The sequence below is a fragment of the Prosthecobacter sp. GW821-HT29F12 genome, from assembly GCF_058803405.1.
The window spans coordinates 1,208,111-1,322,295 of sequence record NZ_CM179517.1 but is presented as its reverse complement, the minus strand read 5'-3'; the positions used below and the strand labels follow the sequence as shown (position 1 = coordinate 1,322,295).

The 114,185-nt window shown below is 59.5% G+C and carries 104 protein-coding genes and 1 tRNA gene (2 of these 105 running past the window's edge); 53 read left to right on the top strand and 52 right to left on the bottom strand.

Translation table 11 applies throughout. The annotated features are described in order from the left end of the window. On the top strand, positions 1-603 hold the final stretch of the coding sequence (locus tag AC3RLQ_RS05560) for an NAD(P)H-dependent oxidoreductase (RefSeq protein WP_493035117.1). The gene continues 906 nt to the left of window position 1, outside the view; 603 of the gene's 1,509 nt are visible here — the last part of the coding sequence; the start codon falls outside the window, past its left edge; it ends in the stop codon at positions 601-603. Positions 604-631: 28 nt separating this feature from the next. Here the strand turns inward: AC3RLQ_RS05560 and AC3RLQ_RS05555 are convergent, their stop codons facing one another. Both AC3RLQ_RS05555 and AC3RLQ_RS05550 read right to left on the bottom strand, forming a co-directional pair. Next, positions 632-1,303 (bottom strand): OmpA family protein, encoded by a 672-nt coding sequence (locus AC3RLQ_RS05555; RefSeq protein WP_493035115.1) that lies wholly within the window; start codon positions 1,301-1,303, stop codon positions 632-634. Between the two features lie 61 nt (positions 1,304-1,364). After that, positions 1,365-2,624 carry a hypothetical protein gene (locus AC3RLQ_RS05550; RefSeq protein WP_493038852.1) on the bottom strand — a complete coding sequence of 420 codons (1,260 nt, stop codon included), beginning with the start codon at positions 2,622-2,624 and terminating at the stop codon, positions 1,365-1,367. Positions 2,625-2,871: 247 nt separating this feature from the next. Here AC3RLQ_RS05550 and AC3RLQ_RS05545 point away from each other — a divergent pair, with 247 nt between their 5' ends. Continuing rightward, the gene (locus AC3RLQ_RS05545; RefSeq protein ID WP_493035114.1) at positions 2,872-3,504 is read left to right on the top strand and encodes a hypothetical protein; all 633 of its coding nucleotides are present in this window, start codon (positions 2,872-2,874) and stop codon (positions 3,502-3,504) included. Positions 3,505-3,623: 119 nt separating this feature from the next. Here the strand turns inward: AC3RLQ_RS05545 and AC3RLQ_RS05540 are convergent, their stop codons facing one another. Further along, positions 3,624-4,502: an SDR family oxidoreductase gene (locus tag AC3RLQ_RS05540; protein ID WP_493035112.1), complete on the bottom strand. Its 879-nt coding sequence runs from the start codon at positions 4,500-4,502 to the stop codon at positions 3,624-3,626. Positions 4,503-4,669: 167 nt separating this feature from the next. Next, entirely contained in the window at positions 4,670-6,502 is a 1,833-nt protein-coding gene (locus tag AC3RLQ_RS05535) for a glycoside hydrolase family 15 protein (RefSeq protein WP_493035110.1), read from the bottom strand. A 119-nt stretch (positions 6,503-6,621) separates the two neighbouring features. Here AC3RLQ_RS05535 and AC3RLQ_RS05530 point away from each other — a divergent pair, with 119 nt between their 5' ends. Next, positions 6,622-7,221, top strand: coding sequence for a nitroreductase family protein (locus AC3RLQ_RS05530; RefSeq protein WP_493035108.1), 600 nt, complete (start codon positions 6,622-6,624; stop codon positions 7,219-7,221). Between the two features lie 314 nt (positions 7,222-7,535). Beyond that, a complete protein-coding gene (locus AC3RLQ_RS05525) occupies positions 7,536-8,789 on the top strand; it encodes a phospholipase D-like domain-containing protein (protein WP_493035106.1) in 1,254 nt (417 codons plus the stop codon). Between the two features lie 6 nt (positions 8,790-8,795). On the opposite strand, the gene AC3RLQ_RS05520 is transcribed toward AC3RLQ_RS05525, so the two are convergent. Next, positions 8,796-9,533, bottom strand: a complete 738-nt coding sequence (locus AC3RLQ_RS05520) for an endonuclease/exonuclease/phosphatase family protein (protein ID WP_493035102.1) — start codon at positions 9,531-9,533, stop codon at positions 8,796-8,798. A gap of 90 nt (positions 9,534-9,623) precedes the next feature. Further along, on the bottom strand, positions 9,624-10,262 hold the full coding sequence (locus AC3RLQ_RS05515) for a sigma-70 family RNA polymerase sigma factor (protein WP_493035099.1): 639 nt from the start codon (positions 10,260-10,262) through the stop codon (positions 9,624-9,626). Positions 10,263-10,444: 182 nt separating this feature from the next. On the opposite strand from AC3RLQ_RS05515, the gene AC3RLQ_RS05510 reads away from it, so the two are divergent. Together AC3RLQ_RS05510 and AC3RLQ_RS05505 are read left to right on the top strand one after the other, a co-directional pair. Next, the gene (locus AC3RLQ_RS05510; protein WP_493035096.1) at positions 10,445-10,603 is read left to right on the top strand and encodes a DUF3309 family protein; all 159 of its coding nucleotides are present in this window, start codon (positions 10,445-10,447) and stop codon (positions 10,601-10,603) included. A gap of 15 nt (positions 10,604-10,618) precedes the next feature. Continuing rightward, positions 10,619-11,701 carry a DNA topoisomerase IB gene (locus AC3RLQ_RS05505; RefSeq protein WP_493035094.1) on the top strand — a complete coding sequence of 361 codons (1,083 nt, stop codon included), beginning with the start codon at positions 10,619-10,621 and terminating at the stop codon, positions 11,699-11,701. A 13-nt stretch (positions 11,702-11,714) separates the two neighbouring features. Here AC3RLQ_RS05505 and AC3RLQ_RS05500 read toward each other — a convergent pair whose 3' ends face one another. From AC3RLQ_RS05500 to AC3RLQ_RS05490, 3 genes are all read right to left on the bottom strand, one after another. Further along, complete coding sequence (locus tag AC3RLQ_RS05500; protein WP_493035091.1) at positions 11,715-12,854, bottom strand: zinc-binding metallopeptidase family protein; 1,140 nt, start codon at positions 12,852-12,854, stop codon at positions 11,715-11,717. Positions 12,855-12,966: 112 nt separating this feature from the next. Then, the gene (locus tag AC3RLQ_RS05495) at positions 12,967-13,356 is read right to left on the bottom strand and encodes a hypothetical protein (RefSeq protein WP_493035090.1); all 390 of its coding nucleotides are present in this window, start codon (positions 13,354-13,356) and stop codon (positions 12,967-12,969) included. A 2-nt stretch (positions 13,357-13,358) separates the two neighbouring features. Then, a complete protein-coding gene (locus AC3RLQ_RS05490; RefSeq protein WP_493035089.1) occupies positions 13,359-13,805 on the bottom strand; it encodes a CBS domain-containing protein in 447 nt (148 codons plus the stop codon). Between the two features lie 460 nt (positions 13,806-14,265). On the opposite strand from AC3RLQ_RS05490, the gene AC3RLQ_RS05485 reads away from it, so the two are divergent. Then, complete coding sequence (locus AC3RLQ_RS05485) at positions 14,266-14,436, top strand: CsbD family protein (protein WP_493038824.1); 171 nt, start codon at positions 14,266-14,268, stop codon at positions 14,434-14,436. A gap of 58 nt (positions 14,437-14,494) precedes the next feature. Next, on the top strand, positions 14,495-14,623 hold the full coding sequence (locus tag AC3RLQ_RS05480; protein ID WP_493035087.1) for a hypothetical protein: 129 nt from the start codon (positions 14,495-14,497) through the stop codon (positions 14,621-14,623). Between the two features lie 162 nt (positions 14,624-14,785). On the opposite strand, the gene AC3RLQ_RS05475 is transcribed toward AC3RLQ_RS05480, so the two are convergent. The 5 genes from AC3RLQ_RS05475 to AC3RLQ_RS05455 form a co-directional block, all read right to left on the bottom strand. Further along, positions 14,786-15,286 carry a hypothetical protein gene (locus AC3RLQ_RS05475; protein WP_493035085.1) on the bottom strand — a complete coding sequence of 167 codons (501 nt, stop codon included), beginning with the start codon at positions 15,284-15,286 and terminating at the stop codon, positions 14,786-14,788. Positions 15,287-15,536: 250 nt separating this feature from the next. After that, positions 15,537-17,018: a PKD domain-containing protein gene (locus tag AC3RLQ_RS05470; RefSeq protein WP_493035083.1), complete on the bottom strand. Its 1,482-nt coding sequence runs from the start codon at positions 17,016-17,018 to the stop codon at positions 15,537-15,539. Between the two features lie 135 nt (positions 17,019-17,153). Then, entirely contained in the window at positions 17,154-18,521 is a 1,368-nt protein-coding gene (locus AC3RLQ_RS05465) for an ABC transporter permease (RefSeq protein ID WP_493035081.1), read from the bottom strand. Further along, a complete protein-coding gene (locus tag AC3RLQ_RS05460) occupies positions 18,518-19,222 on the bottom strand; it encodes an ABC transporter ATP-binding protein (protein ID WP_493035079.1) in 705 nt (234 codons plus the stop codon). Before AC3RLQ_RS05460 ends, AC3RLQ_RS05465 begins: the two co-directional genes overlap by 4 nt. Positions 19,223-19,245: 23 nt before the next feature. Further along, the gene (locus AC3RLQ_RS05455) at positions 19,246-20,544 is read right to left on the bottom strand and encodes an efflux RND transporter periplasmic adaptor subunit (RefSeq protein ID WP_493035077.1); all 1,299 of its coding nucleotides are present in this window, start codon (positions 20,542-20,544) and stop codon (positions 19,246-19,248) included. Positions 20,545-20,810: 266 nt separating this feature from the next. On the opposite strand from AC3RLQ_RS05455, the gene AC3RLQ_RS05450 reads away from it, so the two are divergent. The 3 genes from AC3RLQ_RS05450 to AC3RLQ_RS05440 all read left to right on the top strand — a co-directional run bounded on the left by AC3RLQ_RS05450 (position 20,811) and on the right by AC3RLQ_RS05440 (position 24,069). Beyond that, a complete protein-coding gene (locus tag AC3RLQ_RS05450; RefSeq protein ID WP_493035076.1) occupies positions 20,811-22,211 on the top strand; it encodes a hypothetical protein in 1,401 nt (466 codons plus the stop codon). Next, positions 22,208-23,050, top strand: coding sequence for a sugar phosphate isomerase/epimerase family protein (locus tag AC3RLQ_RS05445; protein ID WP_493035074.1), 843 nt, complete (start codon positions 22,208-22,210; stop codon positions 23,048-23,050). Before AC3RLQ_RS05450 ends, AC3RLQ_RS05445 begins: the two co-directional genes overlap by 4 nt. A gap of 146 nt (positions 23,051-23,196) precedes the next feature. Further along, on the top strand, positions 23,197-24,069 hold the full coding sequence (locus AC3RLQ_RS05440; protein ID WP_493035072.1) for a helix-hairpin-helix domain-containing protein: 873 nt from the start codon (positions 23,197-23,199) through the stop codon (positions 24,067-24,069). Here the strand turns inward: AC3RLQ_RS05440 and AC3RLQ_RS05435 are convergent. The 7 genes from AC3RLQ_RS05435 to AC3RLQ_RS05405 all read right to left on the bottom strand — a co-directional run bounded on the left by AC3RLQ_RS05435 (position 24,027) and on the right by AC3RLQ_RS05405 (position 30,212). Then, entirely contained in the window at positions 24,027-25,604 is a 1,578-nt protein-coding gene (locus AC3RLQ_RS05435) for a bifunctional aminoglycoside phosphotransferase/ATP-binding protein (RefSeq protein WP_493035070.1), read from the bottom strand. The two genes, AC3RLQ_RS05440 and AC3RLQ_RS05435, sit on opposite strands and share 43 nt — an antisense overlap. Before the next feature lie 14 nt (positions 25,605-25,618). Next, positions 25,619-26,602, bottom strand: a complete 984-nt coding sequence (locus AC3RLQ_RS05430) for a zinc-dependent alcohol dehydrogenase family protein (protein WP_493035068.1) — start codon at positions 26,600-26,602, stop codon at positions 25,619-25,621. Further along, a complete protein-coding gene (gene lon, locus AC3RLQ_RS05425; RefSeq protein WP_493035066.1) occupies positions 26,599-29,028 on the bottom strand; it encodes an endopeptidase La in 2,430 nt (809 codons plus the stop codon). The genes AC3RLQ_RS05430 and lon overlap by 4 nt, the downstream gene beginning before the upstream one ends. Further along, on the bottom strand, positions 29,025-29,444 hold the full coding sequence (locus AC3RLQ_RS05420; RefSeq protein WP_493035064.1) for an Hsp20/alpha crystallin family protein: 420 nt from the start codon (positions 29,442-29,444) through the stop codon (positions 29,025-29,027). The genes lon and AC3RLQ_RS05420 overlap by 4 nt, the downstream gene beginning before the upstream one ends. Positions 29,445-29,458: 14 nt before the next feature. Then, positions 29,459-29,746 carry a hypothetical protein gene (locus AC3RLQ_RS05415; protein WP_493035062.1) on the bottom strand — a complete coding sequence of 96 codons (288 nt, stop codon included), beginning with the start codon at positions 29,744-29,746 and terminating at the stop codon, positions 29,459-29,461. Between the two features lie 24 nt (positions 29,747-29,770). Beyond that, complete coding sequence (locus tag AC3RLQ_RS05410) at positions 29,771-29,980, bottom strand: hypothetical protein (protein ID WP_422315999.1); 210 nt, start codon at positions 29,978-29,980, stop codon at positions 29,771-29,773. A gap of 64 nt (positions 29,981-30,044) precedes the next feature. Continuing rightward, positions 30,045-30,212, bottom strand: coding sequence for a hypothetical protein (locus AC3RLQ_RS05405; protein ID WP_493035059.1), 168 nt, complete (start codon positions 30,210-30,212; stop codon positions 30,045-30,047). 256 nt (positions 30,213-30,468) lie between these two features. Here AC3RLQ_RS05405 and AC3RLQ_RS05400 point away from each other — a divergent pair, with 256 nt between their 5' ends. From AC3RLQ_RS05400 to AC3RLQ_RS05240, 33 genes are all read left to right on the top strand, one after another. Beyond that, on the top strand, positions 30,469-31,305 hold the full coding sequence (locus AC3RLQ_RS05400) for a trypsin-like peptidase domain-containing protein (protein ID WP_493035057.1): 837 nt from the start codon (positions 30,469-30,471) through the stop codon (positions 31,303-31,305). 14 nt (positions 31,306-31,319) lie between these two features. Further along, positions 31,320-32,237, top strand: a complete 918-nt coding sequence (locus tag AC3RLQ_RS05395) for a universal stress protein (RefSeq protein WP_493035055.1) — start codon at positions 31,320-31,322, stop codon at positions 32,235-32,237. Between the two features lie 5 nt (positions 32,238-32,242). Beyond that, on the top strand, positions 32,243-32,701 hold the full coding sequence (locus AC3RLQ_RS05390) for a universal stress protein (protein ID WP_493035053.1): 459 nt from the start codon (positions 32,243-32,245) through the stop codon (positions 32,699-32,701). Between the two features lie 15 nt (positions 32,702-32,716). Further along, the gene (locus AC3RLQ_RS05385; protein WP_493035051.1) at positions 32,717-33,583 is read left to right on the top strand and encodes a CHAD domain-containing protein; all 867 of its coding nucleotides are present in this window, start codon (positions 32,717-32,719) and stop codon (positions 33,581-33,583) included. A gap of 118 nt (positions 33,584-33,701) precedes the next feature. Beyond that, complete coding sequence (locus AC3RLQ_RS05380) at positions 33,702-33,986, top strand: hypothetical protein (protein WP_493035049.1); 285 nt, start codon at positions 33,702-33,704, stop codon at positions 33,984-33,986. Positions 33,987-34,020: 34 nt separating this feature from the next. After that, entirely contained in the window at positions 34,021-34,200 is a 180-nt protein-coding gene (locus AC3RLQ_RS05375) for a hypothetical protein (RefSeq protein WP_493035047.1), read from the top strand. 248 nt (positions 34,201-34,448) lie between these two features. Then, entirely contained in the window at positions 34,449-37,424 is a 2,976-nt protein-coding gene (locus AC3RLQ_RS05370) for a chemotaxis protein CheB (RefSeq protein ID WP_493035045.1), read from the top strand. After that, positions 37,421-38,593, top strand: a complete 1,173-nt coding sequence (locus AC3RLQ_RS05365; protein ID WP_493035043.1) for a PAS domain-containing protein — start codon at positions 37,421-37,423, stop codon at positions 38,591-38,593. Before AC3RLQ_RS05370 ends, AC3RLQ_RS05365 begins: the two co-directional genes overlap by 4 nt. A gap of 29 nt (positions 38,594-38,622) precedes the next feature. Continuing rightward, positions 38,623-39,075, top strand: a complete 453-nt coding sequence (locus AC3RLQ_RS05360) for a response regulator (protein ID WP_487688409.1) — start codon at positions 38,623-38,625, stop codon at positions 39,073-39,075. A gap of 8 nt (positions 39,076-39,083) precedes the next feature. Further along, complete coding sequence (locus AC3RLQ_RS05355) at positions 39,084-42,398, top strand: sensor histidine kinase (protein WP_493035040.1); 3,315 nt, start codon at positions 39,084-39,086, stop codon at positions 42,396-42,398. Then, entirely contained in the window at positions 42,391-43,062 is a 672-nt protein-coding gene (locus AC3RLQ_RS05350; RefSeq protein WP_487688403.1) for a response regulator, read from the top strand. The genes AC3RLQ_RS05355 and AC3RLQ_RS05350 overlap by 8 nt, the downstream gene beginning before the upstream one ends. Positions 43,063-43,222: 160 nt before the next feature. After that, positions 43,223-43,519 (top strand): hypothetical protein, encoded by a 297-nt coding sequence (locus AC3RLQ_RS05345; protein WP_493035038.1) that lies wholly within the window; start codon positions 43,223-43,225, stop codon positions 43,517-43,519. Positions 43,520-43,743: 224 nt separating this feature from the next. Beyond that, positions 43,744-44,331, top strand: coding sequence for a hypothetical protein (locus AC3RLQ_RS05340; RefSeq protein ID WP_493035036.1), 588 nt, complete (start codon positions 43,744-43,746; stop codon positions 44,329-44,331). Between the two features lie 44 nt (positions 44,332-44,375). Then, positions 44,376-44,666, top strand: coding sequence for a DUF2934 domain-containing protein (locus tag AC3RLQ_RS05335; protein WP_493035034.1), 291 nt, complete (start codon positions 44,376-44,378; stop codon positions 44,664-44,666). A gap of 82 nt (positions 44,667-44,748) precedes the next feature. After that, entirely contained in the window at positions 44,749-45,201 is a 453-nt protein-coding gene (locus tag AC3RLQ_RS05330; protein ID WP_493035032.1) for an Hsp20/alpha crystallin family protein, read from the top strand. Between the two features lie 156 nt (positions 45,202-45,357). Then, the gene (gene groL, locus AC3RLQ_RS05325) at positions 45,358-46,983 is read left to right on the top strand and encodes a chaperonin GroEL (RefSeq protein ID WP_493035030.1); all 1,626 of its coding nucleotides are present in this window, start codon (positions 45,358-45,360) and stop codon (positions 46,981-46,983) included. A 4-nt stretch (positions 46,984-46,987) separates the two neighbouring features. Further along, positions 46,988-47,386 carry a TraR/DksA family transcriptional regulator gene (locus AC3RLQ_RS05320; protein ID WP_493035028.1) on the top strand — a complete coding sequence of 133 codons (399 nt, stop codon included), beginning with the start codon at positions 46,988-46,990 and terminating at the stop codon, positions 47,384-47,386. Between the two features lie 24 nt (positions 47,387-47,410). Beyond that, positions 47,411-48,112, top strand: coding sequence for a dienelactone hydrolase family protein (locus tag AC3RLQ_RS05315; protein WP_461527794.1), 702 nt, complete (start codon positions 47,411-47,413; stop codon positions 48,110-48,112). Continuing rightward, a complete protein-coding gene (locus AC3RLQ_RS05310; RefSeq protein WP_493035026.1) occupies positions 48,109-48,783 on the top strand; it encodes a phosphoribosyltransferase in 675 nt (224 codons plus the stop codon). The genes AC3RLQ_RS05315 and AC3RLQ_RS05310 overlap by 4 nt, the downstream gene beginning before the upstream one ends. Further along, complete coding sequence (gene glgP / locus AC3RLQ_RS05305; RefSeq protein ID WP_493035024.1) at positions 48,780-50,474, top strand: alpha-glucan family phosphorylase; 1,695 nt, start codon at positions 48,780-48,782, stop codon at positions 50,472-50,474. Before AC3RLQ_RS05310 ends, glgP begins: the two co-directional genes overlap by 4 nt. A gap of 24 nt (positions 50,475-50,498) precedes the next feature. Then, the gene (locus AC3RLQ_RS05300) at positions 50,499-51,779 is read left to right on the top strand and encodes a GspE/PulE family protein (protein WP_493035022.1); all 1,281 of its coding nucleotides are present in this window, start codon (positions 50,499-50,501) and stop codon (positions 51,777-51,779) included. A gap of 223 nt (positions 51,780-52,002) precedes the next feature. Continuing rightward, positions 52,003-53,037 (top strand): CapA family protein, encoded by a 1,035-nt coding sequence (locus AC3RLQ_RS05295; protein ID WP_493035020.1) that lies wholly within the window; start codon positions 52,003-52,005, stop codon positions 53,035-53,037. Between the two features lie 23 nt (positions 53,038-53,060). Then, the gene (locus AC3RLQ_RS05290; RefSeq protein ID WP_493035018.1) at positions 53,061-54,641 is read left to right on the top strand and encodes a Do family serine endopeptidase; all 1,581 of its coding nucleotides are present in this window, start codon (positions 53,061-53,063) and stop codon (positions 54,639-54,641) included. A 53-nt stretch (positions 54,642-54,694) separates the two neighbouring features. Further along, positions 54,695-55,111: an HPF/RaiA family ribosome-associated protein gene (locus AC3RLQ_RS05285; protein WP_493035016.1), complete on the top strand. Its 417-nt coding sequence runs from the start codon at positions 54,695-54,697 to the stop codon at positions 55,109-55,111. Between the two features lie 2 nt (positions 55,112-55,113). Then, positions 55,114-56,463 carry an erythromycin esterase family protein gene (locus AC3RLQ_RS05280; protein ID WP_493035014.1) on the top strand — a complete coding sequence of 450 codons (1,350 nt, stop codon included), beginning with the start codon at positions 55,114-55,116 and terminating at the stop codon, positions 56,461-56,463. Positions 56,464-56,523: 60 nt separating this feature from the next. Then, entirely contained in the window at positions 56,524-57,843 is a 1,320-nt protein-coding gene (locus AC3RLQ_RS05275; RefSeq protein ID WP_493035012.1) for a universal stress protein, read from the top strand. A gap of 8 nt (positions 57,844-57,851) precedes the next feature. Beyond that, positions 57,852-58,091 carry a hypothetical protein gene (locus tag AC3RLQ_RS05270; protein WP_493035010.1) on the top strand — a complete coding sequence of 80 codons (240 nt, stop codon included), beginning with the start codon at positions 57,852-57,854 and terminating at the stop codon, positions 58,089-58,091. After that, positions 58,088-59,842 (top strand): acetate--CoA ligase, encoded by a 1,755-nt coding sequence (gene acsA / locus AC3RLQ_RS05265; RefSeq protein WP_493035008.1) that lies wholly within the window; start codon positions 58,088-58,090, stop codon positions 59,840-59,842. Before AC3RLQ_RS05270 ends, acsA begins: the two co-directional genes overlap by 4 nt. Before the next feature lies 1 nt (position 59,843). After that, positions 59,844-60,824: a pyruvate dehydrogenase (acetyl-transferring) E1 component subunit alpha gene (gene pdhA, locus AC3RLQ_RS05260; RefSeq protein WP_493035006.1), complete on the top strand. Its 981-nt coding sequence runs from the start codon at positions 59,844-59,846 to the stop codon at positions 60,822-60,824. Continuing rightward, positions 60,821-61,822, top strand: coding sequence for an alpha-ketoacid dehydrogenase subunit beta (locus AC3RLQ_RS05255; RefSeq protein WP_493035004.1), 1,002 nt, complete (start codon positions 60,821-60,823; stop codon positions 61,820-61,822). The genes pdhA and AC3RLQ_RS05255 overlap by 4 nt, the downstream gene beginning before the upstream one ends. Then, entirely contained in the window at positions 61,815-63,071 is a 1,257-nt protein-coding gene (locus AC3RLQ_RS05250; RefSeq protein ID WP_493035002.1) for a dihydrolipoamide acetyltransferase family protein, read from the top strand. The genes AC3RLQ_RS05255 and AC3RLQ_RS05250 overlap by 8 nt, the downstream gene beginning before the upstream one ends. Continuing rightward, positions 63,068-63,310: an acyl carrier protein gene (locus AC3RLQ_RS05245; RefSeq protein WP_422321866.1), complete on the top strand. Its 243-nt coding sequence runs from the start codon at positions 63,068-63,070 to the stop codon at positions 63,308-63,310. Before AC3RLQ_RS05250 ends, AC3RLQ_RS05245 begins: the two co-directional genes overlap by 4 nt. Positions 63,311-63,325: 15 nt before the next feature. Next, positions 63,326-64,120, top strand: coding sequence for a hypothetical protein (locus AC3RLQ_RS05240; protein WP_493035000.1), 795 nt, complete (start codon positions 63,326-63,328; stop codon positions 64,118-64,120). 180 nt (positions 64,121-64,300) lie between these two features. Here AC3RLQ_RS05240 and AC3RLQ_RS05235 read toward each other — a convergent pair whose 3' ends face one another. The 8 genes from AC3RLQ_RS05235 to AC3RLQ_RS05200 all read right to left on the bottom strand — a co-directional run bounded on the left by AC3RLQ_RS05235 (position 64,301) and on the right by AC3RLQ_RS05200 (position 75,738). Continuing rightward, positions 64,301-65,572 (bottom strand): DUF1501 domain-containing protein, encoded by a 1,272-nt coding sequence (locus AC3RLQ_RS05235; RefSeq protein WP_493034998.1) that lies wholly within the window; start codon positions 65,570-65,572, stop codon positions 64,301-64,303. A 13-nt stretch (positions 65,573-65,585) separates the two neighbouring features. Beyond that, complete coding sequence (locus AC3RLQ_RS05230) at positions 65,586-69,290, bottom strand: DUF1553 domain-containing protein (RefSeq protein ID WP_493034996.1); 3,705 nt, start codon at positions 69,288-69,290, stop codon at positions 65,586-65,588. Next, positions 69,287-70,018 carry an HpcH/HpaI aldolase family protein gene (locus AC3RLQ_RS05225; protein ID WP_493034994.1) on the bottom strand — a complete coding sequence of 244 codons (732 nt, stop codon included), beginning with the start codon at positions 70,016-70,018 and terminating at the stop codon, positions 69,287-69,289. Before AC3RLQ_RS05225 ends, AC3RLQ_RS05230 begins: the two co-directional genes overlap by 4 nt. A gap of 102 nt (positions 70,019-70,120) precedes the next feature. Continuing rightward, complete coding sequence (locus tag AC3RLQ_RS05220; protein ID WP_493034992.1) at positions 70,121-70,891, bottom strand: hypothetical protein; 771 nt, start codon at positions 70,889-70,891, stop codon at positions 70,121-70,123. Between the two features lie 78 nt (positions 70,892-70,969). Beyond that, positions 70,970-72,379 (bottom strand): hypothetical protein, encoded by a 1,410-nt coding sequence (locus AC3RLQ_RS05215; protein ID WP_493034990.1) that lies wholly within the window; start codon positions 72,377-72,379, stop codon positions 70,970-70,972. A gap of 16 nt (positions 72,380-72,395) precedes the next feature. Then, complete coding sequence (locus tag AC3RLQ_RS05210; RefSeq protein WP_493034988.1) at positions 72,396-73,193, bottom strand: hypothetical protein; 798 nt, start codon at positions 73,191-73,193, stop codon at positions 72,396-72,398. A 2-nt stretch (positions 73,194-73,195) separates the two neighbouring features. After that, positions 73,196-74,290 carry a dihydrodipicolinate synthase family protein gene (locus tag AC3RLQ_RS05205; protein WP_493034986.1) on the bottom strand — a complete coding sequence of 365 codons (1,095 nt, stop codon included), beginning with the start codon at positions 74,288-74,290 and terminating at the stop codon, positions 73,196-73,198. Beyond that, positions 74,287-75,738 (bottom strand): hypothetical protein, encoded by a 1,452-nt coding sequence (locus tag AC3RLQ_RS05200; RefSeq protein WP_493034984.1) that lies wholly within the window; start codon positions 75,736-75,738, stop codon positions 74,287-74,289. The genes AC3RLQ_RS05205 and AC3RLQ_RS05200 overlap by 4 nt, the downstream gene beginning before the upstream one ends. A gap of 182 nt (positions 75,739-75,920) precedes the next feature. On the opposite strand from AC3RLQ_RS05200, the gene AC3RLQ_RS05195 reads away from it, so the two are divergent. The 6 genes from AC3RLQ_RS05195 (at position 75,921) to AC3RLQ_RS05170 (ending at position 83,894) form a co-directional block, all read left to right on the top strand. Next, positions 75,921-77,135 carry an alpha/beta hydrolase family protein gene (locus tag AC3RLQ_RS05195; RefSeq protein ID WP_493034982.1) on the top strand — a complete coding sequence of 405 codons (1,215 nt, stop codon included), beginning with the start codon at positions 75,921-75,923 and terminating at the stop codon, positions 77,133-77,135. Beyond that, positions 77,135-79,147, top strand: a complete 2,013-nt coding sequence (locus AC3RLQ_RS05190; protein ID WP_493034980.1) for an alpha/beta hydrolase domain-containing protein — start codon at positions 77,135-77,137, stop codon at positions 79,145-79,147. Before AC3RLQ_RS05195 ends, AC3RLQ_RS05190 begins: the two co-directional genes overlap by 1 nt. Positions 79,148-79,238: 91 nt before the next feature. Continuing rightward, positions 79,239-80,642, top strand: a complete 1,404-nt coding sequence (locus AC3RLQ_RS05185) for a Gfo/Idh/MocA family protein (protein ID WP_493034978.1) — start codon at positions 79,239-79,241, stop codon at positions 80,640-80,642. Positions 80,643-80,645: 3 nt separating this feature from the next. Further along, positions 80,646-81,581: a GNAT family N-acetyltransferase gene (locus tag AC3RLQ_RS05180; RefSeq protein ID WP_493034976.1), complete on the top strand. Its 936-nt coding sequence runs from the start codon at positions 80,646-80,648 to the stop codon at positions 81,579-81,581. A gap of 604 nt (positions 81,582-82,185) precedes the next feature. After that, the gene (locus tag AC3RLQ_RS05175) at positions 82,186-83,667 is read left to right on the top strand and encodes a site-specific integrase (protein ID WP_493034974.1); all 1,482 of its coding nucleotides are present in this window, start codon (positions 82,186-82,188) and stop codon (positions 83,665-83,667) included. Further along, complete coding sequence (locus tag AC3RLQ_RS05170; RefSeq protein WP_493034972.1) at positions 83,664-83,894, top strand: hypothetical protein; 231 nt, start codon at positions 83,664-83,666, stop codon at positions 83,892-83,894. Before AC3RLQ_RS05175 ends, AC3RLQ_RS05170 begins: the two co-directional genes overlap by 4 nt. A 124-nt stretch (positions 83,895-84,018) precedes the next feature. On the opposite strand, the gene AC3RLQ_RS05165 is transcribed toward AC3RLQ_RS05170, so the two are convergent. From AC3RLQ_RS05165 to AC3RLQ_RS05130, 8 genes are all read right to left on the bottom strand, one after another. Continuing rightward, positions 84,019-84,477, bottom strand: a complete 459-nt coding sequence (locus AC3RLQ_RS05165) for a MauE/DoxX family redox-associated membrane protein (RefSeq protein WP_493034970.1) — start codon at positions 84,475-84,477, stop codon at positions 84,019-84,021. 16 nt (positions 84,478-84,493) lie between these two features. After that, positions 84,494-85,003 (bottom strand): rhodanese-like domain-containing protein, encoded by a 510-nt coding sequence (locus tag AC3RLQ_RS05160; RefSeq protein WP_493034968.1) that lies wholly within the window; start codon positions 85,001-85,003, stop codon positions 84,494-84,496. A 65-nt stretch (positions 85,004-85,068) separates the two neighbouring features. Then, a complete protein-coding gene (locus tag AC3RLQ_RS05155) occupies positions 85,069-86,415 on the bottom strand; it encodes an O-antigen ligase family protein (protein ID WP_493034966.1) in 1,347 nt (448 codons plus the stop codon). Between the two features lie 19 nt (positions 86,416-86,434). Continuing rightward, positions 86,435-88,102, bottom strand: coding sequence for an ABC transporter ATP-binding protein (locus AC3RLQ_RS05150; protein WP_493034964.1), 1,668 nt, complete (start codon positions 88,100-88,102; stop codon positions 86,435-86,437). 341 nt (positions 88,103-88,443) lie between these two features. Then, the gene (locus AC3RLQ_RS05145; RefSeq protein ID WP_493034962.1) at positions 88,444-89,475 is read right to left on the bottom strand and encodes a hypothetical protein; all 1,032 of its coding nucleotides are present in this window, start codon (positions 89,473-89,475) and stop codon (positions 88,444-88,446) included. After that, positions 89,475-90,521 (bottom strand): PDZ domain-containing protein, encoded by a 1,047-nt coding sequence (locus tag AC3RLQ_RS05140; RefSeq protein ID WP_493034960.1) that lies wholly within the window; start codon positions 90,519-90,521, stop codon positions 89,475-89,477. The genes AC3RLQ_RS05145 and AC3RLQ_RS05140 overlap by 1 nt, the downstream gene beginning before the upstream one ends. A gap of 556 nt (positions 90,522-91,077) precedes the next feature. Beyond that, positions 91,078-92,496: a hypothetical protein gene (locus AC3RLQ_RS05135; protein ID WP_493034958.1), complete on the bottom strand. Its 1,419-nt coding sequence runs from the start codon at positions 92,494-92,496 to the stop codon at positions 91,078-91,080. A gap of 32 nt (positions 92,497-92,528) precedes the next feature. Then, positions 92,529-92,678: a hypothetical protein gene (locus tag AC3RLQ_RS05130; RefSeq protein ID WP_493034956.1), complete on the bottom strand. Its 150-nt coding sequence runs from the start codon at positions 92,676-92,678 to the stop codon at positions 92,529-92,531. A 31-nt stretch (positions 92,679-92,709) separates the two neighbouring features. On the opposite strand from AC3RLQ_RS05130, the gene AC3RLQ_RS05125 reads away from it, so the two are divergent. After that, on the top strand, positions 92,710-94,227 hold the full coding sequence (locus tag AC3RLQ_RS05125; RefSeq protein ID WP_493034954.1) for an HTTM domain-containing protein: 1,518 nt from the start codon (positions 92,710-92,712) through the stop codon (positions 94,225-94,227). A 53-nt stretch (positions 94,228-94,280) separates the two neighbouring features. Here the strand turns inward: AC3RLQ_RS05125 and AC3RLQ_RS05120 are convergent, their stop codons facing one another. From AC3RLQ_RS05120 to AC3RLQ_RS05100, 5 genes are all read right to left on the bottom strand, one after another. Next, a complete protein-coding gene (locus AC3RLQ_RS05120) occupies positions 94,281-94,850 on the bottom strand; it encodes a hypothetical protein (protein WP_493034952.1) in 570 nt (189 codons plus the stop codon). Positions 94,851-94,870: 20 nt separating this feature from the next. Next, positions 94,871-97,576: a hypothetical protein gene (locus tag AC3RLQ_RS05115; RefSeq protein ID WP_493034950.1), complete on the bottom strand. Its 2,706-nt coding sequence runs from the start codon at positions 97,574-97,576 to the stop codon at positions 94,871-94,873. A gap of 74 nt (positions 97,577-97,650) precedes the next feature. Next, positions 97,651-99,555, bottom strand: coding sequence for a hypothetical protein (locus AC3RLQ_RS05110; protein WP_493034948.1), 1,905 nt, complete (start codon positions 99,553-99,555; stop codon positions 97,651-97,653). 212 nt (positions 99,556-99,767) lie between these two features. Beyond that, the gene (locus AC3RLQ_RS05105; RefSeq protein ID WP_493034946.1) at positions 99,768-101,831 is read right to left on the bottom strand and encodes a hypothetical protein; all 2,064 of its coding nucleotides are present in this window, start codon (positions 101,829-101,831) and stop codon (positions 99,768-99,770) included. 50 nt (positions 101,832-101,881) lie between these two features. Then, positions 101,882-102,721: a hypothetical protein gene (locus tag AC3RLQ_RS05100; protein WP_493034944.1), complete on the bottom strand. Its 840-nt coding sequence runs from the start codon at positions 102,719-102,721 to the stop codon at positions 101,882-101,884. Between the two features lie 100 nt (positions 102,722-102,821). On the opposite strand from AC3RLQ_RS05100, the gene AC3RLQ_RS05095 reads away from it, so the two are divergent. Next, positions 102,822-103,499, top strand: a complete 678-nt coding sequence (locus AC3RLQ_RS05095; protein ID WP_493034942.1) for a DUF72 domain-containing protein — start codon at positions 102,822-102,824, stop codon at positions 103,497-103,499. A 202-nt stretch (positions 103,500-103,701) separates the two neighbouring features. Here the strand turns inward: AC3RLQ_RS05095 and AC3RLQ_RS05090 are convergent, their stop codons facing one another. From AC3RLQ_RS05090 to AC3RLQ_RS05060, 7 genes are all read right to left on the bottom strand, one after another. After that, the gene (locus AC3RLQ_RS05090) at positions 103,702-104,058 is read right to left on the bottom strand and encodes a hypothetical protein (RefSeq protein WP_493034940.1); all 357 of its coding nucleotides are present in this window, start codon (positions 104,056-104,058) and stop codon (positions 103,702-103,704) included. A gap of 219 nt (positions 104,059-104,277) precedes the next feature. Then, positions 104,278-104,363 (bottom strand) — tRNA-Tyr (locus tag AC3RLQ_RS05085). A gap of 102 nt (positions 104,364-104,465) precedes the next feature. After that, positions 104,466-105,530: a class I SAM-dependent methyltransferase gene (locus AC3RLQ_RS05080; protein ID WP_493034938.1), complete on the bottom strand. Its 1,065-nt coding sequence runs from the start codon at positions 105,528-105,530 to the stop codon at positions 104,466-104,468. A 36-nt stretch (positions 105,531-105,566) separates the two neighbouring features. Next, positions 105,567-106,733, bottom strand: coding sequence for an FtsX-like permease family protein (locus AC3RLQ_RS05075; RefSeq protein WP_493034936.1), 1,167 nt, complete (start codon positions 106,731-106,733; stop codon positions 105,567-105,569). After that, positions 106,730-107,398, bottom strand: a complete 669-nt coding sequence (locus AC3RLQ_RS05070; RefSeq protein WP_493034934.1) for an ABC transporter ATP-binding protein — start codon at positions 107,396-107,398, stop codon at positions 106,730-106,732. The genes AC3RLQ_RS05075 and AC3RLQ_RS05070 overlap by 4 nt, the downstream gene beginning before the upstream one ends. A 13-nt stretch (positions 107,399-107,411) precedes the next feature. Then, positions 107,412-108,653, bottom strand: a complete 1,242-nt coding sequence (locus AC3RLQ_RS05065) for a NupC/NupG family nucleoside CNT transporter (RefSeq protein WP_493034932.1) — start codon at positions 108,651-108,653, stop codon at positions 107,412-107,414. Between the two features lie 66 nt (positions 108,654-108,719). After that, on the bottom strand, positions 108,720-109,145 hold the full coding sequence (locus AC3RLQ_RS05060; RefSeq protein WP_493034930.1) for a hypothetical protein: 426 nt from the start codon (positions 109,143-109,145) through the stop codon (positions 108,720-108,722). A 612-nt stretch (positions 109,146-109,757) separates the two neighbouring features. On the opposite strand from AC3RLQ_RS05060, the gene AC3RLQ_RS05055 reads away from it, so the two are divergent. Then, positions 109,758-110,624, top strand: coding sequence for an SDR family oxidoreductase (locus tag AC3RLQ_RS05055; protein WP_493034928.1), 867 nt, complete (start codon positions 109,758-109,760; stop codon positions 110,622-110,624). 33 nt (positions 110,625-110,657) lie between these two features. Here the strand turns inward: AC3RLQ_RS05055 and AC3RLQ_RS05050 are convergent, their stop codons facing one another. The 3 genes from AC3RLQ_RS05050 to AC3RLQ_RS05040 all read right to left on the bottom strand — a co-directional run. Next, entirely contained in the window at positions 110,658-111,866 is a 1,209-nt protein-coding gene (locus AC3RLQ_RS05050; protein ID WP_493034926.1) for an aminotransferase class I/II-fold pyridoxal phosphate-dependent enzyme, read from the bottom strand. Between the two features lie 129 nt (positions 111,867-111,995). Further along, complete coding sequence (locus tag AC3RLQ_RS05045) at positions 111,996-113,537, bottom strand: hypothetical protein (protein ID WP_493034924.1); 1,542 nt, start codon at positions 113,535-113,537, stop codon at positions 111,996-111,998. Between the two features lie 6 nt (positions 113,538-113,543). Then, a protein-coding gene (locus tag AC3RLQ_RS05040) for a hypothetical protein (RefSeq protein WP_493034923.1) crosses the window boundary here: on the bottom strand, positions 113,544-114,185 show its 3' portion. The gene runs 288 nt beyond the window's last position; only the last 642 of its 930 coding nucleotides appear in the window; its start codon lies beyond the right edge, outside the window; it ends in the stop codon at positions 113,544-113,546.

Genomic DNA, 114,185 nt, shown 5'->3' with positions numbered 1-114,185 from the left:
GGTAGAAAAGTGGCCGGGGCATGCCTGGCCTGCGTGGGCCTGCTGCTCGTATTTCTGCCGGGTGCCAACGGGCTCGGTGTGCTGGGGCTGCTGGTGGTAGGACTGATTCTGGGCCTCGGCTATACCGCACCTCCGCTGCAACTGTCCTACCGTACCTGGGGCGAGCTGGACGTGGCGCTGACTCACAGCGTGCTGACGGTATTGCTGGGGCATTTTTCCCAAGGAGGCGCGGCGGAACTGCGGCCATGGCTCATCGCAGCGCCCATGTTTTTCGCCATTCTGCCAGCCATCATCCTGGCTGGATTTCCCGATCTGGAGGCTGACGAAGCGGCGGGTAAGCAAACGCTGGTGGTGCGCTTTGGCCGGCGGGCCGCATCAGGCATGGCCATGGGCGCTGCTTTCACCGCGGCGATCCTGCACGCGGCTTTGTTCGCCAGTCCCTGGTGGTTCTTTCTGGCGCTGCTCATTCATGGCAGCGTGCTGATGCTGGCCCTGACCACCTTCCGGCGGCAGCAGCGCGCGGGACGCATCAATGGGCTTCTGGCTCTGGCACTGACTTACATGATGTGGTATGTCTGGGTGCCGTGGCTGCCACCGCAATGAGAGTGTGCAGACCAGCAGCAGGAAGCTGCTATTTGGTCCGCACGATCAGCACCCGCCGGTCCAGCTGCATCTCGGGCTCAGTGCCTTGCGGATGCTGGGCGTAGCTGGAGCCGTAGCCATGCACGCGGAGCACAGCGGCGGGCACACCATAGCGCATGGTCAGCTCATCATACACACGCTGTGCACGGGCAAGAGAGAGCGCTGCATTGAGTTCTGCCAGGCCATCGGTGCTGGTATGACCTTCGATGTCAAACAGCGCCCCGGGCTCGGCGGCGATCACTGTTTTGATGACGCCGGCCATTTGCTCCAAAGAAGAGCGCGAGTCCGCATCAAGCAATTCGGCGGTTTCACGCACGAACAGAACCGGGAGCGTGACGTAAGGCAGCTCCCAGGTTTGATTTTGATTCTCCACCACGACCACGCTGCGCTGGGATTCATAGACCCGCGTCGGGAGACCGGGAGTTTCCACGGTGGTGGTGGTCTTCGTGGTCTTGACCACCTCGCCGGGCGCAGGCGCGGGCACAGGAATCGCTTCGACCTTCGGGGCGATCAGAAGCTGGCGCTGCGCGGCGAGTGGATCCAGGAGACGAGCCGCCGTGGCTGGAGTGACCTCACCCGGCTGCGCTACCACGGTCACCTGGGCCATTAGTGGAAGTTTGAGCAGACAGAGAAATGGCAGCAAAGACAAAGAAGTTTTCATGACTGGATGGTTTGAGAGTTTCACAGGATCTTTGAAAAATAGCCGATGAAGATGGGCATGCTCAACGGCCACCGCCGCCACTCCCTGCTCCACCGCCGCCTGAGCTGCCACCTGAACCGCCGCCTGTGCCTGTGCCTGTGCCTGTGCCTGTGCCACTTGAATGGGCGGTGCGTCCTCCGTTGGTGTTACCCGCGGGTGCCGTTCTGCCTCCATTGGTGTTGCCCGTCGGTGCACTCCATCCGCGCGATTGCGAGCCCATTTGAGCACCTCCAGCAGCGTTCGTTGATTGGGCAGCACCCGCCGTATTCGCAGTCACTCCACCAGCAGTCGTAGCTGGGGCGCCGCCAGCGGTGCGGGCTGTCGTTGTGGAGGAAGTCGCTGCGGAGGCGCCAGTGGTTCCGTTGACATTGGCTCCGTTGACGCTGGTGCCGTTGATGTTGGTTCCTTGAGTGCCTGCGGGGAGATTGGCATTCGCACCTCCGGTTCTCATCTGGGCTCCGTTAACTGCATTCACGCCGTTTACACCGTTCACGCCATTAGGAATGTTCGTATTTACTCCTGCGCTGATGGTTCCTTGAACTCCTCCATTCGTGAGGCCACCTCCGTTTACGATCACGTTGTCAGCATTGGTGAACCCACCATTTCCATCCGAGATTATACCGCTCGAATTCACTCCTACTGCGCCCGATGTGCTGGTTGCGGTCCCGTTCACACCCATGTTGGGATTGGTACCGCCCGCAGGAAGATTGGGCGAAGCGGAAGGACGCAGATTGGTCCCCTGATTGATTTGAGGCACTCCTGCCTGGTTTGGCAGCGCCTGGGTTCCGAGATCCGTGGTCATCGGCCCCGTGGCGCCAGCAGCTGTTCGGTCATGCACGAAGCCGCTGAAGCCAGAGGGAAGTGACACAAGCTGCCCGCTGGGTGTCAGCACCTGCCCTTCTGGCACGACCTTGTTGTTGAGCAGTGCCGCCTTGCCGCCATGCAGCCAAAAAGTTTGATTGTGAAACACCATGAAGCCGTCCCGTTCGGCAGCGATGTTGTCATAGACACTGAATCCTGAGGGAAGAGGCGTGAGTCCGCCCTCCCAGGTGAGAAACTGACCTTCGGGCACCAGCGCCCTGGTGATGGCTGCAGCACGGCCATTGCGCAGCAGGTAGGCCTGGCCACGGTAAACTGAAATGCCGTCGCTGACGACGCCAGAGTTGTTGGAGGAAGGACTGACCTGAGTGCTGGGCGGGTTGGGGCTGGGTGTCTGCGCCGCAGATGGCCCAGCGACAGCCAACAAGGAAAGGACGGTGATGAGGTGTGATAGTGGTTTCATAATACCTGTACATCGTGGGAGAACGCCGTGCAGACATCGGGAACCATGCTGCTTGACTGCTAGGGGTGCTGTTCACCTATCAGCTGCAGGAGGTGCAGGTGGAAAGCTGACAGGGGCATCAGAGGGAGCAGAAGCGGGCATTTCATGAATCCGGGCAAATTGCCGACTGCGAATTCCCATAGAGCCATCAAACCCCTGGCCATATGTACTTATGAAACATTCATTCCACTCAACGCATCTTCTCATTGTGGCCGCCCCGCTCTGGGCGCTGACCATGATTTGTTCGGCACAGAGTCTCACGCCCTCCACTGCTCCGCCGCCCCAATCCACTGTGGCACTGCCGCAAGACCTGCATGCAGCAGGCACCGTCAGCGCCTATGACGCCAAAGGTCTGACCGTGCAGGAACCCAGCACGGGCAGCATGACCGTTTACATGACGAATGGGGACACCACGTTTGTGGATACGCACGGCCGCTTCGTGGCGCCTGACCGTGTGGCCCTGCAGACACCGGTGAACGTTCATTACACGCCCGTGGGAAACATGCTGCTCGCCACCAAGATCATCGTGAATGTCCCGCTCACCGCAGACGGCAATCTGGCCGAACTCAGCCCTGAGGCCCTGGCCATTCAGCTGGCCGGCCTTCCCTCCACACGGGTGAGCTACGCCAGTGGCAGCAAACTGAAATTCGTGGATCAAACAGGCGCCGTGCTGCCTCTGCAGGCGGTGCCCATGGGCGCGCCAGTCCGGGTCTTTTATACCAAGGAGGGCAATGCCCTGGTAGCCACCAAAGTCCAGATGCTGGACCCCAACACCGGCTTGTCCACCACGACAACACGAACCACGACGACGACCACCACCACACGCTCAAATCAACGCTGATGGCGGCGGTTTGTCACATTCACGCAGATCGGCAGCGGTTCGGCAGAAATGCGCGTGCCGCTGCCAGCTTGCTTGTTGTTCATTTGAAGCCGCCCTGCAAAAGCATCGCGGGCCAGAGGTTATAGCGGCAACTGGCCACCTGTGGCACCATACACTTCTCCGCTGACATAACTCGCCTGCGAGCTGGCCAGAAAGACAAAGAGCGGTGCCAGTTCTGCGGGCTGGGCGGCGCGGCCGAAGACATTGTCAGCACCAAACATTTTCACTTTTTCCTTGGGCAGCGTGGAGGGGATCAATGGCGTCCAAACCGGCCCGGGAGCCACGGCATTGACGCGCACCCCCTGCTCCATGGCCAGATGGGCCAGTGAGCGTGTGAAGCTGACAATGGCGGATTTGGTGGAGGCGTAGGCCAGAAGATTGGGGCTCGGATCAAAGGCCTGGATGGAAGCCGTGTTGATGATGGAGGATCCCGGCTTCATCTGCGGCAGCAGCGCACGGCAAAGCCTGCACATGGCAAACACATTCACTTCATAGGTCTTCACGAACTCTTCATCGCTGAGCTCGCCAAGTGACTGGTAGGAACGCTGGAAGGCGGCGTTGTTGACGAGGATGTCCACCCCCCCGAGCTGCTCGACTGCAGCCTGAGCCATCTCATCGCAGGCTTGTTTGGTATCCAGGTCTCCAGGCAGGAGCACGGCCTTTCTGCCGGCGGCGTTCACCAGCTGCTCGGTGACGTGGGCATCTTCGTGCTCACATAGATAGGATATGGCCACATCGGCACCTTCACGTGCAAAGGCGAGGGCCACCGCCCGGCCAATGCCGCTGTCCGCGCCGGTGATCAATGCGCGACAGCCTTCCAGGAGATGATTGCCGCAGTAGCTGTTCTCACCATGATCGGCGGCAGGATTCATTTCCTCCTCGCTGCCAGGCGGGGTTTGAAACTTGGCGGAATAAGGAGGACGTGGATAGAGATCGCGGGGATCGGCAAGGGTCTTCATGGCATCGGGGAGATCGACTGATTCCTCTGACGCGGCTGGGTCCTTGAGTCAGGACGGGTGCTGAACGCGGCCTCAGGCCCGCTTTCACTTTGGCAATGGCTGCGGCCTCTTTTTTGCCAAAGTTCCTTCTCTGCATGCACCGCAGACGACACAAACGAAAGAACCGCTCATGACGTGGGCTCAGCAGCTGGTGCGTGCTTCGCCGCTGCATCGTTGGCGCTGCTGGCACGCTGAGAGGCCGGGCCGTGATGCTTGCTCAAATTCGCCGCTGAATTCAGCAGGGCCACGTGTGAAAAGGCCTGCGGAAAGTTTCCCGCCAGGCGACGTGTGCGTGGATCATACTCTTCGGCGAGCAAGCCCAGATCATTGCGCAATGAGAGAAGACGCTCAAACATCTCGCGCGCTTCATCGTAGCGGCCGGTCAGATTCAGGCAGTCGACCAGCCAGAAGGAGCATGGGAGAAAGGCCCCTTCCCCCTCAGGCAATCCATCGACCTCGGTGTCCGTGTGGTACCGCAGCACAAATCCGCCTGCCATGAGATTCTTTTCAATGGCAGCGATGGTGGACAGGACACGCGGATCGCTCGCTGGAAGAAAGCCCACCAGCGGCAGCATGAGGAGGCTGGCATCCAATTTGTCGCCGTCGAAGGACTGCACAAAGGCACCGCGTTTCCGACTGTACCCGCGCTCGCATACTTCGGCATGAATGCGGTCTCTCACGACACGCCACTCGGCTGCGTTTCCCTGAAGCCCAAATTTTTCGCAGGCCTGCACGGCGCGGTCCATCGCCACCCAGGCAAGCACCTTGGAGTGGGTAAAGTGGCGCGCAGGCCCACGCACCTCCCAGATGCCCATGTCCGGCTCCTGCCAGTGCTCGGCGACAAATTTCACCAGACAGCGTTCCAGCTGCCACGCGGCGCAGTCCACTTCCACGCCCTGCCGCCGTGTCTGATGCATCACGTCGAGGACTTCGCCATACACATCCAGTTGAAACTGCTGCGCGGCGGCATTGCCCACCCGCACCGGCTTTGAGTCCGCGTAACCCGCGAGGTACGGAAGCTCGTATTCGATGGATGGACGCTCGCCGCCGACGCCATAGAGCGTCTGCATCTGCGAGGGACTGCCCGCGACTGCGCGCAGCAGCCATTTTCTCCAGGCCTCGGCATCACGCTTATAGCCAGCATCCAGCAAGGAGTAGAGAGTAAAGGTGGCATCTCGCAGCCAGCAGAAGCGGTAATCCCAATTTCGCTGACCTCCGATCTGTTCAGGCAGCGAAGTGGTGGCTGCCGCCACGATGCCGCCCGTGGGCGCATACGTCAGCCCTTTCAACACCAGCAGCGAGCGCACCACGGCGTCCCGCCATTCACCGGCGGGCTGAGCGCGGCCTGCCCATTTCGTCCAGTAATCTTCGGTGCGCCGCAGACTTTCCTCTGAGTTTTCCGCCTCGGGCGGCGGTTTGTGGGAGGGGTACCACGTCAGCACAAATGCCTTCGACTCACCCGCCGTGACTGTGAAATTGGCCACGGTGGAAAATTCCCGGCCCTCCAGTTCCACATCGCTGCGCAAAATGATGGCATCTGGTCCCGCCATGGCCGTGATGCCGCCATCCACCCTTTGCACCCAGGGCACCAGCCGGCCATAATCAAAACGCAGGACCACACTCATCGTCATTTCCACCCTGCCCCGCAGCCCTTCGACTTTGCGCACGATGTCAGGATATTCATCTCTCAGTGGCATGCAGTCCGTCAGTCGCACACAGCCCTCCGCCGTTTCAAACTCCGTCTCAAGAATCAACGTGTCACCGCGATAACGACGGCTCGTTTTCACCACCTGCCCTTTCGGGCAGATTTTCCAGAAGCCATTTTCTTCCGTCCCCAGCAGGCGTGCAAAAAAAGCGCCTGAGTCAAAGCGGGGCATGCAGAGCCAGTCGATGGAACCATCGCGGCTCACCAGCGCGGCAGTCTCGGTATCACTCAGAAATCCATAGTCCTCGATCAGCATCCACCATCACTACGCGGCGCACACTGCAAGCGGAGGTATGTTTCATGCGCGGCCAGCCCGGGGCGGCCTTTTTGCTGTTCGAGACAACCGCAGCTCCGATCTCAGGCGATTAGGGACATATGAGCATGCTGCCTGATCCTGCCCAATTTCGTCAACCCGACCATGCCATTGAGCCGCTGATCTACCGCCGGTGGTCGCCGCGTGCCATGACGGGAGAGCCGATCTCCGAGGAAGAAATGCTGACGCTTTTTGAAGCAGCCCGCTGGGCGCCCTCCACCTACAATGAGCAGGAATGGCGCTTCCTCTACGCCCTGCGTGATACTTCCCACTGGCCCGCCTTCTTCGGTCTGCTGATGGAGGCCAATCAGGTCTGGTGCCAGCATGCGGCCATGCTGGTGGTCATTCTTGCCCACAAGGTGTTCAACAAGGATGGCAAACCCAATCCTGTGCACCTGTTTGACTGCGGCAGCGCCTTTGAAAACCTGGCGCTGCAGGGCACCGCCATGGGGCTCGTCGTGCATGGCATGTCAGGCTTCGATTTCGAACGTGCCCATAGCGAGCTGAAGGTGCCGGAAGATTATGCCGTTGCTGCGATGTTTGCGGTGGGGCGCCCGGGTGATCCCGACAAACTCCCTGAAAAACTGCGGCAGATGGAAGCACCCTCGCGTCGCCGCCCCGTCAAAGAAAGCATTCAAGAAGGGCCTTACATTTCCTCCTGAACTCACCACCCCACCTGCTGTCACCTTATGAAAATATCCATTCTCATTTTACTTCCTCCCTCAGGGCAGCAGGGCATAAAGCCAAGCCCGCGACTGACGGCTGCCCGCAGGTGGAAATATGAAGGGCAAGATGAGGCCGTTTCAAAACGCGGTCAGGAGGATGCAAAGCGCGCCTGGGCCACATTGAATCCAATCTCCGGCGGTGGTCAAAAAGGCGGCAAAGCTGCGGCCTCACGCTCCGGCCGATCATGAATTTCTTTCTCACTCCACAGCAAAGAAGAGAGGCAAGAGCAGGGGAAAAATCACACCGGCGCATGGTGCTTGCTGCGGCGGCCATCGCCAGTGGAGCGGCAGGAGTGCTCATCGCGCGGAACTTCTTTGAGACCGACAAAAAAATACAGCATGCCATTCACACCGACTGTGCCGTCGGTGATCCGCCCTTCTGCCGTACGATGAGCCATCTCCTTGGGCCACCGCTGGTCGAAGGCAACACGGTGGAAACGCTGGAGAACGGGCGTGAGATTTTCCCCGCCATGCTGGCCGCCATTGCCAGTGCGCAGCTCTCGATCACCTTTGAAAACTTTGTGCTTTCCGAAGGATCGGTGTGCCATCGTTTCGCCCTTGCGCTGGCTGAACGTGCCCGGGCGGGCGTGAAGGTGCACTTCCTGCAGGATGCCATGGGCTGCAACTGTCTGCGTGGTCCTGACCTAACACTGATGCAGCGTGCGGGCGTCGAAGTGGAGATCTTTCGCTACATGAATCTCACCCGTTTCAATCAGCGCACGCACCGCAAGATCCTGGTGATTGACGGCTGCGTCGGCTTTACGGGCGGTGTGGGGATCTCGGATGACTGGGACGGAGATGCGGATCTGCCAAGGCGCTGGCGTGACACGCATTACCGCCTGGAAGGTCCGGCCGTGGCGCAGCTGCAGCAGGCCTTCATGGACAACTGGATGGAAACGCGGACGGTGGTTCTGCACGGTGACGACTACTTTCCGGAACTGCCTCCGGTGGGGGACACCACCTGCCAGGTCTTCAAGAGTTCCGCCAGTGAGGGCGGTGAGAACGCCCGGCTGATGGTTCTGCTGTCGATCGCGGCAGCGCGTCAAACAGTCCGCATTGGCAATGCGTATTTCATTCCGGACGATCTCACCATCCAGACTTTGGTGGAAGCGCGCCAACGCGGGGTGGAAATCGAGGTCATTGTGCCGGGCCCTTTGATCGACGAACGCCTTGCGCGGCTGGTAGGCCGCTCGCGCTGGGGGCCGCTGCTGAAGGCGGGAGTGCGAATCTTTGAGTATGGTCCCGCGCTGTACCACTGCAAATACATGGTGGTGGATGGATGCTGGTCATCGGTGGGTTCGACCAATCTGGACAACCGCTCTTTGCGCCTTAATGCGGAGGCGAATCTGAACGTGCATGATGCCAGGTTCGCCAGCCATCACGAGCGGCTGTTTGCCAAAGACCGGGCCGTTTCAAAAGAGATCACGCTGAATGACTGGCAGCGGCGACCCATGGGTGAAAAGATGCTGGGATGCCTCGGCAATGCACTGCGCACGCAGATGTAACCCAGCTTAATTCAGCTCCAGATCAGCGATCACCGGCAGGTGATCTGACGCCAGCCGAGTCAGCGCTGTGCGGGGGACGTTCACATCCAGCACGCGGACGTCTGGACTGATGAAAAGATAATCCAGACGCATGAATGGTAAGCGCGATGGAAAGGTGGCGCGGCGCGTTGTCTTGACCTGCAGTGAGGCATCCCCCAGCGCTGCGGCAAAGCGACGATAGACGGAAGAAAGGGGCGGCGTGTTCAAGTCTCCGCAAAAGATCAACCGCTGCTGGCACTCCGGGTGCCCGAGCCATTCGGGGCCGAGAAGGGCCTCCATCTGCGCGGCCCTCTCGCGACTGCTCAGCCCGAGATGGGTATTGATGATCTGTACCTCCAGGTCCCCGCACTCTGCGGTGACCCACAGGGCGCCGCGCGGCTCAAAGGCGAGCATGGCTTTCACCGTGGGCAGCTCTCCGGCATGGCGGAGCTTCAGCGGCCATTTGCTCAGGATGGCATCTCCGTACATTTCTTCCTTCACGCGCAGAGCCGGATGGAAATGAAACCTCATCTTCAACTGCTCCGCAATGGCCCCCGCCTGATCCAGGCGGCCGCTGCGCATGCGTGAGAGATCCAGTTCCTGAATGGCGACGATGTCGGGATCATGCACGGCGATGACTTCCGCAATCCGTGCATGGCTGAGCTCGCCATCCGTTCCCACGCAGCTATGCGCATTGTAGGTCATCACTCGCAGCCTCTGGGTCATGCCAGAAGATCGCGGCAATGACACCATACGGATGCGACAAAAAAGGCGTGACGTCTTTGCAGACGCACGCCTTTTGAGAAGAACTGCATATTAAGCCGCCTGGAGGGTATGGATGGAGCTGCGGGTGCGGAAGGTCTGGCGCAGCTTTTTCAAGCCGAGCTCCATGCGCGTTTTCACGGTGCCCAGGGGTGTGTGCGTGGCCTCCGCCACTTCGCGCTGGCTCATGCCCTGCAGGAAGGCCAGCTCGATCACCTGCTTCTGCGCTTGTGGCAGCAGGGACAGATGCTCATTGAGCACGCGGCCCATGTCCGCCTGTTCGCAGTCTGCGGCAGAGTCCTGGGTGAAGGTCTCTGTCTTCTGGATGGACTCCTCCATGCGATCCTTGGCACGGCAGTAGGCCATGGAGCGGCGCAGATGGTCGATGGCGCGGCGTTTGCCCAGAGTCATCAGCCATGCCAGGGGGCGGCCTTTGGCAGCCGAGTAATGATCCACCTGGCGCCACAGTTCAAAGAAACACTCCTGCAAGACGTCTTCTGCAGCGGCGTCGTCATTGACGGTGCGCATGATGGTGCTCTTGAGCAGACGATGGTAGCGCTGCATGAGAATTTCCAACGCGCCCGCGTCACGCTGCTGGATGGCAGCCATGAGTTCTTCGTCAGGTGGCTGCTGGGTGTCGATTTCGTTGTGGGAAGGCGACTCGGTGAAGGATGTGGTGGTGAATGTTTTCATGGTGAGATGAGATACAAAACTTCATCCCGCCTCACAACCCGAGCCGACCCCGTCCATCCTGTCAGGTGAAGCCTGACCCCTGAGTAAAACATCAGGGTTCACCCAAATGCCCGCTCTCAGCCGTGTGGCATGAGTGAGAAGCATGCTACAGCCACGCAGTGCCGCCGCTGCGAAACAGCAGCATGAACACTCTGCTACTGGTCATCCTCATCCTTCTGATCCTCGGTGCACTGCCCACCTGGCCCTACAGCACCAGCTGGGGCTATGCGCCGAGCGGCGGCCTCGGCCTCGGCCTCGTGCTCGTCATCCTGCTGATCCTTGCCCTCATGGGAAGAATTTGAGCTGGAAACGTTCGCATGAAAGCGAGTGCCATCAGCGCCGCGAAACCCACGGCGCATGTGGCTGCCGGCCATGCGGGTCTGCGCTACGTGCTGGACGAGGGGCCGGGCATCACGCGCCGCCGGCAGGGTGCCACCTTTGTTTATCATCTGCCGGGTGGAGCGCGCCTGCGTGACAAGCCCACGCTGCAGCGCATCCGCGCCCTTGCCATTCCACCCGCATGGACTGAGGTGTGGATCTGCCCCGCTGAGAACGGTCACATTCAGGCCACGGGCCGCGATGCGCGAAGGAGAAAACAATACCGCTATCATGCACGCTGGCGTGCCGTGCGTGACGCCAGCAAATACGAGCGCGTGCCGGCCTTTGGCGCCGTGCTGCCGCGCATCCGCCAGCGCGTGGCGGCTGATCTGCGCCGCAAGGACCTGAGCCGGGAGAAGGTGATGGGCACGATCGTGCGCCTGCTGGAAACCACGCTGATACGCGTGGGCAACGACGAGTATGCCCAGCAGAACGGCAGCTACGGACTGACCACACTGCACAACCGCCATGCCAGGGTGAATGGCACGCAGATCACCTTTTCATTCAAAGGAAAGAGCGGCAGGCAGCACCAGATCGGCGTGAAGGATCCACGGCTTGCCAAACTGGTGCGCCGATGTCAGGAACTACCAGGACAGCAGCTTTTTGAATATCTGGATGAAGCAGGAGCCGTGCATGCCGTGACATCAGACGATGTGAACGCCTACCTGCGGGACATTGCAGGCGATGAGTTTTCCGCCAAGGACTTCCGCACCTGGGCAGGAACCGTCCACGCCGCCGTGGCACTGAGCCAGTGTGAAAAGTTTCATTCGCTCAGCGAAGCGAAAAAGCAGGTGGTGCATGCCATCGAGATGGTGGCGGAAAGACTGGGAAACACTGCGGCCGTCTGCCGCCGCTGCTACATTCATCCCGCCATTCTGGATGGATACATGGCCGGGCAGGTCATCGATGCGCCTGCTGATCAAGGCATGCACAAAGCAGCCGCCAAACTGCGTCCGGAAGAAGCCGCTGTGATGGCGCTGCTCAAGCGCCGAAAGTCCAGCGAGGGCCGGAATGGTGCGTGATGCACGCTGAGGCTCACGCCGCTGCCGCACCCGTTATAGGAGTCGGCACTGGAGCGGCCCCCGGTGGTGGCGGAACAGCGGCCTGCGGCGCTGGTTTTGCGGGTGGGGCCTGCGTCTGCCCGGCCCAGTTTTTAGCGGCGACTTTCACCACGTGATGGATGAACAGGATCTTCCGCGCCGTCTGGGGCGTGAATATAAAGGGATACATCGTGGCATGTCCAAGGCTCGCGGCCATTTCATTCAGTGCTGGCGAAAGCTTGGCCCATTCGTTGAGCGTGCTCAGAAAGCTGACATCCGCATCCGGAGCATCAGCCACCACCTGCTCCGGCAGCAATGGCGTGAATGGGATCGGCACGCTCTTGCTCGCCCAGCCAAACGCGGACGCCGTCTCCACGCCATCCACAATGTGCAGATACTGCGCCCAGGTTTCCGCCCAGTCCTCCCACGGATGCGACGTGGCATAGCTGGTGATGTGAGTCGTGGACCACGTGGCCGAGGGTCCGTTCGCGTAATACTGGGACAGCGCCTGAGAATAGTCGGCCCGCTCGTCACCAAACAGCGTGCGAAATTCGGCCAGCATGGAGTCGTCATCACCACTCTTTAAAAAAAAGCGGTCCCAGTAATAGTGCCCAAGTTCATGCCTGAAGTGTCCCACGAGGGTACGGTACGGCTCCCCCAGGTGGTGCCGCTGACGCTCGCGGTAGAGATCATCCGCCTCATTGAGATTGAGAGTGATGACCCCGTCCTTGTGACCAGTCATCACACACAGCGTAGGAATCGGGGTGAGAAAGTCAAAAGCGAGACCGTCAGGCTGCATTTTCCGGTCCGCAGGCGTGATGCCCAGCCGAGCGAGAGTGTAAACCGCCCTTCGTTTGGCCGTCTCCATCTTGTGCCACGAATCCTGGTTTCCCGGCACGCTCAGATCCGGCACCATGTGGTTCAATGCGCAGGCCGTGCAGTATTCCGGCCCAGGCACGGGAACCAGCCAGTTGCATACGCCAAAATCGACTCCGTTGCGGCACTGTGCATGGCCTTGCGACAAAGGCTTCATGGCATTGTCCACCAGATCATATCCCACCATGCTGCCGCACTTCAGGCAGAGGGTGTTCTCAAAAAACAGCGTGTTGCCGCAGGTGCAGGTGAAGTGATTCATGAGGCTGAATGGGAGTGTTGTGGGGTTGCCTAGATCATCGAAGCCGAGGCCCCCTTCGGCCTTGCCAGTTGGCTTCTCCCCTTTTGATAAACGCAGGAGTGAATCCTGCGCATCAGGCCCTCTCCTTGTTTTTTCTCTCCACTTCAGCAGCCACGCGGATGTCGTGGTCTGCTTCTTCCAGCCCGCTGCCGATCAGCTGTTCCGCGATGCTGTTGTCATTCTCTTCCGCCGATGAAGTGACTTCCAAGTGCCCCGATTGCAGTGCCTGCTTGTCCGCGACCGGCGCTGAAAGGAGCGCATCTCCCGCATCCGTCACTTCGATCGTGGTGCCTGCGCCTGCCAGCTCAGCCGCTGCCATGGCCAGATCTGCATCGGTCACTTTTTCACGTCCGTCACTCAGCGCCAGCTCCGCGGCACGCTGCTCGATTTCAATCTGGCTTCCCTGCCCGAGTCCGGGAGAGGAAGCTCTGATGCGGTTCGGTAGCAGAGTGTCTGCACTCATGATCAGGCTTTTTCGGGTGAACTCTCCTGGGAGGCTGACTGAGCCAGGGCTTGAATTTCTTCGCGGCTGAAGATGCCCACGATGCGCATCTCCCGGTCCACGACCGCCAGATAGCTCAGGCCATGCTCCTGCATGAGTCGCTGAGCGCTCGCGCATTCTTCGTCCTCATAGCAGAAGACCACGTCATCGCTCATGATCTGGCCCACTTTCCAGGCTTTGGGATCATGACCGTGGCCGCCCATTTCCCAGTCGGGATTTTTTTTGTTGATCATGCCCACCAGCTTGCTGTCCTGCGAAACCGGCCACTTGCTGGTGTCATGATCGCGCATGCGGATGCCTGCCGTCTGCACAGAGTCATCCGGGTGCAGGGCACCAGCCACCTCATCCGTCAGTGATTTCAAGGATCGGACCGGGGCTTTGGGCGGATCGGGTGTGTGTTTATCAGGCATCAGTTTGGAGGGGTGTCTCTTTCCTTCATGCATGCCATCGGCACGAAGCCATGGGCGGATGTATCACAATCACTGACCTTAGCTGCCAATCAGCAGACAACCTGTCGCTGAAGTGCTGCCAGGCAGGAAGAGCCCACTTTTCCAGCAGCGGATGCAACGGCTTCATCCATGCAACCGGCACTGCGGCGAGGCGCGATGTTAGGACAAAGGCCCACTCAATCTAAACCGGTGTCCTTCAGGCCATCCATGCACTGGCCGGGCAGCATTCAAAAATGAACGCCGTCCCCCATTTCACCCAAACCCAAACCACACCATGAAAACAAACCTGAAAACCATGCTCATCCTGCCGTGTCTGGCGCTCTGCATTGCGGCCTGTGAAAAGCATTCATCCACCAAAGTCAGCGAAGAAACCCGGGAAAAAGTCCACGAGGCGGCCACCGACTCTCCAGCCCAGCTCAAGATCAAGGGCAACTGGAACGAAATGAAGGGCAAGCTGAAGCAGAAGTTTGGCCAGTTGACCGATGACGACGTGATGTACGAAAAAGGCAAGGAAGACGAACTCTACGGCCGCCTGCAGCAGCGGCTGGGAAAATCCCGTGAAGAAGTGGAGCGCATTTTAAACGAGCTCTAGCACCACGAGACATGTCAGGTGCGATCCAACAAACCACAAATCCTTAACCCCCTCTATTATGAAAAACACACTGATCAATCAATGGCAGCACATGCAGCAGGGCAAGATTGGCTATGCCCTTCTCTGGCTTCTCGGCATTCCCCTTCCCGTCCTCCTCATTTTCTATTTGCTGCGCGGCGGAAACTAACGCCTCCAACAGAAGAAAGCTTCAGCCCCCAAGAAAGCCCCGCCATTCGGCGGGGCTTTTACTTTTCCACTCGCTCCAAATGAAGGCGAGTGCCAGAAACTGCCCCTTGGAGCAGAGATCCGCCTGGAGGCAATGATTTCTCCCATCAGCACAAAAACTGCCTCACCCGATCCACACGCTCTGCCCGACTGCAGACTCATAAATCTGGTGCAGCTGGAAAGTTTGCTGTGCCCCGATCTTCTGGCCGAACTGGGCCGTGAGGTACATCCCCACCGCGATCAGCACCATGAGGGTGGCAATCCACAGCCCCCATGCCTGCATGCCAAGCCAGCACTGACATGTCCCCAATATTCCTGAAAACAGCCCGACCGAGCCGACCAGCATGTAGCCGTAGAGAAAGGCCGCCCACACGTTGGTGTTTGGGCCATAGGTTCCACTCACACGTGTTTTCCCTTCACCTTCGGGCTCCAGGCTCAGGCTGAGGCGTGGCGACCAGTAATGCGTGTCCTTTTCCACCACATGCAGGCTCACAAAGCCCGGAAAGCTTTTGACCTGGCAGCGGTCGGCATGTTCGCGGGCATAATGGGTGATCAGCTCAACTGCAGCCTCCACATCCAGGTCGATCACGTGCGAAAAGCGGGGGCGGAGTCGAAAACTGCTCATAAGTCAGATGCTACCCGGTATCAGCCAAATGCGTCTAGCGCCTCTGTTGCTCTATTCTGAATGTGGCTTGTTCGATGAATGTCATGCTCTGACGGCAGACTGCATCCTGTGTATGACAAAGGTTCATGGCATTCCCGTGACCCAGCCACCACTTGGTTTTTGGCTGATTCCGCTGAGACCTCAGGAAGCGTTTCGCTCGTTAATGTGGCGGCGCATGACTGTTGGTTTGAAGACAGAACAGAATGATGAACTACTCGGCCACATGCACCCACAAATGGGCAACGGCGCGTTCGTCACGCTTGTTCACGTGCTCCACGCTGACAATGTAGTCGCCCGGTTTGGCAAAGCTGTGCTGCGTGGTCGCGTAGCCATCCTTCGCCAGCGCCTTCGCGTTGCCGTCGGATTTCACCTTCACCGTGGGCGTGCCGTCGCCAAAGTCCCACGTCTCGCCGCCTTCATCGCGGAAGGTGCGCACTTTGAACGTGATGCTGTCCCCGGGCTTGAGATTTGAAGTGGGTGAATAGCTCGGGTGGATCGCTGGCGGGAGGTTCTTCTCATCGGCGCCGATCACCTGCACGATGGCAAAGTCGTAGCTCGTGTGCCCGGCTTCATCGATGGCTTTCAAGATCTCGCTGTAGCTGCCGGGCCGGGTGTAGCTGCGCTCCAGCCTGGCTCCTTTCTGCTTGGTGCCGTCCGTGAACGTCCATTCATAACTCGCGATTTTTCCCGCCGCCGCCCAGGACTTCGAGGCATCGAGCGTGACAGTTTCCCCAGCGCGGATGAAGTGATGCGGCCGCGCCACTGCGATGACCGCAGGCTTCTGCTCATGGACATAGGCCTCCCAAGCAAAGGCATAGGCCTCCTGCGTTCCCCACTTGCCGGAAGGCTGCCGGCTCTTGATGCCAAAATGAAGGTGGGACCACCCGCCGCTGGCGCCTTCTTTGCCAAGAACGCCGATGCGCTGCCCCATCTTCACGCGGGAGCCCATGCGGACCTCCGGATCAATCGTGTGCAGATGGCTGTAGCGGTAGTACCAGCCGCGCTCGTCGAGCAGATAGACGACATCATAGCGAGGGCGCACAGGCGTGAGGGAGTAGCCTGGCAGGGTCTTTTCCGACACGCTCACAACCAGTCCGTCCGTGGCCGCGACCACCTCGATCAATCCCTCACAGCCACCGAAATCGAGGTCGTTGTGGTAGTAGATTTTTTTGCGCTCCGGCTTGTCGCCGCCATCCACATACGTTGGCTCGTTTGAAAACTGCGTCATCGTCGCAAACCAGCGCTGCTTCAGCGGATAGACAAAGGTGCCCGCCTCGATCCAAGGCGAACCGGCAGGCCAGAGGCGCAGCCGCGCGTCTTTCTCCAGCCCCCATGAGTCTTCGCCACTGTTGGCATTGTAACCGCGAGTGATCGGGCAGTCGATCTGCACGCCGCCAAGATTCTGCGGCAGCTGGTAATTCGCACTGGTGAGCCAGGCCTGCACACCGTTCACATCCACCTTCACCTTGGCTTCGCGCACGGCATGGGACATCGAGTCAGTCTTTTCATCGATTTCAAGGAGCTTGACGCGTGCCGTGCTGCCATCAGCAAACTTCACATCCGCTGACTCACCGATCTGCAAATCCACTGCGCGCAATGCAGGCTGAAGCGTGGGGGCGGGCAGGTCGGCCCTCACGGACCCGATGCTGAAAAGCGCGAGAATCAAAGTAGGATAAAGAAGGAAGGTCTTCATGGTTTAGAAGCTTTTCAGTTGGTGTTATCTGGATGTGCAAACGGGAGATCAGGGGGCACGAAACTGGTCCAGCACCCAGGCTGCCTTTGGTTACGCGTTGACACTGGCGAATACTTTCATCTTGTTGCTGTGCGCTCATTCGTAGCGCAGGGCGTCGATCGGATCGAAGCGTGAGGCCTTCCATGCAGGGTAGTAACCAAACACGATGCCGACGGCGGCGGACACGACCACGGAGGCGATGATGGCCCCCACCGATGTCGCGGTGGGCCAGTGCAGCAGGAGATTCACCAGATAGGAGCAGCCGCGGCCCACAAGAATGCCGCCCGCGCCGCCGAGCAGGCACAGCACCACGGCCTCCACCATGAACTGCTGCAGGATGCTTGACGGCTCCGCGCCCACCGCCATGCGCAGGCCGATCTCCCGCGTGCGCTCCGTGACGGAGACCAGCATGATGTTCATGATCCCCACACCGCCGACGACGAGGGAGATCATGGCAACAACGAGCAGCAGTTTCGTCATCAGCACGGTCGTGGAGCTCATCGCCTTGGTCACTTCCGTCATGTCGTGGACGTTGAAATCATCGGCCTCGTCCGCGCGCAGATGATGGCGCTCGTGCAGCACGGCGCGGATCTGCTGGATGGCTGCGGGAATCTCCGCCGCTGTACGCGCGGCGGCGATGATTTGATCCACGTTGGTGAAGCGCACCGGCTCCGGCCGGTCGGCTTGTTCGGTGGCGGAAGGCAGAGGATAAAGGCTGAGAGCGGAGCTGGGATAAAGCTGCTTGAGCGTGTTGACCGAGCCGACGCTGGCAGCCGCGCTCTGATTCCCCACCGAGGCCGAGGAGCCGACGACGCGGTATTTGATGGTGGTCCACGGCGCGAGCACCACGTCGTCCTGATCCATGCCCATCATGTTGGCGCCTTTGAAGGGGAGCACGCCGACGATCTTGAAGGCAACGTTCTGCAGGCGGATCTCCTGCCCGATCGGCGAGGCACCGCCGAAAAGCTCGCGCACCACCGTCTGGCCCACGAGGCAGACTTTGTTGGCGTTGCGCACATCACGATCCGTGAAGGCTTCCCCTTCGCTCATCATCGTCCAGTCGCGAACATCAAGATAGGCGGGCGTGGTGCCATAGATGAACATGGGCACCCAGTTCCGATTGCCATGGACGACCTGCGTGCGTGCGCGCACCGCCGGTGCGACGCTGCCCACGGCGGGACATTCACGCGCGATGGCCTCGGCATCCTCGGGCGTGAGCGTCATCACGGTACCGGCTCCAAAACTCACGCCGCCACTCGCGGCCGTGCCGGGCTGTACCAGCAGGTTGTTGGCCCCCATGCTGGCGATGGTCCGCCCGATGGCGATCGTGGAACCGTTGCCGATCTCCATCATCGCAATCACCGCCGCCACGCCAATGACGATGCCGAGCGTGGTGAGCGAAGCCCGCATGACATTGCGGCGCAGGGCTCTCAGCGCGGTTCTGATGATCTGATAATGTCTCATGGCAAGCCTCCTCCTGTGCCCTCATCCCCGGCGATCAATCCATCGCGGATGCGAATGGTGCGCTGCGCGTGACCCGCCACGGTTGGATCATGCGTGACCAGGATGATCGTGATCCCTTCGGTGCGGTTGAGCTGCTGAAACATCGTCAGGATGTCCTCGCTGGTGCGTGAATCGAGATTGCCCGTCGGCTCGTCGGCGAGCAGCACCTGCGGCCGGTTGACCAGCGAACGTGCGATGGCCACACGCTGCTGCTGGCCGCCGGAGAGCTGCGAGGGCTGATGATCCATGCGGTCCTTCAGTCCTACCTTTTCCAGCAGCGCCGCCGCACGCTCGCGCATCTCGCGGTCGGTGAGATTTTCACGCGCATACGTCAGCGGCATCATCACGTTCTCGATGGCGGAGGTGCGCGCGAGGAGATTGAAAGTCTGAAACACAAAGCCGATGCGCTGGCTGCGCAGGCGTGCGCGTTCGTTGATGGAAAACTTGGACACATCCTTGCCATCAAACCAATATTCCCCGCTCGTCGGCCGGTCGAGGCAGCCAAGTAGGTTCATCAGCGTGCTTTTGCCCGAGCCGCTGGCCCCCATCAGCGCGACAAGCTCCCCACGCGCAATCTTCAACGTCACACCCTTCAAGACGGGCAGATCCACCTCACCCAGATGGTAGGTCTTGCAGACGTTGTTCATTTCGAGCAGTTCCATGGCGGTGGCGCGGGGTTGCTTCCTTATTTGCGCCCCATGCGGGGTGTGAACGGGCTCGCGCCCGCTGCAGCCGCAGCGCTGGCGGCCTCGCGCGTTTGCTGGCCAACGACCACTTCCATCCCTTCCTTCAGTTCGGCACCGGAGACTTCCGTCATGGTGCCGTCTGTGAGTCCCGCGCTGATCTCCAACGGCTTTACAAATTTGCCGTCTGCAATCCAAAGCGTCCCCTGCTGCTGGGCCTCGCTTTCATTGCCCGCCTTGCGGGCGGCATGGGCCGCGCTGCGCGCATCAGGGGAAACAAGGCCCGCCTCCGGCCACCAGCGCAGCGCCACGTTTGGCACCATGAGCACATCATTGCGCCGTCCCACTTCAAACTTCACGTTGGCCGTGAGATAGGGCAGCAGCCTGCCGTCGGGATTGTCGGTGTTCACCTCGACCGTGTAAGTCACCACGTTTTGCGTCATCGTTGCGTTCAGGCGAACCTTTCCCACGGTGCCGTGGAATTCCTGCCCCGGAAAGGCATCGACGGAAAAGGTCGCCGGGCTGCCCACCACGATGTGACCGATGTCCGCCTCGTTCACCGAGACCCAGACCTGGATGCGCCGCAGATCCTTCGCCAGGAGAAACAAACTTGGCGCGCTCAAACTCGACACCACCGTCTGGCCGATGTTCACCCGGCGGTCAATGACCACGCCTTTGACAGGCGCCTTGATCGTGCAGTAGGCAAGATTGCGCTGCGCCGCATGCAGCGCGGCCTTCATCTGCGCGACTGCTGCCTGCGCGGCCGCGAGGCTGGCTTTGGCGGTGTCGAGCGTGGCAAGGTATTGATCATACACCGTCGCCGCGACAGACTCGCCGGAAGGAAATTTCCGCACGCGGTCCCAGTCCCGCTGCGCCGCGGTGAGCTTGGCCTCCATCTGCAACACATTGGCCTCCGCGCTGTCCAGATTGGCCTGCGCCTGTGCAACGGCATCGCTGTAGAGTGCATCGTCAATCTGGGCCAGCACCGTGCCGGCTTCGACGGGCGAACCGTAGTCAACCTCTTCGCCCTTGGCATCCTTGCCGAAGTTGATGATCTGCCCCGCCACCTGCGCCCCCACATCCACCACTTCCTCCGGCTCCACTGTGCCAGTCGCGCTGATCATTGCGACCAGCGTCCCACGTTTCACCGGCGAAGTCTTCAGCACTGGCTCCGCTGCTGCCTTCGAATGTGCACGCCACCAGTAGCCGCCGCCCCCGATGAGTGCCAGCATCAGCAGGGCCATGATCAGTCGTTTGAACCAGCGCATTGTTGTGTCTCCATGAAAGGGTTTGAATTCCATGCCCAAAGCTTCTCGGTCACGGGTGCCGCAGGTGATACGGCAACACGCACAGTGGAGCGCGAAAGCGTTGTCTTTGCTGCGCATGAGTTGCTTTCTTCATGACCTTTCTTTGTCGCAGCAAACTGAAACCCGCAGGGTTAAATTGAGCTATTCGACTTTCTTAAGCAACACATCCCGGGCCAAAAGAGAGTTCAATCATGACACTTGATGGGTAGATCATCCCCCTGCGGGGGCTAGTATGCTTTCGTTTCAGCGAACTCCTCACCATGAACCTCTTCGTTTCAGATCCCGCCGTTCGGCAGAGGTTGGTCGAGTTTTTAGGAGGCGACTCCCTCGACCACGCCACCGCGGTGTTTCTGACTCATACCGATGGCTGCCCGTATGACCGGCGGGAGCTGCACCCGCCTGCGGAGCTCGATTGGTTCTTGGAGCGCGACATGGACATCGCGCGCTCCGTGGCAGACTCAGAGTCGCATCTGTTCCATCTCGATGTGGAGTATGTGAATTTCGATTCTCCTGCCGAGGCCTTTGTGGATCCCTGGCGCTGCTTTGAACTCCAGGAACCCGTCGTGCGCGTGATCGAGTCACTCCTGCTCGAATGGGGCATTCAGCCCCTGCATCTCATCACCGGCCAGGGCCACCATTTTGTGTGGCGCATCCGGCGGAGCTCGGACATTGCCGCTCGCATCACCGCCCTTTGCCCTGCGCCCGAACTCATCGCTCCCTGCATGGAGCGCGTTCCGCCCATTCTCAGCGGCGGCATTGGCCCGGCGGATCAGGCCAGCTTTGCAGCCATCGCCCTGCTCGTCGAATTTGTGGCTCACAGGATCAAGGAGAAGGCCGCCTCCTTGTCCGCACTTCCCGTCGAAATCACCGCCGTTCACGTCGGGCCTTGCGCCACGGCGCAGCGTGAAATGATCTCCATCGACATCTCCGAATACGGCGACCCGCTGCACACGCGCACCATTCGCATGCCTTTCACCAATTACCGCAAGCCCTGGATGACGGGCATCGCCAGCAGGCTCAGATTGGAAGACGAACTCCCCGCCATCCGCTCCATCCCGCTGCATGAAATGGATTACCGTCAGGCCATCAAAGTCCGCCAGGTGGAGGAGGACATGCTGGATCTGGCGCAGCGCGCCTGCGTGCGCATGCCGCTGCAGGAGGAGGGCACTCACCACCTGCTGGAGCACTATCTCGCCTCCCGCCTGCGCCGCTTTCATGAGTTCTACTACTCCACCCAGCATGATCCGAAGGAGCGCTGGCATGAGACCTACGACAAGACACCCCTCGCTGTCCTGCCGCATTGCGTGCGCCACCTGCTGGAGTTTCCCAATGACCTGCTGCTAAAACCGGCGGGCATGCAGCTGGTCACACGCTGCCTGCTGGCCCAGGGCTGGCACCCACGCCACATCGCCGGCTTGATCCGGTCCAAGTTTGAAAATCCATCCCATGGCTGGGGCATCGACTGGAGCGACTACGAGGCGGGCACCCGCGCGGACTTCTACACACGGCTCTTTGCCTGCCTGCACCTGACCGGCCTTGATCGTCTTGTCGATCTCAACTGCACCTCCACTCGCGAGAAAGGCTTCTGCTTTCCTCCCGCTCAGGGCAGTTGCGATCTGGAACCCACACGGCAGCAGCTCCTCACCAAACTCACGCCATGATTGACTGGCCCATCGCACTCTCCACCGGCTGTTTCTACCAGCGCAGCATCTTCGATGTTTTGAAACCCGTGCACGATGCCGGATTTCGCGAGATCGAGGTCTGCTCGTCGCCCCGTCATCTCGACTTTCACAATGTGGATGAAGTCCGTCGTGCCGGAGAACGAATGCGCGAGCTGGGCCTGCATCCGGTCTCCTTTCACGCCCCCTTCGCCGAGCGCATCGACATCACATCCTTCAGCAAGCCCGTGCGGGATGCCGCTGTGCATGAACTGCTTCGCGCCTCTGAAGCCGCTGCGCTGCTGGGCTGCACCTACGTCGTCCTTCATCCCGGCCCCGAGCGCGAAGGCCGCCCTCCGGAGGCAGACTTCATCCAGCACATGCACCATGCAGCGGAGTCTCTCAATATCATCGCTGCACGCTGCTGTGAGCTGGGCGTGCAGCTCCTGCTGGAAAACATGCTGGCCCATTTGCTCTGCGGTCATGTGCGCGACATGATGTATCTCCTCGGAGAAATCAGCACCTGCAATGTGGGCACCTGCCTGGACACCGGGCACGCGCATCTGGCTCGCGAAATGGGCCTGGTGATCCAGAAGCTCTCAGGCCATCTCAAACTGGTGCACATCAATGACAATCGCGGCGACTGGGATGCTCACCTGCCGCCCGGCGAAGGCACCATCGACTGGCCCTGGGTCATTCAAGATCTGCGCCGCAATCAATTCTTCGGCCCCCTCGTGCTGGAGCTTCAGGGATCAGGAAACGAGGCCGTCGAGATCGTCCTGGCACGCGCGGTGCGCGCACGGGAGTTCCTGGAGAAGGCGGGCCACGAACCTCCTCGTTGAGCACCTTGCCCCGCTTTCACCGCATCACGCGCCGAGTTCCCGATGAAAGTCCACCATCTCACCGTTGAGGAGGCCTGCCGCAGCGGCATGTTCCTCGCGGAAGAGCTCCGCAAAGCCGTGCAGAGACGTATTCTTGGAAGCACCACATGACACAGAACCAGCAGATCGCCGCCAGCCTCGAAGAGGTCTCCCGCATCCTTGCCGAACAAGGCGCCAACCGCTTCCGCGTGCAGGCCTATGTGCATGCGGCGGGCGCCCTCCGCACGCTGCAGGAGCCCGTCGCAGATGTGCTCGCTCGTGAAGGACTGGAGGGCCTGGAAAAGATTCCCGGCGTGGGCGACACCATCGCGCATGTCATCCGGGACATCGTGCTGCACGGCAAGTCGGGCATGCTTGAACGCCTGCGCGGAGAGAGCGATCCCATCGCGCAGCTGGCCTCCGTGCCCGGCATTGGCAAAAACACCGCCTGGAAGCTGCATGAGGAGCTGGGCATTGAAACACTGCAGGAGCTGGAGGCCGCCGCGCATGACGGACGTTTGGAAAAACTCGCAGGCATCGGCATGAAGCGGCTCGCCGGCATCCGCGACACACTCGCGCAGCGTCTGGGCCGCCTGCCGAAGCCACGTTCATTCCATCCGCTCTCCGCCGATCCCTCCATTGCGGAGATTCTGGATGTGGACCGCCAGTACCGGGAGGACGCCCGCGCGGGAAAGATCAGGCTCATCGCCCCGAAACGCTTCAATCCCACCGGCGAAGCCTGGCTGCCCGTGATGCACACCATGCGCGGCCCGCGTCACTACACCGCCCTTTTTTCCAATTCCGCCCACGCCCATGATCTCGGCAAGACCCGCGACTGGGTCGTCCTCTTCTATGATGGAGATGGCACCGAACGCCAGTGCACCGTCATCACCTCCACCTTCGGCCCGCTCCAAGGCCGCCGCATCGTCCGTGGCCGCGAGGCTGAGTGTGCCAGCTTCTACCACACCACCAGTTCCTTCAACAGCTCGCTGAACACCTGATCGAGTTTGCCATCTGCAAGAATGGAAATCTTCTCCTCCTCCCGCAGCTCATCCGGCCGCTGATAACCGGCGCTCAATCGCTTGTAGTCTTCGAGGCGCGCATCAGACACCACCTCCTCATCCTGCTCACGCTCCTTCAGTCGTTCACACACCACCGCTTCGTTGGCGTGGGCTTCGATCCATCTCACGTCGCATCCTTCAGCGGCAGTCACCTGCTTGAGCGCATCGCGCTGTTCCACCTTCGAGAACGTGGCATCGAGAATGACGCAGCGCCCTTCCCGCAGCGTGGCCAGCGCCTGCTCAAACAGCCGTTCATAAGTCTTCTGCGTCATCGCGGGGGCATACAGCGCCGCGCGCTCTTCCGCGCTGCCGCGATGATTCAATGGCGTGCCTGCCAGGGTCTTGCGCAGACGGTCTGAAGAATGCACCGGCCACCCTGTCTCCTGCCCCAGCGCTGCGGCGAGTGCTGACTTGCCCGAGGCCACCTTGCCCATGAAAACGAAGACGCAGGGTCTGGAACCTGCCACGGCGTATTGCAGTGCCAGCTGGAAGTAGCGGCGCGCAAGTTGCAGGCTCGACTGCTTCTCCGCCTCCGCTACAGTCTCCGCATGGGCATGCAGGCTCTCCACCTTGCCACGCACGCAGGCGCGGTAGCATTTGTAGAAATCCATCAGCGCACGGATGCCGTGGTCATCCAGCAGCACCGCGAAGCGTTCGACGATGTACCGCGCCAGATCGGGGCGACCATTGAAATCGAGATCCATGGCGAGAAACGCGATGTCGCAGGCCACGTCAATGCAGCGGAAGTCGGTGTTGAACTCGATGCAGTCGTAGATCCGCACCGCCTCGGGAGAGAGGTGGATGTGATCGAGATGCAGATCGCCATGGCAGTCGCGGATCCAGCCGTCATGCAGGCGTGATTCAAGCAGCGCGCTCTGCCGCGTGAAGAACTTGCGCGTGTAATGGGCGATGGCATCCAGCGCATGCTGCGAAAGGCTCTGGCCCACGAATCGTGCGGCAGCCTTGAAGTTGTCCTCCGTGCCCTGGCGCAGGTGCTCGTTCGCCGTGCTGACCTCTCCGGCCGGCAGCGGAGGCTGGGAGACGTAGAAGCGGTGCAGCTTCTCCACGATGCGGTCCATCTCCCGCGTGCCCACCTCTTCGGTCTGCATCAGCTGCAGCAAAAAGTAGCGCGGGTCCATCTGCCGCATCTTCACCGCCCACTCGACGATTTCGCCGTAACCGCCGAAGTGCAGGTGGCCCTCGTGCTCGCAGATGGGTTCGATCCCCAGATAGATGTCATCCGCAAGGCGGCGGTTGAGCGCCAGCTCGTGCTTGCAGTCGGCATGCCGCAGCTCCAGCGTCGAGAAGTCAAGGAAGCCCAGGCTCACCGGCTTCTTGATTTTGTACACGAAGGGCGGCGCGATGAAGACCCAGGACGCATGCGTCTGCAGCAGCGTCACCTGCGGTGGTCGGTGCGGGTAGGACTCCGTGTCTGACAGAAAATCCAGCAGGCGTTGGGTGGTGGCGGAGATCATGAGAGAAAAAAATGTCAGGGCACCAGCACGGCGGCTCCGCTGAGCTGGCCCGCGCGCAGCATGGCCAGCGCTTCGTTCGCGGCTTCCAGCGGAAAGCTCCGTGTCTCCACCCGCACCGGGATGCTTCCCGCGAGCGGCAGAAACTCTTCGCCATCACGGCGCGTGAGATTGGCCACGGAGCAGATGCTGCGCTCCTGCCAGAGATCCGCATAGGGGAAGGAGGGAATGTCGCTCATGTGAATCCCTCCGCAGACCACCGTGCCGCCTTTGACCAGAGACCGCAGAGCCCCAGGCACCAGCGCACCCACGGGCGCAAAGATGATGGCGGCATCCAGCAGCTCCGGCGGGCGCTCATCGGAGGCACCGGCCCACACGGCGCCGAGACTGCGGGCAAACTTCTGCGCAGCCTCGTCCCCTGCCCGGGTGAAGGCATAAACTTCACGTCCTTGATGACGCGCAACTTGAATGACGATGTGCGCCGCGGCTCCAAAGCCATAGAGGCCCACCCGCCGCGCGGTGCCGGTCTTCATCAGCGATCGATAACCAATGAGCCCCGCGCAGAGCAGCGGGGCCATGGAGACATCGCTCTCATCTCCAGGCAGCGGGAAGCAGTAGCGTGCATCCGCCACGGTGTGTTCGGCATAGCCGCCATCCAGGGTGTAGCCGGTGAACTTGGCGGCATCACAAAGATTTTCGCGGCCGCTGCAGCAGTAGGCACAGACACCACAGGTCCAGCCCAGCCAGGGAATCCCCACACGCTGCCCCTTCTGAAATCCCGTCACCCCTTCCCCCATCTCTTCGATGATGCCGACGATCTCATGCCCGGGAATCAGCGGCAGTTTGGGATTCGGCAGCTCACCGTCCAGCACATGGAGATCCGTGCGGCAGACGGCGCACGCGGTGACTTTCACGAGGACTTGTCCAAAAGCGGGTGCAGGCCGGTCCACCTCGCGGCAGACCAGAGGTCCGCCGTTGGATTCGAGGCGCATCGCTTTCATGACTCATGCTTTTCTGCGGCGGGCTCCAGTGCGGCCGCCAGCACTTCGTCCACGGTTTCCACCGGCAGGATCTTCAGGCGCTGGCGCACCTCCTCAGGCAGATCAGGCACGTCCTTCTCATTGAGCTTGGGAATGATGATCGTCTTGAGCCCGGCACGCAGCGCGGCGATGGACTTTTCTTTCAAGCCGCCGATGGGCAGCACCAGGCCGCGCAGGGTGACTTCTCCCGTCATGCCCACGTCCTTGCTCACGGAGCGGTTGGAAAACAACGAGGCCAGCGCGGTGAACATGGCGATGCCCGCAGACGGCCCGTCCTTCGGCACGGCACCGGCCGGCACATGCACATGCACTTCGTTTTTGTCGAAGCTCTCGGGATCAATGCCGAGCTGTGCAGCCCGGCTGCGCACGAGGCTGAGCGCGGCACGGACGGACTCCTTCATCACATCGCCAAGCTGCCCGGTGAGCGTGAACCCGCCTTTGCCAGGGAAGCGAATCGCTTCGATGTGCAGCACCTCGCCACCCGCCGTGGTGTAGGCGAGGCCGGTGACCACGCCGGGCACGCTGGTTTGCAGCTTGCTCTCGCGCACAAACGCCGCAGGGCCCAGTGCCTCACGCACGATGCCGGGTGTGACCTTGGCCTGGGTGATCTCCTCTTTGGCAACGCTGGCTGCGATGTGCCGCGTCACGGACGCAATCTGGCGTTCCAGATTTCGCACACCGGCTTCACGCGTGTAGTCTTCGATCACGCGCTCCAGCGCTTCGTCGCTCCAGGTGCATTGATCCTCCGTCAGGCCGTGCTCGGAGAGCTGGCGTTTGACGAGGTAGTTCTTCGCGATGCTGAGCTTCTCACGCTCCGTGTAGCCGGAGAGTTCCACGATCTCCATGCGGTCGCGCAACGGTGCGGGAATCGTGTCCAGCGTGTTGCACGTGGCGATGAAGATGATCTGCGAAAGATCAAACGGCACATCGATGTAGCGGTCCGTGAACTCCTGGTTCTGGCGCGGGTCCAGCACCTCCAGCAGCGCGCTGGCGGGATCTCCCCGGAAGTCCGCGCCGAGCTTGTCGATCTCATCCAGCATCAGCACGGGATTCCGCGTGCCCAGCCGCTTGAGCTCCTGAATCAACCTCCCCGGCATGGAGCCGATGTACGTGCGGCGATGTCCGCGAATCTCCGTCTCATCCCGCAGGCCGCCAAGGCTGATGCGCGCAAACTTGCGCCCCAGCGCTTCCGCAATGGACTGGCCCAGACTTGTTTTGCCGACGCCCGGAGGCCCGAGGAAACACAGGATCGGTCCGCGGCCTGCAGGGTTGAGTTTGCGCACCGCGAGGTACTCGATCAGGCGCTTCTTCACCTTCAGCAGTCCGTAGTGGTCGCGGTCCAGAATCTCCTGCGCTTTGTGCAAATCCACCTTCTCATCGCTGAGCACGTTCCACGGCAGCTCAGCCATCGTTTCAAGATAGTTGACGATCACGGAATGGTCCGGGCTTTGCGGCGGAATGACCTCCAGCCGCTTGAGTTCGCGGTCGGCCTGCACCTTCGCCTTCTCAGTCAGTCCGGCCTTGTCCAGTCGCTGGCGGATGTCCTCCACCTGCTCTTCACCGCTGCCATCCTCGCCCAGCTCTTTTTGAATGGCGCGCAGCTGCTCGCGCAGATACGCGCGCTTCTGGGCGTCGGAAAATTCACTGCTCACGTTCTCGCGCAGCTTGCTCTGCAGATCGGCGATGTGGAGCTGGTTGTTGAGGTGGACCTCCAGCGCCGCCACCCGGCGGGCCACGTGAGTTTCCTCCAGCAGCTTCTGCTTGGCCTCCGTCTCAATGCTCAGATTGGCCGCCAGGATGTCCGTCAGCGTGCTGGCGTTGTCGATGGTGGCGAACAAGCCTTTGACTTCGTCCGAGATCTCCGGCCGCAGGCTGAGCAGCTTCCCGGCAGACTCGCGGAGATTGCGCACGGCCGCCTCGGCCAGATCATCTCCCTTGTCAGGCATCACGCTGGCCAGCGTCTCCACCTCCGCCTTCATGAAAGGCTCCTGCTGCGTCACCTGCTTGATGCGCATGCGCTGTTCGCCACGCACCAGAATGACCACGCCGCCGTCCTGGCGGATCATGCGGATCACGCGGCCGATGACCCCGTGCTCATAGAGCTGGTCCATGCCGGGACTGTCACTCTCCTTGTCCTTTTGCAGCACCAGCCCCAGCAGCTTGCTCTGCGGCAGGCTTTGTTCCAGCAACTGCAGGCTGGAGGCACGCCCGATGGTCAGTGGCATGATCGTGTCTGGAAAAAGCACCGTGTCTCTGAGCGGCAGGATCGGCAGCACCTCGACCGCGCCCGCCACCGGCGTTGCCGGTTCTCCGGCCGTTGCGGAGGCACCCGCGCTCACCGGTTCAGTGATCGCCTCCGCCGTTTTCAATGAGAGATCTTCCATCATGATGCGTCCTCCGCTTGCAGGGGAAGTGTGATCCACAGCCAGCCGTTGTCCTGTCTGGCAACCACACGCTCGGTGTCCACCGCCATGGGAAATTCCAGCACGCGCTCAAAGCTGCCGTCCGGGATCTCCATGACGAGGATGCGGCAGCAGGAGGAGGCATCACAGCCGTTGTCCGGTGCCTGGCGCTGGCCCCGCACCACGAGACGCCGTGGCTCCACCTCCACCTTGATCTCCTGCTTGGCCACTCCCGCCAGATCCACACAGACTTCCAGGTGGTCTTCATGGGCGTACACATTGACATCCGGACGCCACACGGCTTCAGGAGATTGCAGGCCCGCGAACTGCAGGCCCTGCAGCTGGTTGGCCAGTTGGTCCGCCATCGTAAAGAGGCGCGTGAGTCGGATGCTGCGTGGCATGGTATTGGAGGTGTTTAGGGCGAATCCACAGACGCTGTTTCTACTTTGGCGGGTGTGGTTTGACAGCAGAGTTCAAACGCCTTGATCAGGCCCAGCCCCAGCAGCGTGGGAGACACCATCGCAGCACCCAGTGCGGCGATGGGCCTCACCATGCTGCGCGCCGGCAGCAAGGTCAGCACCAAACCCACTCCAAGGGCGGCTCCCACCGCCTTGGTCGGCTCACGCCGCACATAGTCTTCCGCACGCTCCAGTGTACGGTGCAGGCAGAGCTCGGCAGGATGGGGTGTTTCAGAGGCATTCATGGCATGAAATGTTAGGAATGCACTTCACCGTCCGCCGCGCGCAGACTGGGATTTCGGGCTCGCCTTCAACTGGCGGACGCCGCGGTCTTCGCGCAGGTCTTTGGACTGCTTGAAGTTGTTGTCATGCTTGCGCGGCCGTTTGGCGGTCTCGCTGTGGTTCGCTCCCAGTTTCCGTGGCAGGGGCTTGGCGGGGGCTTCAGTCGTTGCGTCTGTGGCTGTGGTTTTCGTTTTCATGGCGGTGAACTCTAATGTTATTACGTGCGTGCGGCTGCCCGCGGTTTGGTGAATGCCGGGCGGATCATGTGCCGGTGGGAGCCGTTGCTCCTGGCGGCGGCGCAGAAGTTTCATGCGCTGCTTTCTCCTTCCTCACCTCGGGCTCCGGCAGCCTGGTGTCCTTGGGCTTCTTGTGGCAGCACGTCAGTGCCGCAAGGCTGAGGATCGCGATGATAATAGCCGTTGTTTTCATGACCTGGTTTCAGGATTGGGATCTGTCATTCCGCGGTTCGTGTCACATGGAACCTGTGCCTGATCGTAAACATCCCCCCTGCAAAACCGCCATGGGAAAGAGCCCCTCCCGCATCTCAGCCGTTTACTGAGCTGCATCAGGGACATCCGGCAATTGCTGCACAGCTCGGCCATGCTCTATCGCTCCTCCTCCAGTTTCACCCACGCCTTCAGTTCGGGCCCCCCCCTTGACTGCAACGCCGCTCACACCGTCCGCCATGACCACACACCCTCTCCACGCCCTGCTGCTGGCGCTCGTCCTTTGCTTCGGAGGGTCCGCCTGCGCCGGTCGTATGAATGGCAGCGAAAAAATGATGTGGTCCACCTACCCTCTCGCCACGCTGAAAGGCGCCGCCACAGGCTTTGTCATCACTCGACGCGATCCCAGCGCCCCAGGCGGAAAGGTGCCCGTCGTCTTCACCTCCGTCCACGTGCTGAAAACGATGGGCAAAGGCCCCCTGATCATCGGCTTTCGCATGCCAGACGCAAAAGGCGAGGCCCAGGTGTCCCTTCTCGCATTCTCCCCTCCGGCTCGGGCTGGCAAAGAGCCCTTCTACGTCCGCCACCCGCGCTATGATCTCGCCGCCTTCGCCTTGCACTTCCCCCCCGAGATCGCCGGACGTGCCGACATATCATCCTGCCTCAACGAAAAATCGCTCTCCCACGATGGCACATCACTTCACTCCGGCATGGAGGTCTCCTTCCTCGGTTATCCCGAGGTCCTTCCCGGCACCGACGGCGCCTTCCCCGTTCTGCGCAGCGGCAGGATCGCCTCTTATCCCGTGGGCAAACCTCAGGCCCATGGCCGTTTTTTAATCGACTCAGACGTCTACCCCGGCGACAGCGGCGCCCCCGTCTTCATCGCAGGCACCAGCGGCCGTCCCAAACTCGTGGGCATGATCATTCAGCGCGTCAGTCCCGGCACCCGCAATTTCTCGCACCTCGCCATCGCAGTCGATGCAGACGTCATCCGCGAGACGCTCGCACTCGTCGCAGCCGATGAAAACAAAAGCGCCACCGCCATTCAAAAGCTTCCCGCCAAACCCACCCGCTGAGATTCCTCATCCCCATGCAGACGCTCAAGAACATCCTCGTCGCAGTGGATTTTTCCACCGGATCTCGCGCCGCTCTTGATCAGGCATCACGCATCGCACGTCTCCAGGATGCCAGACTGCAGGTGCTGCATGTGGTTGATTCATCAGCAGTCGCCACCATGGCCGCCAGTCGCGAATCCAGCTACGAAAGCCAGGCCCGCACCGCCACTCTCGGCGCTCAGTCCGCGCTCCAGGCCTGGCTCGCTCTCTCAGAAGTGCCCGCCAATGCCGAACTCACCATCTCCGTTGGCACACCTCTGCATGAAATCCTCGAGCATGTCCGCAGCACTCAGGCAGACCTGCTCGTGGCAGGCATCACAGGTTCGGGCGAAACCACCGCAGGCGCCGGCTCGGTCTCCAGCAAGCTCGCTCGCAAGTCCCCCTCCCGCGTCCTGCTGGTGCGCTCCCATCACCGGCACGCGTTTCAGAAAATCATCGCCTGCATTGATTTTTCAGAGACCTCCCGGGAGGTCGTGGCGTCCGCCCGCCGGATCGCTTTGAAGGACTCGGCCACCGTGGATTTTTTGCATGTCTGGCGTGAGCCATGGATCGTCACCCCCCATCAAAGCGAAGTCGTGGAGTCCACCTACCCCACCCTCGTTTTCACCTCGGCGGAAAGGCAGGCCTACCTTGAAAATCTGCGCCGCGAACTCCACGAGTTCATTGGCACGGCCGCACAGGGCATCACCTCCACGGAGACGCTCCACGAATCCATGAATCATGCCAATGGCATCGTCGCACAGGCACAGGAGCGCGCGGCGGACTTGATCATCGTCGGCAGCAACGGCCGGACAAATCTCCGCTACGTGCTGATGGGATCAACGGCAGAGCGCCTCCTCACCCGCCTCCCCTGCTCTCTTCTCGTGGTCAGGCCATCCCCGGAAAACCCATGATCCCCATGAAAAACATCGTTGTCCTCGTCGATCTCTCGGACCTCACTTTCAAAGTGCTCAAGCAGGCCCACTTCCTCGCGGTCGCGTTCAAGAGCAGAGTCGTCATCCTGCATGTCGTCCCAAAGGAGCCCGCCATGGTCCAGGTCGGATTGAGCTCGCCCGTCATCCTGCAGGATCCGCCCCCGGAGCGTGTGCACCAGCACCATGACCGCCTCATTGAAATGCGCGACTCCCTCGTCAAATACGGCGTGGATGCAGTCGTGCGGCAGATGGTCGGCGCCAGCGTGGAGTCCGTGCTGGAGGAAACCCGGAAACTCGGCGCCGATCTCATCATCCTCGGCTCCCACCACCATAGCACGATCTACCATCTCCTCGTCGGCAGCATGGCGGACGATGTTTTGAAGCACGCCCATTGTCCCGTTCTGGTGGTGCCGGGAGATGACCCTGCGCAGGAGAAGCGCTGAACCCTCCTTCCCGCCATGGCCTCCGCACCCTCATCCTTGGAGCCCCTCCTGCTGCGCAAGATCCGCAGCACCCTCCTCTCCATCTCACGTCAGGCCGAGCGCGATCTTGAACTCCTGCCCTCGGACGATGTGCAGCGCCGCATTCACACCCTGCGCGTGCGCATGAAGAAGCTCCGCGCCATCCTGCGCCTCCTGAAGCCCGGGCTTCCCCCCGCCACGCTGCACGCCATCCGCCGCCGGCTTCGCATCCTCAAGCAGGCCTTCTCAAGAAACCGCGATCAGCACGTGCTGCAGTCACTCGCCGCAGAATTCCAGGTGAAATGCAGCACCACCTGTCACCTCCCCGCCATCCACTTCCCCGCTCCGCAGAGAGGCAAACGCTCCGCAGACCTCCCCACTCGCACAGAGCTGCTCAGGCTCAAAGCCACCGCCCATGATCTCACTCACCGCCTGGAGACCCTGACCATCCGCCCCATGGACGGGCATGAAATTGCCAAAGCCTACGCCAGCCGTTATGCCTCGGCCCTCCAGGGGTTCCGCCGCAGCAGGAAGAAGCCCACACCAGAGCGTCTGCACCTCTGGCGCTCTCCGGTGAAGGATCACTACCTCCAGTCGCTCCTCCTGCTGCGCGATCGCCGTCACCTGAAGCTCTCGCGCAGGCTCGGCAGCTGGCTCGGCCAGATGCATGATCTCTCCCTCCTGCACGCGCACTGCCAGCAGCACGCTCCTGTCGCATGGGTGCGCACCATCCGCCGCCGCATGAAGAATCTGCTCGCCCGCATCTTCCGCAAGGCCCGCCGCCTGTTTGAGCTCAGTCCCTCAAAGCTCTTGCGCCGCGTCACCACCTCCCTGCACGCAGGCCTGTCCCCCACCATGGCATGAGCACACTACATGCGACTCACAGCCACCACCTCAGCCAAAGCATTTCCCCTCCCCGCAAGCCGGCCCCGCATCACCCCTTTCTTCTTTAACCTCACATCAACCCCAACCACCCACTGCCATGCTCGCCAAATTTGACATCGAATACGTCATCCACCCCCAGCACAATCAGCGCCTCGACACCCACCGCACCGACGATCCCGTCGAAGCCGAGGACTTCCTCATGAACCTCCTCATCGTCGGCGCCCGCATCCGGAGCATCAAACATGAAGGCATCGAGCTCGATCCGCCGCAGTCGGACCGCATGCTCCGCGTCGCCGCAGAGCGTCTCTCCTCGCGCCTGCTTGCCGGTTCACTCGGTCTGGATGCCGCGCAGGTCAGGCATCGCTTCGGCTTCGCCGCCTGAGGCCTCCCCCCTTCACCTTCTCCTTTCCATCGCCATGAAACTCCAGGCATTCGCCGCGTTGCTTGCCCTGCTGGGCCTGCCGTCCTGCATGCAGATGGAGCCACCGCATGAGGTGGACTTTATCAGCGAGGTAAAGCCCCTCCTCGAAACGCGCTGCCTGGAGTACCATCAGCACCGCTACGTCTGGCAGGAATGGAAGAGCACCCCTTCCTGATCCACGCGCACCACCCGCCGGCCCCGTTTCTTAGATCATTCTCGCATACCATCTCATCCGTTGGCTGAGACGCATCGCGCCACCCCGCCCGTTGCGCTCCCGCTCTGGGTATGCCTAGTCATGCCTCATGAGTTGGAACATGGATGCGTGAGGTAAGAGGTCCCCGCAGGCACGCCGGATTCGGCATTTGTCACTGGTGATCGATTGGCTTTTACAAGGCTTTGTGCTTCTCGTAGCGATCCATACCCATGAAATCCCGAGCCCCGAAGCCCAAGCGGCCATCCCCCACTGCCAAGCGAGTCCGCAGCCTTCACCCGGCTGCCTCCTTCCCAGTGGTCGGCATCGGGGCCTCCGCAGGCGGGCTGGAGGCCGCCACGGCGCTGCTCAAAGAGCTGCCGCCGGACACCGGCATGAGTTTTATTCTCGTGCAACACCTTGATCCACAGCATGAAAGCGCACTCACCTCGCTGCTTTCACGCGTCACCACCCTCCCGGTCACGGAGGCACGGGATGGCATGCAGGCACAGCCAGATCACGTGTACGTGATCCCCCCGAACAAGCTCATGGGCATCAAGGATCGCACCCTGCGCCTCCTGCCGCGCGGGGGTGGGCATGACCTCCATGCTTCGGTCGATTACTTTTTTCGTGCTCTGGCGGCGGATCAGGGCGGGCAGGCTTTCGGCATTGTTCTCTCCGGCACCGGCACAGACGGCACCCTCGGGCTGGAGGAAATCAAGGCGGCTGGCGGCATCACCTTCGTGCAGGATGAAGCCTCCGCCAAATATGCAGGCATGCCCTCCAGTGCCAGCGCCAGCGGCTGCGCGGACTACATTCTCTCACCGCAGGAAATCGCACGCGAACTCGTCAGGATTGGCAGCCACCCCCATCTTCGCCCGCTGGCCTTGGATGTTGGGGAGGCGCTGCCGCCGGTCGATGGCGATGCGTACAAACAAATCTGCACCATCCTCCGCGCCCAGTGCGGTGTGGACTTCACCCACTACAAGCCCGCCACTCTCCGGCGGCGCATCAGCCGCCGCATGGTCCTGCTGAAGCAGGACACCATGCGGGAATACGCAGCCTTCCTGCACAACACCCCCGCAGAGGTCTCGGCTTTGTTCCAGGACATCCTCATCTGCGTCACCGGCTTCTTCCGCGACGCCAAGATGTTCGAACTGCTCAAGAAGAAGATCCTTCCCAAGATCCTCAAAAACCGCCAGCCGGATGCCCCCATCCGTCTCTGGGTCGCCGGGTGCTCCACCGGGGAGGAGGCCTACTCCATGGCCATCGTGCTCACTGAAGTCATGGAGAAGGAAGGCGTTCGCTGTCCCGTGCAGCTCTTCGGCACGGACATCAATGAAGCAGTTCTCATCCGTGCACGCGCAGGCCTCTATCCGGAGCGCATCAAGGAGGAAGTGTCGCCGGAGCGCCTGCGCAAATTCTTCACCAAGTCTGATGGCGGCTACCGCATCAACAAGTCCATCCGCGACATCTGCATGTTCGCTCGGCAGAATCTGTTTGAGGACCCGCCCTTCTCGCATGTGGATCTCATCTCCTGCCGCAATGTGCTCATCTACTTTGATGTGGCGCTGCAAAAACGCGTGCTGCCCGTGTTTCACTATGCGCTGCGGCCCAGCGGCTTTCTGGTCCTCGGCACCGCGGAGTCCGTCAGCGGCTTTGCCGAGCTCTTCGCCATGGTCGATGCCAAGTTCCGCATCTACGAAAAGAAGTTTTCCCATGTGCGCCACACGGGCCTGCCCACCCGCTTCACCACCATGATCGACCGCAGCGAAGGCACCCGCCACGGCCTCACCCGCCCCCCGGTGGAGCCCGCTCTCGGAGACATCCGCAAGCAGGCCGACGCCGTCGTTCTCAGCCAGTTCGCCCCGGCTGGCGTCGTGGTGAATTCCAGCATGGAGATCCTCCAGTTCCGCGGACGCACCGGCCCCTTCCTGGAAAACACCCCCGGAGAAGCCACCCTGAACCTCCTCAAAATGGCGCGCCAGGGACTCGCGGTGGAGCTGCGCCCCCTGCTTGCCAAGGCCACCAAGCAAAAGCGTGAAGTCCAAAAGACCGGCGTGGAGATCCGTCACGAAGGGCGCGTGCTCACCGTGGATGTGAAAGTGCTCCCCTTGCTGATGCCAAATTTCAGCGAGCCTTTCTTTCTTGTCCTGTTTGAAGAGAAGGCCTCCGTCACAGCGCCCGCCACCAGGAAAGGCAGGGCGCAGCGCACCACCGGGCCCATGCATGAACTCGAGCAGCTGCAGGATGAACTCGCCGCCACCAAGCTCTCCCTCCAGCGCATCATCGAGGAGCAGGACGCCTCCAATGAGGAACTGCGCGCCGCCAATGAGGAAATCCTTTCCAGCAACGAGGAGCTGCAAAGCACCAACGAGGAAATGGAAACGGCCACCGAGGAGCTCCAGTCCACCAACGAAGAACTCACCACCCTTAATGACGAGCTCCAAAGCCGGAACCTCGAGCTGCGGGAGCTCAGCGATGACATGCTCAACCTGTTTGGCAGCGTGGACATCCCCATCATCATCCTCAGCTCGGATCTGCGCATCCGCCGTTTCACCCCCAAGGCGGAGAAAGTCCTCAATCTCATTCCGGGAGACATCGGCCGGTCCATCTCCGACTTCAAAATCAAGCTCAAGCTGCCCAGCCTTCCTGAACTCATCGGCGCAGTGCTCGAAACCCTCGCCCTCCATGAGCAGGAGGTGCAGGACCTCGAAGGCCGCTGGCATGCCCTGCGCATCCGCCCCTACAAAACCGCGGACAATCGCATCGACGGCGTCGTGATCACCTTGCTGGACATCGACGCCGTGAAGCGCGCGCTCGCCCAGGCCGAGGCGGAGCGCAGCTATGCCGAAGCCATCGTGGCCACCGTGCGTGAGCCTCTGCTCGTGCTGGATGGTGGGCTGCGTGTGAAGACCGCCAACCGCAGCTTCTACAAGTTCTTCAATGCCAGGCCGGAAACCACGGAGGGCAGGCTCCTCTTTGACCTCGACAACGGCGCCTGGGCCATGCCGGAGTTGCGCTCGTCCTTGGAAAAAGTGCTGGCCGCAAAGACCACGTTTCAGGATCTTCACCTCCAGCACCACTTTTCAGGCCTCGGCAGCCGCACCATGCTGCGCAACGCACGCTGCCTCGATCTTGAAGCCGGCCAGTCTCCCCTGCTTCTGCTGGCCATGGAGGACATCACCGCAAAACCTGACTCGCCATGAAACGTGCCGCCAGCAAGAAGGCCAAAGCTGCAAAGCCTGCCAAAAAGCAGCCTTCCCAGCCCCGCGCAGCCAAAGCGCACACGCGCATCAAAGCCCTCTTGCTGGAGCAAACTCAAGACCGCGCCGAGGCCGTTAAAACAGCGGAATTGGTGATGCAGATGCAGGAGCAGCAGGAACTGCTGGAACTGCGCAATGAGCAGCTCGGAGAGGCCAATGCTGATCTGGAGCTCAGCCGCCACCGCTATGCGGATCTCTACAATCTGGCGCCCGTGGGTTATGTCACCCTCGATGCCAAAGGCTGCATCCGGGAGATCAATCATACCGCCGCGGAGCTGCTGGGCTACACCATCTCTCACCTGATGGGCCGCCCCATGATGCCGTATCTGGCACAGCCGGACCGCAAGGTCTTCCTCAAGCATCTCTGGGAATGCCGGCGTTCCGGGCATGAACTGTGCGTCACCCTCCACCTCGCCACCAAGGACAAAGGCGAGCGCCTGACCGAGTTCACCACCCGCCCCGCGCAGGACCTTGACAGCAAGCCCGGCTGGTGCCGCACCGCCATCATGGATGTCACCGAGCGGCGTGGCATTGAGGCCGCTCTCAGCGCCAGCGAGGCCAAGTTCCGCCTGCTCGCCGAAAACATGGGCGAGGTGTTCTGGTTCATGGAGCTCGACCCGCCCCGGGTGACCTACGTCAGTCCGGCCTTTGAGAATATCTGGGGCGTGCCTGCCGCAGAACTCTACGCGGATTCCAAGGTCTGGATGAAGGCCATCCATGCAGAGGATCTGCCTGCCGTGGACGCAGCCTTTCAAAGCTGGCTTGACGGTGAGACAGACACCTATCAAATCGAGTACCGCATTCTGGATCGTGAGGGAGAGATTCACTGGATCATGGATCGCGGCATCATCATTGGCCGCAAAGACGGGCAGCCCCGGCAGCTCTGCGGCATCGCCAGTGACGTCACCGAGCAGAAAGTGGCGGAGGAGGAGCTGCGCCTGCGCAATGCCGAGCTCTGCTCCAAGAACGACGAACTGGAGCGCTTCAACCGCGCCATGGTGAACCGCGAGCTCCGCATGATCGAGCTAAAACAAGAGATCAACACCCTGCTCCACCAAGCCGGGCAGCCGCCACGCTATCGCGTGGAAACCTTGCTCCCGGACCACGTTTGACTCATGCATTCTCACTCTCCCTGCAAGACATGAACATCACTCAGCAAGTAGTCATCATCATCGCCGACGACGATGTCGGCCACGCACGGCTCATTGAAAAAAACCTCAGGCGGGCTGGCCTGAGCAATGTCATCCAGCGCTACGAAAACGGCCAGGAGGTGCTCGATTTCTTCTTCCGCCGCGGTCTCGGCCCCCACCGCCAGAAAGACACCGCCTATCTTCTCATGCTGGACATCCGCATGCCGAAAGTGGACGGCGTGGAGGCGCTGCGCCAGATCAAGGAAGATGTCGCCCTCCGCAAGCTGCCGGTCATCATGCTCACCACCACCGACGATCCCCGCGAGATCGAGCGCTGCCATCTGCTCGGCTGCAACAGCTATGTCGTCAAGCCGGTGGACTACGACAGCTTCGCCGATGCCATCGCCCAGCTTGGCATGTTTGTCTCCCTCGTCAAAGTTCCTGAAATCAAGGATCAGAACTAACCCTCCTCATGGCCAGCCCGCAAACACCCGCGACCATCCTCGTGGTCGATGATGATCCTGGTATTGCCAGGCTCATCACGCGTGAATTGCAGCGGGTTGGCATTCACTCCGCCAGCGTCAGCTCCGGCGAAGAGGCCGTCGGCTGGATGAAGAACCATCACGCAGACTTGGTCTTGCTGGATCTGAAGCTGCCCGGTTTGGGCGGCAATGACCTGATTGACCGCCTGGACGGCATGCATGACCACCTGCCCTTCATCATCATCACCGGCCAGGGGGACGAGCGCGTGGCGGTGGACATGATGAAGCGCGGCGCCCTCGATTATCTCGTCAAGGACGTCAACTTCATCACCCTCGTGCCCACCGTGGTGCAGCGCGCTCTGGCACGACTGGAGGAGAAGGCGCGTCTCACCGCCGCCGAGGAGGCTCTCAGACTCTCGCAGGAGCAGTATCATTCTTTGTTCAATACGCTGATCGAGGGCTTCTGCATCATCGAGGTGGTCTTCGACTCGCAAGCTCACCCCGTTGATTGCCGCTTCCTTGAAGTGAATCCTGCCTTTGAGGCCCAGACGGGATTGCGCAATGCCCGGGGCAGGTTCATGCGCGAACTCGTTCCAGATTATGAAGAGCATTGGTTTCAAATTTACGGAGAAATCGCCCTGACTGGCGAACCAAGACGCTTTGTCAACGAAGCCCGGGCCCTTAAGCGCTGGTTCGATGTCTCCGCCTTTCGCTTTGGCGGTCCGGACAGCCGCAAGGTCGCCATCCTTTTCAATGACGTCTCCGAAGCCAAACGTGCTGAGGAGGCCCTGCGCGCGAGCGAGCGCCGCGAACGCCAGCGTGCGGCGGAGCTGGCCATCCTGCTCGATGCCGTGCCCACCCCCATCTTGATCGCCGATGATCCGGAATGCCGGCACATCAAAGGCAACCAGGCTGCCGACAAACTGCTGCACCTTCCCAGCGGAGCGGAAGCTTCCCTGAGCGCCCCCCCTGCCCTGAGGCCCCGCCATCTCAAGATCTTCAAGGATGGCCGCGAACTGAGCCCCGCAGAACAACCGGCTCAGCGCGCTGCCAAAGGCGATCCCGTCCATGGCTTTGAGTTCGACCTCGTCTTCGAGGATGGCACCAGTCGCGATATTCTGGCCTTCTCCACCCCCTTGCTCAACGAGGCAGGTCTGCCGCGAGGCTCCATCACCGCACTGATGGACATCACCGACCGCAAGCTGGCCGAGCAGGCGCTGGCGCGCTCCCACTCGGAGCTGGAACAGCGCGTGATCGAACGCACGGCGGAGCTCACCCAGGCCATCCAGTCCTTGCGCGAGTCGCGCCTCGCTGCCCTCAACCTCATGGAGGATGCCATCGCCGAACGGCAGAAAACTGAGCAGGCCCAGGCTGCCTTGCGGGACAGCGAGGCCCGCTTCCGCGGCTTCTTCGAGAACGTCGGCGTTGGCACCGTAGAGCTGGGGCCTGATGGCCGTTTCACCCGGGTCAATGACCGCTTCTGCTCCATCACCGGCTACAGCCGCGAAGAACTCCTGGCGGGCATGTCCCCCTTCAGTCTCGCCCATCCCGAGGATGCTGCGATCAGCAGGGAGAGGGTGCAAAACGTTTTGCGCGGTGAGTTGTCCTCTTATGAAACGGAGCGTCGCTGCGTCCGCAAGGACGGCTCCGTGATCTGGGTGAGCGCCACTGCCACCACCATCTTCAATGACTCTGGCACGGTCCGCAGCATCGTCGGCATCGCGGAGGACATCACCGGCCGCAAACAAACCGAGCAGGCCCTCCTCGCCAGCGAGGAACGCCTGCGCCTGTTCATCAAACACACACCCGCCCCCGTCGTGATGTTTGACCGTGACATGCGCTACCTCTCAGTCAGCGACCGCTGGGCAAGTGATTTCCGCCTCGACGTGGGAGACCTCACCGGCAGGTCCCATTATGAGGTCTTTCCTGAGATCCCGGAACGCGTGAAGCAGATTCACCAGCGCTGCCTGGCCGGTGCTACGGAAAGCTGCGAGCGTGACCCGTTTCCCCGTGCCGATGGCACCCTCGACTGGGTCAAATGGGTGTGCCGCCCCTGGTACGATGCGAAGGGCGAAATCGGAGGCCTCATCATCTTTGCCGAAATCATCAATGACCGGGTGCGCACAGAAGATGAGATCATGAAGGCGCGCCGCTTCGCCGAATCCACGCTGGAGGCCATCCCCGCAAGCATTGTCGTGCTGGATGCTCACGGCAGCATTATCAGCACGAACCAGTCTTGGACCGCCTTTGCCGAAGACAATGGTGGCGGCATCAACACCGGCGGCGTGGGCAGCAACTACCTGGCCGTCTGTGACGCCGCCGCAGGGGACGGTGACGAGGATGCTTCACGCTTCGCCGCGGGCATCCGTGAGGTCATGAGCGGTGCATCCACGCGCTTCAGCCTGGAATACGCCTGCCATTCGCCCACCCAGCAGCGCTGGTTTGTCGGCTACGTCACACCTTTCACCGGAAACGGCCCGCATTCCGTCGTCATCGCCCATGTGGATGTCAGCGAACGCAAACGCGCCGAGCAGGTGATCCGCCGGCTCAATGACGAACTGGAGAAACGCGTGGAAGAACGCACCCTGCAGCTTCAGCAGACCAATGCCGAACTTAAGCAGCAGATTGCCGCGCGCAAAAAGCTCGAGAAAGAAATCCTCCACATCAGCGAACATGAAAAGCAGCGCATCGGCCAGGATTTGCACGATGACCTGGGCCAGCAGCTCGCGGGCATCTGGCTGCTCTGCGACCTGCTGCAGGCCAGCTTGATGAAGAAGCAGTCACCCGAGTCTGAAGACGCCGGAAAAATCACCGGCTTGCTCAAGGAGGCCCTGGCTCTGACCCGCTCGCTGGCTCGCGGTCTTCACCCTGTGGCGGTGCAGTCAGGCGGGCTCGTCGCCGCGCTGGATGAGCTGGCCGCGCGCACCAGCCAGATGTTCCGCATCAAATGCCGTAGCAAGTGCCCCCCTTCCATTGAGATGGACAACACCACCGCCACCCATCTCTACCGCATCGCCCAGGAATCCGTGACCAACGCCGTCAAGCATGGCCTCGCGAAGGAGATCGACATCGAGCTTTCCACCAATCCCCTCCACACCGTGCTTTCCATTCACGACAAGGGCAATGGCAGGGGCATCGCCGAACTCGAACCCAAACGCCTGGGCATGGGCCTGCGCATCATGAAGTACCGCGCTGACATGATTGGCGGCATTCTTGACATCCAGCGCAATCAATCCGGCCTCGGCACCACCGTGGTCTGCACCATTCCAACTCTCCAATCTTCAACCAAACCCAGCCATGACTAAAAAAGCCTCCAGCACATCGGCCAAAAAAGTGTTCATCGTCGATGACCACCCCGTGTTCCGTGATGGCCTCGTCCGCATCGCCGCAGCCATTCCCGGTGTCGTTGTCTGTGGTGAGGCCGACAACGCCCGCGACGCCTTTGACTCCATCTCCAAGCTCAATCCCGATCTCGTCCTCATGGACATCAACCTCCCCGGCAAAAGCGGCCTTGAGCTCCTGCAGGACGTCCATGCCATACGGCCTGAACTTCCCGTGCTCGTCATCTCCATGCATGACGAACAGCTCTATGCCGAACGCGTCCTCCGCGCCGGGGGTCGCGGCTACATCATGAAACAGGAAGGCCCTGAGAAGATGCGCGAGGCCATCACCAAAGTTCTCAACGGCCAGGTCTATGCCAGCGAGAGCACCGCCTCCGCCATCCTCGACGCCCTCTCCCGCCCCCGTTCCTCAGCCAGCACCTCCACCGTGGGAAAACTCACCGACCGCGAACTCGAAATCCTCCGCCTCACCGGCCAGGGCAAGGACAACCGCGCCATCGCCCAGGAACTCCACATCAGCCTCAAAACCGTGGACACTCATCGCGGCCACATCAAGGAAAAGCTCGGCCTCAAAAACGGCACCGAACTCATCCACTACGCCGTCCGCTGGGTCGGTGAACAAGTCTGAACCGCCGCAGCCCTGATCTTGCGGAATCCGACACACGCCAAGGCCTGAATGTCCGCCGCCAGAATCTGCCGCCCGGCCGGAATCACCTCAGCCATTGACTGAGAAGCATCGGGAGGGTCTCCCCATTGTGCACCACAGCACGCCTTCTAGCATCGGACTCATGAGCACTCATGAGCACCTCCAGCAGCAGGAATCTGCAAACGAAGCCGCGCTCAGGCAGCGGCTCCTGCGTGAGATTGCCGGCATCTCCCCTCCCCCTCCTGCAATACCAGCCCCCACCGCCACGACCGAAGCCGAGGAGGGCAACTGCCATCCCTTCCGCGATCTGAACGTGACCAATCTCGCACGCCACGTGGACTGGCTTTTCCTCCACAGGTGGCTTGAGGGAACAAATCCCTGCAAAAAGACGCAGAAGCAGCCGGCCAGTGAGCGCCCAGGCACTGGCGCCGCCCAATGAGGCTCGGCACTTTTCACCTCATGCTCATGCAACCATGAGCAGCCGTCTTGACGCAACCCGTTGCGTCCATCTGCACCACCGTGCAGCACGAAGCTTCCCGGACATGCTTCTTCACTTGTGCAGAGTTCCCCGCCGGGCGTCTGAGACCAGCTCAGCCATTTGCTGAGAAACGCAGAGCGACTCTGCTAATTGCCGGGATTTGCAAGCCTCGTCATTCTCAGGTCATGCAACACACCGCATCTCCTCCCGCACCACGCAAACAAATCGTCCAGGCATCCCGGCCCGCCTTCTCCGTCGTCGCCATTCATGACGGCTTCTTCGCCAACATCCGCATCATGGAGGCCTTGGAGTGGCTGAAATACACCCTGTGTCCTGATCTGCAGGTTTGCCCGGTCACCTGGAGCTTTGACAAGCTGGAAAGACATGACGTGCGCAACACCGCCGTGCGTGCAGCAGCAGCAGCGGATCTGCTTATCGTCTCCGCCGCGAATGATGCGAGTCTCCCAGGCCACATCGTGCAGTGGTTTGAGGCCATTCCCAAACAGAAGCGGGACACCCGCCCGATCCTCGTTGCTCTGCATGAAGAGGACTATGAGTTCACCGGCAATGCGGGGCCGGTGTGCTCCCACCTGAAAGACGTGGCGGACAAGTGGCAGACAGAATTCATGTCCAATGCAGATTTTGATCAGCGCCTGGACCGCAACTTTGCCACGCAGCTCCTCTCCCGCAAAAGCCCGGTTTCCGTTTATCGGGCCAAGCCCTTCGGCGGGGAATTCCAGTCCGCCCCCCGCTTCTGGGGCATCAACGGCTGAAGCCGGATTTTTCCATCCAACAGCAACCCACACCTATGAACTCCATGCCTCCACATCGCCCTGAACACCGCTACGAAGAGATCAGCCTGCTCGCCTATCACCTCTGGCAGCAAGCCCACTGCCCTCCTGGCGAAGATCTGAAATTCTGGCTGCAGGCAGAGCAGCAGCTTTTCGGCAAGCGTGAACCGAAGTCCGCCGCCGGACAGAAAGCCCCGGCCAGTCAAAAGGCGGCTGGAAACGGAAAGACCGCGCCCAAGCGTGCCGCCTCAGCCGCTGGCAAAGCCCCGGCAAAGAGCCAGCCCAAGACCGGCAAACAGCAGGCCAGAGCCCAATGAATCTCCAGTGCGGCCTGCACCCGGCGGACAGGCTGCACCGGATTTTCTCTTTCCGCCGACAGAACCACCAAAAACAAACATCATGAGTGCATTAACAACCTGGAATCCTCTCCGTGAACTTGGCAGCCTGGAAAACCGCCTGGACCGTCTCTTTGGCCTGAACTGGCCCTCCAGAAACGGTGAGAAAGAAGCCATGACCGTCGCCCAATGGACACCGCTGGTGGACATCAGCGAAGACGCCAACGAATACCTCGTCAAAGCCGAGCTTCCGGAACTGAAGAAGGAGGAAGTGAAGGTCAGCGTGGAAAACGGCGAACTCACCATCTCCGGCGAGCGCAAGAGCGAGAAGGAGGAGAAGGGCAAGAAGTTCCACCGCATCGAGCGCTCCTATGGCAGTTTCCTGCGCAGCTTCACCCTGCCTGAAAGCGTCAATGGCGACAAGGTCAGCGCTGAGTTCAAAGACGGCGTGCTGAGCGTGCACCTGCCGAAGGACGAGAAGGCCAAGCCCAAGAGCATCGAAGTGAAGGTGCAGTAGGCCCGCGCGAAAAAGCTAAATGATGGGGCCATGGGGCGGAGGCAGCCAGTGTCACGGTCGCCGGTTGTTTTTCCTCCGTTAAGTCCATGCCCCATCATTTATTCCGCTGGCTTCGTGTCAGCCTCCCCAAAAAACCTCCCACCAGAAGACTGGCTTATGGCACACAAACAAGTCACCTTTCGTGCGGCAGCACGTGAAAAAATCCTGCGCGGTGCCGCGGCTTTGGCCGATGCCGTGCGCGTCACGCTCGGTCCCAAATCCAAAAGCGTGCTCATCCAGCGCAAATGGGGCAGGCCGCTCGTCTGCAATGACGGCGTGACCATTGCCAAAGAATTTGATTTGAAGGATCCCGAGGAAAACCTGGGCGCCCAGATGATCCGCCAGGCGGCGGAGCGCACGGGCGAATCTGTCGGCGACGGCACCAGCACCTCCACCGTGCTGGCGCATGCCATCTATGCCGAAGGCGTGCGCAATGTCACCGCCGGAGCTTCAGCGGTGGATCTCAAGCGCGGACTTGACCGCGGACTGCGAGTGGCCGTGGAGGCTCTGCGCGGACTGTCACGCCCCGTGGTGAGCAAAAAGGAAAAGGCGCAGGTGGCCACCATCTCCGCGCACAATGATCCGGCCATGGGCGATCTCGTCGCGGATGCGATGGAGAAGGTGGGATCCGAAGGTGCGATCACCGTGGAGGAGGCGAAGACCACGGAAACCTCCGTGGATGTCGTCGAAGGCATGCAGTTCGATCATGGTTACACCTCGCCCTACTTTGTCACGAACCCGGAGAAGATGGAGGCTGTGCTCGATGAGCCGCTGATTCTGCTCACTGAGCGCAAGATCACGCACATGAAGGATCTGATCCCGCTCCTGGAAGAGCTGGCCAAGAGCGGGCGCTCCCTGCTTCTGGTGGCGGAGGATGTGGAGAGCGAGGCCCTGGCGACTCTGGTGGTCAACCGTCTGCGCGGAGTCCTCGCCTGCGTGGCGGTGAAAGCCCCCGGCTTCGGCGAACGCCGCAAAGCCATGCTGCAGGACATGGCCATCCTCACCGGTGGCAAGGTGGTCTCCGAAGAGCTGGGCATGACGCTGGAAAAAGTCACGCTGCATGATCTCGGCCGCGCCAAGCGCGTGGTCATCACCAAAGACGCCACGACCATTGTCGGTGGCGAGGGCCGCAAGGAGGCGATCAAAGGCCGCTGCAATGAACTGCGTGCGCAGATCAAGGCCACGACCTCCGATTACGACCGCGAGAAGCTGGAAGAGCGCCTGGCCAAGCTCAGCGGCGGCGTCGCGGTGGTGCGCGTGGGCGCTCCATCGGAATCGGAGATGAAGGCGCGCAAGGACGCCTTTGATGACGCCATCAGCTCCACGAAGGCCGCCATCGCCGAAGGCATCGTGCCCGGCGGCGGGCTGGCCTTGCTGCGCACCATCGATGCCGTGGAACGTGAAGCCGTGGCGGCGGAAGGCGATGAGCGCACCGGCCTGCTCATCCTCAAACGCGCCCTTGAAGCACCGGCACGCCAGATCGCTGAAAACTCCGCCGCTGATGACGGCGTGGTGGTCAGCAAAATGCGCGAAGGCACGGGCAACTACGGTTTCGATGCCTCATGCGGCGTGTATGTGGATCTGGTGCAAGCCGGCATCATCGACCCCACCAAGGTGGTGCGCATCGCCTTGGAGAACGCCGTTTCCGTCGCCAGCGTTTTGCTGCTGACCGAGGCCACCATGACCGAACTGCCGGAGCCGAAGGAAAACCACGAAGCGTCCATGACGCCCGGAATGGAATAAACTTATGCAAGCCTCATCCCAACATCCCACTTCACCGCAGGTACCGCAGCACTGGGCCTGGCACTACCAGCGGTTGCAGTCATTTCGCGATCACCTGCTGGACACCCACGCCGTCCAGATCGCGGAAGTGTCTGGTCCGCTGGAGCAAAACAGCATGGACACCGCCGACACTGCCACGGATGAGTTCGACCACGACCTCGCCTTGGGGCTGCTTTCTCAGGAGCAGGATGCGCTCTATGAGGTGGAGGCCGCCATCCGCCGGATTCTGGACGGCAGCTACGGCATCTGCGAAGAGACGGGAAGACCCATTCCTGCCGCCCGACTGCGCGCCGTGCCATGGACACGCTTCACACGGGAAGTGGAGGAACGTTTGGAGCAGGAAGGCAGCAACCCGGCCGGATGAGCCGTCTCAAACGAAACGTCTCATATGAAAACCGCCCCTCGGATTTCTAAAAAAGTGCCGCCCACCACGGTGAAGATTCCCACGGGATACGTGGAGCTCAAAGGAGAGCTGGAACTTCCAGCCAATGCGCCCGGGGTGGTGCTCTTTGTGCATGGCAGCGGCAGCAGCCGGCACAGCCCGCGCAATCAATTCGTGGCCAGGATCATTCGCGAGGCAGGCCTCGGCACCCTGCTGTTTGATCTGCTGACGCAAAAGGAGGAGCAGCAGGACGCGAACACCAGCACGCTGCGCTTTGACATCGATCTGCTGACGCAGAGGCTCGTCAGTGTAACGCGCTGGCTTGCGGAGCAGCCGGAAACGCGTGGCTTGAAGCTGGGCTACTTTGGGGCCAGCACCGGCGGGGCAGCCGCGCTGATGGCGGCGGCGCAACTCGGCGACCAAATTGCCGCCGTGGTCTCGCGCGGCGGACGTCCCGACCTCGCTGGCAACGCCCTTTTTCAGGTATGCGCGCCGACGCTTCTGATTGTCGGCGGCTATGATGAAATGGTTCTCTGCCTGAACAGCGAAGCTTATGAAAAGCTGCGCTGTGAAAAAGAGTTTCGCGTCGTGCCTTGTGCCACGCATCTCTTTGAAGAACCGGGCAAGCTGGAACAGGTGGCGCAGATGAGCGCGCATTGGTTCAAAAGTCACATGGACATTTCTGACGACTGGAGCATCGCCGCATGAAGCCGCTTGTTTTTAACAACCGTGTGCATGCCGGCCAGCTGCTGGCCGAAGCACTCATGAAGCATGCCAACCGGGAGGACGTGATCGTCCTCGGCCTGCCACGTGGCGGCGTGCCCGTGGCCTATGAGGTGGCGCGCAAACTGCATGCGCCGCTGGATGTGCTGGTGGTGCGCAAGCTGGGTGTGCCCGGGTATGAAGAACTCGCCATGGGCGCCATTGCAAGCGGTGGTGTGCAGGTGGTCGACCATGACATGATGCGTGCGCTGGGCATTCCGCGCGCAGCGCTTGAAGCCGAAGCCGCCGCTCAGTTGAAGGAGCTGCACCGCCGTGAAATGGCCTATCGTGGACACACCGGCGCTCCGGAAGTCGCGGGCAGAACGGTCATTCTGATCGATGACGGCATTGCCACCGGCTCCACGATTCGGGCCGCCGTGCTGGCCCTGCGGCAGCAGCATCCGAAGGAGATCATCATCGCCGTGCCCGTGGCCGCGCCTGACTCATGCGCGGCATTGAATCCTCTGGTGGATGATCTGGTGGTGCTCACGATGCCGGAGGATTTTGGGGGTGTCAGCCGCTGGTATGAAGACTTCGCCCAGACCACCGATGATGAAGTCAGACTGGTGCTGGCGCGGGCGGCGTGCCATGAAACGCAAGCTGTGTCCGGGTCATGAATGAACCGCTCGTCGCCTACTTCACCATGGAGATCGCCCTGGACTCCGCCATGCCGACGTATGCAGGGGGGCTGGGGGTGCTGGCAGGTGACACGGTGCGCTCTGCGGCGGAGCTGAAGGTGCCCATGGTGGCCGTCACCCTGCTGCACCGGAAGGGATATTTTAATCAGAAACTGGATGCCAGCGGCTGGCAGCGTGAGGAACCCTGCGACTGGGACATCGGCGGTCATCTGGAGGAACAGGCACCGCGCGTCAGTGTGTGCATCGAAGGCCGCACCGTGCATCTGCGCGCGTGGAAGTACGAAGTCCGGGCACCGGGCGGCGTCAGCGTGCCGGTGTTCTTCCTCGACACGGATCTCCCGGAAAACTCAGCCTGGGATCGCACGCTCACGCATTTCTTGTACGGGGGAGACGCCTGCTACCGCATCTGCCAGGAAGTGGTTCTTGGCATCGGCGGTGTGCGCATGCTGCGTGCGCTGGGCTGCAAGGCGCTGACCCGTTATCATATGAACGAAGGCCACGCCGCGCTGCTGGGACTGGAATTGCTCGATGAATGCGCGCGCAATGCCGGCCGCCCCACCTTCAATCATGAGGATGTGGAATGCGTGCGCCGCCAGTGTGTCTTCACCACGCACACGCCCGTGGCCTCCGGCCATGATCAATTCGGGCTGGATCTCGTGACCCGCGTTCTGGGGCGTGCGGAGGTCACGGAGATGCAGGAGATTTTCTGCTGCGGGGGCACGCTAAACATGACGTTCCTGGCGCTGAATCTCAGCCACTATGTCAATGGAGTGGCGAAGAAGCATGCAGAGACATCGCAGCTGATGTTCAGCCACTACAAGATTGATTCCATCACCAATGGCGTGCATGCGGCCTCGTGGACCTCACCGCCGTTTCAGGCGCTGTTTGACCGCCACATCCCCGGCTGGCGCGCTGACAATTTCAGTCTGCGCTTTGCCCACAGCCTTCCACTGACGGAAATCTGGGAGGCGCATCTGGTGGCCAAGCAGCAGCTGCTGGATCGTGTGCGCCATGACACGGGCGTGGCGCTTGACTTGAAAAGGCTCACCCTGGGTTTTGCACGCCGTGCCACGGCTTACAAGCGCAGCGACCTGCTGGTGAGCGATGTGCAGCGCCTCAGGCAGATCGCCGCCAGCGCAGGGCCGCTGCAAATCATCTACGGTGGCAAGGCGCATCCCAATGACTTTCAAGGCAAGGAGGCCATCCAGCGGATCATCCGGGTCAAGGAAGGCCTCAATCAAAACATCCAGATGGTGTATCTGCCCAATTATGATCTTGAGCTGGGCAAGCTGATGACCGCAGGTGTGGATGTGTGGCTGAACACGCCGCAGCCGCCGATGGAAGCCTCCGGCACCAGCGGCATGAAGGCGGCGCTCAATGGCGTGCCCAGCCTGAGCATTCTGGATGGCTGGTGGATCGAGGGCTGGATCGAAGGCGAGACGGGCTGGGCCATTGGCGAAAACTGCGCCATGGAGCGCAGTCATCCCGAGCGCAATGCGTGCGATGCCGCCGCCCTGTATGACAAGCTCGAGCACGTGGTGCTGCCGCTTTTCTACCGTGACCGTGACCGCTTCACGGATGTGATGCGCCACTGCATCTCGCTCAACGGCTCCTTCTTCAACACTCAGCGCATGGTCTCCCAATACGTCATCAAGGCCTACTTCGAGTGACCTCGGCATCTCATCCATCACACCATGATTCATTCGACGCCACCCCTCAACAAGCGCCCCATCGAACCACGTCTCGCGGTTCGTTATCAAGAGCTGCTGCGAAGGCATCCGCCACCAGCGGATCTGCCCTTCACCGAGGAGTTTGCCATAGCACTTGCCGCAGACGCCACACATTGGAAAGCCTCGGATTTGCACATCGAGCCGGGAGCCGAGGCAACACGAATTCGCATGCGGATGGACGGCCAGCTGCATGATGTGGCCTTGGTGCCACGCCTATCTGGGCAGCACCTTGTGACCTACTTCAAAGTGCTGGCGCAAATGGACACGTCAGCCCTGTCACGTGCGGAGCACGGTCACGCCCGCATGGAGGTCAACGGAATGCTGCTGGATCTGCGCATCACAGCCGTGCCCACCCCAAGCGGCGAGATGCTGGGCATCCGACTTCTTGATGGCCTGCGGCCGGTGCTGCGCCTGGAAGAGACCGGCATGTCCGAGGGAGATCAATCCCACCTGCGCCACTGGCTGGCCCAGATCCAGGGCATGCTGCTGGTCTGCGGGCCGGTGGGAGCCGGAAAAACCACCACGCTGTACGCCATGCTGCGTGAACTGCAGCAGCAGCCGCGCAGTATTGTGACCCTGGAAGATCCGGTGGAATGCAGCCTGGATGGCATCACACAAATCGAGGTGAATGAAAAACGCGGACTGACATTTTCAGACGCCCTCCGGGCCATGCTGCGGATCGACCCGGACTATCTGCTGCTCGGTGAAGTCCGTGATCGGGAGAGCGCGCATGCAGCCATCACTGCGGCGGGCAGCGGGCAGGCGCTGCTTTCCACCCTGCATGCACGAGATGCCGTGGGCGCGGTGACCGCGCTGCGAAACTATGGCGTGAAAAACTGGGAGATTTGTGCGGCGCTGGAAGTCGTGGTCTCGCAGCGACTCGTCCGCCGCCTGTGCTCACACTGCCGCGCCGTGACGGAAATCACCGAAACCGAGAAGGAGTGGTTCAGCGCGCAGGGAGCGGCCGCCCCCGCACTGCTGTGGAAACCCGTGGGCTGTGATGCCTGCGCCGGCACCGGGTTCGAAGGCCGTGCAGGCATCTTCGAAGTGTGGCGGCTGAACGCAGAAGCGCGCACTCTCATCCTGCACGGAGCCGACGAGCCTGCTCTTCAAGAGCACGTCGAGGCATCCGGCACCCGGGTTTTGCTGGCGGATGCGATTGAAAAGGTTGCCGCCGGTCTGACCACGCTGTCTGAAATCCGACCGCTGCATGCGCAGACACCTGTGCCCTCCCCTGCCAGCTGACACGGAGGATTGCAGCCTTGCATGGTGCTGCGTGGGGAATGGCAGGCATGACCTCATGCCTTCTTTCATGGCATGCGCCAGACCCTGAGGGCTCCTCATCCAGCGCCTGAGAAACATAGAGAACTCCTGCTCATTGTGGGGTGGAACCCGCCCGGCAGTTTGGCCTCCGAGCCACCGGTTTGCTTCGGACTGCCTCGAACAAAATCACTGACACCGCCAATACATGAACTCCCCTCTCAAGCTTCTTCTCGTCGGTGACGTCATGCTGGGCCGTCTGGTCAATGAACGGCTGCTCACCCAGCCGCCGGAATATCCCTGGGGCGACACCCTGCCGCTCCTCCACGGGGCGGACTGGCGCGCCTGCAATCTGGAGTGCGTCATCACGGACCACGGCTCTCCCTGGGGGCGCTCACCCAAGCTCTATCACTTCAAGACGGATGCAAAAAACCTCGCGGTGCTGCAGACGGCGCGGATTGATGCCGTCTCATTGGCGAACAACCATGCGCTCGACTTCAACCATCGCGGCATGGTGGAAATGCTGAAGCTGCTAGATGGCGCCCACGTTTCCCACAGTGGAGCCGGTTTGAACCGGAAGGAGGCCTCGCAGCTCGCCATCAGTGAAGTGCGGGGCGTCCGCATCGGCTTCCTTTCCTTCACGGACAACGAGCCTGCATGGGAGGCAGGCGAAGAGCATCCCGGCATTTTTTATGTGCCGGTGGAATCGCATGGGGAGCAGATCGCGGAACTGCTCAACAAGGTGCATCAGGCGCGCAAGGAGGTGGATGTTCTCATCGTGGCCGCCCACTGGGGTGGCAACTGGGGCGCGCACCCGCCAGCGCTGCACACCACGCTGGCCCATGGTCTCATCCGCGCGGGTGCGGATGTGATCTTCGGCCATTCGGCCCATGTCCCACGTGGCGTTGAGGTTTTTGAAGGCGGGCTGATCCTGTATTCCACGGGCGATTTTGTGGATGATTACACGGTCAATCCCATCGAGCACAACGACCGCTCCTGGGTCTTTGAGATCACGGTGGAGGACAAGCGGATCACCCATCTGCAGCTTTACCCCACCGTCATCCGGGAGTGCCAGGCACGCCGTGCCGCACCGAACGAGGCTGCGATCATGTTCACCGCCATGCAAGAGCTTTGCTCTTCTTTCGGCACGAATGCCACGGTCGCCCCAGCTTTTGACCGCCTGGTCATTGATGTCCTCCGGCATGCGGGAATCAACCGCGAGCCCCTGAAGGAAGCCCAGTGAAAAATTCCACCCTCACACTCTGCATGAAAACAACCAAGCATCTCAAAATCATCATCGCCAGCACTTCATTGCTGGCCGCGTCGATCCTCTTGGCTGAAATGGCAAGACCGCACATGAAGGGTGCGGATTTTGACAAAAAGCTCCTGCGGGACAGCTCCGAGACTCATCCTGCCGGCGGTCCTTCCGGCGGCTACGCGGATGTGGTCCAGCGCATTCTGCCCAGCGTGGTGAGCATCGGCACCTACTCCAAAAAAGCCGGAGGCGGCTTCGGCTTTGATTTTGATGCCGACGACTTGGAGCATCTGCCGCCGATGTTCCGTGATTTTTTCGGCGACTGGCTCGGACGCCGTGAACCCAATGCACCGCGTGAAAAACGCCGCCCTGCCCCGAGCAAACCCGTGCAGACCGGCCTCGGCTCCGGTGTGATCCTCACCTCCGACGGCTACATCCTCACCAACAACCACGTCGTGGACAACGCGGACGAACTGAAGGTGGGAATTCCCGGAAGAGGCCGGGACTACACCGCCAAGGTGGTGGGCACGGATCCGCAAACCGATGTGGCCCTGATCAAGATCGATGTTGATGACCTGAGTCCCGCGACGATCGGCGACAGCTCCAAGATGCGCGTGGGGGATGTGGTGCTGGCCATTGGCTCGCCGATGGGTCTTGAGCAGTCCGTCACTCACGGCATCATCAGCGGGCTGGGGCGGAGTGAGCTGGGCATCATCGGCAAGCCCCAGCAGGGTCAGGCGGGGTATGAGAACTTCATTCAGACCGATGCCGCGATCAATCCCGGCAACTCGGGCGGCCCGCTGCTGGATGAGCGCGGGCGTGTGGTGGGCCTGAACGCCGCCATTGAAACCCGCAGCGGCATGTTTGCCGGCATCGGCCTGGCCATTCCCATCAACATGGCCATCTCCGTGGCGCGTGATCTGCTGGAGGGCGGCAAGGTCCAGCGCGGCTTCCTTGGCATCGAGATGGACAGCCTCGACTCCCACATGGCGGATTACCTGGGGGTGGAGCATGGGAGCGGCGTGCTGGTCAATTCCATCGTGCCGGATTCCCCGGCGGCCAAAGCGGGCTTTCATGAAGGGGACGCCATCATCGCCGTCAATGACCAGAAGGTCACCGGCCCGGCTCAGCTGCGCCTCATCGTCAGCGCCAATCATCCTGGGACGGAGGTGAAGTTCCGCGTGGTGCGCTACAACGACCAGCTCAAACACGCGGAGCAGATGGATCTGACGGCCACGCTGCGACCGCTTCCTGAAAAGGTCGGTGCCAAGACCGAAAACAAAACGTCCGAGGAGGATGCCTCCAAATCCGGAGACACCTTCATCAAGGGGGTCGCCATTGAAAATCTCACGGAAGACCTCCGCCAGGAATACCAGGTCTCAAGCGAGGTGCAGGGCGTCATCGTCACCTCGGTGGATAAAAATTCCGCCGCCTATGAAGCCCTGGAGGAAGGAGACCTCATCGTGCAAATCAACCACAAGCAGGTGAAGAACGTGGCCGAGGCCATGGCCGCCAGAGGCGCGCCCGGCGAGATCATGCGCCTCAAAATCCTCCGCAATGGCCGGACGAAATTTGTCATCGTGAAGGTCTGAACCCGCACACCGCCCCCCATCCGCCAAAACTGTTTGATTCGATTTTACTGCCTATGAACACACCCACCCAGATCACCTTCCGCCACATGGCGGTCTCACCCGCCCTTGAGGCGCGCATCCATGAAGAAGTCGCGGCCCTGGAGCACTGCTTCAGCCGCATCACCAGCTGCCTCGTCGTTGTCGAGGCGCCCCATCAGCACCACCAGCGCGGCAGCGAATTTCACATCCGCATCAACCTCCGCGTCCCCGGTTCCGAGATCGTGGTCAATCACGAGCCCTCGCTGCACAGCACGCTCGCAAAGAGTGAAAGCGGCGAATGGGAGAAGCACCTGGAGGCGCATCCAGACCACAAGGATGTGTATGTGGCCATTCGTGACGCCTTTGCCGCCGCGCGCAGGCAATTGGAGGACTACGCACGCGTGCTGCGCGGTGACGTCAAACATCACACCGCAACGGCGGCGAGGTACTGACCATGCAAGCCACCGCCCAGATGTCCGCCAGATCGCTCGTGCGGTCCGCCGCCCACCCTTTGCGGGAGGGCGAGATCTCGGACTACGATTCCCTGCTCGAACTCATCGGCGATGCACAGTTTGTGCTGCTTGGCGAAGCCTCGCACGGCACGCATGAGTTCTACCGGGAGCGGGCTCAGATCACCAAACGGCTGATCACCGAAAAAGGTTTTACCGCCGTGGCGGTGGAGGCCGACTTTCCGGATGCCAGCCGCGTGAACCGCTATGTGCATGGCCAAGGAGGTGACCTCGACGCCGTGGACTCACTGGGCGGCTTCAAGCGCTTTCCCGCCTGGATGTGGCGCAATGCGGATGTGCTGGACTTCATCGGCTGGCTGCGTGCGCACAATGACGACCTGTCTGCGGACATTTCCAAGACAGGCTTCTACGGCCTGGACCTCTACAGCATGAACTCCTCCATGGATGCCGTGCTGGGCTACCTCGACAAGATTGATCCTGAAGCCGCCGCCCGTGCACGCGAGCGCTATGCCTGCTTTGACAGCTTTGGCGGTGACTCGCAGCGCTACGGGTTTGAGACCGCGCAGGGCCATGGCTACTCCTGCGAAGACGCCGTCGTCAGCCAGTTTGTCGAGCTCTATTCGCGCGCCAGCGAACTGGCACGACTTGATGGCCGCGTGGCTGCCGATGACTTCTTCATGGCGGAGCAGAACGCACGCCTCGTCAAAAATGCGGAGCAGTACTACCGCACGATGTACCGCAGCGATGTGTCCTCCTGGAACCTGCGTGACAGCCACATGGTGGAGACCCTGGTGGAACTGGAGCGCCACCTGACCCGGCAAGGCAGGCCGCCCAAGATCGTGGTCTGGGCGCACAACTCCCACCTCGGGGATGCGCGCGCCACCTCCATGGGGCATCGCGGGGAGTGGAACGTGGGCCAGCTCATGCGCCAGCGCTGCGCAGACAAGGCCGTTCTCGTGGGCTTCACCACGTACCACGGCACGGTCACCGCCAGTTCAGACTGGGGCGGTCCGGCAGAGCGGAAACGCGTGCGCCCGGCACTGCATGGCAGTTTTGAGGCGCTCTTTCATGAGGTCGGGCTCAAGCGCTTCCTGCTGCCGCTGCGGGGAAACAGCAGGCTCAAAGACGGCCTGAGCCAGCAGCTTTTGGAGCGCGCCATCGGCGTCATCTACCGCCCCGAAACGGAGCGTCACAGCCATTACTTCCACACCCGGCTGCCGGAGCAGTTTGATGCCGTCCTTCACTTCGACGAAACGCGTGCCGTGGAGCCGCTGGAGCGCACCGCCACATGGATGGCTGGTGAAGTTCCAGAAACATTCCCCTCCGGCGTTTGAGCCCCACCACCCGCCTTCACCTTCATCCACCGCCTGTTCAACCTTCACTCACTCCATCCCATGCAAATTCTCTGTGCCACTGATTTTTCACCGTCCGCCATGGCCGCCGCAGACGTCGCTGCCGCGCTCGCCAAAAAACTCCACATTCCTGTGCGGCTTGTGCATGCTGCGCAGGACTACATCGTCATGGGCGATCTACCTGTGGTCGTGCCGGATGACCGGCTGATACGTGAGGAACTCAAGCAAGAAGCAGACCGGCTGCGCGCCACCGGCATTCAGGTCACCGAGGAGCTGCGGCATGGCAGCGCCAGCTATGAGATCATCGACGCCGCTGCGGAGCAGTCCACGCAGTTGATCGTCTTGAGTTCGGTCGGCAGGAGCCTGGCCGGACGTCTGCTCATTGGCAGCGTGGCTGAACATGTCGCTGAAACCTCCTCCGTGCCCACCCTGGTGGTGCGCCAGGGGGAGCTTCTGCTGGACTGGCTCAAGGGAGACGCCGTGCTGCGCCTGCTCTGCGGCGTGGACTTCACCGCCTCCGCAGATGCCGCCATCAGCGCCGTGCAGACCTTGCTCCCCATGGGGCCGGTGGAAGTGGAGGCCGCTTACGTGCACCCCACGGCGGATCCCATCGTGGGCAATGAGCCGCAGGACACCTGTCAGCGTGATGTCTGGGAGCGCCTGCATGGCATCCTCGGAGACCTCCCGGTGAAGGTGCATGTGCGCGAGGGTGCCGGTCAGCACGCGGCGGAATTCCTGAAAACGGCGGATGAACAGAAGTCCGGCCTGCTCGTGGTGGGCACACATCAGCGCCATGGACTGGCCCGTCTGAAGGGCCGCTCCTTTTCACGCAACGTGCTGGCTCATGCCGTGACCAACGTCCTCTGCGTGCCCGCAGTCGTCGCGGCGCCGGACTCGCGCATTCCTTCGATCCATCGCGTGCTGCTGGCGACTGACTTCTCCGAGATCTGCACCCATGCCCTGCGCCATGCCCACAGCCTGCTGCCTGCGGGCGGCGCGATCCATCTCGTGCATGTCTGTCATGAGCCGACCAGCGGCGTCAATCCCGTGATCGCTTCTGAAGTGTACTTTGACCACAGCCTCATCACAGCTCAAGCAAAGAAGGAAGCACTGGAGAAGTTTGAGTCTCTGGCCGCTGACTTCCCGCAGGTGCCGGGTGTCACCATCACCACCGAAGTGCTGACGCACAGTGATTTTGCCACCGCCCTCTGCGAGGCGGCGGAGCGCAAGGGCGCGGATGTCATCTGCATGGGAACCAAAGGCCACTCACGCGCCGGAGCCGCCCTGCTCGGCTCCACCGTGCAGGCCGTGATCGCCCTTGCGCACAAGCCCGTCTTTGTTGTCACGCCGCCGCTTGCCTGATCCCCGCCATGTGCGCCCTTGTCACACGATCTGCCTCATCTTCGCCAACACAGGCCGAGCATGAAAGTGACTTCGTGGAATGCTGCACGATGAACTTCTCGCCTCGTCCGGGCAATGTCATTAAAGCCGCAGAATTCGGCGATATTTTTGACGGCTTCAGCATTGGCGTTGATCGCGACAGCGGAATCGTGGCACCCGTTTTCAATGAACGCAATGCAGCGGCGGATAAGGAGAGGATGCAGCGATGAACTTCCCACCCATCACCAAAGACATTGCCACATGGCAGGTCCGGCCATGCCTGGTGGACTATGCGAAAACATGCACCGAATTTTCATGGGACGCTGTCAGAGCTGAACTGGCAGGACTGCCGGACGGCGGCGGCCTGAATCTCGCCCATGAAGCGGTGGACCGTCATGCCAGCGGGCCGCGTGCCGAACATCTGGCGCTGCGCTGGCTCGGCAAGGACGGCAGCGTGCGCGACCTGACGTATAAGGACATGGCGCAGGGCTCGGCGCGGTTTGCCAATGTGCTGCGTTCTCTCGGTGTCGGGAAAGGCGAGCGTGTCTTCGCGCTCATGGGCCGCGTGCCGGAGCTGTATTTCGCCGCGCTGGGAACCCTGAAAAATGTGAGTGTGTTTTGTCCGCTGTTCTCGCAGTTCGGACCCGAGCCGGTGTGGCAGAGACTGAGCCGTGGCGATGCGAAGGTGCTCGTGACGACGAAGGCCCTGTATGAAAAAAAGGTAAGCACCCTGCGCGAGCGTCTGCCCATGCTGCAATTCATCCTGCTGGCGGATGCGGAGGATGATCTCGATGCCGGCGTGCGCTCCCTGCCGAAGCTCATGGCCGCCGCGAGCGATCAGTTTGTGATTTCGCCAACCAGCCCCGAGGACATGGCGCTGCTGCATTTCACCAGCGGCACGACCGGCATGCCCAAAGGCGCGGTGCATGTGCATCAGGCGGCGCTCACGCACTTCGCCACCGGGCGCTATGTGCTCGACCTCCATCCCGACGATGTGTTTTGGTGCACCGCCGACCCCGGCTGGGTGACCGGCACATCGTATGGCATCTTTGCACCGCTGCTGCATGGCGTGACGAATCTCGTCGATGAAGCCGACTTTGATGCCGAGCGCTGGTATCGACTGCTGCAGGATCAGAAGGTCACCGTCTGGTACACCGCCCCCACCGCCCTCCGCCGTCTCATGCGCATCCCCGGCGAACCGCGCACGCAGTACGATCTGAGTCATCTGCGCCTCATCCACAGCGTGGGCGAACCCCTGAACCCGGAAGCCGTCGTGTGGGGCCAGCAGGCGCTGGGTTTGCCGGTTCATGACAACTGGTGGCAGACGGAAACGGGAGGGATCATGATCGCGAACTATGCGGCCATGGACATCCGCCCCGGCTCCATGGGCAAACCGCTGCCAGGCATCGAGGCGGCCATCGTGAAGCATGACGAGCAGGGACTTGAGGTGATTCAGGAAAGCAATGTGGAAGGCGAGCTCGCGCTCAGGCCCGGCTGGCCTTCGATGTTCCGCGCCTACCTGCATGACGAGGCCCGCTATGCGAAGTGCTTTGTGGACGGCTGGTATCTCAGTGGCGATCTCGCGAAGCGTGATGCGGACGGCTACTTCTGGTTCGTCGGCCGTGCGGATGACATCATCAAGACTTCCGGTCACATGGTCGGTCCGTTTGAAGTGGAGAGCGCTCTCATGGAGCATCCGGCGGTGGCGGAGGCTGGTGTCATTGGCAAGCCGGAGTCGCTCATCGGCCAGCTGGTGAAGGCGTTTGTCGTGGTCAAGGCCGGACACGCGGCGGATGATGCGCTGTGCAAGGAGCTCATCGGCTTTGGCCGCAAGCGCCTCGGTCCCGCTGTGGCCCCGAAGGAGATCGCCTTCGTCGAAAGCCTGCCAAAGACACGCAGCGGCAAGATCATGCGCCGTCTGCTCAAGGCCCGCGAACTGGGCCTGCCGGAAGGCGATCTTTCCACCCTCGAAAACGACTGACATGAGCACGCCCCTGCCCGACCACGACCAAGCGCGCCGCCTGCTCTGGCAGATGGTGCGCATCCGGATCTTCGAGGAAAAATGCGTCGAGATGTACAGCGCGCAGAAGATTCGCGGCTTCATGCATCTCTACATCGGCGAGGAAGCCATCGCCACGGGCGTCATCCACCAGCTTCTGCCAGAAGACAGCATTGTGGCCACCTATCGCGAGCATGGCCAGGCGCTGGTGCGCGGCGTGAGCGCGGACTCGATCATGGCGGAAATGTTCGGCAAGGTGGAAGGCTGCGCGCGTGGCCGTGGCGGCTCGATGCATCTGTTCGATGCGAAAACGCGCTTCTGCGGCGGCAATGCCATCGTCGGCGGCGGCCTGCCCCTGGCCCTCGGCCTGGCGCTCGCGGACAAAATGCAAAATCGCAAGGCGGTCACCGTCTGCTTCTTCGGAGAAGGCGCCATGGCGGAGGGCGAGTTTCACGAATCGCTGAATCTCGCGGGCCTGTGGCAGCTTCCCGTGCTCTTTGTTTGCGAAAACAACCTCTACGCCATGGGCACCGCGCTGCGCTACACGGAGTCGAAAACCGAGCTGGCAAGCAAGGGCGATGCTTACGGCATCGCCAACGCGGTCGTCGATGGCATGGACTTGCTCGCCGTGGATGAAGCCGCGCGCAAAGCGATCGCCGCCACGCGCGAGGGCAAGCCCTTCCTGCTCGAATGCCGCACCTACCGCTTTCGCGCGCACTCCATGTTTGATGCCGAGCTGTATCGTACCAAGGACGAAGTGGCTGAATGGAAGAAGCGTGATCCCATCCCGCTGTTCTTCGAGGCGATGAAGGCGGCGAAGGTGCTCAGCGATGCAGATCTGCAGGCGGTGGAGGCCGAGGCCGCCAGAGAGGTCGATGCAGCCGTCGCCTTTGCCGAGGCGGGAACCTGGGAGCCGGTCAGTGATCTGACCCGCTTTGTTTATTCGGAGGGGGCCGCATCATGAACGCGAACGATCAGCCGAAGAAGATGACGTATCGTGACGCTGTGCGCGAGGGCATCCGCAGCGCGCTGCTGAAGGATTCGCGCGTGTTTCTGATGGGCGAGGATGTGGGGCACTATGGTGGTTGTTTTGCGGTGAGCCGCGGTCTGCTGGCAGAATTTGGCGAGGAACGCATCCGCGACACGCCGCTGGCGGAATCAGCCTTCGTCGGCGCGGGCATCGGCGCGGCGCTGGGTGGCATGCGGCCGATCGTCGAGATCATGACCTGCAACTTCAGCCTGCTGGCGCTGGATCAGATCATGAACACGGCGGCCTCGCTGCTGCACATGTCCGGTGGGCAGTTCCATGTGCCGCTTGTCATCCGCATGGCGACTGGAGGCGGCAAACAGCTCGCGGCGCAGCATTCACACAGCCTCGAAGGCTGGTATGCGCACATCCCCGGCATCAAGGTCCTGACCCCCGCGACTTTGGAGGATGGCTACGGCATGCTCGCGACTGCGCTGGAAGATCCAGATCCGGTCCTGATCTTCGAAAACCAGACTCTGTATGTCATGGAGGGAGAGCTGCCCGCCAGTCCGGGCCCGGTGGACATCTCCACGGCCAAAGTGCGGTACGCGGGCTCGGACGTCACCCTCCTGACCTACGGCGCGAGTTTGCAAAAGTCACTCAGCGCCGCAGCAAAGCTCGCGGAGGAAGGCATCCGCGCGGAAGTCGTCGATCTGCGGGTGCTGCGCCCGCTGGATGATGCCACGATCATGCGCAGCGTGGCGAAGACGCACCGCGTGCTCATCGTCGATGAAGGCTGGCGCAGCGGCGGCATCTCCGCGGAGATCAGCGCCCGCATTATGGAGCAGGCCTTTTATGAACTCGACCGCCCGGTGCAGCGTGTGTGCGCCGCCGAGGTGCCGATCCCTTACGCAAAGCATCTGGAGCTTGCGGCGTTGCCGCAGGTGGAATCCATCATCGCCGCCGTGCAAAACCTCGTCCGCTCCCATGGCTGATTTCGTCATGCCCAGCCTCGGCGCGGACATGGCGTCCGCCACCCTCGTGAAATGGCACGTCAAGCCGGGCGATGCCGTGAAACGCGGTCAGATCATCGCCGAGGTCGATACGGACAAAGGCATCATCGACGTCGAATGCTTCGTGTCCGGTGAGATTGAAAAACTCGTGACCGAGCCCGGAGCCAAGATTCCCGTTGGCAGCTTGCTGGCCGTGATCAAGACGAGCGAAGCCATGCCTGCGGCGACTTCACCACCGACGAGCCCGGCACCCGCCATCGAAGCGCCTGTGGTGGCACCTGAGACGCCGCACATTCACGCTTCGCCATTGGCCAGGAAGATCGCCGCCGAACTGCATGTGGATTTGAACCGTCTCGTCGGCCATGGCACCGGGCCCGGCGGATTGATTGATCGCGAAGATGTCGAGCTGGCCGCCAAGCCGGTCACGCGCTTGCGCATCTCCCCGCTGGCACGCAGGCGCGCTGCGGAGTTGAAGATCGACATCGCAGGCCTGCGTGGCAGCGGGCCGGCCGGCGCGATTGAGGCGGCGGATGTCGAACGCGCGGCCAAACCAGCCGCGCCGAAGACAGGTGACGCGATGCGCCGCGCCATCGCCGCCGCCATGGCGAAATCCAAACGCGAGATTCCACATTACTACCTGCAGACTCGCATCGACATGAGCGCCACACTGGCGTGGCTGCAGGCCGAGAATCAAAAACGAAGCATCAAGGACCGCCTGCTGCCAGCGGTTCCGTTGCTGAAGGCGCTGGCGAAGTCCCTGCGGGATGTGCCGCAGCTCAACGGCTTCTGGATCGACGGTGAGCACCGTGTTTCTGACGCGGTTCATCTCGGCTTTGCCATCTCCATGAAAGGCGGTGGCCTGGTGGCTCCGGCCATTCATGATGTGGACAAAAAATCCAGCGATGAGGTGATGGCCGCTTTGAGCGACCTCATTCCCCGCGCGCGCAGCGGTCGTCTGCGCAGTTCTGAGATGACCGATGCGACGATCACGATCACCAGCCTCGGCGATCTTGGTGTGGAGACCGTGTTTGGCGTCATCTATCCGCCGCAGGTGGCAATTGTGGGCCTCGGCAAAATCATGGAGCAGCCCTGGGCCAAAGATGGCATGCTCGGCGTGCATCCGGTGATGACCGCCTCGCTTGCCGCGGATCATCGCGCCACCGACGGCCATGTGGGCGCCCAGTTTCTCGAAGCCCTCAACCGCCACCTGCAAACTCCCGACCAGCCATGATCGAATCTGAACTCAAAGCCATCCTGCTTGCCGGCCTGCGCGAGATTGCGCCCGAGTCCGATCCCGAAAGCCTGCGCCCCGACCAGAAGATCCGCGAGACCCTCGACATCGACTCCTTCGACTTCCTCAAGTTTCTCATCGCCCTGAATGAAAAAATCGGTGTGGAAATACCGGAGGCGGATTACGGCAAGCTGAACACACTTGATGACATGCTGCGTTATCTGGGACCCAAGGTGTGACATCTCCCGCGTCCCATGAATGACCGTCCGTTGCTTTCACGACTCATCGATTCCGGCATTGTCCTCTGCCTGATCGTCACGCTGGGAACTTTGATTTATGGTCATATGGGTGGCGAAGCCGGCGGCTTGAGCTTGATCGACAGCTACGTCACGGAGTACATGAAGAAGGCGCCGCACTGGCCCTGGCTCATCGTCGCCAGCTTTGCCTTCGCCCTGCTGCTGTTCCTGCTGGCGCTGGCCTTTCTGCAGCGGAGCGAGGGAAACGTTCTCATTCTCGCCGGCAGTCTTCTGCTCGCCGCCACAGCGATGGGCAACTTCTTCGTGGCCTACGCGCCGATGCGACGTGTCGAACAGCCGCCACCGCCGGCGCATGAATGGTGGACACCCACATGGTGGTTCACCTCCCACACTTCACACACGCCCTATGAGCATGGCATGGCGGACGCTTACGCGGATGTTCACTATCGTGCCATCCGTCTTGTCATCAGCATGGGCCTCGCAGGCATTTTCTGCATTGCCGCCGGCATGGTGGCCTCCCCACAGCAGCGCCGCTTCGGATGGCGGACCTTCGGTGCGGTGATGGTGATGGCGGCGCTGTTCTGGATCGGCGATCATGCCACACGCCATCATGGCCTGTGGCAGCGGCTGGGGTTTGCCGTGATGTATGCCTGGTTGTGGTTTGCCCGGCAGACCTTGTCCTGGCAGAAAGGCACCAAGGAGCTTCAAGAGGAGCGCCCACAAAAAACAAGACTCATCGTTGATGAATGGCGCACTGGTCAGGATTCGAAGCTGAAACCTTCTGATCCGTAGTTCCATCCTTGTGGGTTTCGGCATGTTCGCTGGTGTGCGCTCTTGAATCATTTGAGGCAAACATGCCGGGAGATCTGCGGAGCTGCGTAGCGAATGCATGTTGAGGTTGAAAGCTCCGAACACATGACGAGTGCTACTTAAGCACCCGGCGGGGGCAGTTGTGCGTGTTAATTCTGCACGCTAAGCGAACAGGGCTGCGATCGGACTGCCCTGATCCGTGATCGGCACAGGGCGGTCGCCGTCGTGAAGGCTGGCGGTGTAATCCACGCCGACAGCGGCGCAGATGGTGGCGAAGAAGTCGGGCACGCTGACGGGATTCGTGACGATCTTTTTGGCTAGATCATCGGTCTCGCCCCAGGCTCCGCAGTGGCGCAGGCCGCCTCCGGCCAGCACACAGGTGAAGGCGCTGCCCTGATGTCCGCGCCCGCCGCCGCCGTCAAACTCGGGCGGACGACCGAACTCGGTGGTGATGACGATGAGCGTCTTGTCGAGCAGCCGACGGCTTTCGAGATCGGTGATGAGCGCGGCGACGGCGCCGTCGAGCTCCTTGATCAGCTCGTGCTGTTTCAAGATGCCCTGGTTGTGTGCGTCCCAGCCGGTGCCGTTGAGGAAGTTCAGGTTGTGCGAGACTTCGACAAAACGCACCCCCTGCTCGACCAGTCTGCGGCTGAGCAGGCAGCGCTGGCCAAACTCACCGCCGTAGCGCTGGCGCAGCGCAGCGGGCTCCTCGTCGAGCTGGAAGACGCGGTTGAACGCCGGCCCGCTGAACTTCAGGCTTTGCTCGATGGCGGCATCGTAGCTCTTCAGCCTCGGGTCGCTGGTCGGAGGTGCGCTGGCTTGAAGCGCGGAGAGGAACTGCCCCCGGCGTTGCTGACGCTCGGTGCTGACATCAGGCGGGCGGGAGAGACCTGCCGGGCCGCGACTGGTATCCGTGAGATAAAGATACCCGGACTGCGCCCCAAGAAAGCCGGGGCCGCGTGTGACGTTCGGATAGCCAATGATCACATAGGGCGGCGCTTCGTCTGAGGCGGGACCGCGCTGGTGGGTAATGAGTGAGCCGATGGAAGGATAGCTGATCGTGCCGCTGATCGGACGGCCGGTGTGCATGCGGTTGGTGGCCGCGGCGTGCTCATCAATGACATCGTGATGCACGGTGCGCACCGCCGTCACGCGCTCCATGAGCGGTGCGACATTGCGCAGATGCTCGCACACACGAACGCCGCGCACCGCCGTGTCGATGGAGTCGTAGTAGGAGCCGGCCTTCTTCGCCTGCGGATCGCCGCGCCGTTTCGGATCAAAGGTGTCCGTCTGGGCCATGCCACCTCCGAGCCAGATGGAGATGACGTGCTCGGCCTTCCCCTGGATGAGCCCCTGAGCGGCTTCGATAGGACGAGCAAGCAAGGAGGCACCTGCAATCGATGCTGTGGAGTGGAGAAAGTGACGGCGTTTCATCAAAAAAGTAAGTTCAAGGTTTCCACACAAACTCGCGGTCATTGATCAGACTCCAGACGAGGTCTTCGTAAATCTCCCGCCAGGCACTGCGCAGGCGTGGGTCAGGTGGCGGTCCTTGGCGGACGCGTTTTTCGACTTCGATCTGAATGGAGTTGGCTTCGGGACTCACGTGATTCAGCCACGTCACCAGCGGCAGTGGTTCGGCGGCTTTGGGCGTGGATTGCCCGGCGGCAGGGACGAGCCGCGCGGCGAAGCCTTCGCGAAGTGCGGGCAGGAAGGCATCGCGCTCCGCAGTGCGCGGCTTGCGGCTGAGGAAGCGCAGGAAGACTTCCTCGATGAGCGCATCGGGCGAGTCCGCCTGCACTGCGAGATCGGCCAGCTCGCTGCGCCATGAGGCGCGGGAGAGCGACTGCACCAGCGTGCCATTCGCGAGGATGCCAGGCTGGAGGAGATTTGGGTCCGTGGGACGATCAAAGATGGGCATCTGCCGCGAGCCGTTCCACCCAAAGGCCTCAAGTACATCCACCGTTGTTTGCGCGTGAGGCAGGGCCAGGCTGGGGCGGTCGCGTTCGTTGTTCAGACTGGCGAACATCCACGCGCGCTGCGGCACACCGAGCGTCTGCCTACGCTCCAGCGCATGACGGCCATCATGGACGAAGGTGATCTCCTCGGAGTCGATGGCCTTTCCTGCGGCGAAGTGCAGCGAATCCACGATCTCTTCCGCTGTGAGCCGCCGCCGCCCCGGCGCGCTGAAAAAGCGCTCGTTGGCTGGCAGCGCGGCGAGGTTGTCAGACGTGGGTTCACGCTGATAAGCGGAGGAGGTCACGATGAGCCGCAGCAGATGCCGGAGATCGTAATCGTGTGCGACAAAATCAGCGGCCAGCCAGTCGAGCAGCTCAGGGTGGCTGGCATCGCGGCCTTCCCAGTCGTGGGCAGGCTCGACAAAGCCTGCGCCCATGAGCCGCTTCCAGATGCGGTTCACAAAGACACGCGCAAAGCGCCGGTTCTCCGGCGCGGTGACGAGCGCGGCAAAACGCTCGCGGGTGTCCTTCGGATCGTCCATCAGGCGGTCGATGCGGCTCCCATCAGCCGTGCCCGTGGCGGCAGCAAAGGGCCACTCGGGCGTGACAGGTTCGTCGGGCTTGAGCGTGACTTTGATGAGAGACTCGCGGCCCTTCTTCTCGAAGAAACCGGCGGGCACCCGGCTCGTGGCGGGCACCGTCACCGTCTTGCGCGAGAGCATCGCCGCGAGCGAATAAAGATCGCGCTGCGTGGTGCTGTGGTAGGGCGAATCATGGCAGCGCGCGCACTGCAGCTCGATGCCCAGAAACGCGGCCGCGATGATGTGGCCCTTCGTGGCAAAGGGCGCGTCATTTTCCCCTGCGAGACCGAAACCCACGCTGCCGCCGCGCCCGACATCACCGCGCATCATCAGCAGCTCGGTGACCATGCGGTCGAGGCTCCTGCCATCGCGCAACGCATCGAGCAGGAACCAGCGAAACGGCCCGGTGCTGTTGAGTGAGGCGTTGATGAGCGTCGGATTCTCGGCGAGCACATCAAGCCAGCCAGCCATCTGATGCTCAGCGCCACGAACATCTGAGAGCAGGCGCTCAATCAGGCGCGTACGTTTGTCGGGCGCGGAGTCAGCGAGAAATGCACGCGCTTCTGCCACCGTGGGCGGCAGGCCGATGAGATCGAGGCTGATGCGGCGGAGAAAGGCCTCGTCGCTGGTGAGCGCTGACCTGGCGAGCTTCCCGGACGCAACCGGCGTGGCAGGCCAGACAGCTCCCTCACGAATCCACGTCTCCAGCTTCGCGATCTGCGCCTTGCCCAGCGGTTCGCCCGATGGCGGCATGACGAGCGAATCGTCCTCCGAGCGCAGGCGCACGATCATCTCGCTGGCCTCCGGTTTGCCCGGCACGATCGAGGGAATCTCCGAATCGCCTCCGTGCAATGCCGCTGCTCGCGAGGTCAGCTTCAGTCCGCCTTTGTCCTTTTCGCCGTGGCAGCGGAAGCACTTCTCCTGGAGGATGGGCAGGATGTCTTTTTGAAAAGCGCCCGAGTCGCCGGACGCAGCGGCGTTTGATGCAACGGCGGCGGCGATCTTCGCCTCGATGAAGGCATCAATGGGGTGACCGCCCTTGGGGGGAGCAGGCGCGGGATTTTGCGCCACCCACTCGCGGGCGAGGTCGTGGCGTTTTTGCCAGAATGCATCGCGCGAGCGTGAGGCAGTCCGCCGATGAGTGTCATCCAGATCAGACAGGGCTTTCTCCATTTGCGCCAGCACAGGCTCCACCGCTGCATCGGTCAATGCCAGGCCGGGCTTGCTGCCAGCGCGGAGAATGGCAAACGACTTGCCGTCCTCCGTCTCGATGGCCACGCACAGCTCGCCGGTTTCAGTGCGCTGATTTTTGCCACCGACCACCACTTCCAAGACAATGCGCCCTTTGCCTCCGCGAAGCTGCGCCGTGCCAAACACCTCCTGATGATGATAGTCCTTCACGCGCAGACCAGACAGCGGTGGCGTCGCCAGCGGTGTGACGTCATCGTGTCCGTTTGGCGTGCTACCATCGGCCGGTTTCGTCTCGGCGATCATCACGCCATCCACCCACAGCCGGGCCAGCGCACGAGCCCGCAGCAGAAACCGCCGCGATCCCTCTGGCAACGCCACATCCGCCGCCATCCGCAGCAGCAACGGCGATTTCCACTCCGAGCGGATGCCCCAGTCATCGTAGCGCAGCGACACACGCGGCAGCAGGAACGCATCGCTCATCCAGCGGTCCGTCTCCGCTGGCAGCTCCGCCTTGGCGGGCCAGCGGTTGAAGGCGGGGAGCCCCTCGCTGAACTGCACGAGCACCTTTCCATCGGTGATAGGTCCCAGTTTCGGCATCTCCGGTTTCTCAGGCAGCACCACCAGCGGGCCTCCCGTGCGTCGGCAATGTTTCGCGATCTCCGCATCGCCCAGAGCGCGGCGATGGATGGCCAGACCATCCAGAAAGCCCTGGAGACTGTTCCCCGCGCTGCCGCCCAGCGATGAGCCGATCCAGACATCGTCATCATCCACCACGGGCGCCTTCGTGGTGGCTCCGTCCACACTCCAGACGCCATCAGTCACCACGCCGTCGATCCATCCGCGCATCGTTTCCGGCCTGCCAAATTCGTAGGCCACCGCCACATGATGCCAGCCCGTTTTGACCTGAAAGGACGCCGCCGAGTTCCAGAGGTGCCAGGTGTTTCCACCACCGGGCGCAGGAGCACTGGCAAAAAGAAAACTCAGGTGCGCCAGCCCCTCGCTCCCGCCGATGACCCGCAGCGACCAGTTTTGATTGTTGCGCGCGAAATGCGGCGAGTTGGTGCGTCCCTTGCCGACCAGATACACCGGCTGCCCGGGGCTGATCTTGTCCACCTTCACCCACGTCTCCAGCGTGATGGCATCGCCATTCGTGAAATCGAACGGGCTCTGCGCTCCCGTGTCCTTGATCTCGTAGCGCGAGCCTTTTCCCTGCAACTGAATGGCCGTGTTGTCCGCCTCAAAGTCTGGAAACTCCGGCGGACGCGGTCCCGCCTGATCCCGCACCACCCCGCCCACTGCAATCAACGGAGCCGACTCCTCCTGCCCAAAGTCCAGCTGCAGCACCGGCCTGCCATCATTCGCGTGCAGCCCCATGCCTGAAGCTTGCAACAGGGCGGATAACACAATCAGGGCTCTCGGATTCATGCTTTCTTTCCGCGAAGAGGTTGAATGACATTGCGGTAGCTCTCACGCAGGAGCGTGATGTCCGTCTCGATGGCGAGGTGGGTGAAGCCGAGCGCTTGCAGCTCCGAAAAATCATCCGTCTGGCGGCAGAGCAGACCACAGGCCTTGCCAGCCTCCCGGGCCGCAGACGCGACCTCCCGCAGGCAGGCGGCAAAGTCGAGACGGGCGCGCTCCGGGTAGGACTGAAGCTGGAGTTTCAAATCCATCGGCCCGATGAAGAGCACATCCACACCGTCCACGGCGGCAATGGCCCGCGCGTTTTCCACGCCTTCGATGGTCTCGATCTGCGCATAGAAAACAGGCTGCCGCATGTCGCGATGGAGGCCGTAATCATACGCCCTCACCATGCCAGCCAGGCCGCGGTCGCCATGTGGTGGATAGCGCATGGCACGCACACAGGCGGCCGCCTTCTCAGCGGTGGACACCATCGGCACCATGATGCCGGCCGCGCCCCAGTCCAGCGAACGCGCGATGAGCTCAGGATGCGGCGCGCCGACCCTAACGATGGCGGCGGCATGGCGAATCACCTGGATTTGAGAAAGCACCGCCGCCTCCGTGCCGCAGCCGTGCTCAAGGTCGATGAGCAACCAGTCGAAGCCGCTCAGGTCAGCGAGCTCGGCAACAATGGGAGAGCCGGTCTGCAACCAGGTGCCGAGTTGGAGGTCAGAGCTGCGTGCTTCAGTTTGCATGAGGAATCGGGGAGATGTTGAAGAAGTATCCTGGTTTTTGAAACCGTGCCCGACAGAGTTTGCGGCCCTTGTTTCTTTGGAGCACGTGAATTCTTGCGGGGCCTACTTTTCCATCACGAGGCGTCCATCTTTCAGGATCGCCGGAGCAGCCGATGCCGTCCAGAGGCCGTTCTCCTTTTTGATGTTTTTAGCCACCATCAGCCGGGGTTCACCGCCGGGGCCTTTCGGCAGGGCAAATGCGCCGACAGAGATGTCCACTTCGTGGTGCGTGACGAGTTTGAAGTCGGGGGCGCACTGGTAGGTCCGCTCTTTGCTGTAAGTGCCCAGCCAGAAGAATCCGTGGGCAAAGGTGATGGTCTGAATGCCATACGTCGTTTGACCGGGAACCTTGATCTTATCAACGGCGACGAAGTCAGGCGTGAACTTATGGACCCAGTTGAAAGGCTGCTCGCTGTCCTTCGGCTTCCCCTCTCCCACGTAGAAGAAACCGTCCGCATAGGTGATGCCGTCGATTCCGCCCTCGAAGGGAAAGTTGATGGTAAACTCCCCCGCAGGCCGAAGGTCGTCACACGAATAGACGTTGATATAGACGCCGCGCCTTTCCTTCGTGCGGTTCTGCGTCGCCACATAGACTTTGCCGTCGTGCACACAGCAATCGCCATGATGCGGATCGACAGCCCGCTCGGCAACGACGCGCCCGGCAAAGTCCGTCTTCACAAGATTCGTGAACATCGACCAGTAGATAAACGAGCCATCGGCATCGAATCCCTGGAGATGCCCGCTTGCCTCGGCCTGGCAGGTGATGGGTGGCGCCGCGAAGGTGGTGAGAGCACCGCTCACGAGCACGAGGAGAGCATAAAGGAAGGACTTCATTCGGGTTGTTTTCCGATCAAACACGTTCTGTTCATTCGCAGTTCAACGCACACCAGCGCGGCGTTGGTAAGCTGGGTTTCATGGTGCGGCATGCACGCTCTGCAGCAGTTCCAGGACTTTTGCGGTGATCTTGACGGACGCCTCGCGTTCTACGCGATTGGTGCCGAGCCAGGTCTCGTAGCCGCCGAGGTCGTGCTGACGCGGTGTGGGGAGATAGCCGTTGCTGCCTGAGGCCAGCTCGATGGTGAAGGTGTCCTTGAAGGGGCTCTTCGCTTTGATTTCGAGGCCGGTTTCGGTGAAGACCTCGAAGGGAATGGACGTGATGCCGAGATCGCCGATGCGAAAGGCCTGAATGTAAGCCTGGATCGTGTCGGGCGTGGCTCTCTTCACTTCCATCACACGTTCGGCGTAGGGCTGTTCGAGGCGGTGCACGGGCGTGGCTTCTTTCGGCTTGGCGAGCACAGCTTCGGCCCACTTCACCATTTCTGGAGTCGGGCGGCGCACGGCGAGCTCCAGATCGCTGGCGGCAGCTTGCAACGGCACCCAGTCTTGATACTTGAGGTTTTTTCGCACACGCAGCACCTCCTGCGCGAGGTCGCCTGCGACGACTTTGATCTTTTCATACGGCTTGTAATTTACAGCGGGTGTTTTGCCGCTGTAGTCGTTGCTGTTCACGTCACCGCAGGGACCGTTGGGAAGGAGGCCAACGCACGGCGCACCGAGAGACTGCTCGATGCGGCGGCAGAACTCGCCGAAATAATCTGCCGACAAATCCTCGCGCGGCACGCCGCCGACATAGTGCAGCCAGTAGTTTGCCAGCAGCGCGATCTGGCGGCCATCAGTGGCCTGCAGGGAGAGGCAATAGACCTCGGGGTTCGTCGGGCCGGCGGGGCCTTCCATGCGCGAAATGAGCATGCTGCTCGGATTCATCACAGCACGGTCTTCTCCGCCAAAGGGATTGGGATTGGTGACACCTTCCTTCAGAATCCAGCGGCGGTTGCCGACCCACTGCGGCAGTTTGCCCGTGCCCCAGGCAATGCGGGCAGGCTCCAGGTTGTTCAGCGCGCGCTTCACGCCATCCACCACGCGGGAGATGACGAGGCTGCGGTAGTCGAACCCTGCCTCTTTGTTGGTGATGGCGGACACGCTGGAGTGCGTGTGGGTGGCGGAGAACATCATGTGAGAAGCCGGGATCCCCGTGTCGGCCTCCAGCTTCTTCCTGGCTTCGTCCCAGACATCACGTGCGAGATGAAGATTGTCCGCCACGGCAAAGACGAGCTTCGTCTTGCCATCATCAAGCGCCAGACAGCGCACATGCAGCTCGTCGTGAACCTGCTTTGAGATGGGCTGCGGAGCAAAGTTGCCCACGATCGTCATGCCGATCGGTGGCGTGATGTTGCTGGTGGCAGCGCCGGCTTTGAAGACTTTGTCCTGAGCCGGGGCGACGATAGGAAAAAGTGCGAGGCAGAAGATGAGCGTGGTTTTCATGGTTGAGTCAATGCGTTCATGGCTTGTCGATGACCAGCCCGGCCTTTTCGTCGGGGCGGACGATGCCGACGCGGGCCTGGTTGGCCTTGGTTTTGCCGTCGTCGCCTTTGATGGCGGTGTTTTGGGCCAGGAGGAAGCGGCCGCCGCTGATCGGTGCGATGCCGACGGAGGCGTTGAAATCCCATTTGCCGGTGAACTGGAATTTTTCATCCGCCCGCAGCAGCACCGCAGGCTTGCCATAGCAGCCAAACCACCACGCGCCATTGGCATAGGCCACAGTCTGGATGCCCATGAGCGTGTAGCCGCTGGCGAGCACGTGGCGTTTCTGAAAGCGAAAATTTTCGTCGTATTCGTAAAGGTAGTTTTCGTTCACGCCGGGCGGAAGCCCGCCGATGACGATGAACTTCCCGTCGTGATACTCCATGCCGCCCGCACCGTGCACCACCTCGGGCAGGCGATATTTCGCAAGCTCCGCGAGGGCGTCGGCATCATAGACATAGACCCACGAGTCCGCCGCACCGGCAGGCTGGTTGAACTTTCCGAGGTTCGTCGCCACATAGACGCGGCTGTCGTGGTAGCAGAGATCTCCGTGATGATTGGCCACAGGCACTTTCTTGAGCACATGGCCGTTGGCGTCAGTCTTCACCAGCGCATCGGTCCAGCACCAGTAGATGCTGTTCTTGCCATCCGTGCAGATGCCCTGGAGATGGCGCGGGTAGGTGCCCTCGCAGGCCGTGGCATGAAAGTCACCAGCGGCGCGAAGGCCGTGCAGGGCGGAAAGAACGGAAACAAAAAGGAGAAGCCTCAGGTGCATGGTCATTGGGTGGCGGCGTCGAACCGCGGTGGATTGGGCTTCAAATACGGCCTCAAGGCTTCAAATCGGAAATCAATCTCCGCGATCTCGTCGGCCGTGAGCGCCAGCTCGGCAAAGATGGGCTTGTCCGGAATGCCGCGCCCAGGGCCGTACTGGCGGGAGATCATGTTTTTGAACACACCGCGCTTTTTCCACAGATGGAGCTGAAAGCCGCGCAGATCGCCGCCGGGGAGATGCTGGCCGAGGTTGAAGAGCAGCAGCAGCTTCGCGTGGATGTCGCGCACCGTGTCGGCGTCTTTGCCGCTGTCCATGAGCTGCCAGAGCCGCGTCAGCACATCCGCATACACCGCACGCTCCGTGATGAGCCCCTCGGTGCCGAGGTGGGACTCGAAGAGCCAGCCATGCGCTCCCCGGGCGCTGAAGACGCGGCGGATCACCGGTTTCGCCGCGCACAGCTCGCGCGTGCGGGCAATGATCGGCGCGGCCTCTTCCTTGATGTAGCCGAAGTGTGGAAACTCCTTTGCCAGCTCGATCATGAGCTTCACGGACGGCACCGGCCCTTTGTAAGCCACGCCGCCTGTCGTTTGAAAGATGACGGGGCGCTGCGCCACCTCTGCCAGTGCACGCCAGTACTGCCGCAGGTCCTCCTCCGTGCGTCCCGAGTCTGGCGGACGTGAGATGATGGCTGCAGGCGCGAGCTTTTCAGCATGGCGCGCATAGACGAGCATCTCCGCCGTGTCATTTCCCTGCACGCCGAGGCACAGCGCTGATGTCTTGAAGCTGCGCGAGGTCTCCGCCAGCACCTCCATGCCGCGCAGTTTCTCCTCCATCGTCAGCAGGTCCACGCTGTCGCCCGACTGCGGCCAGATCATGCCAGGGCAGCCGCCCCAGTCCACAAACCGCGCCTGATTCGCCAGCACATCATAGTCCACCGCGCCGCTTTCCGTGAAGGGTGTCGAGAGAATCGGAAACGGTCCGCGCACTCGTGGGTCGGCATCAGCCGCGTGCAGGCGCTGTTTATTCCAAAGCACTGCGGCACCGGAGAGGGCCGTGCCGAGAAGCTGCCGCCGGGAAAGAGGATGGGCTTGATGCTTCATTGGCCGGCTTTGGGAGTTTCTTGCGCAGGCCATAGATCGTTGAAGGCTTTCACGGTTTCATCCACCAGCGCCTGGCCGCCTTCGGGGCCGACCCGGCTGCTCTGAATGATGGCGCTGTAGCTGCCCCCGGCCACGGCACGCGGTGTCGGCAGATAGCCGCCTGAGCCGGTCAGCTGAATGAGAAAGGTCTGCACCGCAGGACTGCGGGCCTTCATCTGCACGCCGTAGTCGGTGAAGAGTTCAAACTCATTGGTGGCGATGGCCACATCCCCGAGGCGCAGGGCATGCAGCTCCATCTGGAAGACTCCTGCCTTCCCGGATTTCTCAGCTTCGTAGCGATCCACCACTCCTTGGTTCCAAAGATACTTCCACTGCTCCTTGGGGTCGTTCTTGTATTGCTCGACGGCCTTCTGCGCATCGGCCAGCTCCTTCTGAGTCACCTTGCGCCAAGGCAGGTCGATCTTCTTTGTGTGGTGCTGCAACACCGCGCCGGTCACCGGCTCCAGTTTGGCGCCTTCATACGCCTCCTCCCAGCCACGCACGACACGCCGGGCGACTTCTTCCAGCCGTGTGAGGCCGCGGAGACGGCGCATGCGCTCATCCGCCGCCTTGCCATACATCGGGCGCGGCACCTGGTCTCCTCCGGCTCCGGTCCAGGCCAGGATGTGGAGATCCTTGCCATGACGCTCGCGCAACTGGCGGCGCACCGGATCCCAGAAGTCGGCGTGGATCACTTTGAGCCCCTCGACTTCCTGGGAAGGACATGGAACGTTCACCGCCGTGGCGATGAGCTTGTTGTTGAGATCCCAGAAGAACAGCACTTCGAGGTTGTGATCCTCGTAGCCCTCGATGCCGCGAAACTCCGGCACATTGGTGGGGCCGTACATTTTCGCGGTTCCGTCCGCGTAGGTCGCACGGCGGTTCTGAGCGATCACGGCCTGTCCCTGGCCCCAGCCTGCTTTGGCGGGCTTGCGCTGCTCCCAGCTTTGCGCCGCAGCCGCCACGATGCGATCCACCAGGAAATCGGTGTATTCCATGGGCAGCATCACATTCTTGCCGAGCAGGCTGTAGCGATCCCCCTTCATCGTCACCGGCGCGGTGTGAGTGTGCGTGGCATTGAGGACGAGCTTGTTGAGATCAAATCCAGGCAGCCTGCCCTTGGCCTTCTCGCGGACCAGCTTGATGAGCCCCTCGCGGATGGCCACGATGTCGCAGGAAATCATGATGGCCTGATCCAGCACCCGGTCTCCCTCGCGCGATTCCAGTCCCAGTGCGGTGACATAGATGTGAGTTTCGGGTTTCTCAGAGATCCGCACATGCATTTGTCCGTCCAGCGCCACGGGGCGGTCTGGCGTGATGTCAACGGTGGCCGCGCCCACATGAAGATCTGAAGCCGAAGCAACAGCAGCAGAGGTTGCGATGAACAAAGAGAGCAGAAAGAGGCGCATTGGGTTAATACCCAGTTTCCACGAGATTTTTGTCAGCGTTTTTGCTCCGCAGCCGATACCACAATGTGCAGCGGTTCCAATAGACACGATAAGCGTCACCCACAAGGCGCGTAGAATCATGCCTCGTCTGACCAGCCGTCACGATCTTGTCTGCTCGCCGCTTTGGAAAATTCTCGCCCACCATGAATCATCCCCCTGCACCGACTTCTTTCTCACGTCGTTCATTCATCAATAAATCAGGAGCGGCGCTGCTGTCCGGCTGGTGTGGGCAGTCCCTCTTCGGAACGGAGGGACAGAAGCCGCTGCCCGAGGGGTGGCATCTGCGGATGGGCCAGGCCCAGACGCCGGCGGAAGCCATCGCCGAGCTGGAGGCCTTCAAAAAAGCCACCCCCGATCTGGCGAGCTGGGAGAAGCGCAAGGCCGCCATTCGTCGCGGCATCCTTGAAGGAGCACGGCTGGCAAATCCGCCCGAGAAGCCGCCGCTGGACCCCGTGTACTCAAACAAGCGCACCTACGAGGGCTACACGGCGGAGAGCGTTTACATCCGCAGCTGGCCCGGCTTCTACATCACCGGCACGCTGTATCGGCCTCTCGGGATGAAGGCACCGTATGCAGGCATCGTGTCCGCACACGGGCACGGCGGCCGCTTTCTCCCATCGCGCCAGACCCGCTGCGCAGTGCTGGCCCGCATGGGCGCTGTGGTGTTCCACTACGACATGGTAGGTTATGGCGACTCAAAAAAAGCGGGCTGGGATCATGGCAAAGTGCCTGAGATTCAACGTTTGATCATGTGGAACTGCATTCGCGCACTGGATTTCGTCTCGTCCATTGAAGGGGTCGATCCCCAGCGCATCGGCATGACCGGCAACTCCGGCGGTGCCACGCAGACCTTCCTCACCTCTGCCCTGGATGAGCGCATCGCGGTGGCGGTGCCGAGCTGCCAGGTGTCCGCGCATTTCTTTGGCGGCTGCCCATGTGAAAGCGGCATGCCCATTCATTGGGGGCCGAACCACAAGACGAACAACGCCGAAATCGCTGCGATGACCGCACCACGGCCTCAGCTCGTCATTTCCAATGGCGCAGACTACACCCAGCACACCCCGGAGGTGGAGTTCCGCTACATCCAGCACATCTACAGCCTTTACGGAGCCACGGACAAGGTCGTGAACGCTCACTTCCCGCTGGAGGGCCACGACTATGGGCCTAGCAAGCGGCTGGCCGCCTATCCGTTTTTCATCCGTCACCTCGGACTCAACAGCCTGCGCGCCTGGGCCAAGGAGGAACAGATCAACGAAACCTTTGCCAAGGTCGAGACAGAGGAAGAAATGCTCGTCTTCAATGCTGCCAACCCTTGGCCGAAAGACTCCGTGGCACCCAACAGCCCCCTGCCCTTCTGATGCGCTTCTTTTTCTCCCGAATCATCGCCGTCGCTTTTTTCGTCGGCCAGGCTCATGCGGAAGTCACCCGCATCGAGATCACCGGACGCTCGCCGTTTGCAGCGGGCAAGGTCTATGGGGCCGCAGGCGCCTATGAGCGTCTTGAAGGGCGGATGTATTTTGAAACGGACCCGCGCAACGCGGCGAACGAACGCATCTGCGACCTCCAGCGTGCGCCGCGCAACACCGGAGGGCGCGTGGAAAGCTGGGCGGACTTCTTCCTGCTGAAACCGACCGACGCCACGAAGGGCAACGGCGTGCTGCTCTATGACGTGAACAATCGCGGCAACATGCTCGCTCTTTGGACCTTCAACGATGGCGAGCGCACGAACGATCCGAAGTCCGAGTCGCATGCGGGCCATGGCTTCCTCATGAAGCACGGCTTTTCCGTGCTGTGGTGCGGCTGGAACGGCGAGGTGCAGGCCGATGACACACGGCGTCTGCTCTGCGGACTGCCGGTGGCCACCGAGGACGGCCGGACGATCACCGGGCGGGCGCATCTGGAGATCAGCACCACGGAAAAAGTCTTTAGCCGGGCCTTTTCGTGGAGCCCTTGGGGCATCGGCGCGGCGTTTCCATCCGTAAGCCTCGACAACACGGACGCGACGCTCACGATGCGCCCGCAGCGCGATGCTGAAGGCATCGAGATTCCTCACGGCGAGTGGGCATTTGGCCGCATGGAGGAGGGGAAATTCATCCCGGATGCCACGCATGTTTATGTGAAAGCCGGTCTGCGCCCCGGCTGGCTCTACGATCTCGTTTACACGGCGAAGGAGCCTCGCGTGACCGGGCTCGGCCTCACGGCCCTGCGAGACTGCGTGGCATTTTTCCGTCACGGCGAGGCGAAGGAAAATCCGCTGGCGGGCGCGGTGCAAAAAGCCTGCGTGTTCGGCATCTCCCAGTCGGGCCGGGTCATTCATCACTTCCTGCATGAGGGGCTGAATACCGACGAGCAGGGACGCGCGGTCTTCGACGGCGCATTGATCCATGTCGCGGGCTCCGGAAAGGGCATGTTCAACCATCGCTTCCGCATGAGCACGGAGTTCGGCACGCAGCACGAAGGGCATCTTTCCGGCAGCGAGTTCTTCCCTCTGGCTCCGCTGCCGCAGACGGATCCCGTCACGGTCGCATCAGGAGACTCGCTGGCCCGTTCCCGAAAGTCCGGCCACACGCCGCGTCTGCTTTTCACGCAAACCTCCACCGAATACTGGAGCCGCGCCGCCTCGCTGCTGCACACCGATGTGGAGGGGAAAGGCGATCTCACGCTGCCCGACGATGTGCGCGTGTACCTCGTGGCAGGGGCGCAGCATCTCGGCAAGAGCGACGGCACCACCGGCATCTGCCAGCAGCCGCGCAACACGCTCGATGATCGCGGCCCCGTCCTGCGGGCCATGCTGCTGCACCTCGTCGATTGGGTGAAGCATGGCAAAACACCGCCGCCTAGCCGCCATCCGCGCATGGAAGATCACACGCTGGTGAGCTTTGATGAATGGAAGTCGCAGTTCCCCAAGATTCCGGGCTGCCAACTGCCCACGCACGCCTACCAGCCACCGAGGCTTGATTTCGGACCGCGTTTTCACAGCGAAGGCATCGCCGACATCATCCCGCCCAAAGCCGGAAAGCCGTTTCGCACGCTGCTGCCAGCTGTGAATGCCGATGGCAATGAAACAAGCGGCATCGTCCTCCCGGAGGTGGCCGTGCCGCGCGGCACCTACACCGGCTGGAACCTCCGCTCGCCGCAGGCAGGCGCTGAAACGATGCTCTCGCCGCTCGACGGCATGTTCCTCCCCTTTGCCAAAACCAAAGCTGAACGCGAAAAGACCGGCGACCCGCGTCTCTCACTGGAAGAACGCTATCCGACACGAGAAGCCTACCTTTCCCGTCTCGCGAAAGCGGCGAAGAAACTCCACGAAGAAGGTTTTTTGCTGGAGGAAGACGTGGCGAGGATCATCGAGCGGGCTTCAGCGCAGTAGGCTAGTCGGTGGCGGCACTGCATCCTTCCAGCTGCCATGGCTGACAACACGTCTGAAGAATGCCACGCAGGACGGCGTATTGCATCACCGCATGAATCCTGCTCCGAGTTCCTCACGCCGACATTTCCTCAAAACCACCGCCGCTGCGGTGACTGCTTTCAACATCGTCCCCCGGCATGTTCTGGGCGGGCCGCGCTTTGTGCCGCCGAGCGAAAAGGTGAACGTGGCGATCATTGGCACCGGCGGGCAGGGCCGCACCAATGTGCGCAATCTCCTGCCGCTTGAGGATTGCCAGATCATCGCTGTGGCAGATCCGGCGGAGTCGTTCAGCCTTGAAAATTTTTACTTCAAAGGCATGGGCGGCCGCCTGCCGGTGAAGGCGGAGATCGAGAAGCACTACGCCACCAAGACACCGAACTTCCGCTGCGCGGACTACATCGACTTCCGCGAGATGCTGGAGAAGGAGAAGAGCATCGACGCCGTGCTCATTGCCACGCCAGACCATCTGCACGCCTACTGCTCGGTGATCGCCATGCGGTCCGGGAAGCACGTCTACTGCGAGAAGCCGCTCACGCACAACATCTGGGAGGCGCGTCACGTGGCTAGAGTGGCCGCAGAGACCGGCGTAGCCACCCAGCTCGGCAGCCAGGGGCATTCGTCGCTCGGCACACGCGAGACGATCGAGTACATCCAGGACGGCGCCATCGGCGCGGTGAAGGAGATCCATGTGTGGGTGGGCGCGAAGCGGTGGAATCCAACCCTCGCCGGAAAGCCCACCGACACACCGCCGGTGCCTGCAGGACTGAACTGGGACCTGTGGCTGGGCCCGCGCCAGGAGCGGCCGTTTCATCCGGCCTACTTCCCCGTGGCGTGGCGTGACTTCTGGGACTTTGGCTGCACGGGCATCGGTGACTTTGCCTGCCACGATATGAACACCGCCGTGCGCGCCTTTGATCTGCCCGTGCCCTCGCGCATCGAGGCGCACGCAGCAGGTTTGATGACGAGCGACATCGCTGGGCATGGCGCGCTTATTTATTACACCTTCCCCGCAGCGGGCTCGCGGCCCGAGATCCGCATGACCTGGTATGACGGAGGCATGATGCCGCCCACGCCCGAGGCGCTGGGTGCTTTCCCACTGCCAAAACGCGGCTGCCTTTTCATCGGCGAAAAAGGAGTGATCCAGTGCGACGGCGGCGGCGGGCCGCCCCGGCTCTTCCCTGAAAAACGCCGTGTGGAATACCAGAAGCCGGCGCCACGCCTGAAACGCTCCAACGGCCATCATCGAGACTGGATCGATGCATGCAAAGGCGGCGAACCCGCGACGAGCCCCTTCGCCTACGCGGCCCACCTCACGGAGATCGCGCTGCTTGGGGTGCTCTCGCTGCGCGCGCAAAAGCCCATCGAGTGGGACGCCGCGGCGATGAAAGCCAAAGGCCTGCCAGCGGCAGACGCCTTCATCAAAGAACAATACCGCAAAGGCTGGGAGATCCTCTGAGCCATGAGCGAGCACATTGCCTTCACAGCCCTCACCGCATCCGACCGCGAGCCGATCGCCCGCCTGCTGCACCGGGCGCTGGTGCACTGGTATGAGAGCCGCCTCGGTCAGGGATCGCGATTTGGCGACAGCCACGATCCTTTCACCCTCTTTCCTGACGTCTATGAGGCGCTCGATCCCGGCGAATGCGTCACTGCCCGCACGGACAGCGGCGAGATCGTCGGCGTGTGTTTCTCGCACGAGCGTGAAACGCATGTCTCAATCGGCATCGTGGCCACCTCACCGGTCATGGGTGGGCGTGGGATCGCGAAGAAGATGATGTCGCTCGTCTTGGACAAGGCGAAACGCCTTGGCAAGCCCGCACGGCTTGTTTCAAGCCTGCTGAACCTCGACTCATTCTCGCTCTACACGCGGCTCGGATTCGTCCCCGGGGCCATGTTTCAAGATTTGCTCATCACCGTTCCCGAATCCGGACTGGCCGCCACCGCACCTGCGGGCATCGAAAGTGTGCGTGATGCCGTTTTGGCCGATGCGCCGCGAATCTCCGACTTCGAGCACGCTCAGCAGGGCATCCGTCGCGAAAAGGACTTCGCGTTTTTCATTCGCAACGAAGTCGGCGCCTGGCGGGTGCTCGTTTCCGAGGCCTCGGATGGCTCCGTAAACGGCTTCCTTGCCATGAGCACTCACCCTTCGTTCACCATGATCGGTCCTGGTGTCGCCATTGATGAGACAACGGCAGTCGCCTTGCTCTGGCGAGCTCTCGACTGCTTGCGGGGTCAAACGCTCGTCTTCCTCGCCTCCTGCGCCGCGTCCGCGCTCGTGCGCACCGCTTACTCGTGGGGAGCTCGCAACGTGGAGCTGCATGTCGCGCAATCCACCGCTCCCGTCGCTGGTGCAAAAGGCATCGTCTTCCCGACCTTCATGCCGGAGACAGCGTGAGATCCTGGCTGCGCATGGAAAGTGAGGCCTCATCTGAGTGACAGCGATGCTCCATGCCTGCGTGTGTTGCAGAGATAAGGTGAGCAGCTCGTTGACCAGGCGCGTGATGGGACGGCGCAGCCGCCGGCCTTCGTGATACAACGCGCAGACGATGCCCTGATCGATGCAGGGCGAATAGTGGGTTCGCCGGAGCATGTCGCTCAACTCTTTATAACGCGATATAACGCGAATGAGGGGGAAATTGCAGGGCCAAGACCTCCAGTAGTTGGCCGACCTGCCAGTGAGTGGGGCATTACAAAATTCGCAATCCACGCGGTCACCTAGGGTCAGCGAGAATTCGAAAGGGAGGGTTAGGTCCAAAAATGTCCGGAAAATGTCCGAATCCAAAAAGAAGCCCCGCCTTTGGGGCGGGGCTTTGATCTTTAACTCACTCAGAATGAAGGTGGTGGGCAGGGCTGGATTCGAACCAGCGTAGGCGTAAGCCAGCAGATTTACAGTCTGCAACTCTCTCGTCTGTAGATGTTCGAGAATGTTCGGTAATGATTTGTGTAATTTGTTGGTTTACAGTGCTTTCCATCCATGTTCATATAAAGCATTGAAAATCATGAGCCGGATTAAGAACCAAAAAAGTGGCCAAGAAGTGGCCAAGCATGAAAAGAGGAAGAGCTTTGCCAAAACCGATGTGCGATACTGGCATTCTCGCCTTTTCAAAAACTCGTTCACACGTGCAGGCCAAAGGCAAGAAACTACCGATTGGTGTATCAGAATTGCTCGAAATGGCCGACGTGAGACATTCAACCTGGAGAGTCCAAACAAGGAGGATGCCGCAAAGGCCGCCCAAAGGATTTATCTTGCCATCGTCGCCAAGGGCTGGGAACAAGCCCTCGCCGAATTCAAGCCGACCGTTATCAAGAAGTGTGCTGGATCCGATATTGGAACTCTTATCACCGTCTTCCTGAAATTGTCGACAAAGCGACCGGAGACATTGGATGCCTATGTCAAGGCCCTACGTCGGATTGTCGCTGGTGCACTTGAAATCGAGGATGGACGAAAATTTGATGCTTTTAGGGGTGGTCGGGCAGCTTGGGTGAAGCAGATCGATTGCACGCCAATCTCCGAACTCACCCCTAGCAGAGTGCAATCCTGGAAAACTCGTTTTCTGGCGAAAGCCAAGACAAATCAGGAACGGAACCGCGCGGTGGTGACCGTGAATTCCCTTTTGCGGAATGCAAAGGCTATTCTGTCAAAAAAGCTTCTTCCCTTCATTCGAGAAGAGATTGAACTCCCTTCCCCTCTTTTCTTCGAAGGTGTCACAGCAGAGACAGAACCGTCGCTGCGTTACAAATCCAGAATCGACGCGACCGAGATTCTTCGCTCCGCAAAAGCTGATCTGGAGACCTTGAACCCCGAAGCCTACAAGCTGCTGTTATTGACACTCGTATTTGGCCTACGGCGAAGTGAGGCTGATGCTTTGTTGTGGGCGCAATTTGATTTTCAGAAGCGTTTGCTCGTCATTGAGGACACCGATTATAAGCGACTGAAGAGCCATGATTCAGCCGGCGAAATCGATATCGAACCTGAACTCTGCGCCATTTTTAAATCGTTCCGTGAAAAAGCAGCAGGAGATTTTGTCTTGGAGAATCCCAGCCGACTTCGAATTACTGAGGCATCTGAGCGCAAAAGCCGTGGCTACAGGTGCAACGAAACACACATTTTCCTTCTGAACTGGCTCCGCACCAAAGGTGTGAATGACAGGCATCCACCAGCATTCCGGTATGTCCTCGGCAGTTTGGTGCGTTGCCTGTATCGGGCGGCTTTGCCATCCTCACCCCTTTCCGCCTATCCGCATGGCGTTTTTGATGCCACTGTGCCGTTGACCCTCTCACTACCCCTTCCTGATGCTTCAGAGGCCGCAGAATCGCTCAGAGCCTATGCTAACGGCATCCATGGTCCGCTGCTCTCCAGACTCGAAGGAATGTCTTTAGGGGTATCAGCATCGGAGCAGGAATATTGGCAGGAGGAACTGAAACGCTTGCAGAAATATGCAGCCAAAGCTCAAAAGCTTCGAGATGGTGCTGGATTATGATGTTTTTAACCCGCCACCGCACAAACTCCTTTACCGACATGCCGAATCAAAGACAACCGGGAACCAAGCTAGCAGGAGCCTACATCAGCGCCGAGAAAGACAAGGGGCTGGCGGAAATTGCTGCTTTGAAGGGCTACGCCAACAAGGCTGAATTCATCAGGGCCCTCTTTGATGACGCCCTTGCAGAGAATGCAAAAAGCCCCAGGAAGACAAAGCCCAAAAGGTGACCACCCTTCTCCAATGCCTGGGTTCGCAGGCATTGCAGAGCATTGGCTCACACAGCGACCCGTCGATGTAGTTTGGCCGAAATATTCAAGATCAAAACAACGGAAGCATGGACACCTAATACTTTCATAACAAGAACCAGGGAGTACGAACTCTCCTCAGGTAGAGCGGAATGGAAACTCCCAATAAAATCGCGTCGCGTCCCAATGCCCACCAAGCTGCGTGGAGGGATGGTTTCTCAATGAGACTAAAACACCCGCAGGACACTGGGATTCCAAGTATGATCGCTGATGTCAGGACCATGCCAAACATGGCACAACAAAGCAGCACACCGAGCAATGCGGGTCTTTGCAGCGCCGGGACCAGCAAGACCGCAGCGAGCAGGATCTCGAATGTGGGCAAAATGAGAGCCACCGGATTGATCAGCGCACTGGGCAGCACATCTAAGCGGGCAATCACATGGGAAAATTCGGCAGTTCCTTGGAGCTTGACGACGCCTGCGTAGCCGAACACGGCAGCAATGATCAGTATGAGGAGCCAGTCCCACCAAGGGGCTTTTTTTCTAACTGAAGTCGATGAGTGCATATGGCGAATGGCGTGTTTATTTGGATTCGACAGCCAGGCCGGCCTCTTCCCAAGCGGCCCACCCAGCCTCAAAGAGGAGGAGACCGTTGAAGCCACGCTGATTGAGCTCCTTGGCCAACTCTCCGGCATCAGGACAGTGCAAATCAGCGCAATAGAGCAGCAAGGGACGACCTGCGGCCAAGGCTTCACGCAGGAGGGATTCGGTCTTGGGATAATACGCCGCCCATTGTTTCCGGGGCAGACTGATCGCACCTGGTATGTGGCCAATCTCCCAGAAGAGATCGGGACGTGCATCAATGATGAGATGCGTGCGACTCGTGACAGCCTGAATCACCTGCTCTATGCCGACGACAGTGATGGGAGGCGCATTGGCATCAATGCCCGGCCCTTTCAACGTGGCCTCCATTTGCTGCGCCGGCGTGGCATAGACCATGCCGAGAGAATCGGACCGCAGTTGGTTGATGAGGAATGCAAGTCCTGCGGCGACAGCTAGGAGGACAAGGAGTCGTTTGAAGTCAGCTAACATGGCTATGCGGAGATTGAAGCTGTGAAAAATAAGCAGTGCGCAGCAAGAAATATAGACGGCCTAGATTAAAAAGTAGTGCGGCTCCAATCACGGAGGAAACGTCCGCAGCCTGTGATTTCCTCGATCTTGATTTGCGCGGGATGCTTGTTGGCAAGGGCTTGCCAAAAGTAGCGGCCTTGCCCGCCAGCAAACGAGCCAAGCTGAATGGTCACAGGCGGTGGTGCGTCCACATTCATGAGTTTCAGAAGGGACGAGCTGGGCTGGTCGGGATTGAGGAGTACCCAGCGTTTTGTCCTGGAAAGGCTGGGATTGTCTTGAACGGCAACATGCTCGGTCACGTTCCCAGCCAAGACACAGACATCGGCAGCCGGCAATGCGGCGATGGTTGGAGTCCATCGCATGCAGAGTTGCAGCGGTTCAGTCGCGCAGCGTTCCCGGATGCGGTGACCGTAAAACTTGCCCATAACCGTTTCATCGAGCCCGAGTACAAGTACGGTGGTTTGCGGTGTCTGTCCATGCACGGCCACCACCCCGTCGATCAACTGGATCTGGGATGGGGTGCACAGCGCCCAAGTCCACCAAATGAGGACTACAAGAGCCCAAGCCCCCCCTGCGAATGTCCAATGTCTCCTTCGCGGCCAGGATGTCAGGCCAAGACGCACGAGAAGCAGCAGCAGGAACAAGGCACCAGGTATAAGCCAGAGCTGCCAATGATGGGCGATAGTTGTGAAGCAGGCACCTAGGCCGAAGGACACCCAAACCGCCAGTGGTGGTGAAAAACGTATGCGCGCCAACGGCATGCACAGGAGGAGCACCGCCGCCCATGCAAGGCCGTAACCCAACCGCAGATACCACGGCCACTCCACGAGCCAGGTTGCATGACTGTTGACGAGTCGACCATAGGTTTCGGTTTTCCCGACCGGCTGATACCATTGCCGGAAAGCCTCCGCTCCCCGCTCATGGCCCCAGCCCTGCGGAGCATCCCAGGCCATGCGTGGGATGGACTTGTAGATCAGCCAGCGATTGGTGATTGATTTGTCTTCCCCTGAGAGACCGTGCAGGGTCCGCTCAGAAAAGCCCACATTCATGGCGTAGAGCATCAATCCACCGGAAAGGATGACCACTGCGATTAATCTCCCACGCAGCCACGGGCGTGGTGCATAAGCCATAAGAATGACTGCACCGGCCAGCCAGGCGACGGCCGCTCCTCGGGAAAATGTTTGGACCAGGGGGAATCCTAGCATTGCGTTCTCGGCCAGAGCGATCCAAAAACCTGCTTTGCCCCACCCTCTCGGCAGATAGGCCAGCATCCATGCCGCCAGCATGATGAGAGCGATGAGCGAGCCCGTGACATTCGGATTGCCGAAGCCCCAATCAAGACGGACTTGGCCGTTGTAAAAGTAGTCGCGCATGGTGGCGAGGAATGGAGGCTTAAGTCGGAGGATGTTTGCGTTTGCGATAGATGACCACGAGAGCGGCAGCCAGGGTCACGATGATGTGCAGGGACAGTACGATGATGCTGAGCCTGTAGCTGGCGATGTCAGTCTTGGAGACTTGCTTGACGATGTCGAAGTGGCGAAAGTTCTCGAAGGTGCGCAGATAACCACTCCAGCCCCAGTAACCAGTGATGAACGGCCGCGTAATCCACTTGAGCCACTCGGGCAGCGCCAGCACGGCTCCTGAGAGCGGCAACTGCAGGCCGACGAGGTAGATAGAAAGCAACGAGGCGCGTTCCGGAGTGTTGGAAATAGCCGAGAAAAAAAGGCAAGTGCAGGACATGGCAAAAGTGGCCATGAAGAGAATGAAGAATTGCTCAGCCACCAGTCCCGGAAAGCCGCACAAGATTTTGACCAAGCTTGCCATCAAGGCGGCTTGGAGCAGGCTGAAGCCGAAGACCTGACCTACTTTGGTGAGCAAGTAGGCGGGAGGTGAAAGACCGGCACGCAGTTCCTTGGTGAGAACCTGGCGCTCCTTGGCGATTTCGCGGGCGGCATTGTTGGCCCCCATCAGGGTCAGTAAGATGACCTGAAACATGCTGAGCCCCCCCACTAGGGACGACACTTGAAAAGATTCGGTGAGGTACTGCAGACGCTCCGCCAGGTTTTCGACGACGTTGGTTTGGACATGCAGCGACAGCCGCTTGACCTCCGGCAAGCCCTTCAGGGCAAAGACTGCCACCAACACGGGAAAGGAAATCATGAGGACCAACTGCAGCCAGAGCTGCCCTTTGTCCCGCCACAGCAGGCTCATCTGCCGCAAACTGAGGGTCCAAAACTGCCTCAAACTGGAGGCGGGCCTGGCCGACTTGATCTGCACAGGCGGTGCCAGCGGCTGTTCCTCAAGTACACTCACATCCATGGGACAGTAACAACCCGAATATTGGTAGATGTCCTCCAATGCTGACTGACCAAAGTAACCGAGCATTCGATCCGGCGGACCTGCATACAGAACCTGCCCTTCATTCAGCAGCACAACCTGGTCACAGACATGCAAATTGGCAATGGCGTGGGTTACGATCACGATGTTCTTGCCGCTCTGCTTGGCGAGATCCGCAAGCCAGTGCATCAATTCACGCTCGGAGTGAGGGTCCAGACCGCTTGTCAGTTCATCCAAAAAGAGAAAGGCGGGATCTCCCAGCAGCTCCTCAGCCAGTGCCAACCGCCGCAACTGCCCCCCGGAGAGCGTGGAGATCTTCTGGTTCATCACCCCATCAAGCCCCGTCAAATTCACCACCCTAGCCAGCCAGTCTCGACTCTCCTGGGTGGCTATCTGCCTCAAACGCAATTCAAGGGCTGTCCTCAGAGATTCCAATACGGTGGCTTCGTTGTGAAAAGCCGAAAACTGAGGCAAATACCCGATAGCAAGAGGGTACTGCTCTTTGAGAGTAGCAGGCACATGTCCATTGAGGACGACGTAACCCGAGGAAGCCGGTATAATCCCCGACAGAATTTTGAGAAACGTGCTCTTCCCACAGCCCGAGGGACCAACCACAGCAGTAAAGGTTCCTGACGAGAATGTCACCGAAACATTCTCGATAAGAAAACGAGGAGAAAAAGCCGATCCAGTAACTGCAAAAAATAACCGACGTGTTTCAATCATATTGGATCAGTCAAAAACCCGATTAGTAATAATGCAATAATTTAAGAACCAAAGCTCGGATATTTATCCATAAACATGGCCTATATTCTTCCGCATGTGAGTATAACAAAGTTACGTTGCAGGTGCCAATATACTGCCGTAATGAACTCAGTTCATATTGTAACTTTCACAATATTAAGTCAACAAAAGTTGGCAAGGTGAAATGCTTAATTCCTAAGAATCTTCATCCCCTCTTCATTCGCATCTTCCGCTGACGCAGACTTGATTATAAAACTTGCTTCACTCATTGAAAGCCACGACCAGAACCGAATTATAAGTGCGGTTTTTGCCAGCTCTGAATATCAACCCGTTTTGTTAATAATATATACTAATGTCAAATCCTCAACCTGGCTATTATCCAAAACCAATTTCACAGGAACCCGAACCAGACCCGACTTCTTAATTACAGCCATATCCATTACCAGTTTATGAGCGCCTTGAACATCGTCGGGTTTCAACGCATATGAAACTGGCCTATCATTAAGAAATACATTTTTTAGAGAGCGTCCCTTTTGTAGGTTCAGATTAATCTCAACCGAATGTAAATTCTCATTTGTTAGATCACCTAAATATTGAAGTCTTTCCTTGACGTAAATACCTTGCCAGCGTCGAATTTCAAGAGGAATACTCAAAGCTGATCCATCCTGGAATTCAAGCGACATCATGCCCTTTAAGTCGTGCGCAAGCACCGATCTCTCAGTCGATATATCAATTGCGATAGCTCCGTCACCCGAGTTAGACGTTCCAGAAACGTCTAAACGCTCCCCTTCAAAGTTGGAAAACTTAACCGCTGCATATTCCACGTCTTTCAAACCTGCAATTTCTAGTTTGGCGGATAGCTTATCGCCGACCGCCCCAACGAGCGTAGCTTGATCCGGCGTTACCAAGATAGTCTTAGACCACTCAGTATAAAGATTGATCGGCGTTTTGCATTCTTGACTATCCAATAGGATCAGAGTCGTTCTTGTCTTACTGAGATTGCGAACATTTCTCTCTGGCCTCTTTATGCGAAGTTCGATCTCCAAAGTTTTCCCCGGATAAATTAGATGGTCCGGAACTAAGGCCTCCATGCAGGTGCAATCTTTCTGAGCAGAAATGATGCGAAGAGGGGCATTAGAGATGTTGATTAGACGCAGAATATGGGGATGCTCCGAAGGCTCAAAATTTTTGGGTATAATTCCAAAATTCGTATTTGAGACTATCTTCCAATTTGCGCTCCCAGTTGTCGGATTGCCTTGTCTATTGACAGTATCACCGCTCCTTTTTACAAACAACAGTAATGTTATCGCTAACAAAATAGCGCATGCAAAATAGATGCGTTTGTGCCCCAACATTATTTAATAATAGCCTTCTTCATGCTGACTTCATGAAGTTTATTTGCACCATCGAGAAATAAGATGCGAACATCGCCTTGAATCATGTTAATTTTCTTTATCGATTCAAGCATTGGCAAGTCTACTATTGACTCACCGTTAACTTCTAGAAGTTTCCAGCCAATTCGTAGCCCAGCTTGAGATGCAGGAGAATTCGGAGCAATACCTTTAATTTTTGCACCGTTCGCACCTTCGCTTGGACTTAAAACAATACCCAAAGAGGGTGCGTTTGTTTTGAAAAACTGGGGGGATGATTTCGCAAGCTCAGCTATTTTAGCTTTTAGAGAGTCTCGGGCTCCCTCTATCAATTTCTGGTCCGAAACTATTGGTGCGTATTCGCCAGGCAGGAAGACTACCCAGTCCACAACATTTTGATTTTGATATTCCAGCAAGGAATCGAGCTTTCCGTCGGAGTCGATTTTGTAAATCGTTTTGAAATCTTTGTCCGATACAACTTTTGTGCCTATCATTCTAAAGCCACTAATCGTTAGCCCGTTGTCGGTTGCGGCCACAGCATTATTTATCTTCTCCAGCAAATGTGGTATTTGCACTTTTTCATTGTTTTTCGCGCTATTGACAATTTTTTCAGGCAGTTTCGCGAGAAAGAAGTTTGGCAGATCACGCTTATAAATATTTCGTTCAAAGCGTTTTTTTAGCTCTTCATAATTAAGTGATTTACTGGTCTGCCATCCGCTGCTCGTAATGTATTTCGGTACGCGCCCCGCTGATTCAGCCATTACTGCCGTACCGACTTTGGGCAAACCTGCTTTGATCATTTGCAAAACATAATCTTTTTGAAAGAGCACAGGAGGAGCAATATTGTCATACGTTACGGACCTTATGAACCCGGTCGCCGGGTCCCATACCCCGTGTTCGGCTTTCCATTCTTTGTCCGACACTTTATATAATCTAAATCTCACAACTTGTTCATCAGCAGCCTCTACTTCAATACTAATGAATAGTAGTGCGCTTATACAAAAACAGATTGCACGAAAGAGGGTGTTCACGTCGAAGTAATATACTATATTTGCGTTAATAAAACCCACTGTGGAGGGCCCGCTGGTTCATTATCGCCTGATGCCTGTGTGTAGTACCCGGCACCATTTGTATCCAGAAAGTCGTTATCGATGACAGCGCCTGATTCGGAGGTGTCCGAACAAGTTTCACAATCTTTATCGACTGCGTCGAACATCCAAAACCCTGTAGCAGGTTGGAATTCACCAGAGCAAATATGTGGCTCCCCACACCTCATGTACACAGGGTCTTCATTGACACCCTCACAATTCGAGTCATCCACTTGTACAAAACTATATACCAAGTCACAATTCTGTTGCCTCGGGTCTCCTCGAGAAGGTGCGTCATAGCCAGTATATTGCCACTTACATCCATTCGGCGGCTGCGATGAAGGCGCTGCGCCATCAGGCAACGGAGGGTTTGGCGGTCCCATAGGAGTACATTTACTCGAACAGTCTACGTCAGCTGCATGTATTGCCATAATTCCTATTGTGAATAAGACGAATATTTTGACATTTGTGCTGAACAATTTTTTCATGGCGTGATTAGTTATTTTGTATTTAGTTTGATTAGTTGGGACGTCCCGTCTGAGGCAGTAACCCTTGTCCAACTTATTCCGTTAGATAGTTTTATACGTTCGATCAATTTACCACCGCCATCGGGAATCAGATCAATCGTTGCCCGTTCGGAAGATATTTGGTAGACTCTATCCATTTTGTTTATGCCTACGAGCACTTCGCCATTACGTGCTATCATTGACTTTGCGTCGGGGCTTTTTATGTACCTGGTGACCTGTTCAGCTGTATGCTGTTGGTCAGAAGAAGAATACTTCAGCAAGTTGCCGGATGAATCGTACTGCATATTAACAACGTTTATTAACTCACTTTTTTCATTAAACGATTCGACCTTGCGCTTCATTCCAAAGCAGGACCCCGGTGTTAGTATATAATAAATCTTTGTTACGTGTCCCGTTATACTCGTTCTTTCTGCGATTCCTTTTGTTGGATCATAAAAATATGACTCTATACGACCAGTTTTATCTGTGCCGGTGATTTTAGGACGTGTCGATCCTCCAGGTTGCTTCGACGTTGAATATGTCAGATCTCTATCAGAGATTAAAATGCCATTTGCCCCCCAAACAAATTTGATTGAACTAGCTAAAGTCCTATTTGGTTTTATGTCCGTAAAATACCCACCCTGGTCAAAATTAAAACCTGTGTCCATTGCGAGCAATTTAGCATCGTTGGACTGAATAAGGCTCAAATAAGGGGCGAGTGATTGTACAACCCAATTGTCCTGCACCAATTGAACATTGGGTACAGGCTTGTAGCCGAACTCGTAACGTTCGCCTCGCAGATTATTAATGGACTTAACTAAGCCGTCTTCGTTGTAACCAATGTCGATTAGCGTCTTCCCATCCTTCACGCTAAGCAACGATTCAAGTCGCGAGCGTTTTCTAACCCAGCTATATGCCAGTTTTCCTTCGACCCATAATCCCTCTATTGAACCTCTTTTATATTTTAGTGAATATTGACCGCCTTTCGTAAGCGTGAAGCGTTCGCCTTCACGCATCCCTATCCAGCCATCTTTAGATTCGAATCGATCAGGGTTAGCAGGCAAACAATGCAAAGTAATCTTTTGGCCGCCTGGCGTCCATACTATAACTGATCCCTCCGACGCTTCAACCGCGCAACTTTCAAGTAAAGGACATACAAAGTATGGACCGAAGAAACTTCCATATTTTGACTCAGGATTTGTCGACAACCTAAAAGAAAGCGGCACCTCCTCATTCTCAATTCTGACAAAACTCGGAATGTCGTACCACCACGAGAGGTACCCATAGCGATCTGCACTTTTCACCGCATTTGCTACACGCTTGCTAAATAGCTCATTAAAGGCATCTGTAGCATAAGCCCCACCATAAGAAGCAATGGTAAGGAAAATCGTGATTGTCTTTAGAAGATGCATACGCAACTTTTTAATACGCCCCCCCCTAATTCTCACTGATTGCCATTTGGATCGTCCTCTTCCGGATCGCATGCTTCTGCATAAAGAACATTGGGGAAAGTAAATCCAGCCATGGCATTGAAACCAAGATGAACGATTGCAATCGAAACCATTGCTAAGACGATTGTTAGTGACTTTTTCATAATTTCGTATTTATTCTACACACATTTCACCATGGTGCAACTTTTTTCCTCAGATCCTAGGTCTTTTTATCTGATGCGCCTTAGTCTAGGCTGCATAGTCATTGCCGATGCTTTTGGACGCCTTTCTGACTGGGCATGCTTCTATTCATCACAGGGTATATTCCCTATTTTAGATATCTGTCAAAGCGTTCAAAACCAGTCCAATATGGCTGGAAAATGGTCTCTACTTTTTTTATCCGATTCGACATGTCTTCAACTTGGCAGCCTCGTGATATTCTGCTTTTTGGGTTTTTTTTTACTTTCTGGAAGAAGAATATTGTTGACGAGCGTCGTTACCTGGGTGGTTCATGTTTCCATCGTCACACGTGCGCCCAACGTCACAAATGGTGGAGATACTTTTTTGAAATTGCTTTTGTTTTGGCATACTCTGGTTTGTGCCGAGAGTGTTTTTAGAGAAAAGTCTTTGACGGTCGACGATATGACCCTTCGGGGTTTCGCTGTTTCTGGACTTCTGCTTCAGGTATGCTGTTTATACTGGTTCACCGCCATCTTGAAGTGCCATCCCGTCTGGCGTAGTGATTTCACCGCAGTCGAGCAGTCACTGCATATCGGATCACTGATCACGCCCTTGGGCGCGTGGTTTAGCCAATTCCCCACACTGTGTAGGGTCGCCACTCGTGGAACGTTATTATTGGAAGAGCTCGGACCACTGCTAGCTCTCATGGGAGGAAGATATTGGAGCATTCGCCTTCTCGCTGTTATTGCCTTCATAAGTTTCCATCTGTTACTCTTGGCCCCAATGATGCGATTGGGTTTATTTCCATTCGTCTGTGCTGCCGCATGGCTTCCTTTTATCCCCACGGAAGCTTGGGAATGGCTTGGAAAACGTTTCCCCGATGAAATGAATTTCATCGTACGTCACTCTAAACTTCCTGCATTAGCGTTCCCACGCCTGCGAGCGCCAATCCGTAACACATTTCTAATCGGTGTTCGCAGCCTCGCATTTGTCTCAATTTTATACATGCTCCTCTGGAATGTCGCTTCTCTTTTTCCTCAATATTCTAAAAGCTGGTTTAATATGTCGATCCAACAGCCGGGTGTTGCTCTCGGATTACGACAGAGATGGTCCCTTTTCGCAGCACGTCCTTCAACCCGCGACGGCTGGATGCTGGCAATTGCGAACCTCCATTCAGGCAGGCAGGTTGACCTTTTTACCGGCAATGCACCAATATTAGAGGAACGGCTGGAAATGGTTGCTTCTCACTACCGGAACTTTCGCTGGCGAAAGCATCTAGTGGGACTGTTTCAGAATGAACAACCTGCTTTGGCTAAGGCACTTCACGATTATCTGGTTCGCGAGTGGAACGCGTCTCACGATGACAAGGTGCAATCGATGAGACTTGTATTCCGCTACCGTGAGTTGCTGCATCCAGAAAAGGGCAGTTTGCAAACAGAGGTTTACCCCAATTGGCAATCTCCGCCCCCTAATGAATCAGAAAAACCCGCCCCTGATCTTTTAGGAAACAATCAACTCCATGAATTGAATTGATCACATCAGTCTAAATTGGTGTTCGTATGGAGTGTTTTGAGCATAAATGCGGCTCAATTTTTGCGGCACAAATTGGCATAGACAACGCCGCCAGTACGGACTTCGAGTTCTAATTGATAACGCTGGCCTTTGTCGAAAACGGACTGGCCAATGTTGTCAGGGATCAAAATTGGGAGGAGACGCCCCGTTGATTGACTGCGGAAGGAGAATATGCGGCCTTTGCCAAATTCCCCTCCTAGGTCGGCATCCAGGATGAGTTCTGCGCGAAAACGAGATCCCAAAACGGCTTCGTGATTGCGCAGATAGGATTCGATGGGAAATTCTTCCAATGTACGGAGCGGATCTGAGCCTGTTTTAAACAGCATGAATCCGCCAACGGACAAGGCAACAGCTCCAAGAGCACCAAGTAGTACCCAGAGCCAGGCTTTGCTTTTCTGCTGGCCCTGCTGCGGGGGATACCACGCAGGAACCTGCTGGCCCACCGGACTGTTCCACGTCTGCTGGGGGTGGGTTTGGTAGCCCGGAGGAGGTGCTGCTGCGGGCTGCTGCGAAGCTGGCACCGCCCTGGTTGCATAAACTGGCGGGGACTCGTCTTTGTGGTAAGGATGTTCGGGAGCGGGCATGAGAGATTGGAAGGTATGAGTCATTTGCCTGCGGCAAAGTTTTTTGGGGGCTCTTTTCTGGCGGTGGCGGCATCCAAGGACATGCCCCAGGCTTTGGCAATCTCTTCGGTGGGCAGAGGCATGCGTTGTTCAACGGGGATGGAGTCGAGTTCGGGATTGCCAACCTGAAAGGCCTGATGGTTGATGTAGTCTCCGAACCATGGCGGTGCTGCTACCGCCTTTTGAAACAGTGAAACCGGCGTGTCTTTGAAGGTCCGATTCTTGGCCTTTTCTTTTTCGCAGCGATTGCGCAGGTTGAGCGCATAGGTGAAAAAGGCTGAACCGAGTTCTTCGATGTCTCGCCTTGAGGCATGTCCGAGGCTCTCCCCAGCCTTGAACAGAGTGGGAGCCCCGAGTTCTTTGAGCTTGGTGTACAACTCAAAGGAATCTCGGTAGCCTCCGTCTGCCTCGCCAGTCGTCACCAACCAGAAAGTATCCTTGGCCTCCTTGGGCACCGTTTCATTATAATGACTGCCAATGTGCGTGTGTACCGCCAGAAACTGCTGCGGGTAGCGCATGGAGATCTGGTGCGCAAAGGCCGCGCCTCTGGAGACACCGTGCAGCAGCATGTCCTTGTCCTGTAGTTTGAACTCATGGCAGACCTTTTTGAGGGCTGAGCGCCACTCCTCACCAAAGGCGTTGTATCTTGTCTGCAGTTCGGCTTCGAGTTCCGGCGTGAGGTTGAACACCTTGGTGCCGGCAGGCAGCATGCTGGCCGTATTCCAGGTGATCATGGCCATGCCATGGTGATCGGCAAAAGCAACGAGGCTGTCTTCGGTGCTCTTGAGGCGGTTGATCAGCGTGGTATCCTCCTGTTGCCAGGTGCAAAAGCATATCACTCCGTTGGGAGCCTGACCCTTCATGAGAGTACCGGGAATGCGGACAAAGAGCTTGAGTTCGGGCACTTCAGGAATCTTGGTCTTGAAGCTACGCTTGGCGATGATCGGGAGCGGCACGGGAATTGTGTCCTGCCGCAGCGCCTTCCAGATGCCGAGAATGTCTGAGCTTGGAAACCAGGAATAGTGCTTGGGATCTGGCCGGGAGGTGATCGAATTGGGCGGCAAGGTGAGGCTGTGTAGATGCAGCCAATGCACGGTCTCCTTTGTGGCAGATATGGCGGCGTCAAGAAAAGCGCGATAGGATGCCTCCAAAATGGTGCCTGTAGGTTTGATGTCTGCAAGCGGGAGAAAGCAGACAGGATTGTAGGCATCCGCGCCGCGCAGATCTTCAAAGTGAAGGAGGCTTTGGCCATACTGTCCGGTATTCTGGGAAATGAGCATTCCAGGCGGAACTTTGATGGCTGCTGTGACCGAAGGAAACCTCGGCGCGCCGAGCGAAATCCAAGCCTGGTAACGAGAAGGCTGCCTCAGCATCAGGGTTTGCAGCCACATCGCCGGAGTTCCCTGCGCATAGGTGATCAACGGCAGATTTTTCAATTCAGAGCCAGCCAAATTATCGATTTCCCGGTACAACCGCGTTTCTAGATTTTCGGCGGCACTCTCGAGCGAACCTATGCGGTCTTCCTTCAGACCCATCAGCAACACGGCCCATTCGTGCTTTTTGGCATAGTCGATCCAATCCGGCATAAAGCGAATGTGTGCAGGCAATGCATTAGCGGCAATGATGAGCACAGCCTGGGGCTTTGGTACGTTTCTGATCCAGAGTAAATCGCAGGAGGCGAACTCCCTCGTCTTGAAAAACCTTCTGCCTACGGAAGGAGGCGGTTTGGGAATCACCGCAGGACGCAGCACTTTGACCGCACCAAGCAGTGTCTGGCTGGGCAACCAGCCAAAACGCGTGGGATCCGGCTTGTTTGGTGCACTCAGCGGATGTTCCAGCAAAGATTGTACATTCAACCAGAGGTGTTCGTCATCCTCATCATAAGTGGCCGCCTCCAAATACATTCTGGCAAAGCTGTCGCGCAGTTCGGTCGAAGAGCCCGTGGTCCACGGAATGAAAGAAACACGGCTCTCACCATTTCTGGAGCGTATTTCCTCAAAGTGATCCAGTTGCTCGTAGTATTTCTTCACAGCCGGCAATGTGGCTGTGGTAAAAGGTGATGGAATGGTGGCAACAAGAGGCAGAAATCCTCCCGGTGCAGTTTTGAAGTCTTTGACGCGCGGAATCTCTGGAAACTTGATGGAATCGACCGCCAGCCAAGCGGCAAAGCGTGAAGGCTTGCGCAGCATGATTGATTCCATCCAGAACGTGGCACTGCCCGAGGCATGAAACAGCAGCGAAACCGGCCCCTTTTTCTTTTCCAGCTCATCCTCTTCATCATCATCGCCTCCATTCAAGGGTGGACGAGTTTTTGATTCAATCCACGTGAACAGGTGTTGTTCCAAAGCAGCAACAGCCGGTTCCAATGGCGGTGAAGTTCCAGCCCCTTTGACACCCAGGACGAGCAAGCTCCATTGGTGAGCCCTGAGAAAGCTGATCCAGGCTTCGTTCAAAAACACTTCGGTGCGTGCTTTTTCATCAGCCAGCACCAGCACGGCCCGGGGTTGTTTCACGACCTTCCACCAGTAGATCTCCAGGGACTCGAATTGTTTGTCATGAGTCGTCGGCGCTTTGCCAACGATGACTCCTGCCAGCGAAGGGACCGCAGAAACCTGTTTCGTGGCTTCCTCCGTGGCCGGGGTCGCTAACGTAGGCTGCCCGGTTTGATTTGCAGGCTGCTGGGCCATCCCCCATGAAACAGACAGACACCAGGCAACCAGCAATCGGGGTAGCATGCAGGCTAAGATTGTGTGCACACGCTTCATGGTTTCGCCGGAACAGGAGGCTTCGGTGCTTTAGGTGGTGACCCGCTGGTTTTGGCCTGGGGTGGAGATGGTGGCGGTGACCCGCCAGTATTAGTCGGGGCTGTCGCTGGTGGCGTAGCAGCAGCGGATTGACCACCGGGAGACGTTGGTGGGGGCACCACAGGCCTTGGGGCGCCTTCGAGACGCCAGGCTTCTTCAAGTTCAACCGTGGGCAATGATATGCGCTGCTCATCGGGTATGAGCGAGGCATCCGCCAGATGGACCACTTTGCGGGTGTCCAGTTCCATCAGAACGGCGGACTCACGCAGGCGCTTGACGATCAGTGCGGCAGCAGTGGGGGCACTTGGCGGTTTGCCTTCTGTTTGCTCCTTTCTGATTAGATCGGCCATGTCTCGGGTGTAGTTGAAGAACTCAGATCCCGATGCCCACACCCAATCATCCAAACCACCTGAAGCCCCGAGGCGACTGTTGAACATCACCGGCCAGCCTTCTTTTTTAGCCATTGCGTAGAGATTGACGGTCATGTCGTACCCGGCGTTTTTGCCGCCAGTCGTTAGCAGCCAACACGTATTGCTCATCGCAGGGTCCACATCCAGATAGGGCCCTCCGCCGTTCAGATGTACCGAAAGAAATCGAGTGGGATCGGCATAAGCCCATGCCTGTGCAATGCTGGCACCAATGCCTGATCCAAACAGATGGAACTGCGCTGCTGGCCACCCCAGTTCACCATTGGCCTTCCCAATGACCTGCCAAAACGCGGGAGCATAAATGGACATGTTTTGTTTCAAATCTTTCAACTCAGCCACGGTGCGAGCTGCTGGCATATCCGCCACGAAACCAAATGATTTGGCATTGATGGCAATGACTCCGACACGATCTCGATTCCAAAGAGACCCTTTGTAATCTATGCTGTTCTGAACTTTCTTCTGCAGTTCTTCTTCATTTTCAGCCCACAACAGGCAGATCACCACATGCCTGACAGGCACTCCCAGCTTCACTTTTCCTGGAATCCTGTAGATCAACTTCACCTGCTTTCCGTCCAGCAGTCTGACATCGGCAAATGCCATCTGACTGTCGGGCATTTTCTTTTGCTCTTGGTGCAGCAATTTCCAGGCTCCCGGCACTTCATCTCCCGGCACCCAGCATTGAAACTGCGGCGGTGGCGGCTTTTCCAACAGGGCGCAGTTCGCTTCGGAGTGAATTTCAAACCACAAACTGGCCGCGTTGCCACCAGCCAATACCGCCAGCAGATACTGCTGACCGAAGCGATCCTGATAAGCGGCATCCAGCGTTCTGCCGTTCAAGGAAGCGAAACCGACGCGGTTGGTGATCTTCGCACGCCGCAGATCCTGAAAGAAAAACAAATTGCTTTCATACTGAGCAGGCGAGGTGTTTAACACCAGACCTGACGGATATTCAATGTTACGCGGCACGGGCGGATATTGCGCCACATCCCTGCTGCACCAGAAGCCCCACAACCAGGGTTTGCGCATCACCACCCGGTGCATCCAGTAAGCTCCTCGATCAGACGCAAAAAAGGCGCCCTTGAGGCCCGGGCCAAAAACATCGTCCACAACGCGTTGCAGACGCACATCCAGATCAATGGCTTTTTCAATCACACGCCCCGAGTCGTCCAGTTCATCCAAGCCCACCGAGATGAGTCCAAGCTGATTTTTTTCGGCAAACTCTGCCCACTGTCGGTCCTCAAGAGGAAGTCGCGGTTTTGCCATGTTGGTAGCCAGCACCACATAGGCTTTCGGTCTGGCTTTGGGTTCGACCCAGAAAAATTCGACGCGTTTGAAGCTTTTATTGGGACCAAAGATTTTGCGCTCAATTCGATACGGCAGTGCGTTAGGCCGGAGCTGCTGCAAATTGGCAGGCAGTTTGAGTTCCGGAACCACGGGTTTGGCCGTAGCCAAAGCAACGACTGCTTCAGGAACTGCAGCCGGTGTCGGCGTGCCAGCCTTGGCTGGGACCGAAGTAGTTTCCGGCGGCTGCCCCGGTAGAGCCTGGGCCGGCAATGGCGGCGTCTGTGCGGGACAAACCCCGGTCATCAGCAGGCAGCAGGCTCCATGGATCAAAGCTCGTGGCAGTCTCATGATCACTCAACTGTTCAGGGATTTGACGGAGATACGGCGGCTGTATCGTGTGGAGTGGCTGGCGGCTGATCTTTCGATTTGGCATCGTCATCCACAGCATCCTCTTCACGGGGCTTTTTCGTGAACTTGGGACGCTTGCCCAGAATCTTGTCGCTCAACCGTTCAATGGCTTCATTCGCAATCTGGCTGGGAGGGTAGGTCTGCTGCGCATTGAGGAACCACGCCAGACTGGAACCCATGTTGCCGGCCGCTTCCGCATCCTTGGCATTGCTGATGGACTTGACATACTCCGAGGCACGCACCGATAGATCCGCACGGCGCTTGTTGAGCACGCTGTCCTCCGGCCACTCTTCTGAAGCCAGTTCCAAGGTTTCCCAGGCACCGGACACATCCCGGTTGCGTTCCAGCAGTTTGGCTTTTTCCAGGGCCATCTCCGCCGCTTTGACGGTCTCCAGCGCTTTTTTGAGCTGTCCTTCCTTCTTTTTGTCACCATGTACGGCGGTGGCGTATTGCAGCTGCTTGTCGAAGATTTCGCGGTAGTCCTCTTTGGCGAATGCCTTGTCAAAATCCTCTCCAGACTGGCTCATCGCATCCTGCTTGTTAAAAAACTCTTTGGATGCCTCGGCAATGGCAGGATTATCGGGCCATGCCATGGTCGCGGCCTTGAATTCTTCCATCGACTTGTCGAGATTCCCCTGCTGGGCGGCCAGCTTTGCCATGCCGAGGCGCATGTTGCTTTCATTCCGCATGGCGTTCACATAAGCACGCGGCTTGGTGGCATCAAAATCCACCACATCCTCCTCCATGCGGGTGATTTGCTTTTCCATCGCCGCAAAGTCCCGTGCTTCCGCCATATTCTGCAACTTTTGCAGATCGGCGAAGTAGTCCTGAATGATCATCCGCGACTCCAATGGGATGGCTTGCAGTGCTGGATGCAAACGGGAGATCGTGAAATCCTCACGCAGCATTTGTGAAGCCGAGGCAAGCCGTTTGGATTGCACTTTGGCGGCGATCACCGGCGCGTCGCTTCGAATGCGCTGCACGATTTCGGCAGCCTGTGCCGCCTGGGTTGCCAAGGCGGCGGGAAAATCACCATCCCCCATGACGACACGATAAAAATCGACTGCAAGCTTGGAATGATAATGCCGTCCATTCTCAAACAATGCCTTGATGTTACCCTGGAAATCGGCGCGGGCTTTTTTCTCATTGGCTATGGTCTCCATTTCATTGATCCGGGTGCGAGCCCGTGAGTCCAGCGTCTGGAAATAGTCCTCCGCCAGGCGCAGGCGTCCCATCACATTGCCCACGCCTGAGGTGGCCTGCGCAGGATTGGGCAGAAAGGCACCGCCGTTTTTGTTGTTCTGGTTTCCTGAATTGTCGGCTTGTTGTTGCGCGCCCTGTTTCCCGGATTTTGACTGGTTCTGGCGACGCTGATAATCCAGCTCGCTCTTCTGCACGGCAGCCGATTGAATGTCCGCATTCCACGCAGACTGTTTGATTTTTTTTTCAAGTTCGGCATTGGCGGCGAGCAATTTGGTCTGATCGCGCTGCATGTCCCAGTAGGCCAGAATGCGGTTTCCCAGCTGTTCTGAGATTCCTGAATCCCAGGGATAGGCGCTCAGCTCATAAAGGCTCACCACCGCTTTGGTCACATTCCTCTGGCGAAGCAATTGCACAATGGTGTCAAATGACTTCTCGTACGCCCCCAGTTGTTCTGGCGGCGGTGGCGGTGTGCTCAAAAAACTTTCCAACTCGGGTGGCAGGGTCGTCTCAATTCCAATCAGAGATTCATTCGCCTGCGACCGCTTCTGCATCATGTTCTGCATGTCGTTGGCCTGCTGGCCCGCGCTCCCTTGCCCCGGCTTTTCGGTGTAGAGTGTTTTGACATCGGAGGAATTGGTGTTGGGAGGGGTTCCGCCTTGGCCAGGCGGAACGTTCCCCCCTCCTGCTTGCGAGCCGCCGGGGGTTGCGCCCCCTGGCTGGTTGCCACCTGGGGTTTGTGGCGGCTGATTCTGCTGAGCTGAGGCGAAGGCGCCAAACAGGCTCACTCCTAAGTAAATCAGTATGGATCGTTTCATGACTTAAAGAAGGGACGGAGGTCATGTTGCTCGTGGACGCAACAGAATGCTTACGGATGGTGCAAGTTTTCCCACAACAATGCAAGCTTTTCTGTTGGAAACCAGCAGGAAAAGATCATGTCGTCGCGCATTTGCTGCTCGGTGAGCCGCTTTTTCGAATCAATGTCGAACCATCGCTCATCTAAAGGCTCTCTGGCAAGACACCAGGCAAACAGTTGCCGAGTGAAATTATCCAATGCAGGAGAGCGTTGGTGTCCGAGTTTTTCGAGGCTGAGCCAGATTACCTTCTTGTCTTGCTTCCGGGCTGCCTGAAAATACTGCAAGGCGGCAAACCAGGAGCCGGCATCATACTCCCCGGAGGCCACGATTCCCGGAGGACAGTCCTTGCTCACCACCGGATCAGGCCAGTTTCCCACCGCCTGAGCTGACCAGGCGATGACACGCTCCGGCTTCCATGCGATCCAATTGGTGGTGAATCTGGCTCCGGCGGAAAAACCCACCACCAGCATCGGCAGTTCCTTCCCAGCATAATGATCCATCGTCTTCAATATATGTTCACCCGAACCTTTCTGCACCTCGGTGTAGCGCCCCAGCAGATCGTCCTTTCTTGAGGAGGCGAATGAAACCCCACACATCAGGAGGTTGTGATCTTTCGCAAATGCCAGCCACCCTTTGTCGTTCAACAGTCCTTCGCCGCTTCCGTTTCTTCCAGGGCAGAGCAGCAGCCAGCCTTCGGGTTCTGCCGAGGTTTTGCGAAAGTACAAATCCGCCCGTTGAATCCACTCACTTGTTGGAAGGCAGATTTTGTCAATCCGACTGTCTTGAGCACGAAGACGTAGTGTCACCGCCCAAAAAAACGTCATGCCGCTAATGACAAGGATTAACTTCATGCTGCATTAGTGATCATCAAAGCAGAGATGCAATCTCCTTTTCGGCCACCCTCAGGAAACGTAAAGCAACAGTTTCAACACCAAAGTCCATAAAGCCACCATGATCTTTGATGAGCCAACGCACAAACTGCTTCGTGAGCCCCTTCAACGTCTCGCCAGTGAATCTGTTTTGATCGGGACGTCATCATGGACATATCCGGGCTGGTGCGGACAAATTTACGACGAAGCACGATACACCACCCGCAACAAATTCTCTGAGGCCAAATTTGAACGAGAATGCCTGACTGAATACGCTGAGGTCTTTCCAACGGTCTGTGTCGATACTGACTATTACAAGTTCCCCTCGCCCCAATATTTGCAAGGTCTCAGCAAGCAGGTGCCCGATACATTCCGGTTTGGCTTCAAGGTCACCGACACGATCACCCTCAAGAATTACACCAACCTCCCTCGTTTTGGTGCCCTGGCTGGAAAACCCAATGAGCACTTTCTAAACGCGGACCTGTTCAAGAAGGCGTTCCTGTCCTCGTTTGATCGAATCCAGGACAAGGCCGGCGTTTTCATATTCGAATTCTCTCATTTTTATCCCAAGGATTTCGAGCATGGCCGAGATTTCGTGACCCAACTAGACGAGTTCTTCTCCCAACTGCCGCAGACGTATGCGTATGCTGTTGAGGTGCGAAACAAGTCACTGCTGCAGCCTGAATATTTCTCGATGCTGGGCAGTCACGGAGTTGCTCACGTTTTCAATTCATGGACCAAGATGGGTCCTCTTTCGTAAAGCGATACACAATGCAATCCAATTGTTTAACACCATGCATCGGACACGCGGGTATCGTCTCGATTGAGTTTTGATATTTTAAAGCTCGGGGCATCAGGTAAATAAACGTAATAAATAACCTGTTTTCTCAATAAAAGGCAAGCAAGAACACAAAGTCCTCGGAATGGTTGGTCGACAAAGTTAAGGAAATATAGTGTAGGGATTATAGGGATAAAGCGACGAATTTATCGCCTTCTATATACTGCAATGGCTTCTCGATTTCCTCCTGCAGCCTTTTCCAGTGACGTTTGACCTGCTTCTTGATGCCAGTGTCGTTCATGATCCTGGCGGCATCAAAGACGTAGCTGAGGAAATTGCGCCTTTCCCCCGTTGGCCAAGACGCCATCGAAAGATTTGCCTCTATAAAACGCCAATTCCCGGAAGTGTCGCGGCTATCCTGTCCGGGTAAAATTTCGAGGTGAGGGTCGTGCTGGTGCGTCTCAAAAGGCGTTGAGCAGCGTGAATGCCAAACTTGTTGGCCATCAGTGAGCAGGTGGACTTCGGGAGGAGTGGACGGCATTGTGTCGTCCTCATCGCCCAACCGAAGCATTGCGGGCACATCCAGGATTTGGTGATCAATTAGTCTCAGCCCTTCCCAAAAACATCCTTGAATCTTCTGAAACAGACTCAAACACCTTTTTTCCGGAGTTCAAAAAGTGGCCAAGAAGTGGCCAAGCAACTTTTAACATCTCTCGAATCTCACTCCCTTTCGGGAGGCGTAACACTTTGAATATGAAGGTGGTGGGCAGGGCTGGATTCGAACCAGCGTAGGCGTAAGCCAGCAGATTTACAGTCTGCCCCCTTTGACCGCTCGGGTACCTACCCATTCTCCTTTCGAAGTGGGCCGCGATTATCGAGTCGGTGCCTTGTTTTGCAAACGCTTTGTTCCTCTGTTTTGCATTCTTTGTGAGATTCTTTGTGTCGGATTCAGCGACGGCGCTTGCCGCGGCGCACATAGGTGGGCTGGACGATGGGGTTTTGGGCGTGAAGGACTTTGAAACCGCCGGTCTCGATGATCTTGTCCATCTGCGAAAAGGCTTCGGTCAGCAGGTTCTCATAGGGGAGCTGGCGGTTGGCGACGAGCCAGAGCTGCCCACCGGGTCGCAGGGCCTGGGCGGCGGCGGCGATGAACTTGAGGCCGATGAGGGGATCGGCCTCTTTGCCTTCGTGAAACGGGGGGTTCATCACGACGGTGTCAAACTTGGTGCGCTCAAACCCGGTGGTGATGTCCTGCCAGTGGGGGTGGGCTTTGACCTTGGTGGGCACGAGGCCGAGATTGCGGCGGGCGCATTCGAAGCAGTCACCGTCGGCATCATAGATGTCGAGGGTGTCGATGTCGTGGCAGGTGCGCAGGAGGTGATCGCTCAGGAAGCCCCAGCCGCAGCCGAAATCGGCGACGTTGCCTTTGATGGTGTCTGGCAGGTGCTTGGCGAGGAGGGCGGAGCCTTCGTCGATGCGGTCCCAGTTGAAAAGGCCGGGGCGTGACCAAAAACGGCCGTCGAGGATGCGGCGCATGGCGGCACCCTGGCGCCAGCGTTCGAGGAGGTCGGCTTTCCAGGGCTTGTCTTCCTGCTTGGTGGCCCAGAAGGCGCGGCTGTGGTGCTTGGAGAGGGATTCGATCTGCCCGGCGACTTCGCGCAGGTACTGCTCGCAGCGTTTGCTGCCGGCGTCGTTGTGCACGGCGGCCATGAGGACGCCGCCGGGGGCGAGGTGATCATGGGCGCGGGCGAGATCGGCGACCATGAGATCGCGCTGGGGATCGGGCAGGACGAGAACGAGGTCGAAGAGGCCGTGGACCTCGCGCTCCACGCGGTGTCCGGCGGCTTGGAGGAGATTGGCCTTGGGCTTCCAGGTCTGCTGGCAGACGAGGCGGCCTTCGAAGTGCTCCAAGGCGGGATGAGCCTGGGCACGCAGGAAGAGCACGCGCCCTTCGGTGCTGATGTCGGGATTGACATCCAGGGCGTAAATGAGGGCGTCGATGGGGTAGGACATGCGGCGGGTAAAAAGAGGGAAGAAAAAGGAATATTATTAAAGAGCCCAGCGCAGCAGATGCGGTGCGGCGAAGGAGGAGAACTGGAGAAGAAGGAGGCCGATCACCGCTGCGGCGAGACCGATGATGAGGACTTCGAGGACTTTGACGCTGATGAGCGAGACACGCGAGACACCGACGTCTTCGAGGGTGGCGAATTCGCGCTGGCGCAGGCGGAAGGAGAGCGCAAAGACGAGCGCGGTGACGAGCAGCGCGGCGGTGGCGGTGAGGAGCAGGGCGCTGGCGGCGAAGCCCTCCAGGCGCACGAGCTGGGTGAGCAGGGCCTCCATTTCATCGCGCGGGCGGATGAGCTGCTGCTCTTTGGAGCGGGCGTAGTGCCCCGCGAGCAGGGCTTCGGCCTTGGCATTCTGCGGCAGCAGGATCACGGCGCTGATGGGATAGGTGGAGACATCGCCATGGAAGTGGAAGGAGGCGATGTTGGCATCGGTGACTTCATTGAACATGCGCACGGCGGCGTTGCCGACGATGTTGCCCTCCTCTTTTTTGAGCACGACGGACTCGTCTTTCTTGAGGTCGTCATGGCCATGGGAGCGGCCTTCGATGAGCCAGCAGGTTTTGAGATCGACGAATAGCGCCTCGTCATCGGGCGTGCCGTTGGGGGTGAGGATGCCGGTGACGCGCATCTTCAGCGGATAGACGCCGGCCATGTCAAAGGCCTGCTCGGGTGTGGAAAAGAGGTGACCGCCGGGCTGCAGGCCACGCTGCTTGGCGAGGGTGGCACCGACGACGCAATCGCCCAGGCGGCTAAGCTGTTTGCCTGCGGCGAGATGCAGGCCGCGAAAGGCAAAGTATTCGAGCTCCGTGCCCACGATGGGTGCGCCCTGCGCCTGGTAGCGGACGTGCAAAGGGATGGCGGTGGCCGTGGGATTGCGCCGTATTTCAGCGAGCGCGCCAAAGGGCAGCGGCAGGAGGTTCTCGCGCTTGAAGTAGAGCGCGGTCATCATGAGATCGAGAGCGCTGCCACGTGTGCCGACGATCTGCGGCGTGGCGGCGGCGCGGGCGCGGAGTTCCTGCTGGGCGTGCTCGATCAGCACACGCAGGCAAAGTGGCAGAGCGAAGACGAGGCCCAGCGCCCCGGCGAGCAACGCGCTCTGAATGCGATGCCGCAGTACGTAGCGCGCGGCCAGATGGAAGGCGGTCCTCATGCGGTGGCGAGGTCCTCCATGCGCACGGTTTGATCAAAGAGCGGCAGCAGATTGGGGTCATGCGTCACCATCACGAGACAGGCGCCGCGTCTGCGGGTGTCTTCGAGCAGCATGTCCACCACGATGCGACCCCGTGCGGGATCGAGTGAGGCGGTGGGCTCATCGGCAAAGACGAACTGCGGCTCATGCACGAGTGCACGCGCCACGGCGACGCGCTGGCGCTCGCCCTGCGAGAGATGCGAGACGCGCTTGTCCAGGTAGCGGTCGATGTGCAGGCGCTGGGTGAGATCGAGCATCTTCGTGCGGACCGCGGCATTCGCCGTTCCACGGAACTCATGCGGCAGGAGGATGTTCTCGGTGACGGTGAGGTAGTCGAGCAGGGCGAAGTCCTGGAAGACGAGGCCGATGTGCTGCAGGCGAAAGGCGCGGCGCGCTTCGTGGGTCATCGTTTCCATCTGTGCGGTGCCGAGGCTGACCTTGCCCGCCGTGGGTGTCAGCAGGCCGGTGAGCAGGCGCAGCAGGGTGGACTTCCCTGCCCCGCTGGGCCCGGCCAGTGCGAGGGCCTTGCCAGAGGCGAGTTCAAGCTGCGGCACATGCACACGAAAGCCCTCGGCCGAGTAGGCAAAGCGGAGGTCGGAGACATGGAGGCCGGTGGTTGCGGACATGCAGTCTCACTCTTTAAAGCAGCAATCCGGCGACACAAGCGGTGCAATAGCAGGCGAGCAGGCCGCCGAGCATGGATTTGATGCCGAGCTGCGCCAGTTCTCCCCGGCGCTCAGGCACCAGCGCGCCGATGCCGCCGATCTGGATGGCGATGCTGCCGAAGTTGGCAAAGCCGCAGAGCGCGTAGGTGGCGATCTCCGCGCTGCGGGGCGAGAGGGTGCCGCCCTGCTGGCTGAGGTGCAGATAGGCGAAGAATTCATTCAGCACCACGCGCTCGCCGAGGAGCGCGCCCACCTGACCGCACTCGGACCACGGCACGCCCATGAGCCAGGCGCAGGGGGCATTGAGCCAGCCGAGCGCGAGTTGCATGGGCTGCGGCACATTTTGACCGAAGGCGCGCAGGCCGAGCGAGAGCATGTAATTAAAGAGCGCCACCACCGCGACGAAGGCGATGAGCATGGCCACGACGTTGATGGCCAGCTTCATGCCATCGCTCGCGCCGGTGCAGAGTGCGTCGATGCCGTTTTCGGTTTCGCGTTCGATGACTTTGCTGGCACCGTGCGCGGTCTCGCTTTCCTCGGTCTCGGGGATCAGGATTTTCGACATCATCAGTGCGGCGGGGGCGCTCATCACAGAGGCGGTGAGCAGATGCCCAGCGGAGATGCCAAAGGACACGTACGCGGCAAGCACCCCGCCGGCGATGGTGGCCATGCCGCCGACCATGAGGCAGAGGAGTTCACTGCGGGTCATGCGTGGGAGATAGGGCTTGATGACGAGCGGGGCCTCCGTCTGGCCCATGAAGATGTTCGCGGCTGCGGCGAGGGTTTCGCTGCCGCTGGTACGCATGACGCGGCGCATGACCCAGGCCGCCATTTTGACGACCCACTGCAGCACGCCGTAATGATACAGAAAGGAGGAAAGCGCGGAGACGAGGATGATGCTGCCGGTGATCGTCAGCGCGAGGATGAAGCTGTTATTCGGGCCAAAGGCGGCCTGCAAAGTGGTCGGTCCTCCCAGCGGGCCAAAGACCAGCCCGATGCCTTCATTCGCAAAGCCCAGCAGGCGGCGGAACATTTTGTCGAGCAGCGCAAAGGAATCGTGCCCCAGCTGAGTGCGGAGGATGAGCACGCCAAAAGTGATCTGCAGCGCCAGGCCGCTCAGCACCGCCCGCCACGGAAACAGCCGACGTTTTTCCGAGAGCGCCCAGGCCAGCGCCACAAACACGACCAGGCCAAGCAGGCAGATGAGACGATCCATGATGCGGGCGAGAGTGGGTCAGCGGGGAGGATGGGTCAAGCACTCAGCTAGAAACCCAAGCCCAAGCTACCGGTTGTCCAGTTCCCAGCCGCTGCGGCCAAACTCGTAGGGTTCATCAGCGCGGCCTTGGCCGGGAGTCCAGCCGATGGGAAAGGCCTGCTTGATCTGCTCGTGGTATTTCGATGGATGAGCGTCGAGCTGAAACGGCACCCCGGGGGTGGCACGGATTTCCTGGGCGGAATTGTTGAGCACGGTCGGCTTCACATCCCAGTTTTTGCCATTCGGGTAATAGAACTGCTTCGAGTCGTGATGGTAGTAGGCCTCGTAACGCGGGTAGTACGTGTAATTTCCAGCGCTGCCGAGCCGGGGTGCCAAAACCGACAAACCCGCCGGATAACCGTAACCCCGTGTGGGCAGGCCATACTTGATCGCACAAGCCGGGAGAAGGAGCAGGAGGGATAGCGCGAGACTGAGGACAGAGCGTGAATGCATGGCGGATGATTAGCGGGATTCCGCTGACAGGCAACGGAGCGGAGGCGGAATCATGGATGTGCGAAGGAAGGTCGGGCAATGTATTCGACAATTCAGCCACCCATTTTTGTAACGCTCAAACAGTTTTGCCTTTGAAATTGCAGGAGTGGACAACCAAATGATGAGGGGTGAGACCTGTGACAAGTGAGGTTACGGTTAAATCGTTAACACAAGACACAAGCTTAACGATCTGGTCGTTTCACCTTGGCGAACTGGCTCTTTCGATCTGATCGTGATGAAGGAATTTTGTAACGCTTGAAGCGTTTGAAAGGATGATGGCGAGTTTATCACCCTGAGCACGGTCCCCGGCACCGAAACGCTGCGGCAAGACCTGCCACCGGGGGAATTCATCGAGGTGCGTGTGATCGCGGCGAACTCTCTGGAAGAAACCACCCCCAGCCCTGCCTCGGCGGCGCTAGTGGATTGAGGCGCCGGGTATTCCCCGAAGCAGCGAAAAGAGCGGCCCGAACTCGCTTTTTGGGCAAGATGGGTCAAGCATCGGGCCTTGGCCTCCTGCCCTGCCCGTCCGTGCGAAACGGCGCTCCCTGCCACCACCCTTTTCACTTCTTTCTTATGCCCGCCATCCGCACCGCCGTGCCACGCAATGTTCTCATCACCGGTGCATCCACAGGTATCGGCGCAGCCTGCACACGCATGCTGGCGGGGCGTGGCTGGCGGGTCTTTGCCGGAGTGCGCAAGGTGGCGGATGGCGAGGCACTCATGGCGGGGGCGGAGGGGCAGATCATCCCGGTTATTCTCGATGTGACCAACCGTGAGCAAATCAAAACCGTGGTGCAGGAAGTGGGCGTGCAGTGCGGTGCGGCGGGGCTGCAGGGCGTGGTGAACAATGCGGGCATCGCGCTGGCGGGGCCGCTGGAATTCATGCCGATGGAGGCCTTTGAAAAGCAGTTCGAGGTCAACGTGCTGGGATTGATCGCAGTGACGCAGGCGGTGATGCCGCTGATCCGTGCGAGCCGGGGGCGCATCGTTTTGACGGGCTCCAATTCGGGGTTCATGTGCGAGCCGTTTCTGGCGGGCTATGGGGCGACGAAGCATGCGCTGGAGGCGATCGCGGATTCGCTGCGCATCGAGCTGCGGCCATGGGGGATCCAAGTCGCGCTAATTCAGCCCGGGGCGATCAAGACGCCGATCTGGAGCAAGTCGCGTGAAGCGGCGGAGCAGCTCTTCGTGGGCATGCCTCCCGAGTGCGAAAAACTGTACTCAGCCCCCATCATCGCGCTGCGCAAGATGGTGGAGAAAGTCCCCTCCATGGCGATTCCGCCGGAGCGGGTGGCCAAGGCGGTGACGCATGCGCTGGAATCCCGCCGGCCCCGCACCCGCTACCCCGTGGGGCTGGATTCCGTGGTGGGTTCGCTGCTGGTGCGGATCGTACCGGACCGCCTGCTGGACTGGGTCATCCGGAAGGTGATGGGGATTTAGGAAGTGAACCGGTTGCGGCGCAACCGGACTACTTTAAATGATGCCGAGTTCCTTGCCGATCTTCTCGAATTTCTCCAGGGCGCGGTCGATCTGCGCGAAGGTGTGGGTGGCCATGAGGCTGACGCGGATGAGCTCTTCACCGGGAGGAACACCGGGAGGGATCACGGGATTGACGAAGATGCCTTCATCCTGCAGGCGTTTGCAGAAGATGAAGGTCTTCAGCGTGTCATTGACGTAGACCGGGAGGATGGGTGTCTCGGTCGCACCGAGTTTGAATCCGAGCGCGAGCAGGCCCTGCTTCATGCGATTCGTGTTGGCCCAGAGCTGCACCATGCGCTCGGGTTCGGCGATCATGATGCGCAGCGCGGCGAGCGCGGCGGCCACATTCGCGGGACTCATGCTGGCGCTGAAAACGAGCGGGCGGGAGTGGTGCTTGAGGTAGTCGATCGTGTCCCAGTCCCCGGCGATGAAGCCGCCGAGACTGGCGAGCGATTTGCTGAACGTGCCCATGATCAGGTGCACGTCATCCACGAGGCCGAAATGCGAGGCGGTGCCGGAGCCATGCTCACCGAGGACGCCGATGCTGTGCGCGTCGTCCACCATGACGGCGGCGTTGTACTGCTTGGCCAGCGCCACCAGCTCGGGCAGCTTGATGATGTCCCCCTCCATGCTGAAGACACCGTCCACCACGATGATTTTGGGAGACTCCGGCGGGAGGTGCGCCAGACGACGCGCCAGTGACGTCATGTCATTGTGCGAAAAGAGAAAGGTCTTCCCGGGGGCCATCTGACAGCCTGCGCCGAGGCTGGCATGATTGGCCCGGTCTGCCAGGATGCAGTCTTCACGCCCGACGATGGCGCTGATGACGCCGAGATTGACCTGAAAGCCGGTGCTGTAGAGCAGCACGGCCGGCTTCTTCATGAGCTGCGCGAGTTCTTCCTCCAGCTGCACATGGATGTCGAGCGTGCCATTCAGGAAGCGTGAGCCTGCACAGCCTGCGCCGTATTTCTGCACGGCCTGGCAGATGGACTCCTTGATGCGCGGATCATTGGTGAGGCCGAGATAGCTGTTCGAGCCCAGCATGAGCACCTGCTGACCATTGATGATGACCTCCGTGTCCTGGGCAGAGGAGATCTCCCGGAAGTAGGGATAGATTCCTGCGGCGCGGACTTCATCCAGAGCACGAAATTTACGAACCTTGTCAAAGAGCGGGAGGGGGGTGGGCGAAGAAGCAGAGGGCATCGGAACGCAAATACGGCGCGAGTGTGGCACTGGAATTCCGACTGTCCATGAACTCCTTATAAAGTGGATGGATTATGCCAAGCTGTGCAGAAACAACTGGCAATCAGTAGGCTAAAAGCCTACCCAACCTCAATCAAGCGAGCGTTTCGGCGGAGCGATGGTCACAGCACCAGGAGCCCCCGAACCGGCACGCGGCGGTGTGGGTGCCAGGCGCTGGACTTCGTAGCCAGAGATGTTCACCGCGAGATCGAGCTTGGCGAGGAATTCCCACGTTGCAGGCACCCCCACTTCATCGGCTAATTTTCGTGCTTCCAGATAGGCTTCGAAGGCATCCGGCATGACCTGGAAAACGGCGACGCCATTGGGATCCGCCTTGATGTCACGCATGAGGCGAATGTAGCCGGAGTTGGGCTGCTTCATGGCCTCAATGGTCTCGCCACCGCCGCCTTTGGGTGTGAGGGCCAGCTGCACGTAGGGCAGAGTGGGCAGGATTTTCGGCTCGAAGCCATAAGAGCCTGCCAGCAGCGGGCTGGAGGCCGCGCGTTGCAGCAGAGCCTGGATCCGCGTGGCATCGTAAATGGTGCGGGCCTTGCTCACGTTTTCGATGCCTGGCATCTTGGCGAGATCGTGGAAGTACCCGAGCACATCCTTCGGTGTCGCTTTGACTTCCTTAGTGGCAGCACCCCAGGAGAAGGTGATTTTGCCACTGGCGGCGCTGGCCTTGATCACCGGCGGCGCAGGCGGACGGGCAGGATCAAGTTTGACCCAGGCCGTGACGTCCCCTTTGGTGGCGGCGACGATGGCTTCGGCCACGACCCCCATGGTCTGACGTGTGGGAATGGCGATGTCAGCGATGTCACTGAGCAAAGACTTGGTGGGCGAGATGCCGCCGGCCACCAGCGCCTTGTACGCCTGGGCCACGTATTCCAGCTGCACCCGATCCACCAGAGGGGCGATATCTGGCCAAGCTTTCTGCGCGTTGGCAGGAGAACCCAGAATGCCTTCCAGCAGCTTGGCAAACGGGGCGTACTCCACCTTCTGGTATTCGAGCTGTGACTTCACCTTGTCCATGCCTTCGATGATTGGCTGCAAAAACTTGGCCTGGTTGAAGAACAGCACGCCTTGTTTGGCCACGAGGACGCGCGTCTCATTGGGCTTCTCAGGATAGGCGCGCGGATTCGGCAGGCGCACGTAGGTGGGCGGCGGCGGCTGGTAGACAGGTGTCTTGTCCAGCAGCGCTTTGAGGCGCTCGACTTCTGCCAGAATTTTATCGGTCTCGACCTTGCTTGCCTCCCGGTCTTTTCTCCGCTGGTCGAGCTGCTTCTGGAAAGCGTCGAGATCCATGAACTTCATCTTATTCTGCAAGTCCGCGGTATCGACGGTCTTGAGATCCTCGATGGCGCGCTTGAGCTGGGCTTCCGCCTGCTTCTGCTGCTCCTCGACTTTCACCGGGTCAATCTTTTCAGGCAGCTTCTTCACCTGCTCCTGGATCTGCTGGAGTTCCTCCTTGGTGACGGGCGGCAGGTCGGACAGCACCTTTTTCACCGCACTGGCCACGCTCAGGCCGACCATGACGAGCACGATGATGAGCACACCGACGACGTTTGTCATCGTGTCCATCAAGGCGACGAACGGCAGCTCCTGCTCCTCATGTGGTTTGCGTTTTGCCATGGCGTGTCAGGCAGCTTTCTTGGGTGGAGTTTTGGCCGGGGGCGCAGGAGGCGCCGGGGGGGCTGGCGTGGCGGGTGGCGCTGCGGGCGGTGGCGGAATCTTGCCGCGAAATTTGGCAAACAAATTAAGATCCAGCACGCCGCGCCCAGGGATGGGCAGCTTGCCCACACGCACTTTGTAGTCGTTCTCCGCACGACCGGCACCGTTGTTAAAGGCCCCCTGCCCATCGTCACGGATGAGGAACAGGATCAGCGACTTGGGGTCCTTGGCGAGTTCGGTGAGGAAGTAATTGTAGGCGGCATCAGCGACCACCACCGAGGCCGTGGCGCTCAGGCGATAGTCCTCTCCCCAGGCACCGAGGATCTTCAAGGCTCCGCCGCCTGCCTCGACGAAATAGACTTTCGTATCCGCCGGCATGCCGGTACCGGAAGGCTGCACAATCACCGGCGGGATCTTTTTGTCCGGCGGCACATCGCGCTTCTTCAGCTCGGCCATGAGGGTGGCGATCTCCTTTTTGCTCTCCGCCTGCTGCTGCTTCATGCCCTCGATTTCGAGCATCAGATCATCCAGCTCCTTCTGCATCTTCTGACTGATCTTGAGGTTCTCCTCCTGGAGGTCTTTGGAGGTGTTGATCAGTTTGCGCAGCTT

Excerpts from the sequence above, each read along its gene's own strand:
- glgP (WP_493035024.1), top strand. The coding sequence starts at position 48,780 with ATGAATGAACCGCTCGTCGCCTACTTCACCATGGAGATCGCCCTGGAC.
- AC3RLQ_RS05395 (WP_493035055.1), top strand. The coding sequence starts at position 31,320 with ATGCAGACGCTCAAGAACATCCTCGTCGCAGTGGATTTTTCCACCGGA.
- AC3RLQ_RS05105 (WP_493034946.1), bottom strand. The coding sequence starts at position 101,831 with ATGAAACGATCCATACTGATTTACTTAGGAGTGAGCCTGTTTGGCGCC.
- AC3RLQ_RS05055 (WP_493034928.1), top strand. The coding sequence starts at position 109,758 with ATGCCCGCCATCCGCACCGCCGTGCCACGCAATGTTCTCATCACCGGT.
- AC3RLQ_RS05380 (WP_493035049.1), top strand. The coding sequence starts at position 33,702 with ATGCTCGCCAAATTTGACATCGAATACGTCATCCACCCCCAGCACAAT.
- AC3RLQ_RS05430 (WP_493035068.1), bottom strand. The coding sequence starts at position 26,602 with ATGAAAGCGATGCGCCTCGAATCCAACGGCGGACCTCTGGTCTGCCGC.
- AC3RLQ_RS05090 (WP_493034940.1), bottom strand. The coding sequence starts at position 104,058 with ATGCCGTCCACTCCTCCCGAAGTCCACCTGCTCACTGATGGCCAACAA.
- pdhA (WP_493035006.1), top strand. The coding sequence starts at position 59,844 with ATGAGCACGCCCCTGCCCGACCACGACCAAGCGCGCCGCCTGCTCTGG.
- AC3RLQ_RS05080 (WP_493034938.1), bottom strand. The coding sequence starts at position 105,530 with ATGTCCTACCCCATCGACGCCCTCATTTACGCCCTGGATGTCAATCCC.
- AC3RLQ_RS05175 (WP_493034974.1), top strand. The coding sequence starts at position 82,186 with ATGAGCCGGATTAAGAACCAAAAAAGTGGCCAAGAAGTGGCCAAGCAT.
- AC3RLQ_RS05215 (WP_493034990.1), bottom strand. The coding sequence starts at position 72,379 with ATGAAAACCACGCTCATCTTCTGCCTCGCACTTTTTCCTATCGTCGCC.
- acsA (WP_493035008.1), top strand. The coding sequence starts at position 58,088 with ATGAACTTCCCACCCATCACCAAAGACATTGCCACATGGCAGGTCCGG.
- AC3RLQ_RS05075 (WP_493034936.1), bottom strand. The coding sequence starts at position 106,733 with ATGAGGACCGCCTTCCATCTGGCCGCGCGCTACGTACTGCGGCATCGC.
- AC3RLQ_RS05100 (WP_493034944.1), bottom strand. The coding sequence starts at position 102,721 with ATGAAGTTAATCCTTGTCATTAGCGGCATGACGTTTTTTTGGGCGGTG.
- AC3RLQ_RS05210 (WP_493034988.1), bottom strand. The coding sequence starts at position 73,193 with ATGCACCTGAGGCTTCTCCTTTTTGTTTCCGTTCTTTCCGCCCTGCAC.
- AC3RLQ_RS05150 (WP_493034964.1), bottom strand. The coding sequence starts at position 88,102 with ATGATTGAAACACGTCGGTTATTTTTTGCAGTTACTGGATCGGCTTTT.
- AC3RLQ_RS05490 (WP_493035089.1), bottom strand. The coding sequence starts at position 13,805 with ATGCCTGATAAACACACACCCGATCCGCCCAAAGCCCCGGTCCGATCC.
- AC3RLQ_RS05535 (WP_493035110.1), bottom strand. The coding sequence starts at position 6,502 with ATGCTGATCGAGGACTATGGATTTCTGAGTGATACCGAGACTGCCGCG.
- AC3RLQ_RS05460 (WP_493035079.1), bottom strand. The coding sequence starts at position 19,222 with ATGGAACTGCTCGAAATGAACAACGTCTGCAAGACCTACCATCTGGGT.
- AC3RLQ_RS05415 (WP_493035062.1), bottom strand. The coding sequence starts at position 29,746 with ATGAATGCCTCTGAAACACCCCATCCTGCCGAGCTCTGCCTGCACCGT.
- AC3RLQ_RS05540 (WP_493035112.1), bottom strand. The coding sequence starts at position 4,502 with ATGAAGACCCTTGCCGATCCCCGCGATCTCTATCCACGTCCTCCTTAT.
- AC3RLQ_RS05510 (WP_493035096.1), top strand. The coding sequence starts at position 10,445 with ATGAACACTCTGCTACTGGTCATCCTCATCCTTCTGATCCTCGGTGCA.
- AC3RLQ_RS05495 (WP_493035090.1), bottom strand. The coding sequence starts at position 13,356 with ATGAGTGCAGACACTCTGCTACCGAACCGCATCAGAGCTTCCTCTCCC.
- AC3RLQ_RS05170 (WP_493034972.1), top strand. The coding sequence starts at position 83,664 with ATGATGTTTTTAACCCGCCACCGCACAAACTCCTTTACCGACATGCCG.
- AC3RLQ_RS05065 (WP_493034932.1), bottom strand. The coding sequence starts at position 108,653 with ATGGATCGTCTCATCTGCCTGCTTGGCCTGGTCGTGTTTGTGGCGCTG.
- AC3RLQ_RS05255 (WP_493035004.1), top strand. The coding sequence starts at position 60,821 with ATGAACGCGAACGATCAGCCGAAGAAGATGACGTATCGTGACGCTGTG.
- AC3RLQ_RS05525 (WP_493035106.1), top strand. The coding sequence starts at position 7,536 with ATGGTGCTTGCTGCGGCGGCCATCGCCAGTGGAGCGGCAGGAGTGCTC.
- AC3RLQ_RS05470 (WP_493035083.1), bottom strand. The coding sequence starts at position 17,018 with ATGAAGACCTTCCTTCTTTATCCTACTTTGATTCTCGCGCTTTTCAGC.
- AC3RLQ_RS05370 (WP_493035045.1), top strand. The coding sequence starts at position 34,449 with ATGAAATCCCGAGCCCCGAAGCCCAAGCGGCCATCCCCCACTGCCAAG.
- AC3RLQ_RS05420 (WP_493035064.1), bottom strand. The coding sequence starts at position 29,444 with ATGCCACGCAGCATCCGACTCACGCGCCTCTTTACGATGGCGGACCAA.
- AC3RLQ_RS05180 (WP_493034976.1), top strand. The coding sequence starts at position 80,646 with ATGAGCGAGCACATTGCCTTCACAGCCCTCACCGCATCCGACCGCGAG.
- AC3RLQ_RS05505 (WP_493035094.1), top strand. The coding sequence starts at position 10,619 with ATGAAAGCGAGTGCCATCAGCGCCGCGAAACCCACGGCGCATGTGGCT.
- groL (WP_493035030.1), top strand. The coding sequence starts at position 45,358 with ATGGCACACAAACAAGTCACCTTTCGTGCGGCAGCACGTGAAAAAATC.
- AC3RLQ_RS05475 (WP_493035085.1), bottom strand. The coding sequence starts at position 15,286 with ATGAGCAGTTTTCGACTCCGCCCCCGCTTTTCGCACGTGATCGACCTG.
- AC3RLQ_RS05280 (WP_493035014.1), top strand. The coding sequence starts at position 55,114 with ATGCAAGCCACCGCCCAGATGTCCGCCAGATCGCTCGTGCGGTCCGCC.
- AC3RLQ_RS05295 (WP_493035020.1), top strand. The coding sequence starts at position 52,003 with ATGAACTCCCCTCTCAAGCTTCTTCTCGTCGGTGACGTCATGCTGGGC.
- AC3RLQ_RS05440 (WP_493035072.1), top strand. The coding sequence starts at position 23,197 with ATGACACAGAACCAGCAGATCGCCGCCAGCCTCGAAGAGGTCTCCCGC.
- AC3RLQ_RS05315 (WP_461527794.1), top strand. The coding sequence starts at position 47,411 with ATGAAAACCGCCCCTCGGATTTCTAAAAAAGTGCCGCCCACCACGGTG.
- AC3RLQ_RS05165 (WP_493034970.1), bottom strand. The coding sequence starts at position 84,477 with ATGCACTCATCGACTTCAGTTAGAAAAAAAGCCCCTTGGTGGGACTGG.
- AC3RLQ_RS05095 (WP_493034942.1), top strand. The coding sequence starts at position 102,822 with ATGATCTTTGATGAGCCAACGCACAAACTGCTTCGTGAGCCCCTTCAA.
- AC3RLQ_RS05115 (WP_493034950.1), bottom strand. The coding sequence starts at position 97,576 with ATGGCCCAGCAGCCTGCAAATCAAACCGGGCAGCCTACGTTAGCGACC.
- AC3RLQ_RS05225 (WP_493034994.1), bottom strand. The coding sequence starts at position 70,018 with ATGCAAACTGAAGCACGCAGCTCTGACCTCCAACTCGGCACCTGGTTG.
- AC3RLQ_RS05290 (WP_493035018.1), top strand. The coding sequence starts at position 53,061 with ATGAAAACAACCAAGCATCTCAAAATCATCATCGCCAGCACTTCATTG.
- AC3RLQ_RS05205 (WP_493034986.1), bottom strand. The coding sequence starts at position 74,290 with ATGAAGCATCAAGCCCATCCTCTTTCCCGGCGGCAGCTTCTCGGCACG.
- AC3RLQ_RS05155 (WP_493034966.1), bottom strand. The coding sequence starts at position 86,415 with ATGCGCGACTACTTTTACAACGGCCAAGTCCGTCTTGATTGGGGCTTC.
- AC3RLQ_RS05275 (WP_493035012.1), top strand. The coding sequence starts at position 56,524 with ATGCAAATTCTCTGTGCCACTGATTTTTCACCGTCCGCCATGGCCGCC.
- AC3RLQ_RS05390 (WP_493035053.1), top strand. The coding sequence starts at position 32,243 with ATGAAAAACATCGTTGTCCTCGTCGATCTCTCGGACCTCACTTTCAAA.
- AC3RLQ_RS05350 (WP_487688403.1), top strand. The coding sequence starts at position 42,391 with ATGACTAAAAAAGCCTCCAGCACATCGGCCAAAAAAGTGTTCATCGTC.
- AC3RLQ_RS05270 (WP_493035010.1), top strand. The coding sequence starts at position 57,852 with ATGTGCGCCCTTGTCACACGATCTGCCTCATCTTCGCCAACACAGGCC.
- AC3RLQ_RS05480 (WP_493035087.1), top strand. The coding sequence starts at position 14,495 with ATGAAAAACACACTGATCAATCAATGGCAGCACATGCAGCAGGGCAAG.
- AC3RLQ_RS05500 (WP_493035091.1), bottom strand. The coding sequence starts at position 12,854 with ATGAATCACTTCACCTGCACCTGCGGCAACACGCTGTTTTTTGAGAAC.
- AC3RLQ_RS05330 (WP_493035032.1), top strand. The coding sequence starts at position 44,749 with ATGAGTGCATTAACAACCTGGAATCCTCTCCGTGAACTTGGCAGCCTG.
- lon (WP_493035066.1), bottom strand. The coding sequence starts at position 29,028 with ATGATGGAAGATCTCTCATTGAAAACGGCGGAGGCGATCACTGAACCG.
- AC3RLQ_RS05050 (WP_493034926.1), bottom strand. The coding sequence starts at position 111,866 with ATGCCCTCTGCTTCTTCGCCCACCCCCCTCCCGCTCTTTGACAAGGTT.
- AC3RLQ_RS05515 (WP_493035099.1), bottom strand. The coding sequence starts at position 10,262 with ATGAAAACATTCACCACCACATCCTTCACCGAGTCGCCTTCCCACAAC.
- AC3RLQ_RS05240 (WP_493035000.1), top strand. The coding sequence starts at position 63,326 with ATGAATGACCGTCCGTTGCTTTCACGACTCATCGATTCCGGCATTGTC.
- AC3RLQ_RS05200 (WP_493034984.1), bottom strand. The coding sequence starts at position 75,738 with ATGCGCCTCTTTCTGCTCTCTTTGTTCATCGCAACCTCTGCTGCTGTT.
- AC3RLQ_RS05550 (WP_493038852.1), bottom strand. The coding sequence starts at position 2,624 with ATGAAACCACTATCACACCTCATCACCGTCCTTTCCTTGTTGGCTGTC.
- AC3RLQ_RS05300 (WP_493035022.1), top strand. The coding sequence starts at position 50,499 with ATGATTCATTCGACGCCACCCCTCAACAAGCGCCCCATCGAACCACGT.
- AC3RLQ_RS05450 (WP_493035076.1), top strand. The coding sequence starts at position 20,811 with ATGAACCTCTTCGTTTCAGATCCCGCCGTTCGGCAGAGGTTGGTCGAG.
- AC3RLQ_RS05310 (WP_493035026.1), top strand. The coding sequence starts at position 48,109 with ATGAAGCCGCTTGTTTTTAACAACCGTGTGCATGCCGGCCAGCTGCTG.
- AC3RLQ_RS05190 (WP_493034980.1), top strand. The coding sequence starts at position 77,135 with ATGCGCTTCTTTTTCTCCCGAATCATCGCCGTCGCTTTTTTCGTCGGC.
- AC3RLQ_RS05070 (WP_493034934.1), bottom strand. The coding sequence starts at position 107,398 with ATGTCCGCAACCACCGGCCTCCATGTCTCCGACCTCCGCTTTGCCTAC.
- AC3RLQ_RS05355 (WP_493035040.1), top strand. The coding sequence starts at position 39,084 with ATGGCCAGCCCGCAAACACCCGCGACCATCCTCGTGGTCGATGATGAT.
- AC3RLQ_RS05335 (WP_493035034.1), top strand. The coding sequence starts at position 44,376 with ATGCCTCCACATCGCCCTGAACACCGCTACGAAGAGATCAGCCTGCTC.
- AC3RLQ_RS05120 (WP_493034952.1), bottom strand. The coding sequence starts at position 94,850 with ATGCCCGCTCCCGAACATCCTTACCACAAAGACGAGTCCCCGCCAGTT.
- AC3RLQ_RS05230 (WP_493034996.1), bottom strand. The coding sequence starts at position 69,290 with ATGAATCCGAGAGCCCTGATTGTGTTATCCGCCCTGTTGCAAGCTTCA.
- AC3RLQ_RS05445 (WP_493035074.1), top strand. The coding sequence starts at position 22,208 with ATGATTGACTGGCCCATCGCACTCTCCACCGGCTGTTTCTACCAGCGC.
- AC3RLQ_RS05160 (WP_493034968.1), bottom strand. The coding sequence starts at position 85,003 with ATGTTAGCTGACTTCAAACGACTCCTTGTCCTCCTAGCTGTCGCCGCA.
- AC3RLQ_RS05130 (WP_493034956.1), bottom strand. The coding sequence starts at position 92,678 with ATGAAAAAGTCACTAACAATCGTCTTAGCAATGGTTTCGATTGCAATC.
- AC3RLQ_RS05145 (WP_493034962.1), bottom strand. The coding sequence starts at position 89,475 with ATGTTGGGGCACAAACGCATCTATTTTGCATGCGCTATTTTGTTAGCG.
- AC3RLQ_RS05345 (WP_493035038.1), top strand. The coding sequence starts at position 43,223 with ATGAGCACTCATGAGCACCTCCAGCAGCAGGAATCTGCAAACGAAGCC.
- AC3RLQ_RS05365 (WP_493035043.1), top strand. The coding sequence starts at position 37,421 with ATGAAACGTGCCGCCAGCAAGAAGGCCAAAGCTGCAAAGCCTGCCAAA.
- AC3RLQ_RS05555 (WP_493035115.1), bottom strand. The coding sequence starts at position 1,303 with ATGAAAACTTCTTTGTCTTTGCTGCCATTTCTCTGTCTGCTCAAACTT.
- AC3RLQ_RS05060 (WP_493034930.1), bottom strand. The coding sequence starts at position 109,145 with ATGCATTCACGCTCTGTCCTCAGTCTCGCGCTATCCCTCCTGCTCCTT.
- AC3RLQ_RS05530 (WP_493035108.1), top strand. The coding sequence starts at position 6,622 with ATGAGCATGCTGCCTGATCCTGCCCAATTTCGTCAACCCGACCATGCC.
- AC3RLQ_RS05465 (WP_493035081.1), bottom strand. The coding sequence starts at position 18,521 with ATGAGACATTATCAGATCATCAGAACCGCGCTGAGAGCCCTGCGCCGC.
- AC3RLQ_RS05340 (WP_493035036.1), top strand. The coding sequence starts at position 43,744 with ATGCAACACACCGCATCTCCTCCCGCACCACGCAAACAAATCGTCCAG.
- AC3RLQ_RS05375 (WP_493035047.1), top strand. The coding sequence starts at position 34,021 with ATGAAACTCCAGGCATTCGCCGCGTTGCTTGCCCTGCTGGGCCTGCCG.
- AC3RLQ_RS05435 (WP_493035070.1), bottom strand. The coding sequence starts at position 25,604 with ATGATCTCCGCCACCACCCAACGCCTGCTGGATTTTCTGTCAGACACG.
- AC3RLQ_RS05400 (WP_493035057.1), top strand. The coding sequence starts at position 30,469 with ATGACCACACACCCTCTCCACGCCCTGCTGCTGGCGCTCGTCCTTTGC.
- AC3RLQ_RS05135 (WP_493034958.1), bottom strand. The coding sequence starts at position 92,496 with ATGCATCTTCTAAAGACAATCACGATTTTCCTTACCATTGCTTCTTAT.
- AC3RLQ_RS05520 (WP_493035102.1), bottom strand. The coding sequence starts at position 9,533 with ATGACCCAGAGGCTGCGAGTGATGACCTACAATGCGCATAGCTGCGTG.
- AC3RLQ_RS05410 (WP_422315999.1), bottom strand. The coding sequence starts at position 29,980 with ATGAAAACGAAAACCACAGCCACAGACGCAACGACTGAAGCCCCCGCC.
- AC3RLQ_RS05285 (WP_493035016.1), top strand. The coding sequence starts at position 54,695 with ATGAACACACCCACCCAGATCACCTTCCGCCACATGGCGGTCTCACCC.
- AC3RLQ_RS05250 (WP_493035002.1), top strand. The coding sequence starts at position 61,815 with ATGGCTGATTTCGTCATGCCCAGCCTCGGCGCGGACATGGCGTCCGCC.
- AC3RLQ_RS05220 (WP_493034992.1), bottom strand. The coding sequence starts at position 70,891 with ATGAAGTCCTTCCTTTATGCTCTCCTCGTGCTCGTGAGCGGTGCTCTC.
- AC3RLQ_RS05385 (WP_493035051.1), top strand. The coding sequence starts at position 32,717 with ATGGCCTCCGCACCCTCATCCTTGGAGCCCCTCCTGCTGCGCAAGATC.
- AC3RLQ_RS05045 (WP_493034924.1), bottom strand. The coding sequence starts at position 113,537 with ATGGCAAAACGCAAACCACATGAGGAGCAGGAGCTGCCGTTCGTCGCC.
- AC3RLQ_RS05235 (WP_493034998.1), bottom strand. The coding sequence starts at position 65,572 with ATGAAACGCCGTCACTTTCTCCACTCCACAGCATCGATTGCAGGTGCC.
- AC3RLQ_RS05455 (WP_493035077.1), bottom strand. The coding sequence starts at position 20,544 with ATGGAATTCAAACCCTTTCATGGAGACACAACAATGCGCTGGTTCAAA.
- AC3RLQ_RS05185 (WP_493034978.1), top strand. The coding sequence starts at position 79,239 with ATGAATCCTGCTCCGAGTTCCTCACGCCGACATTTCCTCAAAACCACC.
- AC3RLQ_RS05245 (WP_422321866.1), top strand. The coding sequence starts at position 63,068 with ATGATCGAATCTGAACTCAAAGCCATCCTGCTTGCCGGCCTGCGCGAG.
- AC3RLQ_RS05125 (WP_493034954.1), top strand. The coding sequence starts at position 92,710 with ATGGTGCAACTTTTTTCCTCAGATCCTAGGTCTTTTTATCTGATGCGC.
- AC3RLQ_RS05195 (WP_493034982.1), top strand. The coding sequence starts at position 75,921 with ATGAATCATCCCCCTGCACCGACTTCTTTCTCACGTCGTTCATTCATC.
- AC3RLQ_RS05405 (WP_493035059.1), bottom strand. The coding sequence starts at position 30,212 with ATGAAAACAACGGCTATTATCATCGCGATCCTCAGCCTTGCGGCACTG.
- AC3RLQ_RS05360 (WP_487688409.1), top strand. The coding sequence starts at position 38,623 with ATGAACATCACTCAGCAAGTAGTCATCATCATCGCCGACGACGATGTC.
- AC3RLQ_RS05320 (WP_493035028.1), top strand. The coding sequence starts at position 46,988 with ATGCAAGCCTCATCCCAACATCCCACTTCACCGCAGGTACCGCAGCAC.